The organism is Nocardioides sp. BE266, from assembly GCF_031457855.1.
GTDB lineage: Bacteria > Actinomycetota > Actinomycetes > Propionibacteriales > Nocardioidaceae > Nocardioides.
In genome coordinates this window covers 1-114,241 of sequence record NZ_JAURTI010000003.1, presented here as the reverse complement: position 1 = coordinate 114,241, position 114,241 = coordinate 1, and the positions used below count along the sequence as shown (strand labels likewise).

Here is a 114,241-nt window from a genome sequence, read left to right as displayed (position 1 = left end):
ACGGCCAGGACATCTCGACCTCGCAGTTCAAGGAGCAGACCGACTTCAAGCGCGCGATGGAGGGCGAGCTCGCCTCCACCATCGAGGCGATCGACGGCGTCGACACCGCCGTCGTGCACCTGGCCCTGCCGCCCAAGCAGGTCTTCGCCGAGGAGCAGGACCCGGCCACCGCGTCCGTCCTCGTCGACACCCGGGCCGGCGCCCAGCTCGGCCCCGACCAGGTCCAAGCCGTGGTCAACCTGGTCGCCTCGAGCATCGACGGGCTCGACCCGACCAAGGTCACCGTCGCCGACTCCACCGGCCGCGTCCTCTCCGAGGGCGGCGAGTCCGAGGGCGGCGTGAGCAGCAGCCGCACCCGCCAGGTCGACGACTACCAGGACCAGCTCAGCTCCAAGGCGCAGGCGATGCTCGACCGGATCTACGGCCCGGGCAACTCCTCGGTGCAGGTCACCGCGATCCTCGACTTCGACAAGGTCACCACCCAGAGCACGACCTACGGCAAGGCCAAGAAGGCTCCGGTCCTGGCCGAGTCGGCCCAGAGCGAGACCTACTCCGGCGGTGCGGGCGCCGCGTCCCCCGGCGGCGTGATCGGTCCCGACGCCCAGATGGAGACCGGTGCCACCGGCGGTGACGGCAGCTACGGCAACTCCTCGTCGGTGCGTGAGAACGGCATCGACAAGGTCGTCGAGCAGTCCGAGACCGCGCCCGGCTCGGTGGAGTCGCTGCACGCCGCTGTGGTCGTCGACACCAACGCCGACGTCACCGTGGACGCCACGGAGATCAACAGCCTCGTCTCCTCCGCGATCGGTCTCAACCCCGACCGCGGCGACACCATCGAGACCTCCGCGGTGCCGTTCGACACCTCGGTCGCCGACGCCACCGCGGCGGAGCTCGCCGCGGCGAAGGCCGCCGACGCCAAGGCCGCCCGCAACACCTGGATCCGCAACGGCGCCCTCGGTGGGCTCGTGCTGCTGCTCGTCGGCCTGGCCTGGCGGCACTCGCGCAAGCACGCCAAGGCGCGCCAGGACGCGACGACGTACGTCGTGGAGCAGCTGCGGATGGAGCAGGCGGAGCGCACCGCGCTGCAGGCGCAGCGCGACGAGGCTGCCACCGCGCTCGCTCTCTCGCCGGTCGAGGCCGGGGCGGGTGCCGGCGACGGGATGTACGACGAGCTGGTGTCACTCGTGGAGCGCCAGCCCGACGAGGTCGCCTCGCTGCTGCGCGGCTGGCTCGTGGAGCGTCCCTGATGTCCGTCATGACCGGGCTGGGAGCCCGCAAGGCCGCGATCGTGCTGGTGCGCCTCGGCAAGGAGCGCGCGGCGTCGGTCCTCGAGCACATGAGCGAGGAGGAGGTCGAGGCGATCTCCGCCGAGGTCGCCACCCTCTCCGGCGTGGCGCCGGGCGAGACGAGCGAGGTCATCTCCGAGTTCGGCAGCCTGCTCAGCGCCCGCCAGCACATGCTCCAGGGCGGCATGGACCTCGCCCGCGACCTGCTTCAGCGCACCCTCGGTGAGGACCGCGCGGAGGAGGCCATGCAGCGGCTCACCGCGATGGCGATCCAGCTGCCCTTCCAGTTCCTCCAGCGCGCGGACCCGGCCCAGCTGCGGTCCTTCATCCACGAGGAGCACCCGCAGGTGATCGCCCTCGTGCTCGCGCACATGTCCGCCGAGAAGGCCTCGCTGGTGCTGTCCGGGCTGGCCCCGGAGCTCCAGGCCGAGGTCGCGCACCGCATCGCGGTGATGGGCCGCGCCAACCCCGAGACCGTGCGGATCGTGGAGTCGGTGCTCGAGCGCCGGCTGTCCTCGGTGCTGCAGCCCACCGACTCGTCGCGGGTCGGCGGCGTGGGTCCCCTCGTCAACATCATCAACCGCGCCGACCGCTCGACCGAGCGCCAGATCGTCGAGGGCCTCGAGTCGCTCGACGCCGGGCTGGCCGAGGAGGTCCGCAGCCGGATGTTCATGTTCGAGGACATCGTCGGGCTCTCCGACCGCGACGTGCAGCAGGTGCTGCGCCAGGTCGACACCGCCGCCCTCGCGCTGGCGCTCAAGGGCGTCTCGACGCAGGTCCGCGACAAGATCACCGGCAACCTGTCCGAGCGCGCTGCGGAGAACATCATCGAGGAGGTCGAGATCCTCGGCCCCGTCCGCCTCACCCAGGTCGAGGAGGCGCAGCAGGCGGTCATCCGCACCATCCGCGGCCTCGAGGAGCGCGGCGAGATCGTCGTGCGCCGGGGAGGTGACGATGAGTTCGTCGACTGAGGTCCGTCCGTTCCCGATGACCGGCCTGCGGCTGCCCGACCTGACGACCGTGGAGACGACGCACGACGCCGCCCGCGCCCAGGGGTACGCCGTCGGCTGGGCGCAGGGACGCCGTGAGGCCGAGGCCGCCGTGCGTGCCGAGGCCGACGAGCTGGCCCGCACCGCCGCCGCCCGCGAGGAGCAGCGGGACCTAGAGCTCGTCGCGGCGCTCGGCGCACTGCGCGAGACGGCCTCCGCCGCCCACGCCCTCCTCGCCGACGCCTGCCGTCGCGTCGACGAGCAGGCCGGAGCCCTGGCCCTCGAGCTGACCCGCACCCTCGTCGGTGCGGTCGAGCCCGACCCCGCCCACGTCCTCGACCGGGTGCTCGGGCTGCTGCCCGCCCACGCCGTCGCGTCCGTGCGCCTCCACCCCGAGGTCGCCGCCCTCGCCGGTGACCTCACCGACGCAGGCGTCCTCGTCGTGGCCGACCCGTCGCTGGGCCGGGCCGACGCGGTCGCCCAGGCTGACGACCACGTCGTGGACCTGCGGGTCGACGAGGCGCTGGCCCGGCTCGCCGAGGTGCTCGGATGAGCCTGATGACCCCTGACGTGCGGGCCCGCGCCCTGGACGCCGTCGCCCCGCTGCGCCTGGGCCAGGTCGCCGAGCTGCTCGGCCTCCAGGTCCGGGTGACCGGTCTCGCCGCCGCCGTCGGCGACCTCGTCGCCGTCGAGGGTGACGCGCGGGTGCTCGCCGAGGTCGCCGCCAGCGGCCCCGCCGGCCTCACCTGCCTGCCGCTCGGCGACACCACCGGCCTGCGGGTCGGGGACGTCGTACGCCACACGGGTGGACCGCTGCGCATCGCCGTCGGCGACGCCCTGCGCGGCCGCGTGCTCGACGGCCTCGGCCGCCCGATCGACGGCGGCCCGCCGCTCGACCACCTGCCCCTGGTCGGCGTGAACCAGTCCGCGCCCACCGCGCTGAGCCGCCCGCGCATCGACCACCAGCTCGGGCTCGGCGTGCGCGCCCTCGACTCCCTGACCCCGTGCGGCCGCGGCCAGCGCATCGGCATCATGGCCGGCTCGGGCGTCGGCAAGTCCAGCCTGCTCTCGATGGTCGCGCGCGGCACCGACGCCGAGGTGTCGGTGATCGCCCTCGTCGGCGAGCGTGGCCGCGAGGTCCGCGAGTTCATCGAGAACGACCTCGGTCCCGAGGGCCTGGCCCGCTCGGTCGTCGTCGTCGCCACCTCCGACGCGCCGCCCGTCGAGCGGCTCCGCGCCGCCGGTGTCGCCACCCGCATCGCCGAGTTCTTCCGCGACAGCGGCCGCCACGTCGTGCTGATGATGGACAGCCTCACCCGCGTCGCGATGGCGCAGCGGGAGATCGGGCTGTCCGCCGGCGAGCCCCCCGCCACCCGCGGCTACCCGCCGAGCGTCTTCACGCTCCTCCCGCAGCTGCTCGAGCGCGCCGGCACGTCGGCCACCGGCAGCATCACCGGCCTCTACACGGTGCTGGTCGAGGGCGACGACATGCAGGACCCGATCGGCGACACCGCGCGCTCGATCCTCGACGGACACGTCGTGCTGTCCCGCCGCCTGGCCACCGCCGGGCACTTCCCGAGCATCGACGTGCTCGAGTCGATCTCCCGCGTGACCGGCGCGGTCACCAACGCTGACCAGCGCGCGGACGCGACGCGGCTGCGCCGGCTGCTGGCCGCGCACCGCTCGGTGCGCGAGCTGGTCGAGATCGGCGCGTACGTCGCCGGCGCCGACCCCGACGCCGACGTGGCGCTCGGCCGGATGCCCGCGATCAACGACTTCCTGCGGCAGGACATGGACGACAGCACGTCGCTCGCCGACACCTGGCAGGCCCTGAAGGAGCTGGTGGCCTGATGGCCCGCACCCCCGACCACGACCCCGACGCGGGCATGCGCGCCGTCGCGCGCGTGCGCGGCGTCCGCGAGCAGGACAGCCGCCTCGGCGTGGCCCGTGCCGCCGCCGACGAGCGCGAGGCCAGGCGCCGGCTGGACGCCGTCGTCGCCCGGCTCGCCGCCGCGACCGACCCCGACGCCATCGACCCGTCCGGCTTCGCGACGGCCCGCCTGGCCGCGGCCGGCGTCGCCGCCGAGGTCACCGCCTCCCGCGCCGCCCTCGCGTCGGCCATCACGCTGACCACCGTCGCCCGCGAGCACTGGCAGCGCGACAAGACGCGCCTCTCCGCCGTCGAGCTCCTGCTCGAGCGCCGCGAGGAGCAGCGCCGCGAGGAGCGCGCCCGCCGCGAGCGCGTCGAGGTCGACGACCTCGTCGCCGTCCGCTGGCTGCGGGCCCGCGACCTCCGCGACGGAGGTGCTGCATGAGCGTCACCGACGTGACCGCCCGGATCTCCCAGATCCAGGCCCAGCTCGCCCTGCTGCCGAGCTCGTCCTCGACGTCCGTCGGCGCGAGCGGCTTCTCCTCGGTGCTCTCCCGCACCAGCGCGACCGCCGGCACGACCGTCACCGGCGGCACCGGTGCCGTCAGCGGCGACGCGATCGTGGCCAAGGCCAAGGAGATGCTCGGCCTGCCCTACGTCTGGGGAGGCACCGACCCCGAGCGCGGGGTGGACTGCTCCGGCCTCGTGCAGTCGGTCTACTCCTCCTTCGGCATCGACCTGCCGCGGCTCTCGGCCGACCAGGCCCGCGCCGGCCGCCCGGTGGCGAGCATGAACGACGTCCGCCCCGGCGACCTGATCGCGTGGGACAACTCGAGCCGCAACAACGGCGCCGACCACATCGCCATCTACGCCGGCAACGGCCAGATGATCGAGGCGCCCCGCCCCGGCGGCAAGGTGCAGCTCGTCCCCGTGACGACCCCGCCCGACTACATCCGTCGGGTGCTGCCCGACGCGGCCACGACCTCGACGGTGTCGGCCACGACGACCTCCGTGCGGACCGTGCCCGCCGGGACGCCGTACGCCGACCTGTTCCAGCAGGCCGCGACCGCCCACGGCCTCGACCCCGCGCTGCTCGCCGCCGTCGCCAAGCAGGAGTCGGGCTTCGACCCGCAGGCGGTCAGCCCGGCCGGCGCGCAGGGCCTGATGCAGCTGATGCCCGGCACCGCCCAGGGCCTCGGCGTCACCAACCCCTTCGACCCCGCCCAGGCCATCGGCGGCGCGGCCCAGCTGCTCGACAGCCTGATGGGCCGCTTCGGCTCGACCGAGCTGGCGCTGGCGGCCTACAACGCCGGCCCCGGAGCGGTCCTCCGCTACGACGGCATCCCGCCCTACCCCGAGACGCAGGCCTACGTGAAGTCGATCATGTCCCAGCTGGAGGCAGCAGCATGAGCATCGCCCCGATGACCCCCGTGGCTCCCACCGCGGCCCCGACCCTCGAGCCGGCCCCCGGTGAGGCCGCCGCGACGGCCGACGGCTTCGCGGCCCTCGTCGCGAGCCTGCTCGGCGAGGCCGTGCCGGCTGGTACGCCGATCGCGGCCGCAGTCGCGCCGGAGGCCGTCCCGGTGGCCCCGAGCGACGCGGTGGACGCGACCGAGACCGGCGAGACCGGCGAGACCGGCGAGACTGAGGAGACCGACGAGCCGGTTGATGGCGCGGTGCCCGCGCCCACCGACGTGCCGGGTCCGTTCGCATCGATCGTCGCCGGGTTCCTGGCGGTGCCCACGACCCCGGCGTCGGTCGACACCCCGCCGACCGGCGGGGAGACCGCGACGACCGCGGTCGACGGCGCCGCTGAGCCCGCCGTCGCGCTGCCCACGCCCGGCTCGGAGCCCCGGTCCGCCACGTCCGACGAGGACGCCCCGCGGCAGGACGCCGCACCCCGGGCCGCCATCGCGCCGACGACCGTGCCGAGCAGTGACCCGGCCCAGCAGCCGGCCACCTCCCCGGCCCCGGCTCCGGTCGCGCCGGCCGCCGCCCCGACCCCGACGGTCGCCGCCGTGACCGCCCCGGTCGCGCCGACGACGCCCGCCGCACCCACCGCCGAGGCGCGTCCGGCCCCCGCGATGACGCAGGTCGTCCCCGAGGTGACCCGGCTCGTCTCGCGGGGCAACGGCGTCCACCGCCTCACCATGAAGCTCCAGCCCGAGGCGCTGGGCGAGGTGCGCGTGACGCTCACCGTCCGCGACGGTGCCGTCCAGGTGCAGCTCACCGGCGGCGACGACGCGGCCCGTGCCCTCGCCGAGGGTGCGCCCGAGCTGCGCCGGGTGCTCGAGCTCGCCGGCGCCACCGACGCGCGCGTCGTGGTGCGCGACCTCGCCGGGCAGCCGGCCGCGCAGCCCGCGAGCCAGGCCGGCGTGCAGACCGGCACCCCCGACTCGTCCTCGTACGGCACCCAGGGTGGTGCCGGCGGCGACAGCCCCGCCGCAGGTGGGGACGCAGGACAGCAGGACCAGCACGCACGGACGCGTGGTGGAGCAGGAGCCAGGGACGGCCTCCCCGACGGAGCGACCGTGCTCCGTCCCGACCCGGTCACCGCTGCCCGTCAGGGCATCGACCTGACCATGTGAGGAGGGGATCGTGACGATCTCCGCGAACGAGGCGGTGACCAGCCAGACCTCTGCCTTCCCGACGGGGGCGGCGACCACGTCGGCGACCTCGGAGGACAAGCAGATGTTCCTCGAGCTGATGGTGGCCCAGCTGCGCTACCAGGACCCGCTCAACCCGGCCGACTCCGGTGAGTTCCTCGCCCAGTCGGCCCAGTTCACCGCCCTGGAGAAGATGCAGGACGTCTCCGACCGCGTCGGCGCCCTGCTGGGCTCGCAGATGGCGTTCGGTGCCGGGGCGATGGTCGGCCAGCAGGTCTCGTGGATCGACACCGACGGGGTCACCACGCACACCGGCTCCATCTCGGGTGTCACCTTCGGCGCGGAGGGTCCGGTCTTCGACATCGACGGCACCCAGGTGCCGCTGTCCCAGCTCCTCTCCGTCGGGACGACCACCCCGGCTCCCACCACCACTCCCACGGCCTGACGCCGTCCCCGAAAGGAACCACCATGCTCCGCTCGCTCTTCTCCGGCATCAGCGGCCTCCGCGCCAACCAGACGATGCTCGACGTCACCGGCAACAACATCGCCAACGCCAACACCGTCGGCTTCAAGGCGACCACCACCGTCTTCCAGGACACCCTCAGCCAGATCATGCGTGGCGCCGGCGCCGCGGGCGCCACCAACGGTGGCACCAACCCGATCCAGGTCGGCCTCGGCGTCCAGGTCGCGGCGACCCGCGGCAACTTCAACCAGGGCTCGGCCCAGGTCACCGGCTCGGCCACCGACCTGATGATCCAGGGCGACGGCATGTTCGTCCTCGGCTCGGGCGCCGACCGCGTCTACACCCGTGCCGGCGCCTTCACCTGGGACGAGTCGGGCAACCTGGTCTCGGCCAGCGGCAAGAAGGTCCAGGGCTACGCCCCGGGCGACCCCGGTGGCGCGCTCGTCGACATCAACCTCAACGCCCTGTCGGCGACCCTGCCCGCCGGCGTGGAGATGACGTCGTACTCCATCGGCAGCGACGGCATCCTGCGCGGCACCTTCTCCGACGACGTGCAGCGCGACATCGCCGTCGTGGCCGTCGCCAACTTCACCAACCCCGCCGGCCTCGAGCGCGTGGGCGAGACCGCCTTCCGCGCCAGCGCCAACTCCGGTGCCCCCGACCTCGGTGTCGCCGGCCAGGGCAGCCGCGGCGAGCTGATGGGCGGCACGCTCGAGATGTCGAACGTCGACCTCTCGGCCGAGTTCACCAACCTGATCCTCGCCCAGCGTGGCTTCCAGGCCAGCTCGCGCGTCATCACCACCTCGGACCAGGTGCTCGAGGAGCTCGTCAACATCAAGCGCTGACCCCGCCCGACCCCTCGAGGGTGGCGGCGCACGACATCGGCCGCGCGAAGGTGGCGGCGGACGACATCATGATCCTCCGGATCGATGTCGTGCGCCGCCACCCACGGCGGCGGGCGTCCTCAGACCGATTCACCGCCCGGTTCCCCTCAGGTGGGGACCGCGCAGGCCGATGAAGGACATCGAGGCCCACGGACGGGCTTCGCGATCACGCACAGGGATGGTGCAACCGACATGATTTTGCTGACCCGACTCTCAGGCTCCGCGTTCGTGCTGAACGCCGACCTGATCGAGCGACTCGACAGCACCCCGGACACGGTGGTGACCCTGGTCGACGGCAAGAAGTACGTCGTCGCGGAAGACCTGCTCCAGGTCGTGGAGCAGGTGCGCAGCTGGCGCGGCAGCATCATCGCCGCCGGCGCGCTGCCCGAGGTCTCGCCCCAGACGATGGCCCGCGCCCACCTGGCCGCGGTCACCTCGCACCCGGCAGGGGAGGAGGACTGATGGACCCGGCAACCCTGATCGGCGTCCTCGTCGGCCTCGTCATCATCGTCGTCGCCAACGTGATGGAGGGCGGCAACCCGATGAGCCTCCTCCTCGTGCCGCCGATGCTGCTGGTCTTCGGCACCACGCTGATGGTCACCATGGCCGGCGGCACGCTCCCCGACGCCAAGCACGCGCTGGGCTCGCTCAAGACCGCCTTCACTGCCAAGGTGCGGCCCGCGGGTGACGTCGTACCCATGGTCGTGGCGCTCGCCGAGAAGGCCCGCCGTGAAGGGCTGCTGGCGCTGGAGGAGGAGCTGAAGTCGGTCGACGACCCGTTCCTCGTCAAGGGCGTCACGCTCGCCATCGACGGCACGGACCCCGACGAGGTCCGCGAGATCCTCGAGTCCGAGGTCCACGCCACCAAGGCGCAGGGCAAGCACTCGGCCAAGTTCTTCGCCGACGCGGGTGCCTACGCCCCGACGATCGGCATCATCGGCACCGTCATGGGCCTGGTCCACGTGCTGGAGAACCTCGCCCAGCCCGAGGAGCTCGGCCACCTGATCGCCGCGGCGTTCATCGCGACCCTGTGGGGCGTCATGTCCGCCAACGTGATCTGGCTGCCGATCGGCAACCGCCTCAAGCGCCTCACCGAGCTCGAGGCCGCGCGGATGGAACTCATCATCGAGGGCGTCGCCGCCATCCAGGCCGGCTCGAACCCGCGCATCATCGCCCAGAAGCTCACCTCTCTCCTGCCCGCCGGCGAGCACCCCTCCGACAGCGCCAAGGCTGCGTGACGTGAGCAGCGGCGGACGGCGCAACCGCGTCGAGGAGGAGGAGCACGAGAACCACGAGCGCTGGCTGGTGACGTACGCCGACATGGTGACGCTGCTGATGGTGCTCTTCATCGTGATGTTCGCGATGAGCTCGGTGGACCAGAAGAAGTTCAACGCGCTCAAGGACGGCCTCGCCGCCGGCTTCGGCGACTCCACCTCGGTGATGACCGGCTCGGAGTCGACCCTCGACCAGCCGGGTGTCGCCGCGGTACAGCCGGTGAAGCCCGACAACTTCCCGGCCTCCTCGGCCAGTGCGCAGCAGGCCCTGGCCCGCCAGGACCAGGAGCATGCCGAGGCGCAGGCCGAGGTGGCGCGGCTCGACGCGCTGGGCGAGCGCCTCGCCGAGGCGCTGCGCAAGGCCGGGCTCGGCCGCGACGTCACCCGCCGCATCGACGACCGCGGCCTCGTGCTCAGCCTGACCTCGCGCCACGTCGTCTTCCAGCCCGACCGGGCCGAGCTCAGCCCCCGCGGCCAGCGGGTGCTCGAGGTCGTCGCGCCGGTGCTGCGTGGGGCCACCGAGGACCTGCGCATCGACGGCCACACCAACCAGGTGCCCGTGAAGCCGCGCTTTTTCGCCACCGACTGGGACCTCTCGTCGGCGCGCGCGATCACCGTGCTGCGCTACCTCCAGGAGAACGGGCGGATCCCGGGTGAGCGGCTCAGCGCCGCCGCCTTCGGCCACGAGGTGCCGCTCGTCGACCCCTCGAAGCCGGGCTCCCAGGAGATCAACAAGCGGGTGGACATCGTCGTCCTCTCCAGCTTGCCGGCCGCCTCCCGCGAGCTGCTGGACGACGTCGCCGCCGCCGGCAACGGCGGCACCGACCTGACCGACCCGACCGAGGGAGGATCCTCATGACCGCCGCCACGCTCGACCGCCCCGCCGCCGCCTCGGCCGACGCGCCCGAGAAGGGCGGGGGCAAGAAGAAGCTGATCGTGATCGCGCTGGTGCTCGTCGTCGGCGCGGCCGCCGGCTGGTGGTTCTTCCTCAAGCCCAGCGGCCCGACCGAGCCGGAGCCCGGCGAGGTGATGACCCTCGAGCCGATCCAGGTCAACCTCGCCGACGGCCACTACCTGCGGGTCGGCATCGCCCTCCAGCTCTCCGCCGACGCCCACGAGGCCGACGGCAGCAAGGCGCTCGACGCGACGATCGACCTCTTCAGCGGCGTCGACCAGGCCGACCTGGTGAAGGCCGGCCAGCGTCAGGAGCTCAAGCACGAGCTGGAGAAGAAGCTCCACGAGGACTACCACGGCGACGTCCTGGAGGTGTACTTCACCGAGTTCGTCACCCAGTAGCCGGCGGCCGGTCGCACGAGTCCGGCCAGAACTCCTCAGGTCCCGGTCCGGGAGGCCGATACCTGACTTCGTGACGCCGCTGCAGACGCCCCGCGGACCCGCGCACCCAGGTGCCCGGGCACGTCGGCGTGCCCGCAGCACGTCCGAGCCGACGGCGTACGACTTCCGCCGTCCGATCCAGCTCTCCCGCGAGCACACCCGCCTGCTCCAGATGAGCTTCGACGGGTTCGCCCGCCAGATGGCGACGGTGTTCACCTCCGAGCTCCGCACGGTGTGCACCGCGCGCCTGCGCGGCGTCGCCCAGCAGACCTACGCCGAGCACGTCGACTCGCTCGACGCGATGACGTACGCCGTCAAGGTGAGCACCGAGCCGCTGCCCGGCACCGCCCTGCTCGACCTGCCGCTGCCCGTCGTGATGGGCGCGATCGACCAGATGCTCGGCGGCCCGGGCTCGGACACGCAGCCCCAGCGGCCGCTCACCGACATCGAGAGCGCCGTCGTGCGCGGCGTGATCACCCGTCTGATGGGCGAGCTGGCCTACAGCGTCGCGAGCGTCGTCGAGGTCACCCCGACCGTCGTCGGCATCGAGTACAACCCGCAGCTGGCCCAGGCGGCCGCCGCGGGTGACGCCGTGGTCGTGGCGAGCTTCGACCTGACGATCAAGGAGCGGACCCACTCGGTCACGTTCTGCATGCCCTTCGCCGGGCTGCACCCGGTCCTGGCGAGGGCCGCGACGCCCGCACCGGTCTCGGAGCACGAACGCCAGCAGCGCACCCGCTCCGCCGAGCTCGTCGACCGCCGCTTCCAGGACGTGCCCGTCGACGCGGTCGTCCGCTTCCGTCCCACCCGGTTGGGGCCCGACGCCCTCACCCACCTCGCCGTCGGGGACGTGGTGCGCCTCTCGCACCGCGCGACCGACCCCCTCGACGTCGTCGTCGGTGACTCGACCTTCGCCCACGCCACCGCCGGCAGCCACGGCGCCCGGCTGGCCGCACTGGTCGTCGGCACCGCCAGCACCAAGGAGAACGCATGACCGCCACCCAGGACCTCACCCTCGCCGACCTCCACGCGAGCGTCGTCACGGCCGCCGAGGCGGCGGCCGAGGTGCTGCCCGCCCCCAGCCCGCTCGCCGCCGGCACCCCCGTGCCGGGTGCCGACTGGGCGAGCACCGGCCTCGCCGGCGCCGTGGTCGCCGAGCTGCACCTCCCGGGTGCCCCCCGCATCGCCGTCCTGGTCGGTGCCGACCTGGTCGAGGCGCTCGCCGCCAGCCCGCTCGGCGGGCTCGACCTGGCCGCGGCCACCCAGCCGTCGCTCGAGGCGGCTGCTGCCGCGCTCGGCACCGGCTGCGGCGCGGCACGCGAGGTCGCGGTCGACCTGGTGGCGGCCGACCTCGGCGCCACCTTCACCGCCGTACCCCTCCTCGGCGGCGGCCTCACGGCCGGCGCCCTCCTGGTCCCCGACACCGCCGTCTCCGCCGCCTCGGCGCCCGTCACGGCCGAGCCGGTCGTGCCCCAGCCCGCCCGCCTGCCGCAGCGCGGCATCGAGATGCTGCACGGCGTCGACATGGAGGTGACCGTCGAGCTCGGCCGCACGACCATGACCGTGCGCGACCTGCTGGCGCTCTCGCCCGGCGAGGTGCTGGAGCTCGACCGCGCCGCCGGCAGCCCGGCCGACCTCCTGGTCAACGGCCGCCTGATCGCCCGCGGCGAGGTCGTCGTGGTCGACGAGGACTTCGGCCTGCGCGTCACCGAGATCATCGACGAGAGCTCAGCAGGCTGACGTGCTCGAGCTGATGGTGCGACTGGTCGCCTCCCTGGCGGTCGTCGTGGGACTCATGCTGCTCCTGGCCAAGCTGGTCGGGAAGCGGTACGGCGCGCGCGCCGGCGCACCCGTGCAGGTGCTCCACCGCCAGCCGCTCTCGCGCAGCGCATCGGTCGCCGTGGTGACCGTCGGCAGCCGCGTGCTCGTCCTCGGCACCACCGACCAGCAGGTCAGCCTGCTCACCGAGATCGACCCCGAGGAGCTCGCGGACGCGGACCTCGACCTCGCCCTCGACATCGAGTCCGGGATCGAGACCGACCTCGCCCTCGAGACGGGCGTCCCCGCGGACGCGCCTGAGGCCGAGGTCGTGGACGCCCCTGCCCGCACCGGGCGGGCGTCCCTCGCCTCGCTGGCCTCGCTCATGTCCCTGCCGCCCGTCGGCACCCACCGCGCGGCCGCCCCCGCCCCGCGTCGTACGACGCCCGAGACCGGCGCGCTGTCCGGCTCGGTGCTCTCCCCGCAGACCTGGCGCCAGGCCATCGCGGCCGCGACGGGCAAGGCGTCGTGACCGCGCGCTCTCGGGTCGCGCACGTCCTCGTCGCCGTGTTCGTCACCCTCGTCGGTGGTGCCGCCGTGCTGCTCGGCCTGACCGCCCCTGCTGCCGCGGCGCCCGCTCCTGCGGCCGCAGGTGTGCACGCCGGCGTGGCCCACGCGGCCCCCCAGGGTCCCGACGGCCCGCGCGCCCCCAAGGGCCCGAAGGGTCCCAACGGCGACAGCTCGGTCACCATCGACCTCGACGGCATCACCGACAAGCCCAGCACCCCGGTCACCGTCATCCTGGTGATGTCGCTGATCTCGCTGCTGCCGGCGATCCTGCTGACCTGCACCAGCTTCACCAAGGTGCTGGTCGTGCTGGGCCTGACCCGCAACGCGCTCGGCCTCCAGCAGATCCCGCCCAACCAGGTGCTCGCCGGCCTCGCACTCTTCCTGTCGCTCTTCATCATGGCGCCGGTGCTGAGCCAGATGAACGACACCGGCATCCAGCCCTACCTCGACGGCGACAAGACCGCGTCCGTCGCCTACGAGGACGGCGTCGAGCCGCTCCGCGACTTCATGCTCGCCCAGACCGGCGACGACGAGCTGCGACTGCTGACCAACGTCGCGGGCCGTGACCTGCCGAAGGACCGCGACGACGTGTCGATGGCGACGCTGGTGCCGTCGTTCGTGCTGAGCGAGCTCAAGCAGGCCTTCATCATCGGCTTCATCATCTTCATCCCGTTCCTGGTCATCGACATCGTGATCAGCGGGGCGCTGATGGCGCTCGGCATGATGATGATGCCGCCGGTGATGGTGTCGTTGCCCTTCAAGCTGCTGCTCTTCGTCCTCGTCGACGGGTGGGGACTGGTCATCACCTCTGTCGTCTCGAGCTATCAGTAGGCCGCCGTGACCGACACCACCGTCATCAACATCGCCCTGCAGACCATGGTCGTCGCGCTGAAGCTCTCCGCGCCGATCCTGGTGACCTCGCTGGTCATCGGCTTCACCGTCTCGCTGTTCCAGTCGATGACCCAGATCCAGGAGTTCACCCTCGCCTTCGTGCCCAAGCTCGTCGGGGTCGGGGTGGCGCTGCTGATCTCCGGCGGCTGGATGCTGCAGACCCTCGTCGACTTCACCCGGGACCTCTTCGCGCTGGTCCCCTCGCTGCTGGGCTGAGCGTGACCCTCACCGTCGCGGGAGAGCCGCTGCTGGCCTACCTGCTGGCGTCGGTCCGCATCATCGCCTGGCTCGCCCTCGTGCCGCCGTTCGCCGGGCGCGCGGTCCCGACGGTCGCCAAGGTCGTGCTGTCGCTCGGCCTGGCGTTCGCCGTCGTACCGTCCGTGAAGGGCGGCAGCATCCCCACCGGCACCGGCGAGCTGCTCGTCACCGTCCTCACCCAGGTCGTGGTCGGCTCGGCGCTCGGCCTGGTGACGTACGTCCTGCTGGCCGCGGTCGCCACGGCCGGCTCGCTCATCGACACCTTCGGCGGCTTCCAGCTGGCGCAGGGCTTCGACCCGCTGTCGATGAACATGAACACCGTCTTCGGCAAGCTCCACCAGATGCTCGCGGTGATGATCCTCTTCGCCACGGGCGGTCACCTGCTGGTCCTCGGCGGTCTGCTGCGCACCTTCGACGTGCTGCCGCTGGGCGAGGCGCCCCGGCTCGACGGCGCCTCGCACGTGCTGATCACCGCGTTCGGGATGTTCTTCGTGACCGCCGTGCAGATCGCGCTGCCGCTCGTCGCGGTGCTCTTCGTCGCCGACCTCGGGCTGGCGCTGCTGACCAAGGTCGCGCCGCACCTCAACGCCATCAACGTGATGTTCCCGGCCAAGATCGGGCTGACCCTCCTGCTGCTCGGCCTGTCGTTCCCGGTGCTCCCCGAGGCAGTCACCCGTCTCGTCGAGCTCGCCAACGAGGCGCAGTTCGCGCTCGTGGGCGGGGGGTGAGACCCGGTGTCGGAGGAGAAGACAGAGAAGCCGACAGCCAAGCGCCGCAAGGAGTCGCGCAAGGAGGGCCAGGTCCCGCGCACCCAGGAGCTCGGCGGCTGGGCGACGCTGCTGATCGTCGGGATGATCCTGCCGTCGCTGCTCGGTCGTGAGCTGACCGCGCTCGCCGAGCTGATGCGCGACTGCTTCAGCCTGCGCGGCCACGTCGAGGTCTCCGACGCCACCACGCTCCTCGGTCGCGGCGCGCGGCACGTGATGGTCACCCTGGTCACCCTCGGCACCGCGGTGATGATCGTCGGCGTCTCCGCCGCGCTCGCCCAGGGCGGCTTCTTCCTCGCCACCAAGAGCGTCAAGCCGTCGCTCAAGAAGCTCAACCCGATCCAGGGATTCAAGCGGATCTTCGGCACGCAGGCGCTCTGGGAGGGCGCCAAGATGCTGCTCAAGAGCGCCGTCGTCGGCTTCGTGGCCTACGGCGCGGTGTCGGCGATCATGCCGCTCATCGGCGGGCTGGTGCCGATCTCCGCGGTGCTCGAGGTGGTCCGCGACGAGGTCCTGTCGCTGATCCGCAGCGTCGCGGTCGCCGGCATGGTCATGGCCGTCTTCGACTACGCGATCGTGCGCCGCCGGATGGGCAAGCAGACCCGGATGAGCAAGCACGAGATCAAGCAGGAGAGCAAGCAGACCGAGGGCGACCCGCTCCTCAAGGGCGCGATCCGCTCGCGCCAGCTCGCCGCCGCCCGCAACCGGATGATGGCCGACCTGCCGACCGCCGACGTCGTGCTGGTCAACCCGACGCACGTCGCGGTCGCGCTGAAGTACGACCCCGAGAAGGGTGCGCCGCGCGTCGTGGCCCGCGGTGCCGGCGTCGTCGCCCAGAAGATCCGCGAGGAGGCGGCCGAGCACAGCGTGCCGCTGGTGCGTGACATCCCGCTGGCCCGCGCGCTCCACCGCTCCACCGTCGTCGGCCAGGAGATCCCCGCGGAGCTGTACGCCGCCGTGGCGCAGGTCCTCGCGTTCGTCATCTCCCGCCGTGCGGGCGGCGCCCGCGGCGGCGAGCACGTCACCCCGCGCCAGCAGGTCGACCTCCCGTCCGTCCCGGTCGCGGGCCGTCGTCGTACGTCCGCCGCGGCGAAATCCTCAGGAGCGCTCCCCGCCGGCCGATGAGGGCTGTGGTGCCAGGACGGCGCCACCCCTCGTGCCACGGAAGGCGCGCCCCTCGGCGACCTCCCGAAAGGCACCTCGTGGCCCCGAAGCGACTGCTCCAGCTGGGCGTACCGGCCGGCATCATCATGATCGTCGTGATGCTCGTGGTGCCGCTGCCGGCGGTGGTCCTCGACATGCTCATCGCCCTCAACATCACCTGCGCGCTGCTGGTGCTGCTGGTCGCGATGTTCGTGCACAAGCCGCTGGAGTTCGCTGCCTTCCCCGCCGTCGTCCTCGTCCTGACGCTCTTCCGCCTCGCGCTCAACGTGAGCGCCACCCGCCTCGTGCTGCTCGACGGCTACGCCGGAAAGGTGATCGACACCTTCGGCCACTTCGTCGTCGGTGGCTCGCTCATCGTCGGGCTGATCGTCTTCGCGATCCTGCTGGTCATCCAGTTCGTGGTCATCACCAAGGGTGCCGAGCGGGTTGCCGAGGTCGGCGCGCGCTTCACCCTCGACGCGATGCCCGGCAAGCAGATGGCCATCGACGCCGACCTCAACTCGGGCCTCATCGACGAGGACGAGGCCCGCCGCCGGCGCCACGACGTCCACGCGGAGGCCGACTTCTACGGCGCGATGGACGGTGCGTCGAAGTTCGTCAAGGGTGACGCGATCGCGGCCATCGTCATCACGATGGTCAACCTGCTCGGCGGCTTCGCGGTGGGCATGGCGCAGAAGGGCATGTCCTTCGGCGACGCCATCACGACCTACAGCCTGCTGTCCGTCGGTGACGGCCTCGTCTCCCAGATCCCCGCGCTGCTGCTCTCGACCGCCACCGGCCTCATCGTCACCCGCAACACGGGCGACTCGGACATGGGCTCCGACATCCTGCGCCAGCTCACCGCCAACAAGCTGCCGCTCCAGATCGCCGGCTTCGGCGCCCTCGCCATCTGCCTGATCCCGGGCCTGCCCAAGCTCCCCTTCATCACCGCCGGCGGCATCATGCTGCTGGCGTCGAGCCGCGTCACCCAGCCCGACCCGGAGACCCCCGAGGTGCTGGCGGACCAGGCGCTGACCGCAGCGCCCGACACCCCCGAGCTGCTCGCCGCGGAGATCCAGGTGGACCCGCTCGGCCTCGAGCTGTCGCCCGACATCATCGACCTCGTCGACGCGGCCAACGGCGGCGACCTGCTCGACCGGGTCAAGGCGCTGCGCCGCAAGATCGCCGGCGAGCTCGGCATCATCGTGCCGCCGGTCCGCACCCGCGACAGCATCGACCTGCCCGCCGGCACCTACGCCATCCGCCTCTTCGGCATCGAGGTGGCCCGCGGTGAGGCGCCGCGCGGCACGGTGCTCGCGATCGGCGACAACCTCGGTGCGATGCCCGGACAGCCCACCCGCGAGCCGGTCTTCGGCCTCGAGGCGTCGTGGATCCCGGCCGAGCTCCGCGTCCAGGCCGAGCTGAGCGGTGCGACGGTGGTCGACCGCGCGTCGGTCATCACGACCCACCTCGCCGAGATCGTCGGGCAGTACGCCGCCCGCCTCCTCGGTCGCGAGGACGTCAAGACCCTCGCCGAGCTCGTCCGCCGCTCCCACCCGGTCGTGGTCGAGGAGCTCACCCCGGCCCAGCTCAGCCTGGGCGAGGTGCAGCGCGTGCTGCAGGGGCTGCTGGTCGAGGGCGTCGCGGTGCGTGACCTGGTCCGGATCTTCGAGGCGCTGTCGCTCAAGGCCCAGGCCACCAAGGACCCTGACTCCCTCGTCGAGGCCGCGCGCGCCGCGCTCGGCCCGGCCATCGTCGCGCCACACCTGACCGAAGGAGCAGTGCACGTGATCAGCTTCGAGCCCATGCTGGAGCAGCGGATGCTGGAGGCCGTGCGTCCTGGCGACCAGGGGGCGGTCGTCGCCCTCGACCCGCTCTCCGGGCAGAGCGTGCTCGGCGAGCTCTCCGACCTCCGCACGGCTGCGGAGGAGCAGGGCCTGAGGCCGGTGGTGGTGTGCGCGCCGCAGCTGCGTGCCGCCGTACGCCGCATGGTGGCGCCGGCGCTGCCGACCACCGCGGTGCTGTCCTACACCGAGCTGGTGGGGGCGACGCAGGTCCGGTCGGTCGGCACCGTCACGGGTGACCGTCTGGCGGTGTCGGCATGAAGCCCGTGTCCGGCGTGATGCTCGCCGTCGCCGCACTCCTCACCTCCCCGGCGCTGGCCGCGGCCGCCGAGGGCACGATGCCGCTCGACGTCGCACTCGCGCGCTACCTCGTGGTCGCCGGCATCTGCTGGGTGCTGCTCACCCTCGCCTCGGAGTGGCTCTGGTCGGAGCCGGCCGCGGCGCCCGTCACGACCGACACCCCGGACACTCCGGCCGGCCCCGAGGGCAGCTAGGCCCCCAGCGGGACCCGCCACTGGAGCACGGTGCCGCGCGGGTCGGCGGCCTGCACGTCGAGGTCGCCGCCCAGCGCCGTCGCGCGCTTGCGGAGGTTGCGCAGCCCGCTTCCGGGCAGGTCGGAGCCGGACATCCCGCGCCCGTCGTCGGTGACCCACAGGGTGAACCAGCCCGACTCCACGGCCACGTCGACCTCGACCCGGCCGGCGCCCGCGTGGCGCGCGCAGTTGGACAGCGCCTCGCGCAGCACCACGGTCACCTGGTCGGCGAGCTCCTGGCCGACCATCGAGTCGACCGGCCCCCAGGACCGTACGACGGGCACGAAGCCGAGGACCGACTCGTACTCCTTGGCCATGGCCAGCACGTCGCTGCGCAGCGAGGCCGGCCGCCCGCGCTCCAGCTCGAAGACGGTGCCGCGGATGTCGCGGATCGAGTCGCCGATCTCGCGGACCGCCTCGTCGCCGTGGCCGCCGGCGTCGTCGCCGCTGCGGATGCCGGCGCGCAGCTTGAGCGCGGTGGCGTACAGGCGCTGGATGACGCCGTCGTGGAGGTCGCGGGCGATCCGGTCGCGGTCGGCGGCGAGCACCGCGTGCTGGCGCTCCTGCAGGAGCACGGCGTGGTCGAGGACGAGCGAGGAGTGCCGGACGAACGAGCCGAGCAGGTCGCGGTCCTCGGCGGACGGGTCGGGGTCGGTCGGCTCGAGCATCGCCACCACGACGCCGGCGAAGGCGTGCTCCGGGTTGAGCGGGATCCCCCACGCCGTCATGTCGTCGAGCCGGACGAGGAACTCCTCGCCGTCGTCCTGGGCGGTGCGCACCTGCTCCGTGACCCGGCTGAGGGTGCGGCCGAGCGCCTCGTCGGTGATCCCGGCGCCGGCCGAGACGTCGATGCCGTCGGACGCAGTCGAGACGACCACGGCGGTCCGGGCGCCTGCGATCCGCAGGGCGCCCTCCGAGATGCGCGTCAGCGGGTCGGACAGGAGGAAGGGTGGGTGCACCGATCGGTCCACGGCTGCGGCGAGCTCGAGGGCCTCGCGCCGCCGCTCGCTGAGGGAGTAGCTCAGCGCGTTGCGCACGGCCACCCCGGTCACGCGGCCCAGCGCCGAGATGCTGTCGACGTCGTCGTCGTGGAAGAAGCCGTCCGGTGGGTCGAGCAGCACCAGGTCGGCGTACAGCCGGGCGCCCACCACGACCGGCACCCGCAGCACCTCGCGTCCGGTGGCGGGGTCGGACAACCGGGCCAGGTCCTGGTCCGGGCGCGCGCCGGGCTCCCCGCGTAGGCCCGTCGTACCCAGCCGTTCGCGGACCGCGACGCCGTCGTCCTCGCCGGTCCCGTTGGCCAGCAGGACGGTCTCGCCGCGGGCGCCGCCCTCCGCCGCGGGCTCGTGCTCGCCGGGCTCGTCGACGACCACCAGCACGACGCCCTGCGCGCCCGTGCGGTCGACGGCGACGCTCGCGGCACGCTCGAGGACGGTCTCGACGTCGAGCACGGAGACCACGTCCAGCAGGTCCGAGCGTCGCATGGCCCGGTCTTCCGAGAAGACCATCCCGTCATTGAACCAGCCGCCGCGCGCGAGGTCCGACGGACCCGGATTTTCCTCGCGTGGTGTGGGTGGGTGGCCCACAATTGCGCCGTGACCACACAGGCTGCGGCCCGCTCGGCCTTCGACGAGCCCGTCGACGCGCCCCCTGCCCGCTGGATCGGCGCGCTGGTGCTGCTCAACCTCGGGCTGATGGCCGGCTGGTTCGGGCCGATCCAGGTGCTGCTGGCGCAGCAGGCCGACCGCGTCGCCTCCGCCGAACCGGGCGGGCTGAGCAAGGAGCTGCTGCTCTCGGTGGTGCTCTTCGTCGGCGCGATGATCTCGCTCCTGGCCAACCCGGTGTGGGGAGCCTTCTCGGACCGCACGCGCTCGCGCCTGGGGCGCCGGGTGCCGTGGGTGATCGGCGGTGTGGTGGTCGGCGCGGTCGGCCTGCTGCTGCTCTCCGTCGCGGACGGCGCCCTCTCGATGATCCTCGCCTGGAGCCTCGTCCAGCTCGCCCTCAACGCGGCCTGGGCCGGCGGCACCGCCGCGGTCCCGGACCAGGTGCCCGTCGAGCGGCGCGGGCTGATCGGCGGGATGATCGCGATCGCCGGCACCGTCGGCGTCCTGCTCGGCATCAAGATCGCGGAGCTGACCGGCTCCATCGCGCAGGGCTACGTCGTCACCGCCGTCGTCATGCTGGCGCTCTCGGTGCCCTACCTCCTCGGCTCTCGCGATCTCGCGCTGCCCGCCGACCACGAGCTCGCCCCGATGGACTGGAAGTCGCTGCTGCGCTCGTTCTGGATCTCCCCGCGCGAGCACCCGGACTTCGCCTGGGCGTGGGTGACGCGGTTCCTGGTGAACCTCGGCAACTGGATCGCGCTGAACTACCTCTTCTACTTCCTCACCGACGGGCTCGGCTTCTCCGACGACGAGGCGACGGCCAAGCTCGGGCTGCTCGTGCTGATCTACGGAGGTACGACGGTCGCGACCACGGTCGTCGTCGGCTGGTGGAGCGACCGCATCGGTCGCCGCAAGGTGTTCGTCATCTGGTCCGGCCTGCTGATCGGGCTCAGCCAGCTCGTGCTCGGCACCTGGCAGGCCTGGCCGGGCGCGCTGCTCGCCGCGGTCGTCCTCGGTGCCGGCTTCGGCGTCTACCAGGCCGTCGACTTCGCCCTCATCACCCAGGTGCTGCCGGGGGCCAGCGACCGCGCCAAGGACCTCGGGGTCATCAACATCGCCTCCGCGCTCCCGCAGGTCGTCGCCCCCGCGGTGGCCGGCCTGATCCTGGTCGTCGTACGTGCCGTCGGGGGCAGCGTCGCGACGCAGGGCGAGTCCTGGTCCGTCGGCTACGGCGTCGTCTACATCATCGGCTTCGCCCTCTGCGTCCTCGGCTCGGTCTTCGTCACCAGGATCCGCTCGGTCCGCTGACCTGTCGCCCGGGCGGTGGTCCACCTACATTCCGGGGCCGCCGAATGTGGGTGGACCACCGCCACCCGGGGGCACGATCAGTTGCGGCTGATGGTGATGGCCAGGCCGAGGAGGTGCTGGAGGCGGGCGAGCTCGGAGTCGAGGAACTCCGGTCCGCCGCGGCGGCCCATCAGGACGACCTCGTCGTCGAAGGGGGCGGCGCACTCGACGTAGACCTCGTCACCGGGCAGGCGGGTCGGTGCGGGGATGGAGGTGATCGTGAAGTCGGGCGGTGCGGCGTCGGTGGCGTGGACGACCTCGGCGGCGCCGTCGGCGCCGGCGCGCACGCGGGCGGCCCAGTCGACGCGGAAGGCGACGGGCAGCAGGTCGATCAGCCGGTCGCGGGCGGTCGCGGGGTCCTCGGTGAGGGCCTCGACGACCTCGAGGTCGAGGAAGAGATTGCCGCCGGCGGCGTAGCGGTTGATCCAGAGCACGCTCACGCCGTCGAGGGTGCTGCACGCGGAGACGACCGAGTCGGGCATCGTGCCGGGCGACATCTCGAGCAGCACGTCGTCGACCGCGAAGCCCTCGCGCTTCTCGACGATCTCGATCGCCTCGATGTCACCACCGGCCTCACCGATCGCACCCGCCACACGACCCAGCGACCCCGGGACATCGGGGAGCTCGACGCGCATCAGGTACGGCATGGCTCGAGGTTATCGGGAGTCTGTGTCGGCGAGGTTTCCGGCGCGCGTCCGTGGGATGCGGGACGCGCGGGTCACGAAGCCCCCGCCAGCCGTACGGCGAGCCCGCTCGCGCGCTGGGCACGGCGGCCGATCGCTGCCCGGATCGACGCCTCCGACCCGACCACGCGCACGCGCGACCGGGCGCGGGTGACCGCTGTGTAGAAGAGCTCGCGCGAGAGCAGCCGGGAGTCCTCGTCGGGCAGCAGCACGGTGACGACGTCGGCCTGCGAGCCCTGCGACTTGTGGATCGTCATCGCGTGCATCGTCTCGACGTCGCCGAGCCGCGACGGGGCGAGGTCGCGCGGACCGTCGCTGGCCGCGATCACCGCCCGCGGCCCCTCGGGGGTCAGCACGACGACGCCGCTGTCGCCGTTGTAGACGCCGAGCTGGTGGTCGTTCGCGGTGACCAGGAGCGGTCGGCCGATGTAGGCGCGCTCGAAGAGCGGGTCGCCGGTCTCGGCGGTGAGCCAGTGCTCGATGCGGCGGTTCCAGTGACGCACGCCGAACGGTCCGTCGCGGTGCGCGCACAGCAGTCGGTGGTGGTCGAGCGCGGCGAGCGCGCCGGCCACGTCGCCGCGCTCGGCGGCGTCGCGCACCGCGAGGGCGGCGGCCAGCGCAGTGCTCCGGATCCGTGGCGCGGGGTCGGGCTCGTCGACCCACTCGACGGCCTCGTGGCCGGCGGCCAGCACGGCCAGCGCCTCGTCGGCGTCGCCGGTGCGCAGCGCCTCGGCCAGCGAACGGATCTGCTCGCCGAACCGGTGGGTCGTGCGCAGCCCGGCGACGGGGGAGTCGGCACGGTCCTGGAAGCCCCGGACCACGTCGCTCAGCACCGCCCCGGCCTCGACCGAGGAGAGCTGGTGCGGGTCGCCGACGAGCACGAGCCGGGCGTCGGGGCGCACGGCCTCGAGCAGCCGCGCCATCTGGGTGAGCGAGACCATCGACGACTCGTCGACCACCACCACGTCGTGGGGCAGTCGGTTGCCGCGGTGGTGGCGGAAGCGGGTGGAGTTGCCCGGGTCGGGCCGGAGCAGCCGGTGCAACGTCGAGGCGGTCACGCCCGCGAGCCGGGCGCGGTCGCCCTCCTCGAAGGCCTCCGCCTCCTGGTGCACCGCCTGCTGGAGCCGCGCGGCGGCCTTGCCGGTCGGCGCGGCGAGCGCGATCCGCAGGTCGGCCGGGTGCTGGTCGAGCAGCCCGATCAGCAGGCTCGCCACCGCGGTGGTCTTGCCGGTGCCCGGGCCACCGGTGAGCACGGTCGTCCACTGCCCGGCGGCCGCGAGGCACGCCGCCACCTGCTCGTCGTAGTGCGTCCCGGGTCGCGCCTGCTGCATCGCCGCCACCAGTCGGGACATCGACGCCGCCATCAGCCCGGCGTCGTAGGACGGTGAGGTGGCCGCCCGCGACAGCAGGTCGTCGACGACCTGGGTCTCCTGCTCGTGGTAGCGGTCGAGGTAGAGCAGGTCGTTGTCCCAGCGCACGAGCCCGGACGCGACGAGCGGGCTGTCGGCGACGGCCGCCGCCCACGAGTCGGCCGACGGCCACGGCAGGTCGGGCGGGTCGGCGACGGTCGCGAGGTCGAGCGCGACGGACCCGCCGCGCACCGCCCGGACGGCGAGCGCGACGGCCAGCAGCACCTGCTCGTCGGTCTCCCGGCCCAGCCGCCCCAGGGCGTTGGCGACGTGGACGTCGGCACTGGTCAGCACCCCGGCGACGTTGAACTGCGCCAGCAGCCCGGTCGCGCCGAGGGCGAGGCGGGCGTCGGTCGCGTCGACGGGCTCGAAGAGGTCAGTCATTGCGGGGTCCCTGCGGCGTTGTTCGGGGGAGCGGAGCGGCGGAGAAGAACGTCGTGGGGTGCTCACTCACGAGGCGGCTCCGTCCAGCAGGTCGGACAGCGCGGACACCAGGGCGACCGGCGGCTGCCACGAGAAGACGCCGCACGGCTGGTCGTCGACGTTCGGCGTCTCCGGCCCGCACATCCCGCGGAGGTAGAGGTAGAGCACGCCGCCGAGGTGCTCGGCCGGTTCGTAGCCGGGCAGCCGCCAGCGGAGGTAGCGGTGGAGCACGACCGTGTAGAGCAGCGCCTGGAGCGGGTAGTCGGAGTGGCCCATCGCCTCGTCGAGCACGGCGGGGCGGTAGTCCCAGGCGGTCGCCGGGGCGGCCCGGTCGCCGAGCCAGTTGGTCTTGTAGTCGATGGTCAGGAAGCGCGTGCGGCCACCGACGGGCACCCGGACCACGACGTCGATCGAGCCGGTGAGGTAGCCCAGCAGTCGCTGCCCGGCCAGCGCCGGGTCGCCCTCGAGCGTGGCGGCGAAGGCGAGGAGCGGATCACCCGCCGGCAGGTGGGTGCGCAGCAGCGGACCGAGGTCGCCGAGCACGACCTGGGCGGCCTCCGGCCCCACGAGGTCGCCACCCGCCAGCGGCACCTCGAAGTCGAGCTCGCGCAACCGGTCGGGCACGTGGATCTGGCGCAGCGTCAGGCCACCGGTCAGGGGCCCGAGCGGAGAGTCGCACACCGCGACGAGCGCATCGGCGAGCACCTCGGCGTCTACCTCGACCGCCCACCACGCCCGGTGCTCCTCGATCTGGGCGAGCAGCTCGGCGCGCAGGTCGGGCGCCGCCGGGTCGGCGTGCTCGAGCACCTCGTGGACCAGCGACCCGAACTCGGCGCCCACCGGCAGGTCGGCCATCGGCGAGGCCACGGCCGTGAGCGCCAGGTCGGCCTCGGGCGTCGGCGCGTCCTCGTCGAGCACGTCGAGGTCGGCGTCGTCCAGCTCGGGCGCGTCGTCGGGCTCCGACAGCACCCGGTCGGGCGCGCTGCCGTGTGGGGCACCGGCCGCGGCGAGCGCGGAGTAGGAGGTGCGGCGCCAGTCGGTGTCGACGTCGCGGTCGAACGAGCGCACCGACAGCGGCGGCAGCGCGCGGTCGATCGGCGTCGTGTCGACGGTGCCAGGGGCGGCCAGCTCGGGCTGCGGACCGCCCGCGCCCTTCCAGCGGCCGAGGATCTCCACGACCTCGTCGTCGCCGAGCACCGGCTGCTCGTCGTTGACCACCGCGTGCCCGGGCGCGCGACCGAACAGCATCCGGTGGAGAGGGGCGGGCGCGGTGTTGTTGGCGGTCGGGCAGTACCACGCCACCACCTGCGACTGCGCCCGCGTCAGCGCGACGTAGAGCAGTCGCAGCGACTCCCCGGCGTCCTCGTGGCGGCTGCGGGTGACGGCGGCATCGCGCCACCGGCTCGACCCGCCGACGTCGCGACACCGCTCGCCGTCGGCGTCGTGGAAGAGCGGCACGTCCTCGTCCCGCACCCAGCGGTCCCAGAGCGTCGGGAGGTAGACGATCGGGTATTCCAGGCCCTTGCTGCCGTGGATCGTCACCAGTTGCACGGCGGCCGCGTCGGAGTCGAGCCGGCGCGTGCGCTCGGAGGCGACCTCGAGCTTGTCGTCGGCGACCTGCGTGCGCAGCCAACCGAGGAGACCGACCACGCCGAACCGCTCGCTGACGGTTACCTTGTGCAGCGCCTCGCCGATGTGGCGCAGGTCGGTGAGCGTCCGCTCGCCGCCGACCCGCCCCAGCACGCGGGCGGTGAGGCCGTCGAGCACCGCGCACTCCAGCACCGCCGCGACCCCGCGGGCCGCGAAGACGTCGGCGAGACGGCGTACGTGCTCACTGAGGGCGTCGGTCGGGTCGGGCTCGGCCTGGAGCTCCTCGGCGGTGCGGCCGAAGAAGTCGGTCAGCGCCGCGGCCCGCACCCGGTCGGCGCGGTGCGGCTGCTCGAGCGCCTCGAGCAGGGTCAGCCACTGGGTGGCCGCGGCGGTCTTGAAGACGGAGCCGCCGGCATTGAGCACGGCAGGTACGCCGACCGCGGCCAGCGCGTCCTGCGCGGCGAGCAGGTCGGCCCGCCGGGCGGCGAGCACCGCGACGTCCTTCGGCTCGACCGGACGCTGGTCGCCGGGGGAGTCGCCGGTGCCGACGGTCGCCCCGCTGGTGAGCAGCCGCTTGATGTCGGCAGCGAGGTCGGTGAGGACGTGCTCGCGCCAGTCGCCGATGCGCGGCCGCTTCCGGCCGAGCTCCTCGTGGCGGACCACCCGCAGCCGGAACGGCGGTCCGGCCCCCTCCAGTCGCGAGGTCGGGTGGTGGGCGCTGACCGGGTGCACGGCGATCCGCTCGTCGCCGAGCGCCGCCCCCTCGATCAGCACGTGGAGCGAGTCGAGCAGCGGCTGGTCGGCGCGCCAGTTCACGCCGAGCGTCTGGCGGGTCGTGGCCTGCTCGGCGGCGTCGAGGTAGGTGACGATGTCGCCGCCGCGGAAGGCGTAGATGGCCTGCTTGGGGTCGCCGATCAGCACCAGCGTCGAGACGCCGTGGAAGGCGCGCTCGAAGACCTGCCACTGCACCGGGTCGGTGTCCTGGAACTCGTCGATCAGTGCGACCTTCCAGCGCGTGCGCATCCGCGCACGGGCTGGCGAGTCCTCGGGCCCGAGGGCGTCGGCGAGCTGGCCGAGCAGGTCGTCGTAGGACAGGACGCCGAGGCGGCGCTTGCGCCGGTCGATCTCGTCGAGCACGTCGCACGCGAAGCGCACGCGGGCGGCCGCGCCGCCGTCGGGATCGTCGACGAGCGCCTCCTGCGGCGCGACCCGGGCGCGGGGGTCGTCGACCACCGCGCGGGCGATGGCCAGCGCCTCCTCCCGGCTCCACGGCGCCTGCTGCTGGCGGGCGAAGCGGCCGAGGTAGAGGTCGTCGACGACCTCGGTGGTGAGCTGCTCGAGGTCCTCGACGAGCACCGCGCCGGTGTCGGTGTCGCCGGCGACGCCGAGGCTGCGCAGCACCAGCTGGCAGAACTGGTGGATGGTCGCGATCGTGGCGGCGTCGAACGACGTCAGCGCCTGCGTCAGCCGCCCGAGCCGCAGCGCCCGCTCGGCCTCGTCGGCGTCGAGCAGCCACTCGTGGAGCCGATTGGCGGGATCGGCGGAGCCAGGGTCGGCGAGCACCCGGGCGGCGTCGTCGAGCTGGCGGCGTACGCGGTCGCGCAGCTCCTGGCTCGCCGCGCGGGTGAAGGTGACGACCAGCATCTCCTCGAGCGTCGCGACGCCCTCGACGAGGTAGCGGGTGACGAGGGCCGCGATGGTCCAGGTCTTGCCGGTGCCGGCGCTGGCCTCGAGGAGCGTGGTGCCCTCGGGCAGCGGCCCGCGGATGTCGAAGGTCTCCATGTCGGAGGTGGCAGCCACGTCAGATCCCCCGCACCAGCTCGTGCGACAGCAACGGCGACCACACCCGGAGGGCGTAGTGGCCGAGCCGGTGGGGCGCGTCGCCCTCCTCGCCGGCCAGCAACGGCGCGGCCAGCACGTCGTAGGGCGCTGCCTCGCCCCAGGCGCGGACGTGCCACTGGTCGCCGTCCTCCTTGGGGAAGCCGGTCTCGTTGAAGCGCGGGGTGACCCACTCGCCGCGCGCCTTGGCGTCGGGATCGGCCTGGCCGTGCGCCCCGATCGCGAACTCTTCGGCGAAGGCCAGGCTGGTCTTGATCGGCAGCGGCAGCGGCTCGCGCTGGCCACGCTCCATCACCGCGACGAGGTCGCGCAGGATGGTGCGGGCGTCGTCGTCGGGCATCGGCGAGATGAGTGCGCGCCGGCCGGACCGGCCCCAGCGGCCGATCGTGTGGGCGGTCCAGTTCTCGTCGGGGTGGCCGGCGGCCAGGGCGAGCGCGTCGAGCCAGGCCGCGAGCCGGTGCTTGGCGCCGAGGCTGGAGTAGCTCACCGCGACGAGGTTGTTGCCGAACACGTTGCTGACGGTGCCGGTGAGCCGGCGGTCGCCGAGGTCGATGTCGACGTCGAGGGTGCGGGCCGGCCCGGTCCGCAGCGGCACCGCGGCCTCCACCAGCGGCTTCACGTTCTTCACGATGCTGGTGAGCATGGCCGAGCCGAGGTCCTCCGGTGGCAGCAGCCCGCGCAGCTGCTCGGCGAGCATGGCCGACTGCGGGTCGCCGCCCGCCAGCACGTCGCGCACGAGCCGGTCGCCGACGTCCCACTTCTCGAGGCCGTCGAGCGTGATCGGGATGGCGTCCTTGGTCTCGTCGACGTCGTAGGGAGTCGTCACGCGCAGCCGGTGGCGGAGGAAGCTGCGCACCGGGTGGGCGAAGAAGTCCTGGAGGTCGCTGAGCGAGACCTCCTCCACGGTCTCGGGTGCGGGCAGTGGGTCGGGCACGAGGGACAGCACCGCGGGCCGGGGCGCCCGCGCGGCCTGCGCGCCGGCGAGAGCCGTGCGGTCGAAGGAGAACGGCCGGTCGGCCGCGCGGACCAGCGCGGCCGCCGTCAGGTTGGCCTCGTCGAAGGGCTGGAGCGGGTGGTGCAGCACCACGTCGTCGCGCACGGGCGCGCTGCTGGTGCGGTCGAGGGTGTCGAGCAGCTCGCCGAGCGGCACGGCCGGCGGCTTGTCGTCGTTGGTGTGCTCGCCGCGCCCGGCGTAGGTGATGACGAGGGTCTCGGTGGCGGCGCCGATCGCGTCGAGCAGGAGCTGGCGGTCCTCGGAGCGGATGTCGCGCTCGCCGGTGAGCGGGCGCCGGGCCAGCACGTCGTCGCCGTCGACCGACTCCAGCCGCGGGAACACGCCGTCGTCGAGGCCGACCAGGCACACCACGCGGTGGGGGACCGAGCGCATCGGCACCATCGTGCAGACGGTGAGCGTGCCGGTGCGGAAGTTGCTGCGCGTCGGCCGCCCGCGCAGCCGGTGTCGCAGCAGGGCTCGTACGTCGGCGTGGCGCAGGCGGGTCTCGTGGTCGCCGACGCCGGCGGAGATCCGGGCCAGCTCGCGGTCGAACTGCGCGACCCGCCACGCGTCGTCGGTGCCGCTCGCGGTGAGGCCGTGCACCGCCGCACCCAGGGCGGTCGTCCAGTCGGCGACCGACGTCGCGTCACCCGCCGCACGCACGAAGGTGTGCAGCCGGGCCACCATCTCCACGAAGCTGCCGACGAGCTCGAGGTGGCCGTCGCCGACGTCGTCGAGCGGCAGGGTCGTGCGCACGACCCGGTGGCCGTCGCCCGACATGGCCGCGCCGAGCAGGACCCGCTGGAGGCCGGTCAGCCAGGTGTTGGCGTCGAGGTCGAGGCCGAAGGTGCCGCGGTGGTCGCGGTCGTAGCCCCAGCGGATCGCGGCCTGGTCGACCCAGCGCGCCATCCGTTCGAGGTGGTCGTCGGTGAAGCCGAAGCGGGCCCGCACCGGCTCGGTGGCGGCGAGGTCGAGGACGGCCGTGGCGGTCATCCGGCCGGCGGCCAGCTCGACGAGGTCGGCGGCCACGCCCAGCAGGGGGTTGGTGGCGCCCGGCGACCGGTCGGCGAGGCGGACCCGCAGCCGGTGGGCGGGGTGGCCGGCGTCCTCGTGGGCCACGTCGGCGAGGCCGAATCCGGCTGAGATCAGTGGCGCGTAGGTCTCGATGTCGGGGCACATCACGAGGATGTCGCGGGGCTCGAGGCTCGGGTCGTCCTGCAGGAGCCCGACCAGCACCTCGCGCAGCACGTCGACCTGCCGGGCGGTGCCGTGGCAGGCGTGCACCTGGACGGAGAGGTCCTGGGGCGCGCGCACCCGCGCAGCGAGGGTGGCGGCGTCGGGCGCCTGGTTGGCGCGGAGGTCGGACTGGAGCCAGCCGAGCAGCGTGGCCGGGTCGGCGTGCCCGGCCCTGTGCTGCCCGGTCTCGAGCTCGCCCAGGGTGCGCCGCAGCTCGCGGGAGTCGCGACCCAGCGAGGCGAGCAGCGGGTGGTGGACGAGGGAGGCCGAGTCGTCGTCGGCGCGGGCCACCGGGCCCTCCGTGGCGGTGGGGGCGAGCGCCGACCACAGGACCGGCGAGGGCTGTGGCAGCCAGAGATGGACGTCGCGGTGCTCGCCCAGCGCCCGCAGCAGCTCGACCTCAGTGACGGGGAGCCGCGTGTGGCCGAAGAGGGAGAGCCGTCCCGGCAGGTCGAGCCCCTGCGCGCCGTCGCGCAGCCGCTCGAGGGTGGCGGCGTGGCGCACGTCGGGCGCCGGCTCCTCGACCCGCGCGACGAGCCGCCGCCACAGCTCGGCCTGCCACCTCAGGTCGGGGTCGAGCGCACCGCCGGCGCCGTCGGTGTCAGCACCCGCGCGCCAGTCGCGGACGAGCTGCGGGCGCTGGACGGCGTACGACCCGAAGAGGCCGGCGAGCCGCCGGGCCACGGCATAGCGGCGCGCGCTCCTCTCGTCGGTCGGGTCGCCGTGGCCGAGGTGGCGGCTGAGGTCGCCGAAGCCGGGCTCGTCGAGGCAGTCGTCGATCACCGACAGCAGCGGCCAGGCGAGACGGTCGGGGCTCCACGGGTCTTCGGCGTCGCGGTCGAGCAGCATCGAGACCAGCGAGTGGGGCGTCACGAAGTCGACGCCCGCGCACACGCCGTCGCCGCCGCGCGGCCCGACCCCGAGGCGGTGGGACAGCCGCTGGGTCAGCCACCGCTCGACGCCGCGGGCCGGCACGACCACGACCTCGCGGGCGAAGGGGTCGGGCAGGGGGGTGACCAGCAGGTCGGCCAGGCCGTCGGCGAGCGCGTCGGTGCGCTCGGCGGTGTGGAGGTGCAAGGTCACGGCGCCACCCTATGAGCGCCCGCCGACACACGGCCCGACTCCGTCCACAGCCACGGCGCGTCGGCGAGGATCGGCCCGTGGACTACGTGTGGTGGGGACTCGGGCTGCTCGCCCTCGCCCTCACGACGTACGCCGTCTCGCGCCTGGCCCGCATCGACCTCGGCGTCATGCCGGTCACCGCGCTGCTCCGCGCGGTCGTCCAGCTCGCGGTGGTCGCGACGATCCTGCGCGGCGTGCTGGCGGTGCCGTGGACCGTCGCACTGTTCGTGGTCCTGATGCTGAGCACGGCGACCTTCACCGCGGGGTCGCGGCTCGACGAGCTGCCGCGCGGCCGGGTGCTCGCGCTGCTCGGCGTGCTGTGCGGAGCGTCGGTGTCGCTGGTGCTGGTCTTCGCGCTGCGCCTCGTGGACCTCGAGGCGCGCTACGTCGTCGCGGTCGCCGGCATCATCATCGGCAACGCGATGTCGGCGGCGACACTGTCGGGCCGCAACTTCCTGCGGGCCGCCCGTGCCCGACGCGACGAGGTGGAGGCCTGGCTCTCCCTCGGCGCGACCCCCCAGCAGGCGTACGACGACATCGGCCGCGACGCGGCCCGCGAGGCCCTGCTGCCGAACCTCGACCAGACCCGGTCGACCGGTCTGGTGACCCTGCCCGGCGCCTTCGTCGGCGCCCTCTTCGGTGGTGCGTCGCCGATCGTCGCCGCACAGTTCCAGCTGGTCGTGCTCGCCGGGATCGCGCTGACCATGCTCGTCACCGCGGTCGTGGTGACCCGCCTCGCGAGCCGGTCGCCGTACGTCGTCGCGGAGCTGCCGACCTGACCTGCCGTCCAGCGTCCTACCCGATCACCGGAGGGCGGAAGGAGGCCCCCTCCGGTGACCAGCGGGGGATCAGTGGGGGTGCTCGATCTCCTCGGCACGCGCGGCGTCCAGGCGCCAGATCACGATGCACCCGACGATGGCGACCAGGATCGCCACGCTGCTGATGAGGATCACGGCGGCCATGAGAGCTCCCGGGGTAGTGGACCAATAGTTCTACAAACCTGTATAAGTTACTTCGACACAAATCGCAAGGGGTGGAGGGGCCGGGATGGACGACGGGTTCAGCATCGGGGTGCTCGCCACCCGCACGGGCCTGACGCCCGCCGTGCTGCGAGCGTGGGAGACTCGGTTCGGCTTCCCGGCGGGCGAGCGCTCCCCGGCGGGGCACCGCCGCTTCACCGAGGCCGACGTGCGCCGCGTGCGCGAGGTGATCGAGGTCCGCGACGCCGGCGTCCCGCTCCAGCTCGCCATCGACACCGTCGCCCGGCGCGGCGCCGAGGAGCCCACGGAGTCGGTGCATGCCGTCCTGATCCGCGACTTCCCCGAGCTCCGGCCGCAGCGCCTGGGCCGGCCCGCCCTCGTCGCGGCGTCGTACGCCGTCGAGGACGAGTCGCTCGCCCGCGCCGACCGCCCCGTGGTGCTCGGTGCCTTCCAGAGCGGCTACCACTTCGGCCACGCCCGGCACCGCTGGGACGAGCTCGCGCGCACGGCGTCGTGGTGCGCCGTGGTCGCCGAGTTCGACGACGACCTCCCGGCGGCCCCCGAGGCGCGCCCCGCCCGCTGCCAGATCGCAGACGGGTCGCCGATGCGACGCGAGTGGGTCGTGGTCAGCGTCAGTGCGGGCTTCTCGGCAGTCGTGTCGGCCTGGGAGGTGCCCACTCGCCCGGGGGAGGAGCCCGAGTACGAGGCCGTCGTCAGCACCCACCGCCCGGTCGCGCTCGCGGCTGCGCGGGTCATCGCGGCAGCTGCGACGAACGCCGGCGCACGCCCGCCGGCGGCAGTCGCGGAGCTGCTCGACGACGTCACGCCGCGCGCGGCCACGGCAGCTGTCGAGGCCGACCGCGTGTGGCTCCGGGCGCTCGCGCACATCGACCCGCCGCGCTGAGGGACGACCTCCGGACGCGAGAACGGCCGGTCCCGTCGTGCGTGACGACGGGCCCGACCGTTGGTCCCCCGAACTGCTGGTGGCTCAGCCCTTGAAGGCGTCCTTCACCTTCTCGCCGGCCTGCTTGAGGTTGGCGCCCATCTGGTCGCCCTTCCCCTCGGCCTCGAGCTGCTCGTCGTCGGTCGCCTTGCCGGCGGCCTCCTTCGCCTTGCCCTTGAGCTCGTCGCCCTTGTTGTCGATCTTGTCGTCCAGGCCCATCTCGGTTCCCCTCTCGTTGGTGCTGGTCAGTGGTGGCGCAGCGCGTCGATGAGCTCGTCCTTCGACATCGAGGAGCGGCCCTCGATGTCGAGCTCGGCCGCGCGGTCGCGCAGCTCCTCGACGGTGCGGTCCTCGTAGTCCTGCGCCTCGCCGCCGCGTTCGCCCACCTTCGAGCGGCCCTCGGCGGCCGCCGCGTTGGCAATTCGTGCGGCCTTCTCCTTGCTGGCGCCCTCCTCGCGGACGGCCTCGTAGACCTCGTCGTCGCCGATGGACGGGCCGTGGTCCTTTGCCATGTCGTCCACCGTGCCACTGGCATGCGGCGCGCGGTTCACCCGAAGAGGGGTGTGGTGCGCGCGGTGCCTGAGTAGCGTCCCGAGGATGGCCGGATCGGAGCGCGACGAGACCCCGCAGGAGCGGGCCGACCGCAACTGGGACGAGCTCCTCCAGGAGCTCCGGGTGAGCCAGACCGGGGTCCAGCTGCTCGCCGGGTTCCTGGCCACGCTGCCGTTCCAGTCCCGGTTCGGCGCGCTCGACGCCTTCCAGCGTGGGTGGTACGTCGGCCTGCTGGGGCTGGCCTTCTGCACCGTCGGCGTGACGCTGGCCCCGGTGGCGATCCACCGCCGCGTGTTCCAGGACGGCGTGAAGCCCGAGCTGGTCCGGGCCGGGCACCGGCTGACCTCGCTGGCGCTGGTCCTGGTCGGCCTGCTGCTCGGCGGCATCCTCTTCCTGGTGGTCGACGTGGTCTACGACCGCACCGCCGCGGCCTGCGGTGCGGCCGTCGCGGTGCTCGTCCTGGTGGGCCTGCTGGTCGTGCTGCCCACCCGCGTCGTCGAGCGCTGAACGGCCTCAGCCGGGCTGCCGGTCCAGGCAGCTGCGCAGCTGGTCGACCGTCTTCGAGGCGAGGATCGGCAGGTACGCCGCCACCAGCGGCGCCCCGAACCGCGCCGCGCCGGAGAAGGAGAACTCCGCCGAGTAGGTGATGCTCGCACCGCTGCTCGCCGAGCGGATCTCGAACACGTCGTGCCCCTCGAAGGACTCGTTGCTCCCGCGCAGGTGCACGCGGGTGTGCGGCGCCAGCTCTGCGGTCGTGTAGGTGAGCTCGACCTCGCGGCCGAGGAAGGAGGAGACGTTGCGGTACGTCGTACCCACTCCGCCGTCGCCGCTCGTGCGCTCGCACATCTTCGTGCCCGGGTCCCAGGCCTCGGCGTTGCGGAAGTCGGCCAGGTAGGCGTACGCCGCCTCAGGCGACGCGGTCGTCGTGAAGGTTCTCGTCACGGAAGGCTTCATCTGCTCAACGCTAGCCACGCCGTCCCGACCGGCGGGTCACCCCGAAGGACCGGTCTCACCCCCGCCAGGGCGCGACGTAGTCGCCGGCCGACCGCGCGACCTCGACCCGGCAGAGGCCGTCGGGCACGCGGCACACCAGCAGGTCGCTGGTCTGCGGAGGCAGGTCGCCACCGCCGGCGGTGGCCCACACGGCGACGTGGTCGTCGTCGAGCCACTGCGACATCCGGATCACCGATCCTCCCGTCGCCAGCGAGGGCGCCGAGTAGCCCGCGGGCAGACGGAGGCGGAGCGCGTCGCCGGCCAGCGTGGTGACGGGTCGAGGGTCGAGGTCCGCGTCCGCCGGGACCAGCCGGTGCCCGACCTGGACGAAGCTGGTGCCCGGGGTGTGGAGCGGCCGCTCGACGGTGTCGGCCGGGGCCTGGAGCAGCATGCGGGTGTGCCGCGCCATCGCGGCCTCGAGCCCGGCGGGCGTGACAGTGGTGGTGTGGCCGGTGGCCACGTCGAAGCGCCGCAGACGGGTGCTGTGCGGGTCGAGGTAGACCTCGTCCTCGGAGACGAAGAGGACGGTCCAGTCCTCCACGCCGACGGGGATCCGGCCCACGACCTCGCGCAGCGAGGTGTCGTACACCGTCAAGGGCCCGGCGCGCCGGCCGTCCCGGTCGCGCCACACGACCAGCGAGCCGGTGTCGCCCGTGGTGACGGTCCCCAGGTGGAGGGTCGGCGCGGCCGCCGGCCCCGAGTGGCCGATGACCGCGGTGCTGGTGCCGTCGGTGAACCAGAGCGTGCCGTCCAGCGACGACTCGTAGACGACTCCGTCGTCGGTGACGTCGATGAAGGCGACCGGGTCCTCGGCGGTGACCGTGGCGTCGCCGACGTGGACGGTCGTGCCCTCGGCATAGACCAGCGGGCGCGAGGCGGCCGGGTCGACAGCGACGGTGGGGGCCGGTGACGGAGCAGGGGCGGGCTCGGGCACGGGCCGTCCGGTGCCGCGGACGGCGAGGGCTCCCACTGCGACGGCCGCCGCCACGGCGAGGCACGCGCCACCGGCCGCGAGGCGCCGCCGGCGCTGGCGTCGGTCCGCGGCGGCTACGAGGGACGGCACGTCCACCCGGAACCCGGGTGCGGCGTCGGCGCTGCGCTCGAGCAGGCGGCCCAGGGGCTCGGTCATGACGTCACCTCCCGCCCGGCAGCGAGGGTCTCGTCGAACGACGGGCCCAGGTCGGCCCGCATGTGCTTGAGCCCGGCCGCCACCTGGCTCTTGACCGTGCCGACCGAGCAGCCCAGGACCTCTGCGGCCTGCGCCTCGGTGAGGTCCTCGTAGTAGCGCAGCACGATCGCGGCCCGCTGGCGCGGGGGCACCGCGAGCAGGGCGTGCATCACCGCGTCGTGGGTGACCACCTCCTCGCCCGGGTCGCCGGCGACGCGGGGCTCGGGCAGGTGGTCGCTCGGGCGCTCGTGGAACGAGCGGCGCCGCCGCCACGACACCGAGGTCGTCACCACGATCCTGCGGGTGTACGCCGCCAGGTTGGCGCGGTCGTGGAGCCGAGGCCACGCGATGAGGGTCTTCACCAACGCCTCCTGCACCAGGTCCTGGGCGAGCTGGTGGTCGCCGACCATGAGGTACGCCGTCCGGAACAGCGAGGGACCGCAGGCCTCGGCGAACTCGCTGAACGCGGCGACGTCGCTGGCTCGGCGCATCTCCTCCCCTCCCTCCGGACCTCCTGGACCGCTGGACGGCTGCTCTCTCCGATGGTCCTCCTGCCCGCTCCACGCTGCGAGGGCCGCGGAAGGTTGGCTCTCTGCGCAGAAGTCGCGGGTGCGGAGGCGCCCCGGCTTGGCACACTGCGGGGTGTGGAGCTGCGACGGGTGGGCGTGCCGGTGGTCGCGGCCGCGCTGGTGCTGGCCGGCTGCACCGACGACGCCGATCGCCCCGACGAGCCACGGCACGTGACGGTGTCCTGGGCCGAGCATCCGCTCCCCGCGCCCGCCGGCTCCCCCGGGAGGTCCGTGGTCCGCGACGCCGTCCAGTGCGGTGACGGCTGGTGGGTCGTCGGGGCGGTGTTCCTCGACCACCCCAGCGAGACCCGCGACACCCGCCCGGCAGCGTGGTTCTCGAGCGACCGCGAGACGTGGAGGTCCGTCGAGGTCGGTACGACGACGTACTGGGGGCGGCGCGCGATCCTCAACTCCGTCGCCTGCTCGCGCGACCGGGTCGCCGTCGTCGGCGCCCGCTCCGGCGGCGCGCACGGCAACCCACGGGTGACCACGTTCCGCGAGGACGGCGGTGGCGGCCTGGTGGACGTGCCCGCCCTCTTCATCCAGTACGGCGGCGTCACCGCGACCAACGTCGGCCCGATCGCCGGTGGCCCGACCGGGTGGCTGATCACCGGCAACCGGACGTCTGGTCCGGGCGTGTGGTTCACCGACGACCCGAGGGAGTTCACCCGGGTCGAGGAGGAGCCCGGGCTCACCGACGACGGCGACCTCGAGTCGCTCGCCCAGGGCGCCGGCTGGACCGGCGACGAGTGGGTGCTCGTCGGTGCCGGCGCGCGCACCGGTCGGCACCTCGACCAGGACCCGCTCGCGTGGACCTCGCCCGACGGGCTGACCTGGACCCCCGAGGAGATGCCGGCCGCCGACGGCGTGCAGGACGTGCACCGGGTCGTGGCGCTCGACGACGGGCGCGCGCTCGCGGTCGGCCGCAGCGAGGACGGCTTCGCCGCCTGGGTCCGCGACGACGACGGCTGGGGCCAGGCGGTGTCCTTCGGCGCGATCGCGGACTCCTGGCGCGGTGCGCCCTACGTCGCGTCGCTCACCTCGACGCCGCTCGGCGTGCTCGCCACCCTCAGCACCGGCGACCACTACGAGCTCTGGCAGACCGGCGACGGTCGCACCTGGCGGCAGGTCGACGTACCCCTCGAGCCGCAGACGGCGGGCGACCACGCCCTGATGGCCGTGGCGGGCGAGGACCTCCTGCTGGTGGGCGACGCCGGCGACGGCGGGCACGTGTGGAGCGGAGCCGTGAACCCGGTCGAGTAGGCCCCGACCAGACCAGTGGTCCAGTGATCGGTGGTGCCTTCCACGCGGGAGCGCCCGTCGTTTCGGTAACAAACCGGTCACGGCTGCCCTGCGGTATGGACGTGACCACCATCACTCCATATGTTGTCCCGAACAACATATGCGCGGAGGCGTGGCGACCTGCCCTGGACCGACGTGCGATCGAAATCGCTAGGAGGCGGTTCGTGTGAAGCGGAAGCACAGTTTGCTCTTGGTCCCTCTGCTCGGTCTCTCGATGGCGCTGACCGCCTGTGGTGGGGACGACAGCTCGGGCGGGGACAGCGGGAGTGACAGCGGCAGCGGCGACGCCGCCGGCAAGATCGGCGTGATCCTGCCCGACACCGAGTCCTCGGTGCGCTGGGAGAGCGCGGACCGCCCGGCCCTCGAGGCGGCCTTCAAGGACGCCGGCGTGGAGTACGACATCCAGAACGCCGAGGGTGACGCCGAGAAGATGACGCAGATCGCCGACACCATGATCGGCAACGGCGTGACGGTCCTCGCGATCGTCAACCTCGACTCCGAGTCCGGCGCGGCCATCCAGGAGAAGGCCAAGTCGCAGGGCGTCGCGACCATCGACTACGACCGCCTCACCCTCGGTGGCTCGGCGGAGTACTACGTCTCGTTCGACAACACCAAGGTCGGCGAGCTCCAGGGCCAGGGCCTCGCGGACTGCCTCGGTGACAAGGACGCCAACATCGTCTACCTCAACGGTTCGCCCACCGACAACAACGCCACGCTCTTCGCCGAGGGCGCGCACAGCGTGCTCGACAGCATGAGCAACTACAAGGTCGTCGGCGAGCAGGCCGTCCCGGACTGGGACAACGAAGAGGCCGCCACGATCTTCCAGCAGCTCTACACCGCTGCTGACGGCAAGGTCGACGGCGTGCTCGCCGCCAACGACGGCCTCGGCGGCGCGGCCATCAGCATCCTCGAGGGTGCCGGCCAGGCCGGCAAGGTCCCGGTCACCGGCCAGGACGCCACGGTCGAGGGCCTGCAGAACGTGCTCGCCGGCACGCAGTGCATGACGGTCTACAAGTCCGCCACGCAGGAGGCCGGCGCGCTGGCCGACGCCGCGATCGCGCTGGTCAACGGTGACGACGCTGAGACCACCGGCACCACGGTCGACTCCTCCGACGACAGCGAGGTCCCCTCGATCCTGCTGACGCCGCAGGCGATCACCAAGGACAACGTCGGCGACGTGATCGACGACGGTGGCCAGAAGGCCGAGGACGTGTGCGCCGGCAAGTTCGCCGACCTGTGCACCAAGGCCGGCATCTCCTGATCGTCTGATCGGGACAGCTGACCCCCGCGGAACACGACGCCCGGGCCGGATTGCTTCGGCCCGGGCGTCGTCCCCGTCCTCTCGCACAACAAATTCTGCTGATCGGAAGTGGGACCATGGTTCAACCGCTGCTCGAGCTGCGCGGCGTCAACAAGAGCTTCGGCGTGGTGCACGTCCTCCACGACGTGGACTTCGCCGTCTACCCCGGACAGGTCACCGCCCTCGTGGGTGACAACGGCGCCGGCAAGTCGACGCTCGTCAAGATCATCGCCGGCATCTACGGCCGCGACAGCGGTGACTACTCCTTCGAGGGCAAGAAGGTCGAGGTGCACGGCCCGCGCGACGTGGCCGAGCTCGGCGTCGAGATCGTCTACCAGGACCTCGCGCTGTGCGACAACCTCGACATCGTCCAGAACATGTTCCTCGGCCGCGAGGAGGTCAAGGGCCTCGGCCTCGACGAGGTCGCCATGGAGTCCCGCGCCCGCGAGACCCTCTCGTCCCTCTCGGTCCGCACCGTGAAGTCGGTGCGCCAGAGCGTGGCCAGCCTCTCCGGCGGCCAGCGCCAGACGGTCGCCATCGCCAAGGCCGTCCTCTGGAACTCCAAGGTCGTGCTCCTCGACGAGCCGACCGCCGCGCTCGGTGTCGCGCAGACGCGCCAGGTGCTCGACCTCGTACGACGCCTCGCCGACCGCGGCCTCGGCGTCGTGCTGATCTCCCACAACATGGGCGACGTGTTCGAGGTCGCCGACCGGATCACCGCGCTCTACCTCGGTCGCGTGGCGGCCGACGTCCCCGCGAAGGACGTCAGCCACAGCCAGGTCGTGGAGCTGATCACCGCCGGACGCTCCGGTGACCTCGGCATCTCCGAGAACCTCGCGAACGCCTCGGCCTGAAGGAGCCTGACATGTCCGTCGACAACGACACCCAGTCCGCCCCCGCGGCCCAGCCCGCGGGTGGCTTCGACAACGACAACCGCCAGGCCGCGACCATCGGCGACTCGGCGCGCGACTACCTCAACCGCCTCCGCGGCGGCGACATGGGATCGCTGCCCGCGATCCTCGGCCTGATCTTCCTGTTCATCGTCTTCACCTCGCTGCACGACCGGTTCCTGACGACCTACAACATGGCCAACCTGGTCGTGCAGGCCGGCTCCATCTGCGTGATGGCGATGGGCATCGTCTTCGTCCTGCTGCTCGGCGAGATCGACCTGTCCGCCGGTGTGGCGGGTGGCGCGGCCGCCACGATCATCGCGCTGATGATGATCGACCACGACTGGCCGTGGTGGGCGGCGACCCTGGCGGGCATCGCCGTCGGCGCCGTCATCGGACTGGCGATCGGCGCACTCGTGTCCTTCCTGGGCATTCCGTCCTTCGTCGTCACCCTCGCGTTCTTCCTGGCCCTCCAGGCGGTGCCGCTCAAGCTGATCGGCGCCGGCGGCTCGCTGCGCTTCAACGACCCGGTGCTGCGCGGGTTGTCGATCAAGAACGTGCCGATCACAGCGGGGTGGATAGCGGCGATCCTGATCGTGGTCGCCTTCGCGGCGCTGTCGCTCTACAACTTCCGGACGCTCTCGGCCAAGGGCCTGGTCCACCAGCCGTTCGGCGTCGTCATCGTGCGGATCGCCGTCGTGGGCGTCATCGTGCTGGGCCTCACCGCGCTGCTCAGCGCCAACCGCGCGCCGAACCCCAACCTGTTCAACATCAGTGGCATCCCGTGGGTGCTGCCCGTCGTGGTCGCCCTGTTGCTGTTCTGGACCTTCATCCTCACGCGCACCCGCTTCGGCCGGCACCTGTACGCCGTCGGCGGCAACGCCGAGGCCGCCCGACGGGCCGGCATCAACGTCAAGCGCATCCGGATCGCTGCCTTCGTCATCTGCTCCTCGATGGCGGCCATCAGCGGCCTGCTGCTGGCGTCGTACGTCGGCAAGGTGTCGCCGGGCTCCGGTGGCGGCAACGTGCTGCTGTACGCCGTCGGCGCCGCGGTCATCGGCGGCACCAGCCTCTTCGGTGGCCGGGGTCGTGCGATCGACGCGGTGATCGGTGGCCTGGTGATCGCGACGATCCCCAACGGCCTCGGCCTGCTCAACCAGGCGAGCTACATCAACTTCCTCGTCACCGGTGGCGTCCTGCTGCTGGCCGCGAGCGTGGATGCCGTCTCGCGTCGTCGTCGTTCCTCGGCAGGCGTCTAGGTCACGACCATGAGCCCGCAGCAGCGGCGCTCGGGCCTCGGGACCAACCAGGAGGCCGTCCGGCGCCACAACCTCGGCACGTTGCTGCGGCACGTGCACGGCGCCGGCCAGATCTCGCGCGCCGAGCTGACCAGCCTGATGGGGCTCAACCGCAGCACCATCGCGGGGCTGGTCGCCGAGCTGGAGTCGCTCGGGATCTCCGAGCGGACCACGCCCGTGGGCGGGCCCCGGCAGGGAGCCGGGCGTCCGTCCGCAGGCGTCCGCATCGCGGCCGAGGGGCCGTTCGTGATCGCGGTCGACCTCGGGGTCGACCGGGCCGTGGTCGCCCGGGTCGGGCTGGGCGGCCGCGTGCTGGAGCGGGCGCAGGCCCCGGTGCACAGCGACGGCGAGGCGTGGCAGGTCGGCGCCGCCGTGGCGGCCCTGATCCGCCGGGTCGTGGAGGGGGCGCCGCCGACGGCACCCCTGGTCGGGATCGGCATCAGCGTGCCTGGTCTGGTCCGTCGCAGCGACGGCCTGATCCGGCTGGCGCCCAACCTGGAGTGGCACGACGTGTCCTTCGGCGGCATCGTGCTCGCCGCGCTCGGCCTCGACGTGCCGGTCTCGCTCGCCAACGACGCCGACCTCGGCGCCCTGGCCGAGCACATCCGCGGCGCGGCCGTGGGCGTCGACGACCTGATCTACGTCTCCGGCAACGTCGGCGTCGGTGCCGGCGTCATCACCGGCGGCGTCCGGCTCGAGGGCGCTGGAGGGTACGCCGGCGAGGTCGGCCACCTGCGCTTCAACCCGCAGGGCCGGCCGTGCCACTGTGGCAACCGCGGGTGCTGGGAGACCGAGGTCGGTGCCCACGCGATCGCCGAGGCGATCCACTGCCCGCCCGACAAGGTCGCGCAGCTCGACGAGGTGCTCGACGGCTACACCAAGCCGCCGCCGGAGCTGCGGGCCACGGGTGCCGCCCTCGGCCACGGACTGGCGAGCATCGTCAACACCTTCAACCCGCGGCTGATCGTGCTCGGCGGCTACTTCCGCTCGCTCTACCCGCTCGTCCGGGCCGAGGTGAACTCCGCGCTCGCAGACCGCGCGCTCCCCGCGCCGCTGGAGTCGGTCACGCTGGTCCTGCCGGGCCTGGAGTCCGACTCGGCCCTGCTGGGTGCTGCCGAGATCGCGCTCGAGCCGCTCTTCGTCGACCCGGTCGCGGCCCTCGGCTCCGCCCTGGTCGACGTCGGCTCACGCCTGGCTGTCTGAGGGCCAGCCCTCGGGGTCGGCGAGGTCGAGGTCGCCGGCGAACACCGGGCCGAGCGACTGCTCCGCCGCGCCGAGCGCGGCGGCCTGGATGCCGAGGGTGCTGAGCCGCAGCTCCGGACGCACCTGCACCGCAGAGGCGAGGCGCTCGCCCAGGGTCTGTCGGGCGGGCTCCAGCACGAGCTCGCCGAGCGGCGCGAAGTAGCCGCCCAGCACCACGACCTCAGGATCGAGGACGCTGCTGAGCATCGCGAGGCCCAGGCCGATGTCCTGCCCCACGCGCTCGAGCCCGGCGCGCACGGCCGGATCGTCGGCGGCGCGCGCAGCGACGGCTTCGGCGGTGCGCAGCGGGGTGTCGAGCTCGGGCATGCCGACAGCGGCGAGCATCGCGTGCAGCCCGACCGACGCCTCCCAGCAGCCCCGGCGGCCGCAGCCGCACAGCGCGGTGGAGTCGCCGACCGGCATGTGCCCGACCTCGCCCGCAAAACCAGCGCCGCCGCGCACCAGCTCGCCGTCCTGGACGATGCCGGCGCCGATGCCGACGGTGCCGGTGAGGTAGAGCGCGTGCGCCACCCCGACCGCGGCGCCGTGGTGCGACTCGGCGTACGCCGCACAGTTGGCGTCGTTGCTGACGCTGACCCCGCCGCCGGGCACGAGGCCGCCGAGGTCGTCCGCCAGCCCGGCACCCTCGACCGCGAGGTTCGGCGCCCACGCCACCGTCCGGTTGTCGCCCCGCACGAGCGCAGGGACGGCGAGGGTCGTGCCGATGACGGTGCGGCCCGGACCGGCGTGCTCGGCCACGGCGTCGCGGACCAGGTCGGTCAGCGCGTCGGTCGTGCCGGCCGGGCGGCTCTCGCTGAGCAGCACCTGGCCGGCCAGGTCGAGCACGACCGCCGAGACGTAGTCGACGTTCAGCTCCAGCCCGAGGGCCACGAAGCGGTCACCGCGCAGTCCGACCGGGCGGCCCGGCCGTCCTCGGACGCCCGGGCGCGAGCCCCCCTCGCTGACCGCGCCGGCCGCCTCGAGGTCGGCGACGATCACGCTGATCGTCGCCTTGGCGAGGCCGGTCAGCTTGGCCAGCTCGGCGCGCGTCGACGGGCCGTGCTGTCGCAGGGCGCGCAGCACGACGGCCGTGTTCTGCCGACGCAGCCCCTCGGTCCCGGCGGTCGGCCGAGCGGTGGTCACCGTCCTGGTCAGCGGACGCCGTACAGGTGCTCGAGCGCCAGCTGGTCGAGCAGCTCGAAACCACCGCCGCGCTGGGCCAGCACCTCGGGGTCGCCGACCTCGGCGTCGAGCAGCCCGCGCCAGCCCTCGCCGTCGGCGAGCGTCGGGGTCGACAGCTCGGGCACCTTCGCCGCCTCCAGCGCCGCCTGCACCTCCGGGTCGGCGCGGAACGCCTTCACCTTCTCGCGCAGGATGAGGTAGTTGCGCATGTTGGCCGCGGCCGAGACCCAGACGCCGTCCTCGTCCTCGGTGCGCGCGGGCTTGTAGTCGAAGTGGACCGGGCCGTCGTACCCACCGGCGAGGAGGGCGTCGACCACCCAGAACGCGCCGCGCACGTTGCCCGCACCGAAGCGCAGGTCCTGGTCGTACTTCGGGCCGTTCTGGCCGTTGAGGTCGATGTGGAAGAGCTTGCCGGCCCACAGGGCCTGGGCGTAGCCGGCGGCGGCGTTCATGCCGGCCATCTCCTCGTGCCCGATCTCCGGGTTCACGCCGACGAGCTCGGGGCGCTCGAGCCTGTCGATGAACGACAGCGCGTGGCCGATGGTCGGCAGCAGGATGTCGCCGCGGGGCTCGTTGGGCTTGGGCTCGATGGCGAACTTCAGGTCGTAGCCCTGCTCCGTGACGTAGTCGCCGAGGAGGTCGAAGGCCTCCTTCATCCGGTCGAGCGCGACGCGGGTGTCCTGCGAGGCGCCGTACTCGGCACCCTCGCGGCCGCCCCAGGCGACGTACACCTTGGCGCCGAGCTCGGCGGCGAGGTCGACGTTGCGCATCACCTTGCGCAGCGCGAAGCGACGGATGTCGCGGTCGTTGTTGGTGAACGCGCCGGCCTTGAAGACCGGGTGGGTGAAGAGGTTGGTGGTCGCGGTGGTGACCACGAGGCCGGTGTCGGCCAGGCCCTTCTTGAAGCGGTCGATGATCGCGTCGCGGGTGGCGTCGTCGCTGCCGAAGGGGATGACGTCGTCGTCGTGGAAGTTCACGCCGTAGGCACCGAGCTCGGCGAGCTTCTCGAGGGAGTGGACGGTGTCGAGCGGCGGGCGGGTCGCGTCGCCGAACGGGTCGCGGGCCTGCCAGCCGACGGTCCAGAGGCCGAAGGAGAACTTGTCATCGGGGGTGGGGGTGGGGATGTCGGTGCTCATCGGGGTGCCTTTCGTGCTGCTACGGGGTCCAGGGTGCGGTGCGGTCGCGGAGGTCGGCGTAGACCTCGCGCACGTGGGGGGTGGGGTCGGCCTCGAGGACCGTGGTCTCCGGGGCCGGCCACTGCGGCGGCTCCGGCGTCCCGGCGAGGGCCCACGCCGCCTGCCGGGCCGCGCCGAGGGCGACGTACTCCGCCGCGGGCGGCAGGGTCACGGGCGCGCCGAGGACGGCCGGAGCGAGAGCGCGCAGGGCGGCGCTCCTGGTGGCGCCGCCGACCATGAGCAGCCGCTGTGGCTGCTCGCCGGTGGCCGCGACGAGGCGGTCGACGGCGTCAGCGAGGGAGCAGAGCAGTGCCTCGTACGCCGCGCGGGCGAGGTCGGCACGGGTCGTGGCGGGCGTGAGCCCGGTCCAGGTGCCGGTGGCGTCCGGGCGGTTGGGGCTGCGCTCTCCGCCGTAGTAGGGGAGGAGCGTCAGGCCGCCCGCGCCGGGTGCGGCGTCGAGGGCGAGGTCGGCGAGGCCGTCGTGGTCGACGCCGAGCCAGCGGGCCTGGAGGTCGAGGATGCCGGCGGCGTTCATCGTGGTGACCATCGGCAGGAAGCCGCCGCTCGCGTCGGCGAAGCCGGTGACCACGCCGGTGCCGTCGGCGACCGCGGTGGCGCTGACGGCCGACGCGACGCCGGACGTGCCGACCGAGACCAGCACGTCGCCGGGCCGGAGCGCCATGCCGAGGGCGGCGCCCATGTTGTCGCCGGTGCCGCCGGCGAGCAGGGCTCCGGTGCAGGTCTCGCCGGCCGCGGTGCCGGGTGCGACGAGGCGCGGCAGTCCTGCGCCGTGGCCGAGGGCGAGCTCGAGGAGGTCGGGGCGCCACGCGCCCTCGCGGGTCGCGAAGTAGCCGGTGCCGGAGGCGTCGCCGCGGTCGGTGAACGGCTCGGTGCCGGGTGCGGCGAGGTGGTGCGAGACGTGGTCGTGGGGCAACCTCACGCTCGTGACCAACGCCGCCCGCTCGGGCTCGTGGTCGCGCAGCCAGCGCAGCTTGGCGGAGGTGAACGACGCGACCAGCACGCTGCCGATCGCGTCGGCGCAGGCCTGCGGCCCGCCCATCTCGTCGATCAGGTCGCGCGCGGCCTGGGCCGAGCGGGTGTCGTTCCACAGCAGCGCATCGCGGACCGGGGTGCCGTCCTCGTCGAGGGCGACCATGCCGTGCTGCTGGCCCGCGACCGAGACGGAGTCCGCGCGCTCGAGCAGCCCGTCGGTTGCCGCGTCGACCGCGGCCAGCCAGGCCGTCGGGTCGACCTCGGTGCCGGGCGGGTGGGGCGCGGACCGCTCCTCGACGACCGTCCCGTCGTCGGCGTCCACGAGCAGGGCCTTGGTCGACTGGGTCGAGGAGTCGATGCCGAGGACGAGAGCCACGTCACTATTTAGGACGAGTCTCGAACTAAAGTCAAGACCGGTCTGGTCGAGCTGCTGTGTCGGTCGGCCGAGGGTGGCGGCGCACGACATCGAAACGGGCGTGAGAGGTGTCGTACGCCGCCACCCTGGGCGGCCGGATCCCGATTGGATTGCGGAAACCTAATGACCTAAGGTTTCATCCACATCGACGAAGGAGGATGCCGTGCCCCGCGCCGGACTCACCAGCGACCGCGTCACCGCGGCCGCCGCCGACCTCGCGGACGAGGTCGGGCTCGACGCCGTCACGCTGACGGCGCTCGCGAAGTCCTTCGGCGTCGCCGTGCCCAGCCTCTACACGCACGTCCGCAACCCCGCCGACCTGCGCACCCGGGTCGCGCTGCTCGCGCTCGAGGAGACCGCCGACCTCGCCGCCGACGCGCTGGCCGGCGTCAGCGGCCGCGACGCGCTCGCTGCGCTGGGCGGGGTGTGGCGGTCGTACGCCCGTCGCCACCCGGGGCGGTACACCGCTACCCGGCTGCCGCTCGACGCCGAGACCGCGGTCCGCAGTGCCGGCCCTCGCCACGCCGAGCTGGTGCGCGCCGTGCTCCGCAGCTACCACCTCGACGCGACCGACGAGACCCACGCCGTGCGGCTGCTCGGCGCCACGTTCCACGGCTACGCCGCGCTCGATGCCGCCGGTGCCTTCGGCCACGGCGCCGCCTCGCCGACATCCGACGAGACCTGGGAGCGCGTGCTCGACGGCCTCGACACCCTCATCCGATCCTGGGAGACCTCATGACCGACCTCCGCGCCTTCGTCCTGGGCGCGCTCGAGCTCGAGCGCACCGACCGCGGCCTGATGCCCCACCGCCTCCCCGCCTGGGCGCGGGCGCAGACCGACGACCCGCAGCTCCACCTCGTGGAGGCCCAGCCTGCCGGCGTACGGCTCGCGATGCGCACCGCCGCGACCCGGCTCGAGCTCGACGTGCTGCCCACCAAGCGGCAGTACGCCGGCGCTCCCGCGCGCCCCGACGGCTCGTACGACGTGGTGGTCGACGGCGAGCTCGCCGAGCGACTCACCGCTCCCGGCGGCAACGTGCTGCTGGTCGACATGATGACGGGCGCGAACACCTTCGAGCCGGGCGAGCCGACCACGCTGGTCATCGCCCTGCCCGCCGGTGAGAAGGACGTCGAGGTCTGGCTGCCGCACGACGAGCAGACCGAGCTCGTCGACCTGCGCGCGGACGCGCCGGTCGCACCGCTGCCCGCCGCCGGGCCGCGGTGGGTGCACCACGGCAGCTCGATCAGCCACGGGTCGATCGCGACGTACCCCACCGAGACGTGGCCCGTCGTCGCGGCCCGCCTGGCCGGGCTCGACCTGGTCAACCTCGGCCTCGGCGGCAGCGCGCTCCTCGACCCGTTCGTCGCCCGCACGATCCGCGACACCCCCGCCGCCCTGATCAGCCTCAAGCTCGGCATCAACGTGGTCAACCAGGACCTGCTGCGCCGACGCGCCCTCGGCCCGGCCGTCCACGGCTTCCTCGACACCATCCGCGACGGCCACCCCTCCACGCCGATCCGGCTCGTCTCGCCGATCTTCTGCGGCATGCACGAGTCGGTGCCGGGGCCGACGGGCGTCGACATGGCGGGGATGGCCGAGGGCCGCGTCGCGTTCGTCGCCGATGGCGACCCGGCTGCCGTGGCGCGCGGGGCGCTGACCCTCGAGGTGGTGCGCGAGGTGCTCGCCGAGGTCGTCGAGCGTCGCCACGACCCCCTGTTGTCGTACGTCGACGGGCTGGCGCTCTATGGGGCCGCCGACGCCGAGACGCTGCCCCTGCCCGACAACCTCCACCCCGACTCCGCGACGCACCGCCTCATCGGCGAACGCTTCGCGGCACTGGGGGACTGGTAGGCGCGGTCGCTCCCTGAGGGTGGCGGCACCTTGCACCGATCTGCCCGCCCGACGCGCGATCTGCCGCCACCTTGATGGGATTCGGCCGGAGGGTGGCGGCACCTTGCACGGATCTGGCTGCCCGACGTGCGATCTGCCGCCACCCGGGCGGCGGGCTCAGCCCTTCAGCGCTCCGACGATCGCCTGCTCCAGCAGGTCGACGCCGTGGTGGAGCTCGTCCTCGGCGATGGTCAGCGGCGGCGCCATCCGGATCACGCCACCGAGGCCGGGGAGCTGCACGATGTTGATGTGCAGCCCGAGGTCGAGGGCGGCTGACGTGACGGCCCGGCCGAGCGCGTCGGCGGGAGTCTTCGACTCCTTGTCGGTGACGAGCTCGACGCCCTGGAGCAGGCCGCGACCGCGGACGTCGCCGACGACGTCGTACCTGTCGCGGAGGTCGAGCAGGCGGTCGCCCAGCTCCTTGCCCAGCACGCGGGCCCGGTGGGCGAGACCGTCGCGCTCGACCACGTCGAGGACCGTCAGCGCGACGGCGGCGGCGAGCGGGTCGGAGGAGTGGGTCGTGAAGAAGAGGTGGCCGCGCTCGTGGCACCGCTCCTCGATCTCGGCGGTCGTGACGACGACCGCGACGGGCAGCCCGGCGCCGAGGGTCTTGGAGAGGGTGATGATGTCGGGCACGACTCCGTCGCGCTCGACGGCGTACATCGTGCCGGTGCGGCCGAGGCCGGTCTGCGCCTCGTCGACGACGAGCAGCATCCCGCGCTCGCCGCACTTCTCGTGGAGTCGGGCGAGGTAGCCGTCGGGCAGCTCGAGGATGCCGCCCGAGGACAGGATCGGCTCGACCAGGCAGGCAGCGAGGCTGCCGGAGGATTGCCGATCGAGGGTCGCGAAGCCGTACTCCAGCTCGGTCTCCCAGTCGTGGCTGCCGTCGGGGTGGCGGAAGGGGGAGCGGTACGCGTCGGGCGCGGGCAGCGTGAGGTTGCCGACCGGCGGCGGGCCGTAGCCGTGGCGACCCGCGGAGAACGTCGCGCCCGCAGCGCCGGTGGTCATGCCGTGCCACGAGCGGTCGAGCGCGACCACCTCGTAGCGACCGGTCGCGAGCTTGGCCATCTTGATCGCGGCCTCGTTGGCCTCGCCGCCGGTGCTCAGCAGCTGCATCCGCTCCAACGACCCCGGCAGGCTGATCGCCAGGCGGCGCGCCAGCTCGACGACCGGGCGGCTGAGCATCCCGGAGTAGAGGTGGTCGAGCGTCGAGATCGACTCGGTCACCGTGCGCACGACCTCGGGATGCGAGTGGCCGAGGACGGCGCTCATCTGCCCTGAGGTGAAGTCGAGGATCGCGCGGTCCTGCTCGTCGTACACGTAGGAGCCGGCGGCGCGCGCGATCACCCGCGGCGTGAACCCGCCGCCGTAGCGGATCAGGTGCTGCTCGGCGTCCTGCCAGAAGGTGTCGTCGGCCATGTGCGCCAGCCTAGAGTCCCTGCATGGCTCGCTACGGCGCTCAGTTCGGACCGGACATCACCTTCCTCGGCGTGCCCGCGTGCGACCTCGACGACGAGGCGTCGTACGCCGACGCGGACGTGGTCGTCGTCGGCGCACCCTTCGACGGGGGTACGTCGCACCGGCCGGGCACGCGGTTCGGGCCGCAGGCCATCCGGATGACCGACTACCTGCCCCACGACGGCTCGCGGCCCTCGCTCGCGCTGCGCACCGACGGGCTCCAGGACCTGAAGGTCGTCGACGCCGGCGACGTCGAGCTGCCGCCCGGCGACATCGAGACCACCCTCGGCCGGCTCGAGGCCGCGGTGGAGAAGGTGGCCCGAGCGGGCGCGATCCCCGTCGTCCTCGGTGGCGACCACTCGATCGCCTACCCCGACGCCAAGGGCGTGGCCAACGTCCTCGGCCACGGCCGGGTCTCGATGATCCACTTCGACGCGCACGCCGACACCGGCGACATCGAGTTCGGCTCGCTGTGGGGCCACGGCCAGCCGATGCGCCGGCTGATCGAGTCGGGCGCGCTGCGCGGCGACCGGTTCCTCCAGGTCGGGCTCCGCGGCTACTGGCCCGGTCCGGAGACGCTCGACTGGATGGCCGCGGAGAACATGCGGTCCTACGAGATGACCGAGATCGTCCACCGCGGCCTGACCGAGTGCCTGACCGAGGCGTTCGGCATCGCCACCGACGGGTGCGAGGGCGTCTTCCTCTCCGTCGACATCGACGTCTGCGACCCGGGCCACGCACCCGGCACCGGCACCCCGGAGCCCGGCGGCCTCTCCGCCCGCGAGCTCCTCGACTCCGTACGCCGGATCTGCCTCGAGCTGCCCGTCGTCGGCATCGACGTCGTCGAGGTCAGCCCGCCCTACGACCACGCCGACATCACCGCCGCCCTCGCCAACCGGGTCGTCCTCGAAGCCCTCTCCGCGATCGCCCGCAAGCGCCGCGACGAGCGCGATGGCACCACCTGGGACCCCGCCCGGCCGCTGCTCGACCGTTAGCGCAGGATCTCGTACGCGTCGCCGTACACGCTCCAGCGCAGCGGCGGGGTCAGGCCGAGGTTGCCCTCGTGGAGGAAGCGGCGCTGGGCGAGCTCGACGCGGTCGACGTTCTCGTGCGGCGCCTCCTTCTTCATCTCCACGACCCGCTCGTCGAGAAACGCTTCGAGGTACGACGTCTCGCTGCCGCCGGCACCCGGGGTGGCCGCGGAGCGGAGCGCGCGACGACGTACGCCCTTCATCCCGTCGACGCCGTGCACGACCGCGGCGTCGTAGTAGATGAACTGGCCCAGCGCGCCGAGCCCGTCGGACTTCGCGAGCCGCACCGCGGGGCGGAAGTAGCCGGTGTCCCGCTCGCGCTCCTGCGCCCGCTGGAACGCCGGGTCGTGCGCGGCTTTGCGCCACGCCTTCACGAACGGACGCCCGAGGCCACGGTGCGAGTCCGTGTCGTTGACGCGCCGCAGGGCCGGGAGGAAGCGGGCGAGGCGGTTGCCGGGCTTCGCGCGGGTGTAGGCGCGCACCACCCGGAGCATGTCGCCGGTGCCCGAGCAGAAGCCGATGATCCCGGCGGTGTAGCCGCGGCCGTCGCCGATGTCCTCGATGTAGGAGAACTGCGCGCGCCAGTCCAGCGAGGAGTTCTCCGCGCTGGAGACCAGCTCCATCGCGATCTCCTTGGTGGCCGGGGCGGCCAGGTCGCCGGTCGCGGCCTGCGCCGGTGGTGGCAGCAGCGCGACGAGGAGCAGGGGGAAGGCCACGAGGAGGCGCATCACCCGCTCACCGTACCGACGCTCCGCTCGAGGCGGATCCGCCCGTGGCAGAGCACCCTGTGGTGGGGCGTGGGGCCGGGACACGCTGGCGGCATGACCATGAACACCACATCGGAGCGCATCGAGGACGAGCTGGTCCGCCGCCTCATGCACCAACGCATCATCGTGCTGGGCGAGGAGCTGCGGGAGGGCAACGGCAACCGGCTGATGCACCAGCTGCTGCTCCTCTCGGCCGAGGACCCCCGCGCCGACATCAGCCTCTGGATCAACTCACCCGGCGGCTCGGTCTCCTCGATGCTCGCGATCCACGACGTCATGCAGCTGATCCCGAACGACGTGAGCACGCTCGCGATGGGGATGGCCGCCAGCGCCGGGCAGTTCCTGCTCTCCGCCGGCACCCCTGGCAAGAGGTACGCCCTGCCTCACGCGCGGGTCCTGCTCCACCAGGGCTCGGCCGGCATCGGCGGCACGGCCGTCGACATCGAGATCCAGGCCGACGACCTGCGCCACACCCGCGACACGGTCCTGGGCCTGATCGCGGGCCACACGGGCCAGGACCGCGACACCGTCGAGCAGGACTCGCGGCGCGACCGGTGGTTCAGCGCCGAGCAGGCGCTCGACTACGGATTCGTCGACCAGGTGATCACCACCGTCGACCACGTCACCCCCGGGCGTACCCGCTCCGTCGGCCTGGCAGGTGCGCGATGAGCACCTACACGATCCCGTACGTCGTCCAGCAGACGCCGAAGGGCGAGCGGACCCTCGACCTCTACTCCCGCCTGCTGTCCGAGCGCATCGTCTACCTCGGCACCGGGATCGACGACGGCGTCGCCAACGCGGTCATCGGGCAGCTGCTCCACCTGTCGTCGGAGAACCCGGACCTCCCGATCAGCCTGTACATCAACTCACCCGGTGGCTCGATCGACGCGATGCTGGCGATCTACGACGCCATGCAGTTCGTCCGGCCCCAGGTCGAGACGGTCTGTGTCGGGCAGGCCGCGTGGACGGCGGCGGTGCTGCTCGCCGGCGGCGCGCCGGGACGGCGTGCGATCCTCCCGCACGGCCGGGTCGTGCTCCACCAGCCGGCGACGCAGGGCCGGGGCACCGTGCCCGACCTCATCCTCGAGGCAGACGAGGTCGCGCGCGTGCGTCTGGTGCTCGAGGAGATCCTCGCCCAGCACACCGGGCGCACGCCCGAGCAGATCCGGCAGGACACCGACCGCACGCTCGTGCTCCCGGGCGCGGCCGCGGTGGAGTACGGCATCGTCGACACCGTGTTCCGCGAGCAGGGACCGGCGATCGTGTGACGTGAGGTCAGGCGGCGAGGGCGAGCGCCTGGGGTCGCGACACCCGGGTGGCGAGCTCGCGCACGCCCAGGTCGAGCGCCCCGGCGATCGCCTGCAGCATCTCCGACGACGGGTCCTTCAGGCCCCGCTCGACCTCGGAGAGGTACTGCATCGAGACGCCGGCCCGCTTCGCGACGTCGACCAGCCGCTCGCCGCGTTCAGTGCGCTCGCGGTGCAGCTCACGGCCGACGAGCTCGCGCCACAGTGGCTCGGGTGCCTCGACTGGTTGGTCCACGCCCCGCTCGGGGAACCTCACGATCTCGCCCATGCTCCGACCGTAGCCAGCCGTACGCCGACCGGGCTACGGGTTCCGCTCACAGCAGAACGGCTCAGAGGCCGAGCCCCAGCAGGCCGAGCGGCTCGGTCATCTCGGTCTCCTCGTAGAGGAAGTGCGACTCCAGGTCGCTCCGCAGCTCGGCGACGGCGTCGACCAGCTCGGGCACCCGCGACGGGTCGGCCAGAACCGCGAGCGCCAGCTCGTCGACCCGCTCGAGGTGCTCGTGGACGACGAGGTGCTCCTCGGCCAGCCGCGTCGCCACCGGTGCGTACGCCGCCAGGGTGGCCACCGCGGGGAACATGCTCTGGTCCTCGATCGAGTGGTGCATCGTCAGGAACCGGCAGACCTGCCGGCAGAGGCCGGACACCTGCTGGGCGGACAGCTCCGGCCCGAGCCGGTGCAGGCTCTCGCGCACGGCGGCCACACCATCCTCGCCGCCCTCGCCGTCGCCGTCCGCGAGCGCCGCGACTGCCCGGCCGAGCTGCGCCAGCTGGCTCCGGAAGTGGTCGTGGATCATCCGCAGGTGCTCGCCGGCCAGGCGCTGCCGCGGTGTGAGGTCGACCGATCCCGACACCCGCGGCCGGGTGGAGTCGTCGATGGGCGGCACGACGAGGAGCCTACGGGCGGCCGGGAAGTCCGAGCGCCGGGTTTGGCGCACCTCGGCCGCGGGCACCACATGGGTCAGACAGCGAAGCCGACGGACGGAGCAACGATGCAGGTCACACCGGAGGACTTGTGCGGCCTCGCCGACACCTGCCTGGCCGAGTCCCGCGAGCTCAACACCGGCTGGAGCGGCCAGGCGGCTGCGCTGCAGGTCGACTCGGGAGCAGCCGGCAACTCGTCAGGCGGGCCGGGCTTCGTCGCCGCGCACACCTCGACGCTGGACGCCGGCGACGTCGCCATCGGTCGCCTCGCCGCCGTGCTCGAGGCCGACATGGACGACCTCTACACCTGCGCGTTCGACATCTCGGCCCAGGACGAGGAGGCGGCGCGGGTCAGTCGTGCCACCGCCGCTGAGGTGACCGACAACCCGTTGCTCCGCGTGATCCTGGGGGTGAAGTGATGGGCCAGGGGATCTGGGAGCTCGCCGAGCAGGCGGCCGACCTCGAGACGGCGGCCAACGGCTGGGACGACGTGGCGAGTGCGCTGACGGGTTCCGGCGACACCTTCAACGCCAAGGCTGGTGCGGTCATGGCAGCGGGCTGGGAGGGCCGGACGGCCGAGTCCTTCGACTCCCACCGGCGCCAGCTCGTCTCCTCCCTGGACACGGCCGGCGACGTGGCGCGCGCGGTGGCGGAGGTCCTGCGTGACGGAGCGGGCGTGGTCCGCGTCGCCCAGGCCCACCTGGACAACTCGTGGGCCTCGGTCTCCGGCATCCGCCACGTCGGCTTCGGCACCTGGGTGCAGTTCTTCCCCGAGGACGAGGCCGAGGAGGAGCGCATCCGGAGCGCCGAGGCCGACGCCCAGGACATCCGGGCCGACGTCGACGCGCAGCTGGCCCGGGGCTCGGCGTCGTTCCAGGCCCTCCGGGCTCAGTGGGACGACATCGCCTCCACGTGGGAGAGCGTCGCCGACGGCAGTGCCGACGGCTTCGACGTGCCCGAGGAGAGCGGCGAGCCCGGGATCATCCACAACGGTGACCAGACGATCGTCAACACCGGCGACGGCGACGACACCGTCACGGTGTGGACCAACCCCGACACGGGCGTGACCTTCGTGATCGTCAACGGCGTGCCCTACCGGGTGCCTCCGGGCCAGGAGGTCGTGGTGCGCACCGGCGACGGCAACGACACGATCACCGTCCAGAGCGGCGACGACGTGCGCGTCACCGTGGCGGGCGGCGAGGGCGACGACGTCGTACGGGACCGCTCCGGCGGCGACAACACCCACCTGGGCGGCGACGGCCGCGACAGCATCGACGCCGGCGGCGGCGACAACTACGTCTCCGGTGGTGCCGACCGTGACTACCTCGACGGCCAGGGTGGCGACGACGACGTCTACGGCGGCCACGGCGACGACACGGCCTACGGCGGCGACGGCGACGACACGGTCTCCGGTGGCGAGGGCAAGGACTACCTCGAGGGCGCCGAGGGCGACGACTCCGTCATCGGCGGCGCGGGTGACGACACGGTCTCGGGGGGACGCGGCGACGACACGCTCGTCGGCGGCTCCGGCGACGACGTCCACTACGCCGGCCGCGGCGACGACACGACCTACGGCGGCTCCGGGAGCGACACGTCCTACGGCGAGGAGGGCGACACCGACGCCGACGACGTCGAGACCCAGACCACGGTCAACATCCAGCTCGACGACCTCTCCGACTTCATCAAGATCGAGGGGTCGCCCGAGTTCGTCGCGCGGGTGCGGGCCGACCTCGACCTGCTTGCCGCGTCGCCCACCGGGCAGCAGATGCTCGCGGCGCTCCAGGACCAGCACGACAACTCCGGCTTCCTCGGCATCAACCGCGACACGGTGACGATCCGGGAGCTCAGCGAGGACAACAACTACGCCCACGGTGACGGCACCATCGAGTACAACCCGCACCGCCAGGGCGGTGGCGAGGGCCGGCCGCCCATCGCCGGGCTCTACCACGAGATGGCACACATCTATGACTTCTTCAGCGAGAACTTCGACGACACCCCCTACAACGGTGACGACGTGGTGGACCACGGGGTCAACCAGGGCGAGCGGACGGCCGTCGGACTGACCGTCGACCACGACCACGACCCGAGCACGCCGGAGATCGTCGACCCCGACCACCCGGAGGTGCTCACCGAGAACGGGTTGCGTGATGAGATCGGCTGGGAAGACCGTGAGAGCTACAACTGAGCCGTCAGCTCAGCCACCAACCGAGGGAGCACGATGAGGATGCGCGTCGGGGCGCTCGTGATCGGTCTGGCCGCGGCCCTCGCCGCGTGCAGCTCATCGACCGGCTCGGCGGGGCCGGACGACTCGGGTGAACCCAGCCCTTCGACGGCGACCCCGACCGTCGAGACACCCGACGTCGACTTCACCGCCACCCTCACCCCGGGCGGCGACGAGCTGGTGATCGAGTGGTCCCTGCGCAACCGGTCCGCCGACGAGGTGCTCGTGACCAACCGCGTGCCCGACAGCTACGGACGGCTCTCCGACCGACCCGACACGGCGTACGTCGTGGCAGCGGCCGACGGCGGCACCGAGATCGCCAAGCGCGTCTTCCCGGTCTCGTCCGACGCGGGCGGCGACGGGCTCCCGTGGATCGGGGTGACGCCCCTGGCCCCCGGCGACACCCTCGAGGAGAAGCTGCGCGTCCCGCTGCCGATGGCGGCGTACGCACCGCCGACCGTCGACGCCGGCGACGTGCCGGCGTCGGGACGGGTCGTCTTCTGCGCCGGCGTCCTCGTCGGCCGGGACCCGAGCTGGGGCTTCCACGACGTCGACGGCGTCACGACGGTCAACCACGGTCGCTCGGCTGCCGGGCAGGCGACGTTCTGCTCGGACCCGGTCGAGGTCGGTTGATCCCTGCCGGGACGTCCGGCCCTGCTGGGACGAGTCGTTCGGACCTGCCGCCGCGCCGGGAGGGCGGCGGAGTCTTGAACCACCACGACCACGGAGGACACGGATGCCAAAATGCAGGAACGGCCCCGGCATGATGCCGAAGCCGCTCACCCTGCGCGCCTGTAGGGATTCGAACCCCAAACCTTCTGATCCGTAGCGGCGCGTAACCTTCTTCGGGCCAATGCGAGTTCCGCTTTCTCTGAGCGCGCCGGTCGTGCGTTTGTGCAGGTCAGAGGCCTAGTGGGTGTGACGGGAGGGTTGGCGTGTAGCCCTCGGCAGCCAGCCAACTGCGGGCCCGTCCTCGTTGCCGGTCGCTGGAGAACGCGTACCACCGCGTCATCAGGACGGGGCGTTCTGACAGCGTGTCCCTGAACCGGCGGAAGGCGCCGCGACCGGAGATCGCACGGGCCAGGAGATCAGCGAACTGCGGATCGTCCAGGTCGTCGATGAACCGTTCCATGTCCCGGTACGCGTAGTGCGAGCCTTCACAGTGCACCCACAGCCATCGTCCGGGGTCATCGTCCTCATCGTCCTCACCGAGCTCCTCGACGTACTCGATCGCGGACTGGGGCCACACCTCGCCGCCGTTCAGGTCGATTCGGCCACCAGCCTGGACAGGGTCGCCCTCCAGGATCATCGAGAGGTCCTCAAGGTCGACCGGCAACGGGCGCAGCATGGGAGACGGCCCGATGCCCATGATCGCGTCGAGGACCTCGGCCAGCTCGCCGTCTCCAGCCCAGCCCCGCTCCCGCAAGGCGGTGACGAGTGTGTGCGCGAGGTAGGCCGCCCGGTCGGCACCATCGCGGACCGCCGCAAGCAGGCCGTCCCCGATCAGCTGCAGCGAGTCAGCAGGCCACGGGTCGCGCTCAAGGGCAGTCACCAGTGCTGCATGGTCGCCGTGCACCACGATCGAACGGAGGTGAGTGAGGCCCTCGCGTTCGTCCACGATGGGTCACCCCTCCGCCAGCGCCTTGTCGCGGGACTGCATCAAGCGCCGGCGCCGAGCCGACACGAGCAGCCCTGGATCTCCGAGCTCGACAAGGCTGGTCGCATGACCGGTGGGCACTGCTGCAGCCCGCATCAGCGTGCCAGCGCGATCGGACACGGACCCGCTCAACCCGAAGTGCGCGAGCAGGTCCTTCGCAGTCATCTCGGCGGACCAGACGCCGGCGGTCCGGTTGCCCGTGGTGATCACCCAGGCCACGGCTGCGGCGCCCCGCGTCGATGAGCCCTTGCGGGCGAACACCCGGGGGTCGGTGCGAGCGGCCCGAGCCAGGAACCGCCTCATGGCGGTCCGGTGCTCGACGTCCAACAACGCAACCGCACAGCCATCGCACTGCTCGAGGATCGCCTCCACAGTGGGCCGAATGTCCGCAGGGATGCCCGACCAGTCGAACTCTTCGTCTGGCAACGCCGAGTCATCCAGCGACATCAGCGCGTCCAACCCGCCGACGTCACGCGCGAGATGCTCCAGCGTCCACTCGCTGTCGCTCAGACCCTGGAGCCGCTCGGACTCCAGGAGCGCCTCCGCCAGACCCGCCATCGCCTTCTGCCGGTTACTGTGGACCAGGTTCAGGTATTCCGGCTCGTACCGGTCGACTGCTGCCAGCGTCTCCTCGGTCAGGTCGGCCCGGATGGCACTGCGGTCGTGGCAGTAGCGGATGTAGGCCCGGAGCAGGCGCGGCAGCTTCGCGAGGTAGGTGGGCTCGGCGATGACCTTGCGGGGGAACCAGTCAGCCAGCAGCATCTCGACCGTCACCGGGCTCCACCGCCACGGATCCCCGGTCGCATAGCCCGTGCAGAACCACAGCACGCTCTCCAGCAGGTCCCGCTCGTCCACGCGGTCCAGCGCGGAGCCGTACGACGAAGTGAAGAACGCGTCGGCGATCGCTGCGCTCTCCTCCTCCGACCAGTCTCGCCGCTCGGGAGCCACCCCGCCGGCAGGGAGCCTCCGCAGCATCCACTCGACGAGGGGCCGGCACATCGGCCAGCTGTCCGACGCCAGCGGCGGATAGAGTGTCGCCCCGGAGCCGATCGCCGCCTCGATCACGGCGCGCGCTGTCGCCGGGTCTGTGCGCGTCAGCGACTGATCCGGGTCGTCGATGAGGGTGCCCAGCTTGATCGCCAGGTCCTCGAGCGGTTCGGGGACCACGAACGCGTCCTTCACCACCGTCCCCAGGTTGTGGTCGACGTACACCAGCGCCGAGAGCGCCTCGCCCGTCGGCAGTGTCACCCCGAACAGGTAGTCGTCGCCGTCTCCCAGCACATGGGTCATGAACCACACGTCTGGATCAAGACGAGCCTGATCGAGGGCGGTCAGCCACGCCGGCAGTGGGTGCCGGCGAGCCTCCAGTTCTCGACCGATCCGGACCGCCATGAGCTCGTCGGTCGCCAGCGCCCTGATCGCGGTGAGGGCGGCCGTCGTCTCGGCGTACGGCGTCCCGATGAACGACTCGACGAGGTCGGCGAGTCCTGGCCGCCGTTCGTCCTGCGCGAAGGGGTCGCGGTTGCGCGGATCGGTGACCTCCAGGAACCCGCTGACCACCGCGAGGAACTCCAGTGGCTCTCCGGTTCGCAAGGCCGAGCGCAGGGCCTGGATCAGCTGCTGCTCCTCCGGGCCAGCCGCAGCCTGCGTCGGCCGCGCGATCGGTCGACGTCGTTGCGGCTGATGCCCGCGACCGTGCTTCTTCTTGGGCATGGGTGCACCCTACGAGACCAAGCGGTTGCCCGGAGCGACGTGTCTGGCGGCGATGACGGAGGCGGTGCGTTGCGACCGAGGCTGGCGGTGCACCGCCAGCCATGATCCAGCCCGACTACAGTGGAACTTCTTTTAGAGGTCTAAGAGCTAGTATTGTAGATATCGGGAGACTCCCGTCCGAACCTCAACACGAGGATGGTGGCTATGGCACGCGTACGTACGTACTCACCGCAGGCTCGAGATGCCGTGGCGCTCCTCGGCCTCGAGATCGCCCGCGCGCGCCGAGCACGGCGTTGGACTGTCGCCGAGCTGGCCGAGCGTGCGGGTGTCTCCCACATGACGGTGCGAGCCGCCGAGAAGGGCGCACTGACAGTAGCGATCGGCACCGTCTTCGAGATCGCGGCGATCCTGGGCATCGACCTGTTCGCCCCACCCGGCGAGATCGGCGACCTGCTGAACCGCAGCCGCGACCGGCTTGCGCTGCTACCGAGCCGGGTACGCGAGGCGGTGGCAGACGTTGATGACGACTTCTGAGAGCTCTGGTGCGAGCACTCGCCCGAGGGCCGCATCGCGTCCTACCCATGCCTTCGTCTGGGTGTGGCTGCCCGGAGCAACTGACCCCGTGGTCGCCGGGCGCCTCGACGAACAGGGCGACATCACGACGTTCACCTACGGCCGCTCGTACCTGGCAAATCCGGACGCGATCGCCCTCTACCTACCGGAGCTGCCGCTTCGCCGGGGGGTGATCCGCCCGGACGCAGGCCTGAGCGTTGCTGGATGCATCAACGACGGCGGCCCCGACTCGTGGGGACAGCGCATCATCTTGGCTCGGCACTTCGGGCACCTCGATCGCAACAGCGACACCGCAGAACTCAGCCTGTTGACCTATTTGTTGGAGTCCGGGTCGGATCGCATCGGCGCTCTCGACTTCCAGGCAAGTGCGAGCACCTACACGCCTCGCGTCGGCTACGCGACGTTGGCGCAGATGCAGGCCGCAGCCGACACTCTGCAGGCCGGCGAGGAACTCCCCGACGAGCTGGCCGAAGCGCTGTTGCGAGGAACCTCGATCGGCGGCGCGCGGCCCAAAGTCCTGCTCGACAGCGATGGGCGCAAACTCATCGCCAAGCTGTCCTCTGCCACCGACACGTACCCGGTCGTCAAGGCCGAAGGGGTCGCCATGGTGTTGGCCCGCAGGTGTGGTCTGGTTGTCGCGCCAACCCAGATCACTTCGGTGATGAGTCGCGACGTTCTCTTGGTCGAGCGCTTCGACCGAACCGGCGTCGATGGCGAGCGTCGCCTCATCGTGTCCGCCCTGACGATGCTCGGTCTCGACGAGATGATGGGCCGCTACGCGACGTACTACGACCTGGCAGACCTGATCCGCAAACGGTTCGATCAGCCAGGCGCGACGTTGCGCGAGCTCTTCAGTCGCATCGTGTTCAACATCCTCGTGGGGAACACAGACGACCACGCACGTAACCACGCAGCATTCTGGGACGGAAGCACCCTGACCCTGACTCCGGCGTACGACATCTGCCCGCAGCCGCGCGGCGGCAGAGAGGCGAACCAGGCGATGGCCATCGGCCGGGAGGGACAGCGAGAGAGTCGATTGGCAGTGTGCCGAGACGCGTGCGAAACGTATCTCCTCACCCGTCAGGACGCGGATGAGCTCATTGAGGGCCAGATCGAGGTGATCCGCACGCAATGGGACCAGGCCGCTGACGAAGCGCAACTGTCCGCACAGGACAGGCAGAGGCTGCTGGGGCGACAAATCCTCAACGAGTACGCATTCGACTAGGACCGGATCATCCAGTCCCTCGACTGATGGGCCAAGACGGGTCCAGTACAAGCGAAAAGCCGCAGGTCAGCGAACTGACCTGCGGCTCCGTGTCTTGCGCGCCTGTAGGGATTCGAACCCCAAACCTTCTGATCCGTAGTCAGATGCTGGCCACGCTGAGTTGAGCGGTCTGAGCGTGAAACGCGGCCACGAGCATGCTCCCTGTTGGTCACTGTTGGTCACTGTTGGCGCATCGGTGTGTCCGCAGTGTGTCCGCAGGGGCAACCGCTTATGCCCGCTCGGGCTCACCGTGGAACGTCGAGCCGGCGGGTCCCCACCAAGCGCCGAATCTGAACTCCAGCTCCTCAGTTCGCTCCGAGCCGTCCTCGGCGATCGCCGTCACGAGGACTCGCGCCGCGACCTGGTCTCCGGTGGCCGTAGTGATTCGCTTCCCGTTAAGCAATGGAACGGGTGCGTACGTCAAGGGGTCGGTGCTGGACTGCGTCAACGGTTCATCCTCGAGGGTCGAGCTGTCGGTGTGTTCCGGAAGCGTAGATCAGCGGCCACGTGGACTTTCGGGCGTCGCTCCCTTTTGCGGTTGGTCACGGCAGGTGCGCCGTGGCCGCCGGCTCGTGCGACACACGATCAGTTCTCAGCCAACATGCGGAGCGAGCACGACAACGGACGTAGCTCGACGCTGCAATTTCAAACTGACCTGAGCCCTGTCGAGAGTGACCACGTGCAGTTCGCCCCACTTGGCCACCGCGGACAGATCGCCGTCGTTGCTGGCGACGAGGAAGCGTTGGATGCCAACCCGGCTCATCCCACGGGCGCGTGCGAGGAGTTGGTGGTCGGCACCTGACCTGCTGCGACCGCCGGACAGCGTCTCGAAACCGTGCTCGGTTAGTCGTGGCGCCAGCAGGCGGGCTGTGCTTCGGCGAGCGGCGGCCACCTTCGGAGACGACTGTTCGACGAGCTGCGCGAGGACTGTGGCGAATGCAGAGGTGTGCCGCCAACCCGGAGTGACGTTGTCGAGGTCCCACAGCAGCGCGGTCTCCGGCAGACGTCCATCCCCGCCAACCATTGACACCATCTATAAAAGGTACAGTTAAACCATGAACGCGGCTAGATGCACCTGCTGGCTACTACCTACGCCGATGGGCCCTACGGCCCTGGCTGACCTCGAGATGCACCGGCGAGTTCGCGTCACCCTCGTCGACGGGATCACGGCGGAGGGAGCAATAGGGCTGATCTTTCACAGACGAGGCGATGGCCCGCCGGAACCGGTGCTCGAGGTCGAGGATGACGACTTCGTCCTGACCTCACCGCCCGCCGGAGTGAGGTCTGTCGAGGTTCTGAGCTCGACGATCACGACGCGCGAACTGGCCGGACTCGCCGCGCAATGGATCGAACAGCCGTCCTCCATTCCGCTGGGGGACGAGGTGTACTGGGACGTCCCTCTCGGAAGCCATGAGTTGCTTGAGGTCACGATCAAGAGGTCGAGGGTGACCTGCGCACCCGGGAGGGACCGGTGATTGAGAACACCGGCGGTGAGTCCGGAACGCGCAGGATCAGGCTCGAGGCGGGTTGGACATACCGCATCCACATGGCCGACGGGAGGGTCTGCTCCTTCGACCTGACCAGTCCACGTCAGACGTGGATCCTCCTGCCGCGAACGGCGCGAGGCTTGCCTACGGATGCCAGCCGACAGGACTGGATGCTCGTGATTGATGAGACCGTCGAGCTGCAACGTGGCCGCCCGGTCACTGTGCAAATCTTCGAGGACTCTGGATCGAGCTGGACATGGGTCGGCTCGACGCCCAACCGAGTCCTTCGGGCCAGCGAGACTGACCTTCCCGTCTCGATCTCGTGGCGGTAAGCGCGCTCGAAGCCGTAGGCAGGAGCGCCAATCTTTCGCTCAACGAGCGGGCGGAAAACGTCTGAGTCGACCTGTCCGGATGGTCGGGCACTCTGCCGATACCCAAACCAACCCACGGGTTGGCGGGTCGGCACCGTGCCGACTCGAACGTCCCTCGAAGGAGAACATCATGTGCAAGACCGCAACAACGAAGGTGCCTGGCCCACGGATCGACGAGTTCTCTCGCCTGCAGTTGGCCATCGACGCACTGCTCGACTTCAGCCCCGAAGACTGGGCGGATGGACCCACTGGCCCCGATGACGAGTACCTCGCGTACGCGCGCAAGTGGCGCGCGTACGTCGCGTCGGGGCACACGATCATGCGCAGCGGACAGCGCAACGCAGTTGCCGACTTCGTCGACCCGACGCTCGACTTCGACGACTGCATCTCAGGGCTCGCAACCATCCTCGACGACCTGAGGGCCATGTCGCCCGACGACTTCCGCCTGCACCGCGATGGGATCCTGCGTGTGAACCGGGATGTACGCCGCGAGAACGCAGCGCGCCACGCCGCAGGCGCGGGAGGCGATGGGGTCCTCCTGACGAACTATGACGCCAAGTTCGCTCTGCGGTTTCAAGAGGTATGGGGAGCGATCCAGCAGATCAGGGACTCCAGCCCGGAGTTTCCCGGACGCTACTCGCCGGGCGACGTCGTCGTTGGAGACCTCGACTTCGGGCACTACTGGGCTGACCTCTGGGACTCGGCAATGATCCACATCGCCGGTGGCGACGCAGGCCACGCTCTGTCAAGGCAGATCATGCGGGCGCCCTACGCGGCCGAGCCGTGCATGACCGGCCTTGAGAAAGTTCTGGCCGACTTGAAGGCCATGGGTCCGTGGGAGCGATCCGCGGTGTTCGCTTCGATGTACCAGGGATACAACTAGACGCCGCACCCACGCGAGCCCGAACCGCCCATCAGTGGATTGCGCTGATGGGCGGTCGGCATTTCCGTCAAGAATCATCTCTGTGACTGTGCGCCGAGCTGCAGAAGTGCCGATAACCATCGCAGACCCCTCCGGATGGGGTTCGCTCCACGGTGTTGTTCTCCCGACCATCGCCGTTACAACCAAGGTCGGCCGGTGTTTCACAAGGAAGCCAGGTCCTGCAACCGGGCGGGACCCCTCAGCACGTGTCTGATCAAACGCGACTGAGGTGAGCGCTGTAGTCGGCCACGCAATTCGTGGCCGACCGCTGAACGCTGCCCGGGGGCCCTGGGTGCTTCCGGGTCTTTGGGAAGGGGGCCCACAGGTATGCCCCGAAGGGCCCATGCCTTTTGCGGACGGTTCCACGACCGATCGTCGACAACGGGTGGCGTCGGCTCGTCCTTGACGAGGAGGCCACGTTGGCGGCGATCAATCGCTCTACAACTTGTCGCGCTCGCGGTACCAGCGCACGAGATCAACGCCCAGCCTGCTCCATAAGCCCCAGCTGACGTCGGTCCACCGGCCCAGCATCTCGCCGGACTCCGCGACGTCCCATCCGTCGTTGCACACGTACGGAAGTAGGCCGGCACCGTCTACCTCCCATGCCGCTAGTAGCGGTCCGCGGCGGCGGTTGCTGCGGTACAGGATGGCGTAGTAGGGGTCGGCCGCAACCTTGCTGCCGACGCGCGGGAAATGTGAGGCTCCAGTAAAGTCGCTCCAAGCGCGGGACAGGGCAAATTCGAAGTCCAGCTTGCCTGCCGGAAGCCAGTCCACCTCGGCGGCCAAGACGCCGAGCGCCAAGCCCTGCGCTACGTACGATTCTTGCAACGCGTTCGACAGTCTTGTCACACCACGGACTGTACGTATCTCGTCCGACATCACCGGGGGTCTCGATGCGGCCGGCAGCCCTTGCTGGGCGGCGCGAGATCATGGGCCTCGTTCGGCCACCCCATCGTTCGTCGCTCAGAGGTGGTTGGTATAGATGGTGAGTGCACTGACGGGGCTTTCATACCGAGCGCCTGAACCTCGCTCCACCAGCTCGTAGATCGGCGGCGTCGTTTCCCGTCCGGAACACGCCGATATCGCTCGCATGAACACCAATCCTTCAAACGCGGCAAGCATCAAGGTCCCCGACGAGCCGCTCATCGACGTGAACGAATTGTCGAACTGGCTGGCGATCTCGCCCAACACGCTCCGCAAGTGGATCCACAAGGGCCCCGAGGCGGGACTGATGCCTCGCATGCTGCGCATCAATGGGCAGTTGCGTTTTCGACCTGCAGACGTTCGGGCGTGGCTCGACAAGAAGGCGGTCTAGCGCGACCGCCTCGGCCGAGGCGGACCCCGCGTCGGGGTCAGGGGTGACGTCCACTAGGCGTTCAGACGTCTGAGACGACCTGTCCGGATGGCCATGCACTGTGCCGATACCGAACCTACAACCCGCACGGGGTTGTGACGACCAAGCACAGGAGAACCGAAGTGAACCTCACGTGGGGCGTGTACAGCATCCAGGGGAAGGCGGCGAATGGGTCGCACGTCGGAGCGAACGACCGCGCTGCGACGCGATGGTTCGTTCGTTGGCGAGTGAACGGCAACTCGCACAAGAGGACGTTCGACCGGAAGGGCTACGCCAAGACCTTCCACGAGTCCCTCATCAGCGCGAAGGCCCGGGGTCTGGAAGCGGACAATCGCGGCATTCCCCTAGCGGAGGGCGCTGACCCTCGTGCGGCTGAGGTCCGCCGCGTTGCTGAGACTAGGTCGCGTTCGTTCGAGTCGTACTGCACGGACGTGTGGTGGCCGAACACAGGCGATCACATGGAGGAGAAGAACCGGGCTGGGCATCGCAAGAACATGAAGGACGCCATCGCGTGGCTTCGCTATCGAGACGGCGACCCGCGGGTCGGCGCGAAGCCCGACACGGAACTGGGCGCGTCGATCAGGCTTGACGACCTCGACTCAGACGACATCAAGTACGCCCTCAGGCGACGACGCAACCACAACGACCGTACGACGGCGGTGAACGACCGGCAGATCGCTGCAGCCGTCGAGAAGCACCATGACATTGCTCTGGATCTTGCTCCCATCGCAGCGAGTGACCGCACTGTCCAGGCATTCTGGGTGACCCTCAAGATGATCATCCGCTCGGCGGCTGCGAGCCGACAGGTTGACCGAGCGTGCCTGGAGGGTGGGGCCGCGATGGCACCCCGCCCCAAGCGCCAACCAGTGTCACAACGTCTTGTCCCGTCCATCCAGGAGGTATTCGACCTCGCCGACGCCATCTCGGAACTGGGGCCTCGCATGGCAGACGGCCGGCGCGCGGGCGAACGGCTTAGGGCTCTCGTTCTTGTGGGCGGCACTCTGGGTGGGCGACCGGGCGAGCTCGCTGCTCACCACCCTGAGTGGATCGATGTGGAGGACGATCTCACTCATGTGATCTTCCGAGGGTCCGAGACGCCGTTCTACGACCGCGAAGCCGGCGTCGCCGGACGAAAGATCCGCCCACTCAAGCACCGTCAGGTTGGTGAGTTTCGTGCGGTGCCGGCACTTGCCGACGTGGCGGAAGTCCTGACGACGCACATCGAACGTGGCTACTGCTTGGCGGACCGTACCTTCACGAGTCCTACGGGCACCGCCCCGCTGACGTGGGGGAACATCACGAGCATTTACTGGCGCCCCGCATGCGAGAGAGTCTTCGGCGGGTCGGGGAAGGCAGAGCTGGCGGCGATGCCCCCCAAGACCCTCCGCAAGGCGGCTATCACCTTCTGGCTCGACTCGGGCATCAGCCTCAGTCAGGCAGCCGAATGGGCCGGACATTCCGAGGACGTCGCCCAGCGCTATTACGCCGGTCGGGTCTCGCCTGGTTTTGCCCGCGAAGCCGCGCTCTTGGCTCAAGGCGCCGCCAATCAGCGACGGGAGCGTGATCGCTGACCGTCAATGTCTCGACGCAACGCGCGCGTCAAATTCGCACCTCGTTGTCGTCTGTCGTCACGGCAAGCCCACGACGTGCCGATAGCAGCAATGCCAAGCAGTTTCCGCCCCAAACCGAAGGACAAGTCAAATGCCCACAACATCTGCCCCCGTCATCGATAGCCCGGCCGCCCTGGCGTCCGAGTGGATCATCCTCATGAGTGGATGCGAAGACCTCATGTCGTACGAAGAGTGGAGTGACAGGAAGGACTCCGCGGTTGACTACGCGGACGCGATGGGGGAAGGAGAGCGCACCGAGTTCTGGTACTCCCTGGCGGGCCAAGCCTGCACTGAACCGCTGCTGGCTCCCACTCCCGGCCTTCGCATGTCCGCTGAAGTCATCGCCCAAGAGATGCGCCGTCTGGAACACATCGTTCACGATCTGGACGACGGTAGGTCCGAGCATGCGCCGTGGAACTGGATCCGCTTCACCGACCCGCTCTTCTACGGGTTCACCATCGGTGAGAACAGCCGATACGCGCACGAGCGGACCAACCTCGCGTACGGCCGAGGGACGCTTTCCTACCAGCCAGGTGAGTACGACGACGTAAAGATGGCTGACCTCTATCCGAGGGAGCCGCGAGACCGCGCGTGAAGGCGACGAAGACACTGCCGACGGGGAGGGCTCGGCGGCAGAACTCGGCCCTGCTGGACCCGGTTACGCGTCCGAGCCCTCTCCATCCGCGGACAGTTCATCCTCGACATTGCTTGACTGCGACGGTTGCTCAGTACGCGCCAGAGCTGCGTCGGTCAGCTCTTCGTCGGAGGCCGCCGGCCCGTGACAGTCTCCGCGCGCCGGAGGTGACTCGTCGTTCATAGCGCGGTCCGCGCCGCTGCCTGCTGCCGCCTCGGCCGACTCCGCCTCCAGCCCTCCATCGGAGCGCTCGTGACTCGGAGTGCGACGCGCTTTCGGGTCCGGGAGGTCGATGAGCACCCGTTCAACAACCTGGTGCCGTCATCGCCCTCTACCAACTCGGCAACTTCATCCCGTTCGTCTCGGGTCAGTGTCTCTCGGGTCGCTAGACGGTAGAGCGCCGCAACCGCACTAGGTGAGTAGCCCGCGTCGTGGCGGCCGCGATCAGCCCACAAGGTGGCGAGTGCGTGCAGCACGCCGCGCGACATGCCTAGCGCCTTCAAAGCAGCGCGTTCCTCGGTCGTTGAGTTGGGCCATCCGTAGTCGATTGCAGGTTCCCACTCGGTCAGGACGATCTCATCGCCCTTCGCGGACACCCAGCCGTCGTGAGCGTGAAGACAATTGGATGGACTCGGCACCTTGCTTGTCGTGACGTTCTCGTCAGGCATGGCATGACCAAAGAACCAACGAACGGCCCTCCATATCGTGGAGAGGCGTTCCCCGCATCCGGGGATTGGTCATAACGGCAAACCTTTCCTTGGAAGGCCACGTCTCAGGACAGCGAAGCCCAGCCCCGCATGTGCGACGGGGTGTCGGAGCCGACTCGTAGGTTGGTCGACATGAACTGGTTGGAATTTCTCGCAACCACGTTCGTAGCTACCCTCCTCGCCGTGGTGCAGACGTGGTCCGCGCGTGGGCGGCGACCGGGTCGGCTACGACGGGAGGCTGTCGAGGCTGCACAGCTCGCGGTTGCGCTCGAAGTTCTTGAGGCTCCGGCTGCGCTCCGCGACCAGGCCCGCGCGGAGTCGATGTCAGCGTCCCGTCGAGCTCTGTCGACTGCGAAGCCGAGCTGGGTGCCAGCCGTCATTGGGTTCCTAGTCATCCTGTACTTGTCCTGGGCGGCCGTAGAGCTGCTGCCAGACGCAACTGAACGGTTGTGGAGCGGAAAAATGTTCGGGGTCGGTCTAGCGATCGCCGTGATCGCGTGGTGCGTCGAGTTGGCGTGCCGGCGTGTCGGCGGGTGGTTCGTCCGCGTGCCCGACAACGCATCCGGACTCGGTTCGCTGTAACCCGCTTTAATTGCGTCGGCTCACATCAGAAGAGGCACAGCGTGTCAGCGACGTCGCCAGTCGGCGCTGGGGCCGTACGGGCGACCCGCGCGAGACGGGCTTCGATCAATGGACGGTATCTGGGGTCGCGTTCGATCGCGATCGCGCGGAACCCATCGAGAGCACACGCCTCGATCGTGGTGCCGGAGCCGGCGAATGGGTCGAGGACCAGCCCGCCTGGGGGAGTCACGCGCGTCACGAGGCGTCGCAGTAGATCGAGCGGCTTCACAGTCGGGTGGGCAACCCCGTCGATGACGACCCGCTCGGTCTTGTTGGGCTTCGAGACCCAGAAGAAGTCGGAAGGGTCCTGGCTGACTCGGTCGGCCATCTGACGGGCTTGGTCTGCGTCGAGGGCGACATTGGTTGGCCACTTTGCGCTTTGGCGTGCGGCTGGGTTGTCTACGGCGGGATGAGCGTTGAGATTGATGGGGCCGACACCCCAGGTGCGGAGGTTGTTAGCCATGGTTCCGTCAAGAGGACGTCGGGCAAGCACGATCGGCTCAAAAGCAGGTTTGAGGGTCGTTCCCCATCCAGCCCAGATCTTGGCCGCCGCTTGGTCGGCCGGCGTGGGTTCCTTGCCTAGAAGGGCACGCTCGATGTTCTGCGACTTCGGCATCCCACTTGAGTACAACCACGCCATGCTGTCGCGGATCTCGAAGCCCGAGTCCTCCGCGGCACAGGTTAAGCGATGCCACGTGCGGGTGCCGCCGAACGCGACGAGATGACCCCCTGGCTTCAGGATCCGCCAGCACTCGTTGAGCCAGAGGGAGCACCACTCCTGGAATTGCTGCGGATCGTTGTCGGCGTAGCCGCGAGAGTGGGTCGCGGTTGCGTGCCAGTTCTGGGACTGTTGGCCGAGCATCGGCGCGTCGGAGTACTTGTTGATGAGGTCTTCTTGCGTGCAGTCGCGGCAGGCGTGATCGTCGCTGCAGTCCGTAGTTGGGCAGTCCTCGCGTCTGGCTGCTGGGCGCGCGGAGATGCTGCGGGGCAGGCGCCTAATCGCGTAGGGCGGGTCAGTCACCACGGAGTCGACCGACTGGTCGGGTAGTCCTCGTAGCACGGTGAGCGAGTCGCCGATCCAGGTGGCGATCGGGTTCAGGGCGGTGGGCAAGGGGTAGGCCATGCATAGGTCATCGGTATGTCCGGACCGATGCCGTACCGGCAGACTTCTTGCGCCGTTGAACGCGCGCGGGAGGGGTGGGTGCTTAACACGTAACACCTTGTATAGAAGGTATAGTGTCGCACGTGGATGGCGAAGCGATGTCTATTGAGAGGGCAGCACACGCAGCTGGCTGCTCAAAGGACACCATTAAGCGGCGGCTTGGCGCTGGGATGTTCCCTGGAGCCCATCGGGCACCCGGGCCCGGGCCAGGCGGGCCATGGAGGATTCCAGTCGCAGACCTCGAAGTGCTTGGAATGTTGAACGCAGCAACGGAACTGCCGACTGACATGGAGGACTTGCGAGTGCAGCTCGCCGAGGCACGTGGCGAGTTGCGCGCGCTGCGATCTCACAACGCTGATCTCCGAAGACTGATGCTGAGGTGCACGTGCACAGGCGCCTAGTTCGATCTCACCAACGCCCTGCTCACGTCGCGATAGTCATCCATGTCTAGCCATCGCGACAAGAACACGTACCCGACGTACAAGGCCGCGCTCGGAGCGCTGCTCAAAGCATCGAAGCGTCGGGGAACCGCGCTGCGCCTTTACCTGTGTAGGGAGTGCAACGGTTATCACCTGACAGTGAGCGACGCGGCTAAACCTGCTGGGCCCTCCGTCTGGGATGTCATCGATGACCGCAACGATGTCGGCGTTCGGCGCCGCAGCGATGGAGGCTGCCCGGCATTCGGTCGCGAACTGCTGGAGGGGCTCAAACCAGACGGCTCCCGCGAGCGGTGTCAGCCCTCACCATGTGCGCGGCGAGGGCTGACGGCGACTACCTTCTGACGCCTCAGAGAGCTGCGGGTCGATGCTTACGGACGAGGCGCGCGAGTTGGCGCTCTACTTCATGCGCGACCCCGGCGACGAAGTCGTGCAAGTCGTCGACGTTGTCGGCGTCTTCGACTGCTCGGAGCAACTGGTCCGCCTCTTCCGGGCGGGATGCGACGAACTCTCCGTGTCCGAGGGCGGCAAGTGTGAAGCCTGGGGCGAGGCACTGTACGTATGCGCGGCCTCGCCTGAAGTATGGAGCCGGTCCGGGGAACCGAGTGGGCTCCTGCGCGACCGCCCGATCCTCGAAGGTTGGCGTGACTTGTTGTACACCGACGCCCGTAGTGACTTCCTCGTCAGCGATCAGGCCATCGAGAGCGAGAGCCTTCTCCCAGGCATCCATCGAGTTCACAGTTCTTCTCGCGAGCGCGTATTCACCGGATAGACGGCGGATGGCGTCGTCGTTGCCGCTCTGTGTCGCCTCCGCAAGGCCACGCCTGAGGTTGATGTAGTCCTCGACGGTGTCGTACGGGCTGCCGTCCTGAATGAGCGGCTGCTCCGGCCACGGGAGTTCTCCCGATCGCCACAACTCGCCGAACGTCCTGCCCCGGAGCCGCCTACCGTCGTCAGGGTCAGTGAGCCCGATGGGCGGTTCATCGGCCGACATGTCCTCCGGATCGGCTGCATTGCAGGAGGTGCGAAGGTTGCTGATGTCCGACATGTTTTGCTCCTTGGTCGAGTCGGCGGTCAGTACCTGTATCGGCATGTTCAAGACGTCACATACGCCTCTGCGAACGAGCTGCGTGCACGAGCGAGAACCATCGCGTCGCGTGCGTGCTTCAGGCTCACCCCGCGCGAGTGCTGCAGGTAGTCAAGGGTGTGCCCAAGCCCGGCGATGCAGCCTTCGAAGGAGACGTGGGGCTTAACACCCGGGTCTAGCCAAGGCATCGCATCGCGCACGTCGAGATACCAGCGCCCAGCCTCGAGGTGCTGCCACCAGAAGTCACCGAACGCCCGAACGCCGGCAGTTCTTGGATTGCGGCTGTGGATCCAGTTCGAACTAAGTCGCGGTTCCTCCGGTAGCCGAGCGACGCGCACGACAGCGTCCGCGAGTTCCTCGAACCGCTGTACTCGTCGGGCAAGCGGGGGAGTGCGGAGAACCGCGTTGCCAATCGGTGATGGCACGTCTATACCTCCTTTGAAGTGATCGGCCACGCCTCGCCGACGAGACGCCTGGCTGTCTGAAGTCAGTACGGTCCCGCCGGCGAGGGCGCGATGGGACTACCTAGGCGGCCGCAGCCGCCGCACGGGCCAGGCCGACGCAGTACTGCGACCACTCCACGGCGTTCGCCAGGATGCTTCGCACGTCCTTGTCGCTCAGCGAGTCGATCGCGTCCCGGAACTCGTCGAGTTCGTAAGCGAGCGCCTCTGCCATGTCGACGTTGCCCTCCGCGAAGTGACCCATCGCTCGGGACTGCGTAATGAGGAACAGGCGACCGAAATCGCTGACGTCAGAGGCGGGGCTAAGGGCGTCCTGAATGTTCAAGATGGGCATTGCGTCTCTCCTTGCGGCAGTCCTGCGCGGGCCCGGTTGGCTCGCGCGTTCTGAGGAGAGAGTGAGGGCCGGCCTGGACATGACCCGCCGAGTACAGCTGATCCGCTGCCCGTCAAGAAATACGCCTGACTCAGCGATAACGGCATTGAGGCGTGATCTGAGCCTCTAGCATGTTCCTGGCGGCGCGCCCGTCACAATTTCCCTCCCTCCCATCAGTTCCGCACCGTCGCGTAGACAGGAGACGACGTGCTGGCGCCCGGCACGAAATACGATGACGAACGCCACCGCCCTGAATCGGCGCCCCAGCCACTGACCCCTCGGTCGCAAGACGTGGCCACCGCATCGCTGAAGAGGCGTCATGCCACCGACGGCACGCCCTACTGCTGTTGCTGCAACACCGCCCTCGAACCCATCTCGGCGCCTGGACGCCCATCACCCACATGCGACGACTGTCGGACCACCCGACGACGCCTCATGCGAGCCAATTACGAAGCAACACGAACCCGACAACGCCGGCGCCATCAGACCGCAGCACCCCGCGAGACGTCAGATGCGAACGTGGTCCCCCGTAAGTCAGGGGCCAGCCAAGCAGCCACCCTTCCGCCCCTCCTCGACCACCCGATGCCAGCGAACGTCTCAACGGCACTACATCGCCTGCGCGACTTGATGGAACGTCCACCGCGACACATCGCCGCAGCCAGCCCCACGACATGGGAAGGCCGAGTCCGTCATGCGGCACTCGTAATCACCACGTGGCACGCAAGCACCATCTAAAGACGGCGCGGCATGAGTCAGCGTTAGACGGGCACTACGCCCACTAAGACGCGCCAGCGCGACTTCCCGTTCGGCCGTTGTCCGCTCAGGTGGCCTAACAGGACAACTATCGAACCCCGACCCCGCGCTCCACCGGATGCTCGCGAGCGGCGTGCCGCGGGCGCGGGTCGACATGACGGCATCCGAAGGCCAGTCCGCGGTGCGTCAGAAGCAGGTCCGCCTGTCAGAGGAGCAGCAGGCCGAGCTCGTGGCGCGTCACGAGGCATGTGCCTTCAAGGAGAAGCTCGCCCGCATCTACGGCATCCACGTTGAGACGGTGCAGGCGATCATCAGGCCCCGGATGCAAGCCCACTGTTGCGCTTGGCCAAGGCGACCCTCCCGGGCGAGTTCCTACTCCTCGGCGCGCTGAGCATCCGCCTCAGCGGCCTCAAGCGGAAGGCTTGCCGTGAGGAGTCGACCCAGACCTTCGAGGATCGCGGGGTTGCTAGAGAGAATCTCTCCGACACGCTCGGACCGTTCCTGAGGCGAGAGCTCAGCCAGACTCTGCTGCCATGCCAGGGTCGCGGCGTCCCCGTCTTCGATCTGCGCACTGGCGATGGCTTGCCAGAGCATCTGCTGGGCATCCTCGCGCGCAAGCCAGGTCATGAAGAGTTCCTGGAACTGCCCGCTGGTCACGGTGATCGTCGGTTGGCCGGGTACAGCGGCCACTTCCTGCGACGTCGCCTTCTGCTCCTCTACCGATTCGGACGGGTTGGCTCGCAGCGTCTTTTCGGACTTGCGGTCCTGGCGCATCTGCTTCAGCTCCTTGCGCTTGGCCTTCACCGCGGGGACCACACGAGTCCTGAACCAGTGGGCGACGACGGGCTTCAGGGCCTCGTACAGGTCCTCGGCAATCCTGCCCAAGAAGTCAGCCGTCGCCTGTTGGGACGGGGTGAGCTCGCGCTGCGAAGACTCCACGTCGGGGACGTAGATGACTTCCGGCTCCTGATCCAGATCCACGTCGGCGGCGTCCTTCAGGCGGATCTCGACGTGTTCCGGGCCCTTGTCGGACGACTTGGGCGTGAAGCCACGGCTCCAGCCCTCAGTCTTTCGAGAGTCGGCCAGTCGCTCGCCCTTAGGAATGCGAACGACAGCGTCGACCTCGTCGTACTCGTCGTACTCGTCGTCCGCCATGTGTCCCCCGATGATGCTCTGGTTAGTCCCCTGCACCCGAACGGCAAGGATGCCTCTCTAGTTAGAGACTCGCGGTAACCGTAGCTGCGGTGTCCGACAAGAGGGGCAGGTTTGAGCAGCACCAGGTCGGTCAGCGACGTCAGAACAGCGGGTCCTTGCCCTGGGCGGCTCGGATCTCGTTGCACGTCGCCCGTACCGAGCCCGAGACCTCGGAGTTGAGCATGAGGTAGGCATCGCCACTGGCGCCCAGCGTTCCCGAGCCCTTCTCGCGGTAGTGATCACCACAGAGGTACGCGCCGCCGCGCCGCTCGCCGACGGTTATCACGGCGTCGTAGCGGGCCGGCAGGTCGCAAAAGTTGCACTCGGGAAGTTCACTCAGCACTCCTAGGGTGCCAAGACGCGGATTGACCAGGAGGTCTTCCTCGTCAGCGAGCTCGTTGGCATGCGCGAGCTCATGCAGGACGTGTTCGTCCGGCGGAGGCACGAGGTTGCCACTCTGGTTGGTCGCCGGCCAGGCCATGGCATGCAGGTTCACGTGGTCGACGGCCTGCGTGAAGACGGCCTCCAGTAGGTCGTCGCCGCTCAGGCCGGGTGGAACCGCAATCTGTTCGTTGGGGAGCCGCAGCAGCGGATCGGGGAGTTTGGGAGGCACAAGGCCAGTAGGCCAGCCGTACCGACTCGGTGTCTATGAAGTGGAACTATCGGCGCAACCCAGCGCTGTGTCGGTGGCGCCCGTTCAGTTGCCCGACGCCCGCCGGAAGTTAGCAGCGCGCTGGGCGATGATGCGCGCACCCGTGGCATTCATACGCCAGCGGGCCAGTTCGGGGCTGACGCCGAAGCGCAGGGCGACCTCATCGTCGGTTGCCTTTTGCCGCGCGAGCCGCTTTGCAGCCTCGAAGGGGATCAGCAGCTCGCCCGAGATCTCGGCGGCCTCGTCCTCCTGAACCTTGTCAGCCGTCCGGCAGCCGCGCTCGTTCACCAGGCTGGTGCCGAACTTGTGCTCCCCGACGACGTGGGCCATCTCGTGGCCCATCGTCGAGCGTCGCCTGGCCAGTGGGTGAGCGTCGTTCTCTACGATGACCGCGCCGGTGCGGTGTGGCAGTAGCGCACCAGAGAAGACCTGCGGACGGACGTTGTGGAAGTGCTCGCGGATGGAGCGGTCGAGCGGCAACGCTCCGAGCGCCACGACTGGCACCCCGTAGAGCTCGGCAAGCTGCCACGGATCGAGCGCGTCCATGGGCTCGAGTCCAAGTTCAGCGCGCACCTCACCGGCCAGCCTCTTGCAGGCCGCCTTGTTGATGGTGCGCTTGCCGGTCACGTCATCTCCTGCCGCGTGGCATGCATGTGTTTAACGGTCGCCCGAATGACCTCTTCAAGGTAGGCGACGTCCTTGTCCTCCAGGTCCTGACGCGCCCTTAGCAGCGGCGCCAGTTGGGTTACGAGATCGGGCTCCGCCTGACTCCCCGATGTGGCGTCCGCGTCGATCATGAATGTCTCGGCCGGCATCTTCAGCCAGCGCACCAGCGTGGCGAAGCCGTCAGCATCCGGCCGCTGCTCATTGCCGAGGCGCGAGAGCAACGACGGGCTGGTGCCGATCTCCTTAGCCATTTGTCGCCACGACCATCCCCGCGCGGTCCGCTCAGCATCGAGCGCGGCGTAGAGCCCCGCGGTGTCGATCTTCGTCTTGGCCATCCAGACCTCTCACTAGAAGTGTCGGTGGTGCCTGCCAGTGTTGCACTGTCGACGCACTGCTTGTAAGTCGACGCGCACTGTTTTAGACTCAGAGCAGTGTTTCAGATTCGACACACCTAGCGCCCCGGCTCGGCCGGGAGATCGGAGGAACAGCATGACTGCGGTAGAAGCAGACAAGTCCAAGCCCAAGCTGGTGACGATCGTCGTCAACGGTCGTCAGAAGCAGGTCCCGAAGGAGGAGCTCTCCTTCGACGAGGTCGTCGCATTGGCGTTCGACCCGGTCCCTACGGGCGACAACGTCGACATCACCATCACCTACCGGCGCGGCCAGGGCAACAAGCCTGAGGGACAGCTCAAGCCTGGCGAGTCGGTCAAGGTCAAGGACGGCATGATCTTCGATGTCACAGCGACGGATCGCTCGTAGCCCCGACCTGCTCCGGCTGCACGAGGACGGATACCACCTCGAGCTCCGGGGCGACGTGCTGCTGGTCCATGACGTGCCCTACGCCACCGCTGGAAAGCAGGTAGCGCGGGGCACGCTCGTGACCGACCTCGAGCTCGCCGGCGACGTCACCGCGCAGCCGAGCAACCACGTGGCGTACTTCATCGGCGAGGCGCCGTCCACCAAGGACGGCGTCTTGCTGACGTCCGCCGTGATCGGGAGCAATCCGATCGACGTCGGACCCGTGCGCGTCGACCACACGATGTCGAAAAAGCCCCAGTCGGACGGCCAGCGCTACCGCGACTACCACCATAAAGTCGAGACCTACATCGCGCTGATTTCGGTGCACGCCCAGCAGATCGACCCCGAAGCCACGGCGCGCACGTACCCCGTCATCGCACCGGACCCGGAGGACGACGAGGACTCACCCTTCGAGTACCTCGACACCTCGACGACCCGTAACGGGCTCAGCGACGTGACCAACAAGCTTCGCACTGGTCCCGTGGCCATCCTCGGCCTTGGCGGTACCGGTGGATACGTGCTCGATCTGATTGCCAAGACCCCCGTGGAAGCCATACACCTGTGGGACGGCGACCGCTACGTTCAGCACAACGCCTTCCGTTCGCCTGGCGCGCCGACGTCCGAGACTCTGGCCACCGTCCCACAGAAGGTCGCCTACTTCGCCGGGATCTACAGCAACATGCGCAAGCGCATCGTCCCTCACGACGCCTACCTCACCGAGGACAACGTCGACGAGCTCCAGGGGATGTCGTTCGCCTTCGTCGCCGTCGACGATGGGCCAAGCCGTCGACTGATCATCGCCAAGCTCGAAGAGTTCGGAGTCCCCTATGTGGACGTTGGCCTCGGGATTGAGGAAGTCGATGGCTCCCTGCTGGGGCAGGTGCGGACCACCTTGAGCACGCCCGACAAGCGCGACCACGTTCACGACAACCATCGCATCCCGTTCGGACGCGTCGATGGCGTCAATGATGACTACAAGCGCAACATCCAGATCGCGCCGCTCAACATGCTCAATGCCTCCCTGGCGGTAACGAAGTGGCTCAAGCACCTCGGCTACCTCACCGATCTGGACCGCGAGCACCACAGCGTCTACGTCACCAGCGGCAACGTCATCATCAATGAGGACCAGGTATGAGGCGACTCCACGAGCTGCGCCACGAGTTTGTCGAGTTCATCCCGGACAAGCTGGAGCCGGGCGTCCTCTACATCTCGATCCCGTATGCCACGACGACACATCTGTGCGCCTGCGGCTGCGGCAACGAGGTCGTCAATCCGTTGGCGCCCCACGGCTGGCAACTGACGTTCGACGGACGGTCGGTCTCGCTCAGCCCTTCAGTCGGCAACTGGAGCTTCCCTTGCGAGTCGCACTATTGGATCCGACGTGACCGAGTCGACTGGGCTGGCGCCATGCAACGCGACCAGATTGATGCCGGACGCGAGAGGCGACGTCGCGAGATCGATCGCCATCAGAGCGGTACCAACAGCGAGCTCGCCAGCCCCGACACGCGCAGCTGGCGGCAGCGACTCCGCACACTGCTTCGACTCGAGTAGGGCGTCGCACGATCGCTAGGCAGCAGAGGCACGCCGTCAATCTGCGACGGCGACAAGGACGCCGACGACTGCACTGAAGCGCCTCATTCGCCACCCGGTGTCGGCTGTCCCCCATAGGGTCCGTTCATGGCCGAGTTGCATCTCCGGGCCGACGACGACCACGTCGAGCGCCTGGCCCACGAGAACGACCCTGTACGGGCGATCGTCGAGCTGATCTGGAACGCCATCGACGCCGAGGCGCCGACCGTGACCGTGGAGCTCAAGCACGACGACACGCTCGGGGCCGTCACCAAGACGATCGTCACCGACACCGGCCATGGCATCGACCTCGACGAGCTCGACTCGACGTTCGGCCGGATCGGCGGCTCGTGGAAACGGCTCGCGACCAAGAGCAAGAACGACAAGCGGGGTCTGCACGGCGAGCGCGGAGAGGGCCGCCTGCGGGCCTTCGCACTCGGCAGTCGCGTCACTTGGTCGAGCCACAGCGTCGATGCTTCGGGCGTCCTGCACCGCGTCGAGATCAGCGGGACAACCGAGCACCGGCATGTCTTCGAATGGGATGCGCAGCCCGTAACCGGCGTACCCACAGGGACCGTCGTGACCGCCTACAACGACGGCCAGAAGGCGCTCGGCGCCCTAGAGGCAGCTCGTACGAGGTCGGTGTTGCTGTCGCACTTTGCGCCGGTGCTGCTCAACGACGAAGACCTCCGCATCACGTATCTGGGGATCGACCTCGACCCCGCTGACGAGATCGCAAGCAGCACCGAGTACCCACTCCCCTTCAGCGATGAGGCCGGCGCCCAGCCCGAGGCGGCGCTACGGATCATCGAATGGAAGTCCGTCAAGCACCGGGCCATCTACTACGGCCAGGACGCCGAGCACTTCGTCTACGAGGAGTCGGCCGTCGACGTCGAGACGCAGTTTCGCTACTCGGCGTACGTGACCTGGAGCGGCCTCGATCACGACGCCCTGTCATTGATCGGCCTCGGCGACATGTCCGACGCCCCGGTGAGCGCGCTCTGGACCGCCGCCCGCAAGGGCATCCGCGAACACTTCCAAGCCCGCCGCCGGGAACGCCGGCGCGACCAGCTCGATAGGTGGAAGCAGGAGAAGGTCTATCCCTTCGAGGGCGAAGCGAAGTCGGAGACGGAGAAGGCGGAGCGGGCGATCTTTGACGTGGTCGCGGGCACCATCGCACCGCAGATCCCGGCCAAGAAGGACCCCGCCCGGGTGACCCTGGGGCTGCTGCGCCATGCCCTGCGCCAGGACCCTGAGCAGCTTGGCGTGCTGTTCAACGAGGTGGCCTCGCTCAATCAGGAGGACCGAGAGTCACTGACGCGGTTGCTCGGCGAGACCACCATGTCGGGCATCATCAAGGCGGCCAACGTCGTGACCGGTCGGAATAAGTTCTTGGCTGGTCTGGAGCGGCTCATCTTCCCACCGGACGGCACCGACACCATCGGTGAGCGCGATCACCTCCACCCGATGCTGGAGCGGGAACTGTGGATCTTCGGCGAGGCGTACCACCTCATGAGCAGCGAGCGCGGTCTCACTGAGATGGCCCGCAACCACCTGAAGCTGCTCGGCCTCCCCAGTAAAAAAGTGGAGCCGGTTAAGCGCTGGGATGAGAAGACGGGCCGCGTCGATCTTCACCTCGCGGTGAAGATGGAGGAGTTTGAGGTCGCCCGTCACCTGGTCGTCGAGCTGAAGGCGCCGGGCATCACGTTGGGCCGCAACGAGCTCAACCAGGTCGACGACTATGCGGACACGATCCTGCAGAAGTCGGTCTTCGCGACCGACAAGGCGACGTGGGACATCATCCTCGTCGGTACCGACTACGACAGCAACGTAGAGAACCGCTTTGTCGCCGGCCATCGATCCGAGGGACTCATCCTCGGGCCAGAGCCGAAGCCCGGACGCCCGCGAGTTCGCGTCTTCGCTCGGCGCTGGCGGGACATCCTCGACGAGAACCGGGCGCGGCTGCGCCTGGTGACCGACAGTCTTGAGCACGACCCGTCGCTTGAGGACGGGCTGCGTCACATTCAGGAGCAGTTTGCTGACCTTCTGCCCACTGCTCTGCAAGGTGAGCAAGAGGAAGCGTCCTAGCTCGAACAGCCTTGGGTTCGGCTCTCGCTCAGTCTTCGCCTGTGGGCGTAGTCCTCGGTGCGACCGGGTGCCTCGCCACCCGCGACCCGGTGATCGCGACCCGGCTCCGGACCTGCGTCGCCTCGGCGAGCGTCGTCGTCGGCGGGAGCACGAAGCGCGCACCGAACTCGACTTCGCCGCTGAGCTTGGCCTGACCTTCGCCGTAGCCGTTGCCCAGGAGGGACGGTGCGCCGAGCTCCTTGAGCCGGTCAACACGATCGGTCTCCCGCTGCATCCGCTTGCGCGGCGGGTACGGCCGCCAGGGGATCCACTCCTCAGCCGCTAGGTACTCATGCCACAGACCGCTCAGGTGGTGCCAGTCGTACCCCTTCGACGCTCTGACCCCCTGCTGCTTAGGGAAGAAGCGGACCTCGACACCGCGCAGACCACTGCCGTCAACGAGCTTGTCGACGTCCTGCGTCGGGAGGTGCTCGGTCGCTTGTGCAGGTGGTCCATGCCATGCCCGGACCATTAAGGGCACCAGCCCGAGCCGAGGCAGAGCGCGACGGGGCCGCGCCGACCACGCCCCCTTCGACGCAACGATGGACCCGCGTCATTGCGCCGCATGTCACGCGCAGTGGGGACGGTCGCTTGTTGACGTGAAACGCTCAGCCGCTACGACGTCGCTGCGGTCGCGTGCCTCGTTGACTCTCATCCACTCGCGCCGACCAACTAATCAGTTCCCCGACAGACGCAACCCGGTTGCGGCGCTCTGCGAGCCAGGCGTAGCAGACGTGAATCCTGTAGTGCTGAGGTGTGTTCGGGTGATCGACTGAGGGTTCGACGCAGAGTTTGCCGGCGCGGCGGACGATCACGTAGCCCGACTCGCTGTCGCTTCGAGCGCGCGGTTTGGACTCGAGGGGTCGGTGGTCGAGGTCGGGGACCCAAGCCAGTTCGACTCCACAGCTCTCACAGTTTGTGTAGCGCACGTTCATGGCCAACTCCTTGCCTTCCAGAGTCCTCCCGCTCATGACGCCCTGCGGCTCGACACGCCGGAAGGAAGTCGTCGCTGCCTGCGCCCGCGGGTGCTGATGCCGTCACTTGGACAGTCGTCGAGGCTGCGGACTAACCGTCGTTGGCAGGCTGGAGGTACAGACCTGCGTTGCGGACGCCGATATGCCTGGCATGAGACCAGATGAGCGATGGGCCGCCAATCGTGCAAGTGCGCTTGCAAGTCCTGCAGCGTCTGCACTAGTGCACAGTCGCTTCGGCGCTGTGACCTGCGGTTTTCGCCGCGCCCTGACCTTTGCGTACATCTATGAGGGAACGATTCGATCAACCCGGGCGTCGGCGTCGGCTGACCTCGCCTCACGCGTTTACGCAGGTCAGACTGAACTTCCTGCCGTACATCGCCTCGCCGTTGGAATGTGTCTGCGCGGCCGCGGCGGCCGCCAATCCTGCAAGTTTGCAGGCAGGCATTGGCGGAGTTTGGTGCACGGAGTGCCGTCAATCCGTCTCTCACGCAACCGCCGCAGAGCGAGGTGCCGAGGGCACTCTGATGCAAGCACCCATGTGTCGCGCCAATGCCGGCATTGCACGGCACGGAGAGGTGCGCGGTGAAGGGACTAGAAACCGGGGTGCACGTCACCGGTGCTACCTATCGCGTCCAGCGGTCACGAGGAACGCACACGCTGCGCGCCTCGTTCAAGACTCTCGCCGAGGCCAACGCCTACGCACTTGCCATCGAGGCTGCCTGGGCAGCGGGTGCCATTGCGCCATCCGTCGACGAGTTCAGGGCCGGTTTCGTCGCCCCGGGTGAACGAACCACTCTCGATCCCTCTGTCCCGACGCGGCTAAACGACCTGGTCGAACGAGCGATTACCGCACACCAGAACAACAAGCACCTTGCCGCCGACGGAGTGCCCAAGAAGATGCGTGCTCACTGGGCGAAGCACGGGGCGTTCTTCAACAACGTCGACGTTCGCAACCTGACGCGCGAGCAGGTTCACCGGTTTGCCGACCACCTGTACGTGAACCGCCTATCCCGACTGACCGCGAACGAGTACATCAGGCTGGTGCGAATGGCGTGCGACATGGCGATGGAACTCAAGATTGTGCCCACTAACGTCGCGAGAGGTGTCGTCGGCCGCGTCCAGGACAACCCACTTACGCAGAGGGATCGTGTCCAGCCCCGACCCCTCACGCCTACAGAAGTCAAGACCTTCGCAGCTCAGTTCCCTGACTGGCTCCAAGTCGGAGTTCTCTTGATGTACGTCGGGTGTCTGCGGATCAGCGAAGTCTTCGGTGTTGAGCTCCGCGACTGGGATCCCTTCACTCGCACGCTGCGCGTCCGGCGCCAGGGAGGACTGCAGAAGAATGAAGGAAGGCGTGACCCGAGCCGGCCAGACGACGCGGACGGCAAACTCAAGACGAAGAGCAGCCGCCGCACGATCCCAATCGCGCCGGTGCTCGCCGAGGTCATCGACCGGCACATTGAGGCACAGCACGGACCGCGTCCCCTTGACACTGACCTCGAGCACGAATGGCTCAAGCGTCGATTGATCAGTACGGAGGGGCTTCCCAAGCCGCGACAGGGCGTGGTCATTGCTCGATGGCAAGGCGCCTTGCGTGATGTGGGGCTCGACTTCGATACCGTCGGCTTCAAGATCGGACGGCACTTCCTACGCAAGTCTGGCTCGACGGTGATCGGCATCGGCAACATTCGAGGCAAGCTGTGGAGCGCATACCTCGGCCACGAAACACCGGCCGAATTCGGTGGTTCGCTCACCACCGTTCGCCACTACTTCGACCTGCCCGATGAGGAGTTGATCGTCGTCGCAGAGCGCTGGGAGGACGTCATCCGTTCAGAACTCAGCGACCTCTTCATCTCGCCCGCTCTCGCCGACACGCCACACATGACCCAAAAGGAGGCAGCGCTCACACTCGGTGTCCACGAAACCCACGTGGGTTGGATGGTGAGGCAGGGTCACCTGCTCCTAGCGCCTGCCGAGGAAGTCGAAGGCCTCCGACACAAGACTGGAACCAGACGCTTCAAGAACAGGATCCTGGTGTCCGGTCCGAGCGTGCGAGCCGAGTTGGAGCGGAGGACGGCACTGATGCCAAACATGTCCGAGAAGGATGTCGCGCGGGAACTGGCCATCTCGATCCACTACGTCCAGACGCTCCGCAATCGGGGCCTGCTTACGGCCGAGCGTGGCCGCGACAAGGCCTGGCAGTACGACGTCGAGGTAGTCCGGACGATATCTTCCCTCCTCGAACTTGAGAGGAGCGAGTCACATCTATACATGGCAACGGGGGAGGCGGCACGTTGCTTTGGTCTGACGAACTACGAGTTCGAGCGCGCTATCGCGGACAGGCTACGAAGCCGAACACTTCTGGTGTCTCAACAGCGCCAATACCTTCGCGCCGATGTTGAGCAGCAAAAGGAACGCCGGGCCGGATGAGCACACTGAGTTCGAATTTGCGGAAGGACAGTTCCTGATGCGGTCACGCATCGCTGGTCCTGATGAGGTCTCGCAGGCTCGGATCCAGTTCAACCCGGCGTTCGAATCGTCCGCTGAGTCCGGTGGCCTCCACCGCCGCCGAGGTCAACTGCGTGGCAATCGTCCGCGCGATGGCCTTGTCGGGGGCTTTGATACCGATGCCCATCACGATCGTCAGTGTTGAGTCTTCTATCCCCACGAACGCTGCACCGTTTCCCAGATGGAGCTCGGAAGCAGTCATCAGGTCGTCGAAGATCCGATGGCTTGCCTCCTCGACTGCGCTCGACGTTGCCGTAAACCAACGCCAGACGGCTGTTGGTCGCGGAGGGAGAAGCAGCGTGGTGAGTTCGACGTCTAGGACATCAGCGAGGGCTACCAAGGTACTGAGCCGTGGGTTTGCTGTGTCGCCGGTTGCGGTACGTCCAGACTCGAGCAGCTGGTAGTGGTTGCGCGTAATCCCAGCTGCCTCGCCGAGTTGGGCTTGCGTAAGTGAACGTGCCTTTCTGATCGAGCTCAGGTTGAAGCAGAGGTTCTCGACTGCGGTCGCTGATTTCGGGGCGGCTGTTGGCACTTGAGCAAATGTATGCGGTTCGGAACGCATCGTCTGCGGCTGCCCGGTACGTCTCGATGCTGCGGTTCCGTGGTGACTCACGAGGTGGACGTCGCCGACCGGCTTCAACCGGCACCGCTAACCTGAACATTGTTCAGTTTCCGTCGTCGACAGGTCCTCACATGTCCACCCCCACCTCTGATTCCAGGCCGAACAGCACGCGCGACCTCGCCCTCGTCGCCGTCTTCGCCGGCATCGTCGCGGCCCTCGGCCTCGTGCCGGCCGTCAACGCCTTCGGCGGTGCCGTCCCGATCACCGCGCAGTCGCTCGGCGTGATGCTGGCCGGCGCGATCCTCGGCCCGCGCCGGGGCGCGCTCGCGCTCGTCGTCTTCCTCGCCCTCGTCGCGCTCGGCCTCCCGCTTCTCGCCGGCGGCCGCGGCGGGCTCGGCGTCTTCGCCGGACCGTCTGTCGGCTACCTCATCGGCTTCCCGGTCGCCGCGCTCGTGGTGGGCGCGCTCACCTACGCCGCGGGTGCGCCGTACCGGCTCCCGGTCGGCCTCACCGCCAACATCATCGGCGGCGTGGTGGTGCTCAACCTCCTGGGCATCATCGGCCTGACGCTGCGCGCGGACCTGAGCCCGGGCGCCGCCTTCTCCGCTGCGGCGATCTTCATGCCGGGCGACCTGGTCAAGGCGGTGGTGTGCGCCTTCGTCGCCCGCGGGGTCCACGCCGCGACGCCGGGCCTGCTGCCCGAGCGACGGACGTGGGCACGCCGCGAGCGTGCCGATGCACCAGCCTGAGGTCCAGCCCGAGGTCCAGCCTGAGGTCGTCGACGTCCTGGCGGCCGACGCACCGCTGGACGCGTTCGTCGGCGCACACGAGCAGGGACGCCGCGTCGCGCTGCGGACCTCGGGCACCTCGGGAGGCGCGCGCACGGTCGTGCGCACGACCGGCTCCTGGGTCGACTCGTTCCCGCACGTCTCCGCGCTGACGGGGCTCGACGGGGCGAGCCGGGTGTGGGTGCCCGGCCCGCTGACCGCGTCGATGAACCTCTTCGCCGCCGCCCACGCGACCTTCGCGGGAGCGACCGTCGTCGACTCCCTCGACGGTGCGAGCCACGCCCAGCTGCCCCCGTCGTCGCTGCGCCGGGTGCTTGCCGACCGCGCCGAGGCGCTTGCCGGCGTCCACGTCACGGTGGCCGGCGACGGCCTCGACCGGGCGACGTACGACGCCGCGCTGGCGGCCGGTGCCCGGATCAGCCACTACTACGGTGCGGCCGAGCTGTCGTTCGTCGCCTGGGGCGACCACGCGGAGGCGCTCCGTCCGTTCCCCGGAGTCGAGGTCGCTGCGCGCGACGGCGAGCTCTGGGCGCGGTCGCCCTATCTCTGCGAGGGCTACCTCGAGCCCGGGCAGGAGCCCCGCCGCGACGCCGACGGGTGGATGACCGTCGGCGACCGGGGTGAGATGGTGGGTGACCTCGTCCGGGTGCACGGTCGCGCGGGTGGCATCACGACCGCCGGTGCCACCGTGGTGGTCGCCGACGTGGAGCGGGTGCTCCGCGCGCACGCAGCGGGGGACGTGATCGTCGTCGGGCTGCCCCACGCAGACCTCGGCCAGGTGGTCGCCGCCGCGGTCACCGACCCCGACGACGTACGCCGCTTGCCGGAGGTCGCGCGGCGCGCGCTCACACCCCAGCAGCGCCCCCGCCGGTGGGTCGTCCTCGACGACCTGCCGATGACCGAGGCCGGCAAGCCGGACCGGGCGGCGGTCGTGGCGGCGGTCGTGGCGGCGCTGAGCTCGGAGGACGCTCGGTGAGCGACGCACCCGTGATCGTCGCCGCAGCCCGCACAGCGATCGGCACGGCCGGCCACTCCTTGTCGCACGTCGACGCTGCAGGCCTGGCCGGCCCCGTCCTGGCTGCCGTGGTGGACGACCTCGGACTGCCCGGCGCCGAGGTCGACGACGTGGTCCTGGGCAACTGCATGGGCCCGGGCGGGAACCTCGCCCGGGTCGCGGCGCTCGCTGCCGGGCTGCCCGTCACGGTGCCCGGACTCACCGTCGACCGGCAGTGCGCCAGCGGCCTGGCGGCCGTCGACCTCGCCGTGCGCGCGGTGCGGGACGGTGCCCGACTCGTGCTCGCGGGCGGGGTCGAGTCGGCGAGCACCGCGCCGTGGCGATCCTGGCCGCCGGTCGACGGCGCGCCGCCGGTGCGCTACGAGCGCGCCCCGTTCGCCCCGGCCCCCGACGACCTCGACATGGGAGTCGCGAACGACCTGCTCGCCGCGGAGGCCGGGGTATCACGTGAGGGGCAGGACGCCTACGCCGCCCGGTCGCACGACCTCGCCGTCGCCGCGCGAGCCGCGGGCGCGTTCGACCGGGAGGTCGTGCCGGTCGACGGCGTGACCCGCGACGACCGGCCCCGACCGGGGCTCGCCGCAGCCCGACTGGGCCGCCTGCGGCCCGCGTTCGTCGAGGGCGGGACGGTGACGGCGGGCAACTCGTGCGGGATCAGCGACGGCGCCGCCGCCGTCGCCGTCGTCAGTGCCGAGGTCCACCGCGGGATGGGTCGGCCGGGCCTCCGTGTGCTGGCCACCGCGACCAGCGGTGTCGGACCGGCTCGGCCGGGGATCGGACTCGTCCCGGCCGTGCGCCTGGCCCTGGATCGCGCCGGCCTGGGGCTCGACGACATCGACGTCGTCGAGCTCAACGAGGCCTTCGCCGGCCAGGTGCTGGCCTGTTGCGACGACCTCGGGCTCGACCCCGGCCGGGTCTGCGGCGAGGGCGGCGCGCTGGCACTCGGTCACCCGTGGGGTGCGTCGGGCGCTGTGCTCGTCGTGCGCCTGTTCTCCCAGCTGGTCGACCGGCAGCGCGGGCGCTACGGTCTGGCGGCGATCGCTGCCGGCGGCGGGCTGGGGGTCGCGATGGTCGTGGAGCGAGTTGATGGGGAGCGGGTGGACGCGTGCTGATCGAGCTCGACGGAGTGACCCACACCTACCCCGGCCGTCCCGAACCGGTCGTGCGGGACCTCGACGTCCGCATCGACGAGCACCGGGTCGGCGTCATCGGCGCCAACGGCTCCGGGAAGTCGACCTTCGCGCGGATGCTCAACGGCCTGATCGCGCCCTCGACCGGGCGGGTCACCGTGGGCGGTCTCGACACCCGTCGTGAGGCGCGCGCGGTGCGGGCGAGGGTCGGCTTCCTGTTCACCGACCCGGACTCGCAGATCGTGATGCCGACCGTCGCCGAGGACGTCGCCTTCTCCCTGCGGCGCCGCGGACTGACCAAGGACCAGATCGGCGCGCGCGTCACCGACGCGTTGACGGCGTACGGCCTCGCGGGCCACGCCGACCATCCCGCACACCTGCTCTCCGGCGGGCAGAAGCAGCTGCTCGCACTCGCCGCCGTCACCATCACCGACCCCGAAATCCTCGTGATGGACGAGCCGACCACGCTGCTCGACCTGCGCAACGCGCGCACGGTGGCGCGCTACGTCACCGCCCTGCCCCAGCAGGTCGTGTCTTGCCGCGCAAGGCGTCTTGAACGTCTGAGGCTAGGAGTAGTTCGTCAGTGACTGCGTAGTTGCTCAGGACGGAGAAGACGACGTCGGCTTCCCGGCACGCGTCGCCAGCGGACTCAGCCACTGACGCGGACTGCTTGAGTGCGTCGGCCTTCGCGGAGGTGCGGTTCCATACCGTGGTGCGGTGGCCCGCATCGGTGAGAACGCGGGCTATGGCCGCGCCCATCTGTCCCAGGCCCAGTACGGCGACGTTGGAACGGTCCGTTGCTGTCGTCACGCTGACTGCTCCCTTGTTCGTGGCCAGATCGTGGTGCGGTGCCGCCCGTTTCGAGAGGGACGGTGTTCCAGCAATGTTCATCAGCCCGCCCGGCCGCATTGCTACGTCATCCGCAGAAAGGCGCCGGTCGATCTACTGCATCTGCATGCGACGTTCTGTTGTCGTTAGTTGGCGGACCCAGTCGAGGTGAGTACCGGTTTCGGTCGTGGTGCTCGATCGCAGGACAGGCTGACGTGGCAGAGGCCTCGTGGCCCGCCGAGGCTGTCGTGCCGCTGCACACTGTTGGTACTGCGTCAATCGCCGCACTCCGCTTGTGCGGATTTGGGCAAAGGCCCCACGCCGTTGTCAGGGCACTGTCGGTTCCTCAACCTGAGGAGGAACGATGTCGGAGATCGAGAACTCGAACACCGCGGGCGAGGACGAGCAGCTTGAGCCGCCGGCCAAGCCGCCGGGCCCGCCGGGTCCCCCCGTGCCGGACCCTGACCAGCACGACGACTGATTCACCGATCGCACGGAGCGTGTCGCGCCTGAGGCTGCAGACACGACGAGAGGGCCCAATATGAGTCAGGTACTGGTGATTGGCGCGCGCGGCAAGACGGGACGACACGTGGTGTCCGGGCTCGTCTCGCGTGGCGTGTCGGTGAAGGCGGCATCCCGCAATCCGGATGAGTTCGTCGGCGGACACGGGGTCCCCACGAGATTCGAATGGCACGACGACTCGACCTGGGGGTCGGCTCTTGACGGCGTAGACGCCGTGTACTTGGTGAAGCCCGAGTCCGAGGATGTCGTCGATGTCGTGACGCAGTTCGTGAGTCGCATGCAGGACGCCGGCGTACGCCGACTCGTCCTGCTCTCCGAATGCGCGACTGAGACCCGCACCGACGAGGTAGCGGAGCGTCGAGCAGAACTGGCGGTAGAGGCCACGAGTCTCGACTGGACCATTCTCCGCCCGAGCTGGTTCATGCAGGACCTCATCGACGATGACTTCTTCGGGCCGATGGTCCGCGACGACGGCATCATCGTCATGACCACCGGCGGGTCTGCAACTGCTTGGATAGACGCCCGAGACATCGCCCAGGTAGCCGTCGAACTGCTTATCTCCGGCGGCTCCAGTCAGCAGGCGCTCGACCTGACGGGCCCGCAAGCGCTCACGCTGAGCGAGCTTGCTGACCACCTCAGTGCCGCGAAGGGGACTCCCGTGCTGGGCGTCGAAGAGACGGTCGCCGACGCTGAGAGTCGTATGCGCCGAGACGGGTATGACGAGGACACCGTCGCGTACCTGACCCGGATCGCCGTCAGCATCATCGAAGGACACACCTCCACGGTCACGGGCCACGTCGAGAGCATCACCGGGCACGCACCTCGCACCCTCGAGTCATTCTTGGCCGAGAACGAAGCACGACTTCAACCCTCGGCACCCACGGACACCTCGGAGAGTGTCGAGCAAACGGACCTCGCTGCACAGAACGAGGCGCTCTTCAGGCGTCTGGTCGCTGCATGGGCCAGGAGTGACTTCGACGCGCTGCTCGACTGCTTCGCCGACGACATGATCTACACCGACATGCCCTTCCACGACGCACCCGTTGTAGGCAAGCCTGCCTTCCGGCGACACGTCACCGACTACAACGCCCTGTTCGCCCACGGACACGTAGACACCGAACTCGTGACAGTGGTCTCCACCGACTCGCACGTGGTCGGCGAGCTGTCATGTCGCGCCGTGTATGTGGGTCCCGGCGCGCCGACCGACGGAGTACCGGTCCATTGGTACGCGACACTCGTCGACACCGTTGTGGACGGCAAGGTGACCTCCGAGCACGCGTACTTCGATCCGACGGCATTCGCCAACGCTGTCCAGCACGTCACAGCGTGACGATCCGCATCGCGAGGGGTCGTCTCGGAGACACTGGGCGACCCTTCCTGCGTGACGTGACAGCGATTGTCAGATGACTGACATCGCAGACCTCAACTTAGCCGTCTCCGCGGAAGTCGCCGTGAGCCGCTGAACCTACGTTGGCGAGATGACGATGGACCCGCGCCACGCGCCGCTGTTCGAACCGATCCGCGTGGGACCGAAGACCTTCCGCAACCGGTTCTACGTCGCGCCCCACTGTTCCGGTCTCGGGGTGGAGTATCCGGGTGCGCAGGCATACCTGCGAGGGATGCGGGCGGAAGGCGGATGGGCCGCAGTCAACACCGAGTACTGCGCGGTCGACGCCGAGAGCGACGACTCGCCGTGGGTCCAAGCACGACTGCTCGATGAACGCGACGAAGCCAACCTGCGCCTCATGGTCGAGCGCGTTCACGAGTTCGATGCCCTCGCCGGCGTCCAGCTCGTATACATGGGCGCCGACCACACCGGATACGTCACGCGCCTTCCCGCCGGCGGACCCTCACAGGTCGCCAGCGCCATGTCGGGCCACTCGTGCTACGCCATGGACAAGTCCGACATCCGTCGCATCCAGCAGTCATACGTCGCTGCAGCAGTCCGCGCCCGAAACGTCGGATTCGACCTGATCCAGGTCGCCGCGCGTGAAGGGTTCTCCCTCCCGCTGCAGTTCCTGTGGCGCTACTGGAACCACCGCATCGACGAGTACGGCGGGTCTCTCGAGAACCGGACGCGATTCTGGCGGGAAACGCTGGAGCAGGTACGCGAAGCGGTCGGTGACGACTGCGCCATCGTGGCTGGGTTCTGCTTGGACTCCTTCAACGACACCTCGGACAGAGCATTCAAGGTCAGCGACGACGGGGTGGGTGTCGTCGAACTGCTTGATGACATCGTCGATCTCTGGGACATGCAGGTCGGGCACCTCGAGGACGACGTCAGCTCGTCACGGTTCTTCGAACCGTTCTGGCAGCGCGATTACATCGAGCAAGTCCGGCCCTACGCCAAAAAGCCCATCGCTGCCGTCGGACGGTTCACGGACCCCGAACTGATGGCCCGGGCGGTAGGTGACGGGGTCATCGACATCATCGGTGCCGCTCGCCCAGCGATTTCTGACCCGTTCATCCCCACCAAGATCCGAGAGGGTCGAGGCGATGACATCCGGGAGTGCATCGGTTGCAACATGTGCGTCTCGCGATTCAACAATGGCGGCGGTCGCATCGTCTGCACCCAGAACGCCACCGTCGGTGAGGAGTACCGTCGCGGCTGGCACCCCGAGAAGTTCAATGCCTCCGACCGTGCCGAAGACCCCGTCCTCATCATCGGCGCCGGACCTGCCGGCATGGAATGCGCACGTGTACTGGGCGAGCGCGGTTTCGAAGCAGTCCACCTCGCAGAGGCCGCCACCGAGATCGGCGGTCACGTCAACTGGGTATCGCAGCTGCCCGGATTGCGTACGTGGCGACGAGTGGTGGAATACCGCGAAGCCCAGCTGGCCAAGATGTCGAATGTCAGCGTCCTCACCGGCAAGCACTTCGACCTCGAAGACGTCCTGGACTACGGGGCCTCGACGGTCATCGTCGCAACAGGCGCGAGTTGGGATCGTACGGGGACGAGCCCTCTGACCCACGTTCCCGTCTCTGGCGCCGACGCGTACCCGACCATGGTGTTCACGCCAGAGGACGTCATGCTCGAGAAGCGGGCAGTCGACGGCGACCGAGTTCTGGTCTACGACTGCGACGGCTACTTCATGGGGTCGAGCTTGGCGCAGAAGCTCGCCATGGAAGGCAAGGAGGTCACCCTCGTCACCCCCGCCGACCAGGTCGGTTCCTACCTGTTCCACACCGACGAAGGAGGGCACGTGATGCACGCGTTGCTCGACCTCGGCGTAGAGCTCGTGACGAGCCACGCGCTCGACGGCATCGAGCCAGGGACGGTGAGCGGGCACAACGTCTACCACTCGGCCAAGAACATCAGTTGGTCTGTCGACGCCGTCGTACTAGTCACGCAGCGTCGGTCCCGCAACGATCTCTACGAGCAGTTGACTGCTGCGCCGGATCGTCTCCGCTCCGCAGAGATCAGTCAGGTGCTACGCATCGGTGATTGCGTTGAGCCGCGTGTCATCGCCGAGGCGGTCTTCGACGGCCACCGTCTGGGCCGTGAGATCGACACCCCTGACCCGGCCACGCCGCTTCCATTCATTCGGGAGCAGCGCATCCTGGGGTGGCGAGATGAGGACTACGACGGCGTCCTACGGCACGTGCTGCCCTTGACGCCGGTATCCCGTACGTCGCTCCGATGACGCTCATTCCACGACAGAACAGGATGGACTGAGATGACCTTGTCGTTGGACACGGGACGACGGATTGCACGGTCCGCCCACGCCGCGGCAGACCGACTGCGACTGCGGCCGCTGACGATCGTGGTGCTCGACGGTGGGGGGCACATCGTCGTGGCGGAGAGGTCGGACGCCTCGCCCATCGGTCGATTCGAGATCGCGCGAGGCAAGGCCTACGGCGCATTGGCGCTGGGCATGAACTCTCGCGCGATCATGGAACGGGGCGAGCTTCAGCCACAGTTCGTGGCGTCGGCGACAGCAGCTCTCGACGGACGCGTAATCCCCGTACCGGGCGGGGTTCTGGTCGACGATGTCAGCGGGAGGCTCGTCGGGGCGGTGGGCGTGTCCGGTGACACCTCCGACAACGACGAACTGGTGGCGATGGAGGCCATCGCTGCAGCGGGCCTCGCGCCCCGAGGCGCATGGGCGTAGGCGACCGAACGTCTCCGGGTCGGCTGTCGAGCGACGTCGAGCGCACGACGTTCTAGCTCGTGCTGCCGTAGCGACCAGCGCAGAACGACCGGAGACGCTCGGCCAGGATGTGTAGCTCAACCGCCGCATGATGCTCACGGTCCCAGGCGGCGTGCAGGTTGATGCTGAGTCGACCGGCGGGCGTTCGGATGGCCACGGGCACGAGATCGAATCTCGGATCGTCCGACACCACAGCGACTCCGCGACGAGCCGCTGCAAGCGCCTGCGCGACTCGCGGGTGTGCGCACTCGATGGGTTCATGGTGGGCAAGGCAAGCAGCAACCATGGCGTCGTCGAGCAGAAGACGAGGCCGCGCGGACCGGTCAAGCACGATCAGACGTTCCCTGGCAAGATCCTCAAGGTCCACCTCGTGGCTGGCTGCGAACCGGTGATCAGAAGAGACGTAGGCCCACACCGGAAGTTCCGCGACGAGCTTGCCAGCGAGCTCCCGCGGCGGTGGTGCAGTCAGTATCGCCATGTCGACGCGCGTCCCGATCGCGGCAAGGGCCTGCGGGTAGGTGCATTCTTCGACAGTGATGAGTGGATCGTCAGGAGACAGTTCGGCCAGGAATGGGGCGAGTACGTCCGACAGCGTGGTGGTGGGTGCCGCCATGCGGACGCGAGTCAGCTGGCCGGCGGCTAGGGAGGAGGCAACCGACGCCGCACCGTCCACGGCAGAGGCCACGGAGTCGGCGGCCGCGAGGAACCGACGCCCGGCGGCGGTGAGTTCCAACCTACGACCGGCACGCGTGAAGAGCACGAGCCCCAGGTCGCGCTCAAGCTGTTGAATCTGGCGCGACAGCGCAGGCTGCGACACCAGCAGCTCACCTGCGGCGGCCGAGATGGTGCCGAGACGGGCGACGGCGAGGAAGGTCGTCAACAGGCGCAACTCCATGGCAGCAAGCGTCTCACGCATATGTTCCAAGCGCATATCGCTGTAGCCGAACCGGCATTGGACGACATGACCGATGGCGGCGCACGCTAAGTGGGTGACCACCCACGCACCTGCCGCAATGACCGCTCGCCGCCTCCTCACCGAACTGCCTGGTCCCCGCTCGAACGAGATTGCGCAGCGGAAGTCGGGCGCCGTTGCAGACGGCGTCGGAACGACCATGCCGGTCTACGCCGTTCGCGCGAACGGCGGAACCGTCGAGGATGTCGACGGCAATGTGTTGATCGATTTGGGCTCCGGCATCGCCGTCACGACCGTGGGCTCAAGTACCCCCCGCGTCATCGACGCCGTTCGTCGTCAGGTTGAGGAGTTCACCCACACCTGCTTCATGGTCACCCCCTACGAGCCGTACGTCGAGGTTGCGGAGCGACTCAACCAGCTCACCCCGGGTGACCACGACAAGCGAACCGTCCTCTTCAACTCAGGCGCTGAGGCAGTCGAGAACGCGGTGAAGATCGCTCGCGCGCACACTGGTCGGCAGGCCGTCGTGGTGTTCGACCACGCCTATCACGGGCGTACGAACCTGACGATGGCGATGACCGCCAAGTCGATGCCCTACAAGCACGGCTTCGGACCCTTCGCGCCCGAGGTGTACCGCGCCCCCCTGTCGTACCCCTTCCGGGACTCCGGTCTGGACGGACCGGGAGCGGCGCGGCGCGCGATCGACGTCATTGAGAAGCAAGTCGGCGCAGACAACCTCGCGGCTCTCGTCATCGAGCCCATCCAGGGCGAAGGGGGATTCATCGTCCCCGCTCGTGGGTTCCTTGCCGGGCTTGCGGACTGGTGTCGCCGCGAGGGAGTCGTCTTCGTCGCAGACGAGGTCCAGAGTGGCTTCGCGCGCACCGGCAAGATGTTCGCCTCGGAGCACGACGGCGTGGTACCCGATCTCATCGTGAGCGCCAAGGGCATCGCCGGCGGGTTGCCCCTGTCCGCCGTCACCGGGCGCACCGAGATGATGAACGCCGTGCACGCCGGAGGACTCGGCGGCACCTACGGCGGCAACCCGCTCGCATGCGCCGCCGCGCTCGCCGTCATCGACACCATCCTCGAGGACGACCTAATCGATCGGGCTGTCCAGGTCGAACACCTCATCAAGGGCCGGCTCGAGAAGCTGCGTGCCCGCGACGACCGGATCGGCGACGTTCGCGGTCGCGGGGCGATGGTCGCGGCCGAGCTCGTCCTTGCCGGCACCACCGAACCCGACCCTGGCCTGGCCAAGCAGATCGCCACCTATGCGCACCAGCAGGGCGTCATCGTTTTGACCTGCGGGACCTACGGCAATGTTCTGCGTTTCCTCCCGCCGCTCGTCATCAGTGACGCCGAACTGCACGAAGCATTCGACGTCCTCGACGAGGCGTTCGCAGGAGTGGCGCGGTGAGAGGCATCAGCGTCACTCGTGCCCGGATCGTCGTCGGTGGCGACCCATCGGCTCGGGCCCTCACGCAGCTCGTCGCCTCATGCACGCACCTTGGCCGGGACAACAGCTGAGCCTTCATCGCGTCAGCCGCTCGACCGACAGTCATCGACTCATCCTCCGCGAATCGACCACAGGCGTCGCTGTCGCAACCGCCCCAAGCACACCACCAGAGAGGCCCCTGCCCGTGAGCAAGCTTGACCCCATCTTGACCCGACTGGATCCCGAGGCAGGGATCTTGATCGGCGGGCAGTGGAGAAGGGGAAGTCGTTCGTTCGACGTCGACAATCCCGCAGACAAGACGATCCTGGCCCGAGTCGCAGACGGCGACAAGACACAAGCGCTCGCGGCCGTCTCGGCTGCCGTGGCAGCTGCCGCTGGCTGGCGCGACACGAGTCCGCGGAGTCGCTCGGAGATCTTGTACCGCACGTTCGAGGCGATGCGGCGCGACGCCGACGAGTTCGTTGCGCTCATCTGTGCCGAGAACGGGAAGTCCGAAGCTGACGCTCGCGCCGAGGTCGGCTATGCGGCCGAGTTCTTCCGCTGGTTCGCCGAGGAGGCCGTCCGAACCGGGGGGCAGTACGGCGAGGCGCCGGCCGGCGGGGTGCGTACTGTCGTCACTCATCGTCCCGTTGGCGTCGCGGCGCTCATCACGCCGTGGAACTTTCCGGCAGCCATGGCAACGCGCAAGCTCGCGCCAGCGCTCGCGGCGGGCTGCACGGTCGTTCTCAAGCCTGCTGCCGAGACGCCCCTGACGGCGCTGGCGGTGGCTCGCGCGCTCGAAGCCGCGGGACTCCCCGATGGTGTTGTGAACGTCGTGCCCACTACTGACCCGGCTGAGGTGGTGACGACGTGGATGGAGTCGCCGCAGGTGCGGAAGGTGTCCTTCACCGGATCCACCGGCGTCGGTCGGCACCTGCTCCGTCAGGCCTCGGACCGAATCGTCAACGCTTCGATGGAGCTCGGTGGCAACGCGCCGTTCGTCGTTGCGGCAGATGCCGACCTCGAGGCGGCCGTCGATGGGGCGATGATCGCGAAGTTCCGCGGTGGGGGACAGGCGTGCACCGCAGCCAACCGGATCTACGTCCACGATTCGCAGGCTTTCGATTTCACCGCGATGCTCGCGGCTCGTGTGAGAACACTCCGCGTCGGTCCCGGCACTGACGCCCGTTCAGAGATTGGACCCTTGATCAGTTCCCGAGCAGTGGAGAACGTTCATGGTCTCGTCGACGATGCCCTTAGCCGCGGTGCTCGTATCGCGGCAGTGGCCGAGATTCCGGACAACCTGAGCGGCTACTTCTACGCACCCACCGTCCTGGGCGACGTCGCTCCTGACGCGGCCGCAGTCCAGAACGAAATCTTCGCGCCCGTGGCCCCCGTGGTGACCTGGAACGACGAGTCCGAACTCCTCGACATGGTCAACGGACCCGAGATGGGTCTGGCCGCGTACATCTATTCGCGAGACCTCAAGTGGGCGATGCAGGTCGGCGAGCGTGTCGAGGCTGGGATGGTCGCGCTGAACCGCGGCCTCGTTTCCGACCCTTCCGCTCCCTTCGGAGGACTGAAGCAGAGCGGACTCGGACGCGAAGGTGCTCGCGAAGGCCTCGCTGAGTATCAAGAAACGCAGTACCTCAGCATCGACTGGAGCCCGGCTTGAACGGGCGGTGCCGACGTACCGCCCGGTGGTGGCAGTCCTAAGCGGTCTCCACGACTGACCTTCCACTGGTAGGGAGGCAGCAGTCCTGCCTACCAACGGACCTGCAGCTCGCGCCGTCTAGCGGCGACCGTGTAGCGGTAGGCGGGACATAACTGCGCCAGGGCTCATTGCGGCCCGAGGTGCCAGGCCCAGCCTGTGGAGCCGGTAGGTCGCGGCACTCCTCGGCACAGCTTCAATCGTGCCGAATCTGGTTGGCTGCGACATGTCTCGCTGCGGACTCGCAGACGAGTTGCGCTAGGCAGGCGTTGCTGGCCTTCGGTCCAGGTCCTCACATCCCGAGTGCGTCATTGCTGTCCGCCCGCTTGACGGAATCCGTAGAGCGGGACCGCAGACGTTGGCAGATCGTGAATCCGAGCCTCTGCGCCAGCGGTGGCAGTGTGCGGCTCCGCCGAGCAGGGCAGTCGAGCATCGGAAATCACGTCAGGAGGATGGGTGCGGACCTATCTAGTCCTACTACGCGTATTTGGAGTCGCAAGGCTGACGGCCTCGCAACTGCTCGCGCGACTTCCGTTGGGCCTACTGAACTTGGCAGTTCTTCTCCACGCGCAACTGTCCTATGACTCGTACGCCATAGCTGGGGCGGTTGTTGCCTGTGTAAGTCTGGGCGAAGCCGTTGGAACGCCGGTCACGAGCAGACTTACCGTCGGCTATGGCGTACGAGGACCGCTGCTTTCCGCAGCGGGCCTGAATGCAACCCTGCTCATGGTGCTGGCATTCGCACCACTTGGGCCGCGCCCCGGCTGCGTGGTTGGTTTCGTGATCGGTGCGACCGTCCCCCCTTTGATGCCTGTCGTACGCGCCATGTACCGGAACTTGGTTCCGAACAACTCACTTCGAGCCATGTTCGCGTTGGATACCACTGCCCAAGAACTCATTTGGGTCGCTGGCCCGGTCGCGGCGACTGCGCTCGCCGCGGTCTCAACGGTTGCACCTCTCGTCGCGTGCGCTGTGTTGACGCTGGTCGGGACAGTAGCGTTTTGTTTCAATCCCGAGGTGCAACGCGCAGTCACGACGAAGCAACGAGCCCGGTTCGGGAAGATCGCCGGCAAGCGAGTGGTCATGGTTGCTTTGCTGACGAGTCTGCTGATGGTTGCCAACTTAGGCACCGTGCAGGTAGCGGTGATCGTCTTCTATGGGGAGGACGAGATGACGGCTGGAGTGGGTGTCGGCGTGGCCTGTGTCGGCTCGCTGTTTGGCGGACTAGTTTTCGGGCATCGAGAGACTCGCTTCGTCGGACTTCTCGCGGCCATCGCGATCTTGGTCGCCGGAACCGTGCTCGCCGGGATTGTCGAGAGCACGGCTTCGGTCATGGTCGCGCTCTTCTTGTCTGGGACGGGGTTCGCCCCCGCGCTGTCGTGGCTGTATCACATGGTTTCCGTCGGTGTGGACGACGCATCTGCCACTGAAGCCTTCGCCTGGCTGCATACAGGAGCGCTTGTGGGATTGGCCCTCGGCACGGCCATAGGGGGGCTAATGGCCGATCTTGCTGGCTCTAATGGCGCCTATCTAGCAGGCACGATCCTCGGTGTTGTTGCGCTGGGGGTTCCGCTGAGCGCCAGTTTGGTGGCGCCGTTGCCAGGGCTGAGGCGGGGGCCAGGACTGGGCACAACAAGCGTTGCGCCAACCGATGTCGGTTGACGTACTCGCGCTTGCCCATCACAACGGCCCAGACGCTCGAAGAGACGGTCGACGCGAGCGTGGCGCACGAATCATGCGGTTCGGGCTCGGTCTCGCGCTCGGTTCGGCTCGGACGGACAGTCATCGCGAAATTGCGCGGATGCCAAACAAACGCCAACTTGCGGGGTTACGGAGAGCGCCTCCTCCTCGCGCACCTCCAATGTTGCCGCATGCTTGTTCAGCCGTCTGTACGGTCCCTGTCGACAATCGTGTTGATCGCCTCTCTCGCGCTGGCCGGGTGCGGCCGGACTCCCGACGACGCCGACCGCGAGTCGCAAGAAACCCTCATGGAAACAACGCCGGTCGGCACAGAGAACGTCCCATCCGCTGTGTGGGCGGTCAACGGAGATATCAAGACCCTTGACCCGATGTACACCGTCGATTACCCGGGCAGCACGACCCTGTCGTTGATGTGCGAGTCCTTGCTCACGACGCTCCCCGACGGTTCGATCGGCCCGGGGGTGGCCGAGCTGTCCAGGCCAGACGAGACGACGGTCGTCTTCGACATCGACCCGGACGTACGCTTCTGGGACGGCGCTCAGGTGACCGCCGAGGACGTGGTCTACAGCCTTGACCGGCAGCGCGACCCCGCTCTGGGGGGGTTCTACAGCGCGTTCTTCGATCGGGTCGACTCGATCGAAGCCACGGGACCCCAGCAGGTCACCGTCAAGCTCACCGAGCCCGACTACTGGCTCGACGGCGAGCTGGCCTCGCGCGCCGGCGTCGTGCTGCAGAAGAAGTACGTCGAGGACCGCGGCGAGTCCTTCGGCACGTCCTCCGGCGGCACGATGTGCACCGGCTCGTACAGCCTGGAGTCGTGGGAGCCCGCCACCGGGATCGTGGCCCGTGCGAACCCCGACTACTGGGATGGCGAGACGCCGAAGGTGGAGCAGATCACCATCAAGAGCGTCCCCGACGAAGCGGCCCTCACGTCGTCGCTGCTGACCGGCGAGGTCGACGGAACCTATCGACCCGCCAGCATGTCCACGCTCGACCAGCTGCGCGCTAGTGACGACGTCGAGGTCTTCCAGGGCCCGAGCTACAACACCGACGCCCTCATCGTGAGCAGCCTGGACGGACCGCTCGGTGACGAGGGGGTGCGTCGAGCCCTCTCGCTCGCTCTGGACCGCAAGGGCATCATCGAGTCGGTCTACCGGGGCGCTGCCAGCACGCCGCACTGGATCGCGAACCCGGGGACCTTCGGCTACGCCCAGGACGTCTTCGAGGAGGCCTACCAGGACGCCCCGGCGTGGGAGCAGGACCTGGAGGAGGCCAAGGCGCTCGTCAAGGAGGCCGGTGCCGAGGGCAAGACCATTACGATCGGCATGACCCGTGGCCTGGCGCAGATCGCCGCCGCGGCGGGAGCCTACGAGGCCGCCGCTGCCTCGATCGGACTCAAGGTCAAGCTCAAGGCCGTGTCGACGGAGAACTTCATCAACTTCTTCATCGACCCGCAGGCGCGCATCGGGCTCGACGCCTTCTTGACCGCTGACTACCCCGACTACGCCGACCCGGCGGCCTTCATCGCCACCATCGTCCTGCCGAACGGCGCCCGGAACTACGCCGCGCTCGAGGACAAGCAGCTGATCGAACTCATGGGGAAAGCTCGGGGCACCGCGGACCCGGACGAGCGCGCGCGCATCGTGATCGACGCGCTGAACCGCTTCAACGAGGTGCTTCCGTGGATCCCGCTGGTGCAGCCCAACACCGTCCTGGTGATGAACCGCAAGCTCACCGGGGCCGTCAGCTCCTTCGCCTACATGTCAGGACCGTGGGCGGCGGATCTGGGAGGAAGGTGACATGCATGTGCCCTTCCTACTCAAACGGTTCCTGATCCTCCTGGCGACTTTGCTGGTCGCGAGCTTCGTGATCTTCTCGGCGATGTTCCTGGCGCCGGGAAAGCCGATCGCGGCGCTGACCGGGGGGCGCTCGGTGTCCCCGGAGGCGTTGGCGGTGCTCGAGCGGCGGTACCAGCTCGACGAGCCGTTCCTGACCCAGTACTGGAACTGGCTCTCCCATGCGGTCCGTGGTGACCTCGGCATCTCCATCGCGACCCGTCAGGAGGTCTCGGAGCTGATCGCGGAACGATCCGGTATCACCTTCGCCCTCGTCCTCTACGCCTCGGTCCTCATCGTGGTGATCGGGATCGGACTTGGGATGCTGGCCGGGCTTCGGCCCGGCAGGCTCGACACCGCTCTAATCGTGGCCACCTCGGCCGCGGCGGCGATCCCGCCGTTCCTCAGTGCGATCGTCCTGACGATGATCTTCGCGGTGTCCCTGGGATGGCTTCCCGCGCTCGGAGCAGGGGACGGCGTGGTGGAACGGGTCGAGCACCTCACACTGCCGGCGGTGGCCCTGGCCCTGTCGTCGATCGCCGTGGTGGCCCGGGTGACGCGGGCCTCGATCCGCAAGGAGGCCGGGCGCGAGCACGTGCAGACCGCGATCAGCCGCGGAGTCCCCCGTCGCGGCGTGATCACGCGTCACGTGCTGCGCAACGCCGCCATCCCGATCACCACGTCCACCGGGATCACGATCGCGTCGTTGATCGCCGTGTCCGCCGTCGTGGAGACGGCGTTCAGCCTCAACGGGCTGGGCCAATACCTGATCGTGTCGTCGAACTCGAAGGATCTCGCTGTGGTTCAGGGCATCGCCCTCGTCCTGGTGCTGGCGTTCGTGCTTCTCAACCTGCTGGTCGACATCGCCTACGCCATCCTCGACCCCCGAGTGAATCTGGGAGCCAAGGCCGCATGACCGCTGTCATCACCGCGGAGGCGTCCGCGGGCAAGCTCACTCGCGCGCGGTCCTCGCGGCTCGGCATTCCGGGCGTCGTGGCGGTCGTGGTCCTCGTCCTGGCAGTCGCCGCAGCGATCGCCGGGCCCTACCTCGCGCCGTACGACCCCAGTGCAGGAAGCCCGTCGGGGGCATGGCTCGGGCCGTCGTCGGGACACCTGCTCGGCCAGGACGTCCAGGGCCGCGACGTGGCGTCACGACTGCTCGCCGGCGCCCGGTCGTCGATGCTCGGGCCTCTGATCGTGGTCGTCCTCAGCCTCGTCATGGGCTCGGTGCTCGCTCTGCTCGCGGCCTGGCGTCGAGGAGTGGTCGACTCGATCATCTCCTCGACGATGGACATCCTGTTCGCCTTCCCGGGAATCCTGCTCGCCGCTCTTGCTGCAGCCGTCCTTGACGCGGGCCTGTGGCCAGCGGTGATCGCCCTGTCGGTGGCCTACACGCCGTACGTGGCGCGCCTGCTGCGGGGGGTGTTCCTCCGTGAGCGCGAGCTGCCGTATGTGGCGGCCGCCGAGATCCAGGGATTCAGCGCGATCACCATCTGCCTGCGTCACCTGATCCCCAACGTGCTTCCCGTGATGGTCGCGCAAGGCACCTTGCTGTTCGGGTACGCGGTCCTGGACATCGCGATCCTGTCCTACCTCGGCCTGGGCATCCAGCCGCCCAGTCCCGACTGGGGCGTGATGGTCTCGGAGAATCAGTCAGGCGTCCTCCAGAGCTACCCGCTTCCCGTGCTCAGCGCCGGATGCTGTGTCGTTGTCGTCGTCGTGGCGATGAACATCCTGGGCGAGCGACTTCTCGGCGCGAAGGACAACGAGCGATGACCGACCTACTAGACAGCGACGTGGACGCCACGCCGAGCCGGTTGGGTGAGGTACGTCCGCTGCTGGAGCTGCAGTCACTGAGCGTCGCGATCGACGTCGGCGGCGTCGAGCAACCGATCCTCAGGGACGTCTCGCTCTCGATCCTTCCCGGCGAGGCGCTCGGACTCGTCGGAGAGTCGGGTTCTGGGAAGTCCATGACGGCGAAGGCGATCGATCGGTTGCTGCCCGATGGCGCGCGCCAGAGCGGAACGATCCTCTTCGACGGGCAAGACGTGTCCGCGTTGAGCGGAGCGGCGCTGCGCTCGTACCGCTCGGACGTCGCCATGATCTTCCAAGACCCCCGGGTCGCGATCAATCCGGTGCGCTCGATCGGCGACTTCATGACCGAGATCATGGTGGGTAACCGGAGGATGCGTCCTCGTGCCGCCCTCGACAGCGTCGTGGAGATGCTGGGGCGAGTGGGGATCTCGGACGGCCGGCGGCGGCTGGACCAGTACCCGCACGAGCTATCGGGAGGACTGCTCCAGCGGGTGATGATCGCCAGCACGCTGCTCACCCAGCCCCGGCTGCTGCTCGCCGACGAGCCGACGACGGCCCTGGATGTGTCGACGCAGGCCGAGGTGATCGGGATCCTGAGCGAGCTCCAGCAGGACCTCGACCTGGCCATCCTCTTCATCACCCACGATCTCGAGCTGGCCAGCGCCTTCTGCGACCGCACGGCGGTGATGTACGGGGGCGAGGTCCTTGAGATGGCCGCCTCGACCGCTCTGCAGGACGACCCGCTGCATCCCTACTCGGCGGCACTGGGCGCGGCACGGCCTCGACTCAACGAGCGCCGTGCGCGCTTGGATGCCATTCCGGGCCGGCCGCTCTCGGCTGTCGAGGCGCCCCGCGACGCGTGCTCGTTCGCAGCGCGGTGCCGTCATCGCGTAGACGAGTGTGTCGCCGCGCACCCCGATCTGCGGCCGCTCGAGGGTGGCCTGGTGCGTTGCATAAGAGCCGGTGAACTGCGAGCTGCCCGGAAGGAGGTAGGACATGACGCGCGCTGAGGCGGTCGCCCTCGAGGTCGCCGGGCTGGGAAAGACCTACGGCGACGTTGTCGCCGTCGACGATGTCTCGTTCAGCATTCCCGTCGGCGGATCGATGGCGCTCGTGGGTGAGTCGGGGTCGGGCAAGACCACCATCGCCAAGATGATCATGGGACTCGAGCGCGTCGGGGCCGGCACGGTGCACGCTTGCGGACGCGACCGGACTAACCCGGCGCGATCGCTCGAGGAGCGCCGCCGCCGGGCGCGGGAGGTCCAGATCGTCTTTCAGGACCCGTACTCGAGCTTGGACCCGCACCAGACCATCGCGGACATGCTGTCGGCGGTCGTCCGGCTTCACCACCGATCGCTGAGCGCTGCGGACTGCCGCGACCGCGTCGCGCAGCTGCTCGACATGGTCGGCCTCCACGAACGGCACGGCCAGGCACTGCCGCGCGGCATGTCAGGGGGGCAGCGGCAGCGAGCCGCCATCGCTCGCGCACTGGCTGCGGAGCCGCAGATCGTCATCCTCGACGAGTCGGTCGCGGCTCTCGATGTCTCCATCCAGGCGCAGGTGCTGAACCTCCTCGCGGACTTGCGCGACCGGCTCAACGTCACGTACCTGCTGATCAGTCACGACCTCGCGGTGGTCCGGCAGTTGACGGACACCGCAGTGGTTATGCGGCAGGGAGTGGTGGTGGAGTCGGGCAGCACTGGTCAGATCCTGGATTCACCGCAGCATCCGTACACACAGCACCTGCGTGCGAGCGTGCCTGGGCCAGGCTGGGTGCCCCCTCGGCGGGCTTGAAGCGACTTCCGGGCAGCTCCAGCTCGGCTGACGACGACTGGGCAGTGCAACGCCTAGGCAGGCCGCTCGGCCCCGTCGCCCTTTCAGGCACCCCGCACGCGTCGACCGGACACATCCTCCGTGTCCATTTCAGGCCTCCGATTCTGTAACTGAAGTCAGTCGGCCAGTACGCGAGACGTGGGTGAGGGCTGGACGTGTCGGGCGCCTGAGGCATGAGCGGCTCCGCTGACCACCGACCCGGCGTGGCTCCTCGCCTGTGTGGGTCCAGCGCGGTCAGTCAGTGTCCCAGCAGGCTCCAGAACGAGGACGCGAGGCGCGACGGCTTGCCGGACGCGGCCTCGGTCTGGTCCGCGATCGAGAACGCCACGGTGCCTGCGTTGACGCCTAACCAGCGAAACGGCTCCGGCTCCCACTTGCGTGACTGCCGACCGGCCCATGGAAGTGCGCGGACGCTGTCGTCGCGGTCGCCGATCTCGGCAGCAAGAGTTCGTCCGGCGAGGTGCGCTGTCGCGACGCCGTCTCCGACGTAACCGCCGGCGTGAGCCAGTCCTGTCCGTCGGTCGTAGCCGACCGATGGGTACCAGTCGCGAGGAATGCCCAGGTTGCCGCCCCACGCATGGGTGAATTCGACGCCGTCGATGGCCGGGAAGATCTCGGTCAGGATGCTGCGCAGCTTCGCGTGAACGCCTTCGTCCTTGTCGTACTTGGGCTTGATACGAGAGCCGAAGTGGTAGGGAGCCCCACGTCCGCCGAATGCGAGCCGCCCGTCGGCCGTGCGCTGACCATAGATTCGCAAGTGACGCTTGTCGCTGAAGGTTTCGCGTCGGTGAAGCCCGATCTCATTCCACTGTTCGTCGCTTAATGGTGCGGTCGCGACCATGAGCGAGTACATCGGCACCAGGTCGCGCTTGGCGCCAGGCAGGTCGGCGGTGTAGCCCTCCGTGGCTCTGACGATGACATCGGCACGCACTGAACCCCGCGACGTCGTCAGACACCGATCGCCGATCTCCAGTACCGCAGTGTCCTCGTAGATCTTGACGCCGAGGTCGCGGACCACGCGGGCCAGCCCGCCTGCGAGTTTGGCGGGATGCAGAACAGCGCAATGCGGGGTATAGGTAGCTCCAAATAGATCCGAGGCTGCCACTCGACGACTGGCCTCTTCGCGGGTCAGTAGTTGCATGTCGTCGGCGGCGAATCCCCAGTCTCGCCAGACCTGCACCTCGCGTTGTGCACGAGCCCACTGCGCGGCGTTGCGCGCGGTCGAGATGTAGCCGGCTTGCTCGAAGTCACAGTCGATCGCTTCTGCGGCTACGACTGCTCCGATTTCGCGCACGGTCGAGAACATCGCTCGCTGCATCTGTATCGCGTCGAGGCGGCTGCTGCTGGACTCGACCTTCTTGAGACTCGCGGGGAAGATGGCAGAGCACCAACCGCCGTTGCGACCCGACGCCCCGAACCCGACAAATTCCCTTTCGAGGATGCCAATCCGCAGCGTGGGGTCGGCCTTGCTCAGGTAGTAGGCCGTCCACAGCCCTGTGTAGCCAGCACCGATGATGGCGACATCAACGTTCGTGTCACCCGGCAGTTCGCTGCCAGGTGTTCTGCCCAAGTTGGCGTCCTGGTGCCAGAAGCTGATCGCAGCAGGGTCCGGGCTGTGCGTGGGCGTCATCGGGCTACTGATCTTCCGCTGGGTGGGAGTGAGGAGCTCGAAGGGCGACTCGCACCGCCAATCGAACGTCCATCAGTCTCGTTGTGGCTAGCACGTCGACGCCATTGGACGGTCGACCAAACTCGGCAACCTCTGCTGGACGCACGTACGAGCGTTCACGATCCGGCTTGTCCGTCTGTCGGGGCGGTGCTGGCTTCTAACGACGTTACGCAGCTGATTGGGGCCACGGCCGCTGGAGCGACGCATGTCGGAGCGGTCGGCGAGGCCCTCCTTATGTGTCACTGGCAGAGCCATCGCGCGGAAGGGCCGAACGGTCCTGCTCGACATCAGGCTTGGCTGTTGCGTGACGCGATCTCTCGACAACGTGGACAGCTGTCTTGTGAAGGATCGATCGGGAAGGACTGATCCCACCACCTGGTCCAGGACTCGCACCTGATGCCACACGCCGTGGTCATCGTGCCCATCTCCTTGGCGTGGATCCTCGACGTCGGCACTATGACGACTTCTCGGGTCTCATCTTGGCGTCGACTCGACTCAGCGACGACGAACCACCTGTTCACGCAATCACCGACTTTGTGCTCCGAAGCTGGCGGCCGTTGCGACATGCAAGGGGGACCGCCGTAACGCGGCTCCCCGTCGCGTGCCTGATCCACGCCGGCCGGTCGAACTGTAGGACGACGCGTTGCCGTCGGCCTGTTGGTGATCAGGGAACTTTCCAGAAGCTTCTGTCGGAATCATGGTCTCAGGGAGCGAGGGTGGCGGGATCGGCGAGGCCGGGAACACGCCTCTGGGCCTGACCCGTCGACGGTGAGCGGACGACGAGATGCCGGTTCGTGAGTTGTTTGCGCAGGACGGCCTAGGTCAGTCCACCAGTCGCAATGACTCGCGCTTGTAGGGCAGGGGTGACGACGGGTCGGGCGACTCGAACTCGCGTGCCAGACGATGACCGTCGAACATCACCTCGGCCAGCGGGCGCGGCGACAGTGCGTCGCCGATGCAGTAGACGGTATTAATCCCCGAAGCATCCAATGCTTGGCGATCGGCCATCAGTTGCTGGTACAGATCGTCGACCGGGGACCGCATCGTTACGAGCACCGCTGCGTCCGTCTCCAGCGAGAAAGGCGCCTCGAATTCGCCCACGCCCCGAAGCGCTCCAAGACCAGCTTCCGTCAGTAGGACGTCTCGATACATGGCTACGCCGCTGGCGTGGAGGGATGATCGAACGGCGGGCCCGTCCAGCGTCAGGTCCCCTTCCGCGGCAACACTGGCGTGCGGCGTCACGATCGAAACGTTGTACCCCTCGTTTGCAAGCAGTTGAGCGAGGCTTGACCCCAGGTAACCGCCCTCGGCGTCGTAGACGGTCACCCGGCACCCGGGGGTAGGCCGCTCGCCCCCGAGGAGTAGTTGTTCCGGCGTAAACACCCACTTCAGATCATCAAGTCCTGGTAGCGCCGCATGTGTGCTCGGCGTAAGGCCGTTGCGCAGCCATCGCGCGCCTGTCGCTATGACCACGTGCGAGGCCCCGTAGTCGAGAACGGCGTCTGCGTCCAGGGTGGTCGCCGGAATGAACTGTAGGTTCGAGAGCTTGTCGACCTGGATGAGCCTGTGGTCGATGAATCGTCCCCACTCTCGCAGTCCCGGTAGCTCCACCACGGGACGGAGATGTCCACCGACCTGGTCGGCGGAGTCCACAAGGTGCACCATCTCGGCTCCCCGTTTCGCGAGTCCGATGGCTGCTTCCAAACCAGCTGGTCCGGCGCCAACGACGAGGATGCTGGCGTTCTTGTCCTCGAGTGGTTCGAACCGTTCAGGGTGCCACCCACGCCTGTATTCCTCGCCAGCAGTGGCGTTTTGCGCGCACGCCATGTTGCCACGATCAAGACTGCTGATGCAGTGGTTGATACCCATGCATTCCCGGATGTCCTCGATCCGCCCCTCGTAGAGCTTCTGGGGAAAGAAGGGGTCAGCGATCGATTGACGCGCCGATCCGATAATGTCAATGACGCCCGACCGCACGGCCTGTGCCATCGAGTCAGGACTCGTCCATCGGGAAACTCCGACGATGGGCTTCTCGGTAGCACCGCGTATACGCGTGAAGAGATCCATGTTGCGCCCCTCGGGGATCACTCGCGAGGGACTGATGTCGCTTCCCCAGTCCAAGACGGACCCGACATTGAGATCCCACAGGTCGACGAGTGGATCGGCCATCTCTATCAAGGCCGCGCTCTCCTCAAGCGTGTGCCCCCAGGGACCTTGCGTCTGGACTGACATGCGAGTCGCGATGGCGCAGTCGGCACCGACTGCGTCCCGGACCCGGCTGAGCGTCTCGACCCAGAACCTGGCCCTGTTCTCGAGCGACCCTCCATACCTGTCGTTGCGGTGATTATGGAACGGTGACAAGAACTGCGCGAAGAGGTATCCATATCCGGCCAGCACGTCCACGATGTCGTAGCCCGCGTTGCGGCCGCGCACGGCCGCGTCGACGAAGGACTGTTCGACGCGGTCTATGTCCTCAATAGTCATAATTTTGGGAGTCCCGAGCGGCCCCGCGGGCGGCGGCAGCTCGCCTGCCAGGCCGGAAGGGGATAGAGCATGCTCGCGGGACAGCCGCCGCATGGCGTGGGCGCCGCCGTGGTGCAGTTCGATGCTCGCGAGCGCCCCATGGTCATGAACGGCGTCCACCATCAGCTTGTGTCGTCGTCCGTCTTCGTCGTCCCAGATGTCGCTGGAGTGCAAGGGGAACTCGTCGCTGCTGGGTCCGACGCTGGAGAACTCTGTCGAGACTGCGGCCCAACCACCTTCCGCGCGAACTGCACGGTATGACGCCCAGGTGGACGGACGCAGTACTCCATAGGCAGTTCCATGAGGAACGTTGAAGAACCGGTTACGCAGGGTCTTGGGACCAATGGTGATCGGTTGGAACAAGACCTTGTGATGATCAGCTGGGGGCACGGAAGATCCAACCTCGCTTCAGAGATCACTGGACGGCCGCCAGTACGGCTTGCACAACGCCTGCTGGCTCGGCGACGCGATAATGGCGAGGACGTCGTGTGTCGCGACCTGGCCCCTGCGAGAAGTCCGCTGGCTAGCCAGTGGTCTTCCTTGGTGCACTCTCTTGCGGGTCCGACGCTAACCAGCGGACTGAGGGCCTGATTTGTGAAGATCGCCCAAGGCGTGGACCATCCTTCGACGGATAGTTCTAAGTCAGCGGGCTCCCGTGACGCTTCGAATGCCGATCCTTGAAGAACAGGTTGTCGCGATCACTGCTGCGATGTCCGTGAATCGCCAGCGTCCTGACCCGGTGCACAGCTGCAAGCCCACGAATGTCGTGCTCCTCAGCAACCACGTCGCATACGCCGACAAGCTGTGTCAGCGCGCTTGGGTGAGCCGAGTACTCCAGTCCCGGGCGGGGTCGCCACGCTGGTTCTCGAACGGACCTCGCGTCAAGCAGTCGTCACCCACTCATAACTCAACTGCACGAGGTCCCACACCACCTCCAGCTCCTGACGATCCCTGGGACCGAACACCAGCAGGGCATCCTGCACTGGATGAGGGACGCCCCATCGGGCGTCTTCCACCTCCTTCATCACCGACCCGGGGACCGAGAGGTGGAGGCTCCCGTCGTGATGAGGATGCAGGTGCGCGAACTCGCGTCCCCGCTGAAATTTCTCCGGCGGAGCCGACCCGAAGCCTTCCGCGAGGTGGAGAGCCCGTGCGTGCGACACCGACACCAAGGTCGGGGCCATGTAGGTGTAGGGGAGCGAACGCATGCGGAACCACAGCTCTTCCTGCACCATCACCGGAGCGATCTGGGAGCGTTGACCGTGCGGGGCTGGACCGATCACTTCCGGCAGCGAACCTTGGCGGCGGGGCAGGGTGAGCGCGTGGAACGTCATCGCCGACCTCTCAGCAGTGACGACACGCCAGCTCCGACAGGGTTTCTGCCAGGGTCGCCTGTCCCACCAGAGGGTAGTCGGGGTCTGCGTACTCGAGTGCCGAGAACACAGGTCCGGCTGGCTGGAATGACCAGTCGCAGAAGCGGTCTCTTGCCGACATCACCGCTGGCGCGGGATCTGCGACGCGGGAAATATGAAGGGTCACCCGTTGAGCGTAGGCAGAGTGCACGGCCGCCGTCATTCGTTGTGCCGTATGAATCTCGATGCGGCACCGTTCGTTCGTACAGCACCTCATGGGTCGGCCAGAGCGCCTCGAGGGTGCCGTACGCCATCCGTCCCAACAACGTGCCCCGCAGGGGGGCGCCGACGCTGCTTGCCGGAAGGTGATAGAGGTCACTTGTCTTTCGTCGGATCGGGGTAACAGGGCATGTGACGACAACTCGCCAAGATGAGCACCAAGTGGACGAGAGGGAACAGCAATGGTCGACAGTGTCGAGATCGCAGTCGTCGGAGCCGGCTTCGCCGGGCTCCGAGTAGCGCGGGATCTGAGCGCGGATGGCCACTCGGTCGTGCTGCTCGAAGCAGCCGGACGAGTCGGCGGCCGCGCATACAGTCGAGAGTCCCTGACTGACCCCGGGACCACGGTGGAAGTGGGAGGAGCCTACTTCCACCGGCACCACCACGCCCGCCTCGCAGCAGAGGTCGACCGCTACAACGTTGAGACGCAACCTGCGGCCCCGTTCAAGGTCTTTCGGAACAAGCTTGCGCCCGGGGGACAGGATTCTGCGTTCCCCATTCCGTTCGACGAGTTCCTTGAGGCCGAGAGAGTCCTTTACTGCCTTATCCGCGACGCACGCCGGATCGATCCTCACGCAGGTCTCGAGAACCAGGACCTCAAGGACCTGGACATCTCCGCCCACCACTACCTGAACGAACTGAACCCCCCGCCGGTCACTAACCAGCTGCTGCGATCGTGGATCTGGAACATGATGGGCCAGCGCGTCGAGGACGCTTCAGCCCTGTGGGTTCTCCAACTGATCGCGTCACACGACTACTCCGTACTCGGCGTACTGCTGTCGCTGGACGAAGTCATGGCTAGCGGCACCGCAACATTGACGAGCGCGATGGCCAACGATGTGGCCGATCTCCGGCTTGGTGAGTCAGTGCACTCCATTGATCAGCAGGCAGACTGGGTCGATGTCACCTACGGTGCGGAGCGTCGGTTGAAGGCCCGACACGTGGTTGTCGCGACGCCCCTGAACTGCATGCGAGACCTCCGGTTCGAACCTCCCTTGGCGGGCCCGCGGGCGGAAGTCGTTGCGGAAGGGCACGGAGGCAGGGGTCTCAAACTCCTCATCCACGTGCATGACGTACCGGAAGGGATCTCTTGCACCGGTGACGGCATCTTCCCGACCTTGTATGACTACCTACCCGCCTCCGACGGCGGGCGGATTCTTGTCGGATTCACAGACCGAGATTCCTTTGACCCCACGGACAGCGACGCGATTGAAGCTGCGGTTCACCACTATCTGCCTGAGGCCGTCGTCGTCGGAACGGATTACCACGACTGGTGCGCGGATCCACATGTCCGTGCGCCTTGGGTCTCTCCGCGGATCGGCCAAGTAACGCGCGCCCACAAGTCGCTCGGCGAGCCGCACGGTCGCGTCCACTTCGCAGGGTCCGACGTATCCCTACTTTTCCCAGGCTATATCGAGGGTGCGCTAGAGACCGCTGACCGAGTGCGGTCAGAAATCCTCGACTGAAGTCTCACCTCACCTCACCTGGCATCCGGCAAGCGATCTCGCAGAACGCCGAGGTCTTCTGGCGGCTTTCGATGACTGCCCGCTGGTTCAAGACTGCTCTCGAAGAGACAGAGCGCGAAGTATCCCAGTCGTCGCGCAGGAGTCGGCGGACCGCAGTGGGGTTGACCCTCAGCAGAGTCTTATTTCGATGCATCCCTGCAGTTTGTTGGGGGGTGCGCGGTAGTCATCACGCACAGGGGCCAGTGCGGCCCCGAGCAACTCTCGCGCAGGGGAGTGGCATCCGCAGGTTCCGCCGCTGTTTTGGGCTCGTGACGCCCCGACACATCACGGTCGTCGCGTGCACAGGCTTCCCCAGCCAACCTCGACCTCGTCCACGACAATTAGCCCCAGGACGCGGCTTCGCCTACGAACTGTGTTAGGAGAGCTGGTCTGTTGCAGACATTGTGAACCGTCTTTGGCAGGCGCAGACCATTCAAGTTCGGGAGTCGGAGTTGCTGTCTTCGACCGCGACAACGGCTTGTCCGCACCCGGAGAGGGCTGGGCGACAGGCACCAACTTCAGCTCACCTTGGGACGGGTGGGCCGTCTCATGATCCGAGTGGCGCCACCGGCACCGCACCATGTGGTGCAGCGCAGACAATGAAATTGCAAGCCGGGAAACATGCGATGACTCGAGTAACGACGGTCACGCCCGCCGGGCGTGGCCGTCACGCATGTTTCGAAGTAGAGCGGGACGTCACTTGCAGGAAGGTGACATGGTTCTCAGCGATTTCGTCGAATCTCGGCAATCGTGGCCTCCCGGATCACGCTGAAACTGACCCTCATCGCAACCGAGGAGGGGCCATAGTGACCGCGAATCTCAAGGCTGACTACCCAATCGTCCTGATGTTTCGTACCGACCGAGCGGCCCCCAGTCTCACGCAACGTGATCGAACTTGAGGCGCTCCCACAGCGGCGCCGCTGGAAGCCACCGGCCCACTCGCCGTGCAACTTCGTCGATCCGCTTCTCGGACCCACCAAAAATGGCGGCCAAGACGTGACCCGCCGTTGACATATGACACAGGCTCGCTCGTCGCCTGTTCCGCACAGCTCTCCGAAAGAGGAACGACATGCACAAGACACTCGGCACTCGAGTCCGGCGCCTCACTAGCGCGGTCCTGGTGTTGGCGGTGATGGGGGTCGCCAGTAGCTGTAGTACTGAGTCGGGCGGCCCAGCCACCTCCGCATCTAGCGACGACGAGGTAGCGCAGAAGGCCACCAAGGCCATCAATCAACTGTACGGCAATGGAACTTTCACCGAGCCGGCTTCGACCGGACCGGAAGCGCAGACCGGCTACAAGGTCGCGCTCGTGAGCTCCGGGGTCCAGTCGCCGACCGGTACTGCCATGGCCAACGGGGCGAGGGACGCTGCGGAGCTCCTCGGCTGGGACTTCTCCGTGTACGACGGGAAGTACGAGCCCTCTCAGTACCAGGAGGGGATCCGTCAGGCGATCTCGCAGAACGCGGATGCCATCTGGCTCTACTCGATCGATTGTCCGCTGGTGAAGACCGCGCTAGAGGAGGCAAAGAAGGCAGGCATCCCCGTTTTCGCTCAGGAGGCCGCCGACTGTAGCGACGTCGACCCTAGTCAGCCTTCGTATTACGAGCGAGGCCTGGAATTTGTCGAAGGTGACTTCATCACGTGGGGTGAGGGGCTCGGTGCTGCCGAAGCCACGTGGCTGCTGTCCAAGCTCGGGTCCGAGGCGAACATCATCGAGGTCAGCAACACTGAGCTCGTCATCACCAAGGCAGTGCACGACGGCTTCCAGAAGGCGATGAAGGAGCAGTGCCCCGACTGCAAGGTCACGACCCTCAACATCCGGATCGCGGACTTTGGACCTGCCCTGGAGGAGAAGGTCTCTACTGCGCTTCTGCGCAATCCCGAGGCGAATGGAATGGCCCTGTCCTACGACGACCTCGTGACGACCGGCGGAGCCGCGGCTGTGATGGCGTCCGGGCGTAACGACTCGATCGAGGTCGTCTCTGGCAGCGGGTACGCAGCGAACATCGACCTCGTCCGAAAGAACAAGGGCCAGGACGCCGGATGGACCTACGACGGCCGGTACGAGGCGTGGTCGGCCGCCGACATGATCAACCGCTACTTCGCCGGCGAAGACAGCGTTCCGTCAGGGGTGGGCATCTCGATGTTCGACCACGACCATGACCTTCCGCCCGAGGGGGAGGCCTGGTCGACTGGCATCGACTACCAGCCTGTCTTTAAGAAGGTGTGGGGCGTCTCCTGATTCGTTCCACTAGGGGGAGGACGACCGCGTCCTCCCCCTAGGGGTGGACTGACTCAACCGGCCTCGGTCCTGAGTCGGGACGCCGCTCGGACGTGTCAACTCGAGCCGTACAATCCAGTTATGTCGATTGAGCACGACCTGCGGGCGGTCGCAGATGAGCTCATCCTCAAGATCCCCGCAATCAGTGAGGAAGTCCGGGAACGCTGCCGCTCTGGCGCGCCCAATTACTACCGCCGCAACGACCCCATGTTGCTTGAGACCGAACTCCCTAGCATCACCGGCGCACTGACGAGCGTCATCCACGGCCTCCGCAACGCCCGGCAGCTCCCCGGGGGTGCCTCCGAAGGGGCCTTGGAGGAAGCGAGAGTCGCAGCGCAGGCCGGCCTGGAGCTCACCGATCTGCTTCTGACCCGCCGGATCGGCCAAGTGGTCCTTTGGAACTGGATTCTTGAAACGGCCGTACGCATCGTCCCCGCAGGTCCGCGTCAGATTGCCGTTTTGAAGCAAGCCGCGGAGTATCACTTCGCGTGGAACGATCGCATCACGCATGACGTAGTAGCGACATACGAGCAAGAGAAGTCGGCGTACTTCTTCCACAGCAGGGACCGCCAGCGTCGAGCAGTCGTGACGGACCTTCTCAACGGAGTCCCCACAGATACCGAGCAGCTCGGCTACAACCTGAAGGTTGACCACCTCGCCGTCGTTGTCTGGGGCGGTACACCCAGGGTTGCGTTGAAGTCCCTGGCGGCGCTCTTTGACGCGTCCCTCCTCGTGGTCGAGGGCACAGGCGGGACGTCCCTGGCTTGGTTGGGCAACAGCCGGCTCTGCGAAGCCTTCGAACGCAAGTTCGTCAAATTCCACCCGCCGGCGGCTACCTTCCTTGCAGTGGGAGGGCCGCTCAACGGAATCGAGGGATTCCGTCGCGCACATAGGCAGGCGTGGCAGGCTTGCCGCGTAGGACGCCTCCGATCCGAACCGGTCACTCGCTACCGCGATGTTGCGCTGGAGAGCGTCGTTTTGCGCGACGCGCCCGCGGCTCGCGACTTCATGACGAGCGAGCTGGGGCCGATCGGAGACGACGACGCACGCACCCAACTCCTCCGCGAAACGCTGAGGGCCTACTTCGAAACCGGGCAGAACGCGGCCGCTACCGCACTTCGCATTCGCGTGCACGAACGAACCGTGGCTTACCGTCTCAAGTCCATTGAGGAGCGCCTGGGGTTCCCGATCAACGACCGCCGCGACGAGCTCGCCGTCGCGCTCCGTCTAGCCGACGTCCTACAAGACACCAGCGACCGTCAGCTCTCCATCCTCGGCGAAAGCAGCCAAGGAGAGACAGGCATCTAGCTGTGATGTCCAGGGACGTTGTTTCGTGACACGGCCCTGAGTTGCTGGATGGCGAAGGCCTCCGGTTGTGAAGTGGAGATGTCTAGTAACCGCTTC

General features: G+C 69.2%; 104 protein-coding genes (1 of these 104 cut by a window edge). 69 read left to right on the top strand and 35 right to left on the bottom strand.

Going from position 1 to position 114,241, the window contains the following annotated elements; translation table 11 throughout:
• The 22 genes from fliF to J2X46_RS09010 all read left to right on the top strand — a co-directional run.
• A protein-coding gene (gene fliF, locus J2X46_RS09115) for a flagellar basal-body MS-ring/collar protein FliF (protein ID WP_310249428.1) crosses the window boundary here: on the top strand, positions 1–1,247 show its 3' portion. It extends 349 nt beyond the left edge of the window; 1,247 of the gene's 1,596 nt are visible here — the last part of the coding sequence; its start codon lies beyond the left edge, outside the window; it ends in the stop codon at positions 1,245–1,247.
• On the top strand, positions 1,247–2,257 hold the full coding sequence (gene fliG, locus J2X46_RS09110) for a flagellar motor switch protein FliG (RefSeq protein ID WP_310249427.1): 1,011 nt from the start codon (positions 1,247–1,249) through the stop codon (positions 2,255–2,257). The genes fliF and fliG overlap by 1 nt, the downstream gene beginning before the upstream one ends.
• Positions 2,241–2,828, top strand: a complete 588-nt coding sequence (locus J2X46_RS09105; protein ID WP_310249425.1) for a hypothetical protein — start codon at positions 2,241–2,243, stop codon at positions 2,826–2,828. Before fliG ends, J2X46_RS09105 begins: the two co-directional genes overlap by 17 nt.
• Complete coding sequence (locus J2X46_RS09100; RefSeq protein ID WP_310249424.1) at positions 2,825–4,126, top strand: FliI/YscN family ATPase; 1,302 nt, start codon at positions 2,825–2,827, stop codon at positions 4,124–4,126. The genes J2X46_RS09105 and J2X46_RS09100 overlap by 4 nt, the downstream gene beginning before the upstream one ends.
• Entirely contained in the window at positions 4,126–4,590 is a 465-nt protein-coding gene (locus J2X46_RS09095) for a flagellar FliJ family protein (protein ID WP_310249422.1), read from the top strand. The genes J2X46_RS09100 and J2X46_RS09095 overlap by 1 nt, the downstream gene beginning before the upstream one ends.
• Complete coding sequence (locus J2X46_RS09090) at positions 4,587–5,555, top strand: transglycosylase SLT domain-containing protein (RefSeq protein WP_310249420.1); 969 nt, start codon at positions 4,587–4,589, stop codon at positions 5,553–5,555. Before J2X46_RS09095 ends, J2X46_RS09090 begins: the two co-directional genes overlap by 4 nt.
• Entirely contained in the window at positions 5,552–6,733 is a 1,182-nt protein-coding gene (locus J2X46_RS09085) for a flagellar hook-length control protein FliK (RefSeq protein ID WP_310249418.1), read from the top strand. Before J2X46_RS09090 ends, J2X46_RS09085 begins: the two co-directional genes overlap by 4 nt.
• A gap of 10 nt (positions 6,734–6,743) precedes the next feature.
• Positions 6,744–7,196: a flagellar hook capping FlgD N-terminal domain-containing protein gene (locus J2X46_RS09080; RefSeq protein ID WP_310249417.1), complete on the top strand. Its 453-nt coding sequence runs from the start codon at positions 6,744–6,746 to the stop codon at positions 7,194–7,196.
• A 23-nt stretch (positions 7,197–7,219) separates the two neighbouring features.
• Positions 7,220–8,059 (top strand): flagellar hook-basal body complex protein, encoded by an 840-nt coding sequence (locus J2X46_RS09075; RefSeq protein ID WP_310249415.1) that lies wholly within the window; start codon positions 7,220–7,222, stop codon positions 8,057–8,059.
• 231 nt (positions 8,060–8,290) lie between these two features.
• Positions 8,291–8,560: a flagellar FlbD family protein gene (locus tag J2X46_RS09070; RefSeq protein ID WP_310249414.1), complete on the top strand. Its 270-nt coding sequence runs from the start codon at positions 8,291–8,293 to the stop codon at positions 8,558–8,560.
• A complete protein-coding gene (locus J2X46_RS09065; protein ID WP_310249412.1) occupies positions 8,560–9,336 on the top strand; it encodes a MotA/TolQ/ExbB proton channel family protein in 777 nt (258 codons plus the stop codon). Before J2X46_RS09070 ends, J2X46_RS09065 begins: the two co-directional genes overlap by 1 nt.
• A 1-nt stretch (position 9,337) precedes the next feature.
• Positions 9,338–10,231, top strand: a complete 894-nt coding sequence (locus tag J2X46_RS09060) for a flagellar motor protein MotB (protein ID WP_310249409.1) — start codon at positions 9,338–9,340, stop codon at positions 10,229–10,231.
• A complete protein-coding gene (gene fliL, locus J2X46_RS09055) occupies positions 10,228–10,668 on the top strand; it encodes a flagellar basal body-associated FliL family protein (RefSeq protein WP_310249408.1) in 441 nt (146 codons plus the stop codon). Before J2X46_RS09060 ends, fliL begins: the two co-directional genes overlap by 4 nt.
• 70 nt (positions 10,669–10,738) lie before the next feature.
• A complete protein-coding gene (locus tag J2X46_RS09050; RefSeq protein ID WP_310249406.1) occupies positions 10,739–11,701 on the top strand; it encodes a flagellar motor switch protein FliM in 963 nt (320 codons plus the stop codon).
• The gene (gene fliN / locus J2X46_RS09045; RefSeq protein WP_310249404.1) at positions 11,698–12,447 is read left to right on the top strand and encodes a flagellar motor switch protein FliN; all 750 of its coding nucleotides are present in this window, start codon (positions 11,698–11,700) and stop codon (positions 12,445–12,447) included. Before J2X46_RS09050 ends, fliN begins: the two co-directional genes overlap by 4 nt.
• 1 nt (position 12,448) lies before the next feature.
• The gene (locus J2X46_RS09040; protein ID WP_310249402.1) at positions 12,449–12,997 is read left to right on the top strand and encodes a flagellar biosynthetic protein FliO; all 549 of its coding nucleotides are present in this window, start codon (positions 12,449–12,451) and stop codon (positions 12,995–12,997) included.
• Positions 12,994–13,866: a flagellar type III secretion system pore protein FliP gene (gene fliP / locus J2X46_RS09035; protein WP_310249400.1), complete on the top strand. Its 873-nt coding sequence runs from the start codon at positions 12,994–12,996 to the stop codon at positions 13,864–13,866. Before J2X46_RS09040 ends, fliP begins: the two co-directional genes overlap by 4 nt.
• 6 nt (positions 13,867–13,872) lie before the next feature.
• Positions 13,873–14,142, top strand: a complete 270-nt coding sequence (gene fliQ / locus J2X46_RS09030) for a flagellar biosynthesis protein FliQ (RefSeq protein ID WP_310249398.1) — start codon at positions 13,873–13,875, stop codon at positions 14,140–14,142.
• 2 nt (positions 14,143–14,144) lie between these two features.
• Positions 14,145–14,912: a flagellar biosynthetic protein FliR gene (locus J2X46_RS09025; protein WP_310249396.1), complete on the top strand. Its 768-nt coding sequence runs from the start codon at positions 14,145–14,147 to the stop codon at positions 14,910–14,912.
• Between the two features lie 6 nt (positions 14,913–14,918).
• The gene (locus J2X46_RS09020; RefSeq protein ID WP_310249394.1) at positions 14,919–16,076 is read left to right on the top strand and encodes an EscU/YscU/HrcU family type III secretion system export apparatus switch protein; all 1,158 of its coding nucleotides are present in this window, start codon (positions 14,919–14,921) and stop codon (positions 16,074–16,076) included.
• A 77-nt stretch (positions 16,077–16,153) separates the two neighbouring features.
• The gene (locus J2X46_RS09015; RefSeq protein ID WP_310249392.1) at positions 16,154–18,199 is read left to right on the top strand and encodes a flagellar biosynthesis protein FlhA; all 2,046 of its coding nucleotides are present in this window, start codon (positions 16,154–16,156) and stop codon (positions 18,197–18,199) included.
• Positions 18,196–18,432 carry a hypothetical protein gene (locus J2X46_RS09010; RefSeq protein ID WP_310249390.1) on the top strand — a complete coding sequence of 79 codons (237 nt, stop codon included), beginning with the start codon at positions 18,196–18,198 and terminating at the stop codon, positions 18,430–18,432. The genes J2X46_RS09015 and J2X46_RS09010 overlap by 4 nt, the downstream gene beginning before the upstream one ends.
• Here J2X46_RS09010 and J2X46_RS09005 read toward each other — a convergent pair.
• Positions 18,429–19,979, bottom strand: coding sequence for an ATP-binding protein (locus tag J2X46_RS09005; RefSeq protein ID WP_310249388.1), 1,551 nt, complete (start codon positions 19,977–19,979; stop codon positions 18,429–18,431). The two genes, J2X46_RS09010 and J2X46_RS09005, sit on opposite strands and share 4 nt — an antisense overlap.
• 87 nt (positions 19,980–20,066) lie before the next feature.
• Here J2X46_RS09005 and J2X46_RS09000 point away from each other — a divergent pair, with 87 nt between their 5' ends.
• Positions 20,067–21,383, top strand: coding sequence for an MFS transporter (locus tag J2X46_RS09000; protein ID WP_310249386.1), 1,317 nt, complete (start codon positions 20,067–20,069; stop codon positions 21,381–21,383).
• 77 nt (positions 21,384–21,460) lie between these two features.
• Here the strand turns inward: J2X46_RS09000 and J2X46_RS08995 are convergent, their stop codons facing one another.
• The 4 genes from J2X46_RS08995 to recC form a co-directional block, all read right to left on the bottom strand.
• Positions 21,461–22,069, bottom strand: a complete 609-nt coding sequence (locus J2X46_RS08995; protein WP_310249384.1) for an ACT domain-containing protein — start codon at positions 22,067–22,069, stop codon at positions 21,461–21,463.
• Positions 22,070–22,140: 71 nt separating this feature from the next.
• Positions 22,141–23,898: an exodeoxyribonuclease V subunit alpha gene (gene recD / locus J2X46_RS08990; RefSeq protein WP_310249382.1), complete on the bottom strand. Its 1,758-nt coding sequence runs from the start codon at positions 23,896–23,898 to the stop codon at positions 22,141–22,143.
• A 66-nt stretch (positions 23,899–23,964) separates the two neighbouring features.
• A complete protein-coding gene (locus J2X46_RS08985; RefSeq protein ID WP_310249380.1) occupies positions 23,965–27,327 on the bottom strand; it encodes a UvrD-helicase domain-containing protein in 3,363 nt (1,120 codons plus the stop codon).
• Between the two features lies 1 nt (position 27,328).
• Positions 27,329–30,679 (bottom strand): exodeoxyribonuclease V subunit gamma, encoded by a 3,351-nt coding sequence (gene recC, locus J2X46_RS08980; RefSeq protein ID WP_310249378.1) that lies wholly within the window; start codon positions 30,677–30,679, stop codon positions 27,329–27,331.
• 77 nt (positions 30,680–30,756) lie between these two features.
• Between recC and J2X46_RS08975 the strand changes: the two genes are divergently transcribed.
• Together J2X46_RS08975 and J2X46_RS08970 are read left to right on the top strand one after the other, a co-directional pair.
• A complete protein-coding gene (locus tag J2X46_RS08975; protein WP_310249377.1) occupies positions 30,757–31,497 on the top strand; it encodes an ABC transporter permease in 741 nt (246 codons plus the stop codon).
• 268 nt (positions 31,498–31,765) lie between these two features.
• On the top strand, positions 31,766–32,602 hold the full coding sequence (locus J2X46_RS08970) for a DICT sensory domain-containing protein (RefSeq protein WP_310249375.1): 837 nt from the start codon (positions 31,766–31,768) through the stop codon (positions 32,600–32,602).
• Between the two features lie 84 nt (positions 32,603–32,686).
• Here J2X46_RS08970 and J2X46_RS08965 read toward each other — a convergent pair whose 3' ends face one another.
• Together J2X46_RS08965 and J2X46_RS08960 are read right to left on the bottom strand one after the other, a co-directional pair.
• Positions 32,687–32,860: a CsbD family protein gene (locus J2X46_RS08965; protein ID WP_310249372.1), complete on the bottom strand. Its 174-nt coding sequence runs from the start codon at positions 32,858–32,860 to the stop codon at positions 32,687–32,689.
• Positions 32,861–32,886: 26 nt separating this feature from the next.
• Positions 32,887–33,153 (bottom strand): Rho termination factor N-terminal domain-containing protein, encoded by a 267-nt coding sequence (locus J2X46_RS08960; RefSeq protein WP_310249370.1) that lies wholly within the window; start codon positions 33,151–33,153, stop codon positions 32,887–32,889.
• Between the two features lie 85 nt (positions 33,154–33,238).
• On the opposite strand from J2X46_RS08960, the gene J2X46_RS08955 reads away from it, so the two are divergent.
• Positions 33,239–33,700 (top strand): DUF6328 family protein, encoded by a 462-nt coding sequence (locus J2X46_RS08955; protein WP_310249367.1) that lies wholly within the window; start codon positions 33,239–33,241, stop codon positions 33,698–33,700.
• Between the two features lie 6 nt (positions 33,701–33,706).
• Here the strand turns inward: J2X46_RS08955 and J2X46_RS08950 are convergent, their stop codons facing one another.
• The 3 genes from J2X46_RS08950 to J2X46_RS08940 all read right to left on the bottom strand — a co-directional run bounded on the left by J2X46_RS08950 (position 33,707) and on the right by J2X46_RS08940 (position 35,845).
• Entirely contained in the window at positions 33,707–34,135 is a 429-nt protein-coding gene (locus J2X46_RS08950) for an SRPBCC family protein (protein ID WP_310249364.1), read from the bottom strand.
• Positions 34,136–34,202: 67 nt separating this feature from the next.
• A complete protein-coding gene (locus J2X46_RS08945; protein ID WP_310249362.1) occupies positions 34,203–35,315 on the bottom strand; it encodes a hypothetical protein in 1,113 nt (370 codons plus the stop codon).
• Positions 35,312–35,845, bottom strand: a complete 534-nt coding sequence (locus J2X46_RS08940; RefSeq protein WP_310249357.1) for a SigE family RNA polymerase sigma factor — start codon at positions 35,843–35,845, stop codon at positions 35,312–35,314. The genes J2X46_RS08945 and J2X46_RS08940 overlap by 4 nt, the downstream gene beginning before the upstream one ends.
• A 153-nt stretch (positions 35,846–35,998) precedes the next feature.
• Between J2X46_RS08940 and J2X46_RS08935 the strand changes: the two genes are divergently transcribed.
• From J2X46_RS08935 to J2X46_RS08915, 5 genes are all read left to right on the top strand, one after another.
• Complete coding sequence (locus J2X46_RS08935; RefSeq protein ID WP_310249356.1) at positions 35,999–37,186, top strand: hypothetical protein; 1,188 nt, start codon at positions 35,999–36,001, stop codon at positions 37,184–37,186.
• Between the two features lie 229 nt (positions 37,187–37,415).
• Entirely contained in the window at positions 37,416–38,486 is a 1,071-nt protein-coding gene (locus J2X46_RS08930) for a substrate-binding domain-containing protein (RefSeq protein WP_310249353.1), read from the top strand.
• 116 nt (positions 38,487–38,602) lie between these two features.
• Positions 38,603–39,379: an ATP-binding cassette domain-containing protein gene (locus J2X46_RS08925; protein WP_310249350.1), complete on the top strand. Its 777-nt coding sequence runs from the start codon at positions 38,603–38,605 to the stop codon at positions 39,377–39,379.
• 11 nt (positions 39,380–39,390) lie between these two features.
• Entirely contained in the window at positions 39,391–40,674 is a 1,284-nt protein-coding gene (locus tag J2X46_RS08920) for an ABC transporter permease subunit (protein ID WP_310249348.1), read from the top strand.
• Between the two features lie 9 nt (positions 40,675–40,683).
• The gene (locus tag J2X46_RS08915) at positions 40,684–41,916 is read left to right on the top strand and encodes an ROK family protein (RefSeq protein ID WP_310249345.1); all 1,233 of its coding nucleotides are present in this window, start codon (positions 40,684–40,686) and stop codon (positions 41,914–41,916) included.
• On the opposite strand, the gene J2X46_RS08910 is transcribed toward J2X46_RS08915, so the two are convergent.
• From J2X46_RS08910 to J2X46_RS08900, 3 genes are read right to left on the bottom strand one after another with little or no spacing between them, the layout of a single operon-like run.
• The gene (locus J2X46_RS08910) at positions 41,899–43,098 is read right to left on the bottom strand and encodes an ROK family transcriptional regulator (protein WP_310249342.1); all 1,200 of its coding nucleotides are present in this window, start codon (positions 43,096–43,098) and stop codon (positions 41,899–41,901) included. The two genes, J2X46_RS08915 and J2X46_RS08910, sit on opposite strands and share 18 nt — an antisense overlap.
• A gap of 8 nt (positions 43,099–43,106) precedes the next feature.
• On the bottom strand, positions 43,107–44,273 hold the full coding sequence (xylA, locus tag J2X46_RS08905; protein WP_310249340.1) for a xylose isomerase: 1,167 nt from the start codon (positions 44,271–44,273) through the stop codon (positions 43,107–43,109).
• Positions 44,274–44,292: 19 nt separating this feature from the next.
• Complete coding sequence (locus J2X46_RS08900) at positions 44,293–45,681, bottom strand: FGGY family carbohydrate kinase (protein WP_310249338.1); 1,389 nt, start codon at positions 45,679–45,681, stop codon at positions 44,293–44,295.
• A 202-nt stretch (positions 45,682–45,883) separates the two neighbouring features.
• On the opposite strand from J2X46_RS08900, the gene J2X46_RS08895 reads away from it, so the two are divergent.
• Positions 45,884–46,459 carry a WHG domain-containing protein gene (locus tag J2X46_RS08895; RefSeq protein ID WP_310249335.1) on the top strand — a complete coding sequence of 192 codons (576 nt, stop codon included), beginning with the start codon at positions 45,884–45,886 and terminating at the stop codon, positions 46,457–46,459.
• Entirely contained in the window at positions 46,456–47,571 is a 1,116-nt protein-coding gene (locus J2X46_RS08890) for an SGNH/GDSL hydrolase family protein (protein WP_310249332.1), read from the top strand. Before J2X46_RS08895 ends, J2X46_RS08890 begins: the two co-directional genes overlap by 4 nt.
• Positions 47,572–47,727: 156 nt before the next feature.
• Here the strand turns inward: J2X46_RS08890 and J2X46_RS08885 are convergent, their stop codons facing one another.
• On the bottom strand, positions 47,728–49,029 hold the full coding sequence (locus J2X46_RS08885) for an aspartate aminotransferase family protein (protein WP_310249329.1): 1,302 nt from the start codon (positions 49,027–49,029) through the stop codon (positions 47,728–47,730).
• 23 nt (positions 49,030–49,052) lie between these two features.
• Here J2X46_RS08885 and speB point away from each other — a divergent pair, with 23 nt between their 5' ends.
• Positions 49,053–50,063 (top strand): agmatinase, encoded by a 1,011-nt coding sequence (speB, locus tag J2X46_RS08880; protein ID WP_310249327.1) that lies wholly within the window; start codon positions 49,053–49,055, stop codon positions 50,061–50,063.
• On the opposite strand, the gene J2X46_RS08875 is transcribed toward speB, so the two are convergent.
• A complete protein-coding gene (locus J2X46_RS08875; protein ID WP_310250691.1) occupies positions 50,060–50,827 on the bottom strand; it encodes a chitosanase in 768 nt (255 codons plus the stop codon). The genes speB and J2X46_RS08875 overlap by 4 nt on opposite strands.
• 93 nt (positions 50,828–50,920) lie before the next feature.
• Here J2X46_RS08875 and J2X46_RS08870 point away from each other — a divergent pair, with 93 nt between their 5' ends.
• Positions 50,921–51,535: an ATP-dependent Clp protease proteolytic subunit gene (locus tag J2X46_RS08870; protein WP_310249324.1), complete on the top strand. Its 615-nt coding sequence runs from the start codon at positions 50,921–50,923 to the stop codon at positions 51,533–51,535.
• Entirely contained in the window at positions 51,532–52,134 is a 603-nt protein-coding gene (locus tag J2X46_RS08865; protein WP_310249322.1) for an ATP-dependent Clp protease proteolytic subunit, read from the top strand. Before J2X46_RS08870 ends, J2X46_RS08865 begins: the two co-directional genes overlap by 4 nt.
• Positions 52,135–52,141: 7 nt before the next feature.
• Here the strand turns inward: J2X46_RS08865 and J2X46_RS08860 are convergent, their stop codons facing one another.
• Both J2X46_RS08860 and J2X46_RS08855 read right to left on the bottom strand, forming a co-directional pair.
• Positions 52,142–52,441, bottom strand: coding sequence for a helix-turn-helix transcriptional regulator (locus tag J2X46_RS08860; RefSeq protein ID WP_310249319.1), 300 nt, complete (start codon positions 52,439–52,441; stop codon positions 52,142–52,144).
• Positions 52,442–52,502: 61 nt separating this feature from the next.
• Positions 52,503–53,057, bottom strand: coding sequence for a hemerythrin domain-containing protein (locus J2X46_RS08855; protein ID WP_310249316.1), 555 nt, complete (start codon positions 53,055–53,057; stop codon positions 52,503–52,505).
• Positions 53,058–53,162: 105 nt separating this feature from the next.
• Here J2X46_RS08855 and J2X46_RS08850 point away from each other — a divergent pair, with 105 nt between their 5' ends.
• The 3 genes from J2X46_RS08850 to J2X46_RS08840 are packed head-to-tail and all read left to right on the top strand — an operon-like array spanning position 53,163 to position 55,948.
• Positions 53,163–53,513, top strand: a complete 351-nt coding sequence (locus J2X46_RS08850; protein WP_310249315.1) for a hypothetical protein — start codon at positions 53,163–53,165, stop codon at positions 53,511–53,513.
• Positions 53,513–55,279: a M91 family zinc metallopeptidase gene (locus J2X46_RS08845; protein WP_310249313.1), complete on the top strand. Its 1,767-nt coding sequence runs from the start codon at positions 53,513–53,515 to the stop codon at positions 55,277–55,279. The genes J2X46_RS08850 and J2X46_RS08845 overlap by 1 nt, the downstream gene beginning before the upstream one ends.
• Before the next feature lie 33 nt (positions 55,280–55,312).
• Positions 55,313–55,948: a hypothetical protein gene (locus J2X46_RS08840; RefSeq protein ID WP_310249309.1), complete on the top strand. Its 636-nt coding sequence runs from the start codon at positions 55,313–55,315 to the stop codon at positions 55,946–55,948.
• A 268-nt stretch (positions 55,949–56,216) separates the two neighbouring features.
• Here J2X46_RS08840 and J2X46_RS08835 read toward each other — a convergent pair whose 3' ends face one another.
• Together J2X46_RS08835 and J2X46_RS08830 are read right to left on the bottom strand one after the other, a co-directional pair.
• Positions 56,217–56,933 (bottom strand): UPF0158 family protein, encoded by a 717-nt coding sequence (locus J2X46_RS08835; protein ID WP_310249307.1) that lies wholly within the window; start codon positions 56,931–56,933, stop codon positions 56,217–56,219.
• A gap of 6 nt (positions 56,934–56,939) precedes the next feature.
• Positions 56,940–58,685, bottom strand: coding sequence for a hypothetical protein (locus tag J2X46_RS08830; protein ID WP_310249304.1), 1,746 nt, complete (start codon positions 58,683–58,685; stop codon positions 56,940–56,942).
• Between the two features lie 246 nt (positions 58,686–58,931).
• On the opposite strand from J2X46_RS08830, the gene J2X46_RS08825 reads away from it, so the two are divergent.
• Together J2X46_RS08825 and J2X46_RS08820 are read left to right on the top strand one after the other, a co-directional pair.
• Positions 58,932–59,219 carry a helix-turn-helix domain-containing protein gene (locus J2X46_RS08825; RefSeq protein WP_310249301.1) on the top strand — a complete coding sequence of 96 codons (288 nt, stop codon included), beginning with the start codon at positions 58,932–58,934 and terminating at the stop codon, positions 59,217–59,219.
• 88 nt (positions 59,220–59,307) lie between these two features.
• Entirely contained in the window at positions 59,308–60,483 is a 1,176-nt protein-coding gene (locus J2X46_RS08820; protein ID WP_310249299.1) for a type II toxin-antitoxin system HipA family toxin, read from the top strand.
• Between the two features lie 631 nt (positions 60,484–61,114).
• Here J2X46_RS08820 and J2X46_RS08815 read toward each other — a convergent pair.
• Entirely contained in the window at positions 61,115–61,555 is a 441-nt protein-coding gene (locus J2X46_RS08815; protein WP_310249297.1) for a hypothetical protein, read from the bottom strand.
• A gap of 22 nt (positions 61,556–61,577) precedes the next feature.
• Between J2X46_RS08815 and J2X46_RS08810 the strand changes: the two genes are divergently transcribed.
• Together J2X46_RS08810 and J2X46_RS08805 are read left to right on the top strand one after the other, a co-directional pair.
• Entirely contained in the window at positions 61,578–61,997 is a 420-nt protein-coding gene (locus tag J2X46_RS08810) for a hypothetical protein (RefSeq protein ID WP_310249296.1), read from the top strand.
• A gap of 513 nt (positions 61,998–62,510) precedes the next feature.
• On the top strand, positions 62,511–63,263 hold the full coding sequence (locus J2X46_RS08805; RefSeq protein ID WP_310249293.1) for a hypothetical protein: 753 nt from the start codon (positions 62,511–62,513) through the stop codon (positions 63,261–63,263).
• A 477-nt stretch (positions 63,264–63,740) separates the two neighbouring features.
• Here the strand turns inward: J2X46_RS08805 and J2X46_RS08800 are convergent, their stop codons facing one another.
• Positions 63,741–64,151 carry a hypothetical protein gene (locus J2X46_RS08800; protein ID WP_310249290.1) on the bottom strand — a complete coding sequence of 137 codons (411 nt, stop codon included), beginning with the start codon at positions 64,149–64,151 and terminating at the stop codon, positions 63,741–63,743.
• A 241-nt stretch (positions 64,152–64,392) separates the two neighbouring features.
• Here J2X46_RS08800 and J2X46_RS08795 point away from each other — a divergent pair, with 241 nt between their 5' ends.
• The 3 genes from J2X46_RS08795 (at position 64,393) to J2X46_RS08785 (ending at position 66,861) form a co-directional block, all read left to right on the top strand.
• Positions 64,393–64,617 carry a helix-turn-helix domain-containing protein gene (locus J2X46_RS08795; protein WP_310249287.1) on the top strand — a complete coding sequence of 75 codons (225 nt, stop codon included), beginning with the start codon at positions 64,393–64,395 and terminating at the stop codon, positions 64,615–64,617.
• 497 nt (positions 64,618–65,114) lie between these two features.
• Complete coding sequence (locus J2X46_RS08790) at positions 65,115–66,227, top strand: hypothetical protein (protein ID WP_310249285.1); 1,113 nt, start codon at positions 65,115–65,117, stop codon at positions 66,225–66,227.
• 130 nt (positions 66,228–66,357) lie between these two features.
• Positions 66,358–66,861, top strand: a complete 504-nt coding sequence (locus tag J2X46_RS08785) for a hypothetical protein (RefSeq protein WP_310249283.1) — start codon at positions 66,358–66,360, stop codon at positions 66,859–66,861.
• 1,353 nt (positions 66,862–68,214) lie between these two features.
• Here J2X46_RS08785 and J2X46_RS08780 read toward each other — a convergent pair.
• The 7 genes from J2X46_RS08780 to J2X46_RS08750 form a co-directional block, all read right to left on the bottom strand.
• On the bottom strand, positions 68,215–69,351 hold the full coding sequence (locus J2X46_RS08780) for a site-specific DNA-methyltransferase (protein WP_310249281.1): 1,137 nt from the start codon (positions 69,349–69,351) through the stop codon (positions 68,215–68,217).
• An 825-nt stretch (positions 69,352–70,176) separates the two neighbouring features.
• Positions 70,177–70,875 carry a hypothetical protein gene (locus tag J2X46_RS08775; protein ID WP_310249279.1) on the bottom strand — a complete coding sequence of 233 codons (699 nt, stop codon included), beginning with the start codon at positions 70,873–70,875 and terminating at the stop codon, positions 70,177–70,179.
• 564 nt (positions 70,876–71,439) lie between these two features.
• The gene (locus J2X46_RS08770; protein ID WP_310249276.1) at positions 71,440–71,709 is read right to left on the bottom strand and encodes a hypothetical protein; all 270 of its coding nucleotides are present in this window, start codon (positions 71,707–71,709) and stop codon (positions 71,440–71,442) included.
• Between the two features lie 1,164 nt (positions 71,710–72,873).
• Positions 72,874–73,656, bottom strand: a complete 783-nt coding sequence (locus tag J2X46_RS08765) for a hypothetical protein (RefSeq protein ID WP_310249274.1) — start codon at positions 73,654–73,656, stop codon at positions 72,874–72,876.
• A gap of 139 nt (positions 73,657–73,795) precedes the next feature.
• Complete coding sequence (locus tag J2X46_RS08760; protein ID WP_310249272.1) at positions 73,796–74,308, bottom strand: hypothetical protein; 513 nt, start codon at positions 74,306–74,308, stop codon at positions 73,796–73,798.
• Between the two features lie 84 nt (positions 74,309–74,392).
• A complete protein-coding gene (locus J2X46_RS08755; protein WP_310249269.1) occupies positions 74,393–74,974 on the bottom strand; it encodes an ImmA/IrrE family metallo-endopeptidase in 582 nt (193 codons plus the stop codon).
• Entirely contained in the window at positions 74,971–75,348 is a 378-nt protein-coding gene (locus J2X46_RS08750) for a helix-turn-helix transcriptional regulator (RefSeq protein WP_310249267.1), read from the bottom strand. The genes J2X46_RS08755 and J2X46_RS08750 overlap by 4 nt, the downstream gene beginning before the upstream one ends.
• A gap of 154 nt (positions 75,349–75,502) precedes the next feature.
• Here J2X46_RS08750 and J2X46_RS08745 point away from each other — a divergent pair, with 154 nt between their 5' ends.
• From J2X46_RS08745 to J2X46_RS08730, 4 genes are all read left to right on the top strand, one after another.
• A complete protein-coding gene (locus tag J2X46_RS08745) occupies positions 75,503–75,772 on the top strand; it encodes a multiubiquitin domain-containing protein (RefSeq protein ID WP_310249264.1) in 270 nt (89 codons plus the stop codon).
• Positions 75,747–76,946: a ThiF family adenylyltransferase gene (locus J2X46_RS08740; RefSeq protein WP_310249262.1), complete on the top strand. Its 1,200-nt coding sequence runs from the start codon at positions 75,747–75,749 to the stop codon at positions 76,944–76,946. Before J2X46_RS08745 ends, J2X46_RS08740 begins: the two co-directional genes overlap by 26 nt.
• Positions 76,943–77,362 (top strand): DUF6527 family protein, encoded by a 420-nt coding sequence (locus tag J2X46_RS08735; RefSeq protein WP_310249259.1) that lies wholly within the window; start codon positions 76,943–76,945, stop codon positions 77,360–77,362. Before J2X46_RS08740 ends, J2X46_RS08735 begins: the two co-directional genes overlap by 4 nt.
• 126 nt (positions 77,363–77,488) lie before the next feature.
• A complete protein-coding gene (locus J2X46_RS08730) occupies positions 77,489–79,468 on the top strand; it encodes an ATP-binding protein (protein WP_310249256.1) in 1,980 nt (659 codons plus the stop codon).
• Between the two features lie 28 nt (positions 79,469–79,496).
• Here the strand turns inward: J2X46_RS08730 and J2X46_RS08725 are convergent, their stop codons facing one another.
• Positions 79,497–79,988, bottom strand: a complete 492-nt coding sequence (locus J2X46_RS08725; protein ID WP_310249254.1) for a hypothetical protein — start codon at positions 79,986–79,988, stop codon at positions 79,497–79,499.
• A gap of 1,096 nt (positions 79,989–81,084) precedes the next feature.
• Between J2X46_RS08725 and J2X46_RS08720 the strand changes: the two genes are divergently transcribed.
• Positions 81,085–82,911: a site-specific integrase gene (locus J2X46_RS08720; RefSeq protein WP_310249252.1), complete on the top strand. Its 1,827-nt coding sequence runs from the start codon at positions 81,085–81,087 to the stop codon at positions 82,909–82,911.
• Positions 82,912–82,954: 43 nt separating this feature from the next.
• On the opposite strand, the gene J2X46_RS08715 is transcribed toward J2X46_RS08720, so the two are convergent.
• Entirely contained in the window at positions 82,955–83,521 is a 567-nt protein-coding gene (locus J2X46_RS08715; RefSeq protein WP_310249250.1) for a helix-turn-helix transcriptional regulator, read from the bottom strand.
• A gap of 161 nt (positions 83,522–83,682) precedes the next feature.
• Between J2X46_RS08715 and J2X46_RS08710 the strand changes: the two genes are divergently transcribed.
• Genes J2X46_RS08710 through J2X46_RS08695 form a run of 4 tightly spaced genes read left to right on the top strand, consistent with a single transcriptional unit; the run spans position 83,683 to position 87,071 of the window.
• Positions 83,683–84,300, top strand: coding sequence for a biotin transporter BioY (locus J2X46_RS08710; RefSeq protein WP_310249247.1), 618 nt, complete (start codon positions 83,683–83,685; stop codon positions 84,298–84,300).
• On the top strand, positions 84,287–85,315 hold the full coding sequence (locus J2X46_RS08705) for an AMP-binding enzyme (RefSeq protein ID WP_310249244.1): 1,029 nt from the start codon (positions 84,287–84,289) through the stop codon (positions 85,313–85,315). Before J2X46_RS08710 ends, J2X46_RS08705 begins: the two co-directional genes overlap by 14 nt.
• Positions 85,312–86,466: a thiolase family protein gene (locus J2X46_RS08700; RefSeq protein ID WP_310249243.1), complete on the top strand. Its 1,155-nt coding sequence runs from the start codon at positions 85,312–85,314 to the stop codon at positions 86,464–86,466. The genes J2X46_RS08705 and J2X46_RS08700 overlap by 4 nt, the downstream gene beginning before the upstream one ends.
• The gene (locus tag J2X46_RS08695; protein WP_310249240.1) at positions 86,460–87,071 is read left to right on the top strand and encodes an ABC transporter ATP-binding protein; all 612 of its coding nucleotides are present in this window, start codon (positions 86,460–86,462) and stop codon (positions 87,069–87,071) included. The genes J2X46_RS08700 and J2X46_RS08695 overlap by 7 nt, the downstream gene beginning before the upstream one ends.
• Here the strand turns inward: J2X46_RS08695 and J2X46_RS08690 are convergent.
• A complete protein-coding gene (locus J2X46_RS08690; RefSeq protein WP_310250688.1) occupies positions 86,992–87,375 on the bottom strand; it encodes an NAD(P)-binding domain-containing protein in 384 nt (127 codons plus the stop codon). The two genes, J2X46_RS08695 and J2X46_RS08690, sit on opposite strands and share 80 nt — an antisense overlap.
• A gap of 478 nt (positions 87,376–87,853) precedes the next feature.
• Between J2X46_RS08690 and J2X46_RS08685 the strand changes: the two genes are divergently transcribed.
• The 3 genes from J2X46_RS08685 (at position 87,854) to J2X46_RS08675 (ending at position 91,946) form a co-directional block, all read left to right on the top strand.
• Entirely contained in the window at positions 87,854–89,164 is a 1,311-nt protein-coding gene (locus tag J2X46_RS08685; RefSeq protein WP_310249237.1) for an NAD(P)H-binding protein, read from the top strand.
• A gap of 148 nt (positions 89,165–89,312) precedes the next feature.
• The gene (locus J2X46_RS08680) at positions 89,313–91,478 is read left to right on the top strand and encodes an FAD-dependent oxidoreductase (protein WP_310249234.1); all 2,166 of its coding nucleotides are present in this window, start codon (positions 89,313–89,315) and stop codon (positions 91,476–91,478) included.
• Between the two features lie 33 nt (positions 91,479–91,511).
• Entirely contained in the window at positions 91,512–91,946 is a 435-nt protein-coding gene (locus J2X46_RS08675; RefSeq protein ID WP_310249231.1) for a heme-binding protein, read from the top strand.
• Positions 91,947–91,998: 52 nt separating this feature from the next.
• Here J2X46_RS08675 and J2X46_RS08670 read toward each other — a convergent pair whose 3' ends face one another.
• A complete protein-coding gene (locus J2X46_RS08670; RefSeq protein ID WP_310249228.1) occupies positions 91,999–92,880 on the bottom strand; it encodes a LysR family transcriptional regulator in 882 nt (293 codons plus the stop codon).
• 118 nt (positions 92,881–92,998) lie between these two features.
• Here J2X46_RS08670 and gabT point away from each other — a divergent pair, with 118 nt between their 5' ends.
• The 8 genes from gabT to J2X46_RS08630 all read left to right on the top strand — a co-directional run bounded on the left by gabT (position 92,999) and on the right by J2X46_RS08630 (position 103,189).
• Positions 92,999–94,315: a 4-aminobutyrate--2-oxoglutarate transaminase gene (gene gabT / locus J2X46_RS08665; RefSeq protein WP_310250685.1), complete on the top strand. Its 1,317-nt coding sequence runs from the start codon at positions 92,999–93,001 to the stop codon at positions 94,313–94,315.
• 223 nt (positions 94,316–94,538) lie between these two features.
• Complete coding sequence (locus J2X46_RS08660; protein WP_310249225.1) at positions 94,539–96,008, top strand: NAD-dependent succinate-semialdehyde dehydrogenase; 1,470 nt, start codon at positions 94,539–94,541, stop codon at positions 96,006–96,008.
• 429 nt (positions 96,009–96,437) lie between these two features.
• A complete protein-coding gene (locus J2X46_RS08655) occupies positions 96,438–97,706 on the top strand; it encodes an MFS transporter (protein WP_310249222.1) in 1,269 nt (422 codons plus the stop codon).
• Complete coding sequence (locus tag J2X46_RS08650; RefSeq protein WP_310249219.1) at positions 97,703–99,544, top strand: ABC transporter substrate-binding protein; 1,842 nt, start codon at positions 97,703–97,705, stop codon at positions 99,542–99,544. The genes J2X46_RS08655 and J2X46_RS08650 overlap by 4 nt, the downstream gene beginning before the upstream one ends.
• A 1-nt stretch (position 99,545) precedes the next feature.
• Positions 99,546–100,496, top strand: a complete 951-nt coding sequence (locus J2X46_RS08645; RefSeq protein ID WP_310249217.1) for an ABC transporter permease — start codon at positions 99,546–99,548, stop codon at positions 100,494–100,496.
• Entirely contained in the window at positions 100,493–101,356 is an 864-nt protein-coding gene (locus J2X46_RS08640; protein WP_310249214.1) for an ABC transporter permease, read from the top strand. Before J2X46_RS08645 ends, J2X46_RS08640 begins: the two co-directional genes overlap by 4 nt.
• Positions 101,353–102,405: an ABC transporter ATP-binding protein gene (locus J2X46_RS08635; RefSeq protein WP_310249211.1), complete on the top strand. Its 1,053-nt coding sequence runs from the start codon at positions 101,353–101,355 to the stop codon at positions 102,403–102,405. The genes J2X46_RS08640 and J2X46_RS08635 overlap by 4 nt, the downstream gene beginning before the upstream one ends.
• Positions 102,392–103,189 (top strand): ATP-binding cassette domain-containing protein, encoded by a 798-nt coding sequence (locus J2X46_RS08630; protein WP_310249209.1) that lies wholly within the window; start codon positions 102,392–102,394, stop codon positions 103,187–103,189. Before J2X46_RS08635 ends, J2X46_RS08630 begins: the two co-directional genes overlap by 14 nt.
• A 277-nt stretch (positions 103,190–103,466) precedes the next feature.
• Here the strand turns inward: J2X46_RS08630 and J2X46_RS08625 are convergent, their stop codons facing one another.
• From J2X46_RS08625 to J2X46_RS08615, 3 genes are all read right to left on the bottom strand, one after another.
• On the bottom strand, positions 103,467–104,858 hold the full coding sequence (locus J2X46_RS08625; RefSeq protein WP_310249207.1) for an FAD-dependent oxidoreductase: 1,392 nt from the start codon (positions 104,856–104,858) through the stop codon (positions 103,467–103,469).
• 861 nt (positions 104,859–105,719) lie between these two features.
• The gene (locus J2X46_RS08620; protein ID WP_310249205.1) at positions 105,720–107,810 is read right to left on the bottom strand and encodes an FAD-dependent oxidoreductase; all 2,091 of its coding nucleotides are present in this window, start codon (positions 107,808–107,810) and stop codon (positions 105,720–105,722) included.
• A gap of 491 nt (positions 107,811–108,301) precedes the next feature.
• Complete coding sequence (locus J2X46_RS08615; RefSeq protein WP_310249203.1) at positions 108,302–108,754, bottom strand: luciferase family protein; 453 nt, start codon at positions 108,752–108,754, stop codon at positions 108,302–108,304.
• A gap of 479 nt (positions 108,755–109,233) precedes the next feature.
• Between J2X46_RS08615 and J2X46_RS08610 the strand changes: the two genes are divergently transcribed.
• The 3 genes from J2X46_RS08610 to J2X46_RS08600 all read left to right on the top strand — a co-directional run bounded on the left by J2X46_RS08610 (position 109,234) and on the right by J2X46_RS08600 (position 114,145).
• Positions 109,234–110,517 carry an NAD(P)/FAD-dependent oxidoreductase gene (locus J2X46_RS08610; RefSeq protein ID WP_310249200.1) on the top strand — a complete coding sequence of 428 codons (1,284 nt, stop codon included), beginning with the start codon at positions 109,234–109,236 and terminating at the stop codon, positions 110,515–110,517.
• A 1,108-nt stretch (positions 110,518–111,625) separates the two neighbouring features.
• The gene (locus J2X46_RS08605; protein ID WP_310249198.1) at positions 111,626–112,798 is read left to right on the top strand and encodes a substrate-binding domain-containing protein; all 1,173 of its coding nucleotides are present in this window, start codon (positions 111,626–111,628) and stop codon (positions 112,796–112,798) included.
• 120 nt (positions 112,799–112,918) lie between these two features.
• A complete protein-coding gene (locus J2X46_RS08600) occupies positions 112,919–114,145 on the top strand; it encodes a helix-turn-helix domain-containing protein (RefSeq protein WP_310249197.1) in 1,227 nt (408 codons plus the stop codon).
• The last annotated feature ends 96 nt before the right edge of the window (positions 114,146–114,241 follow it).

What these genes read in the sequence shown, in the direction of transcription:
- J2X46_RS08710 (WP_310249247.1), top strand. Translation starts at nt 83,683, where the DNA reads ATGTCCACCCCCACCTCTGATTCCAGGCCGAACAGCACGCGCGACCTC.
- J2X46_RS09100 (WP_310249424.1), top strand. Translation starts at nt 2,825, where the DNA reads ATGAGCCTGATGACCCCTGACGTGCGGGCCCGCGCCCTGGACGCCGTC.
- J2X46_RS08965 (WP_310249372.1), bottom strand. Translation starts at nt 32,860, where the DNA reads ATGGGCCTGGACGACAAGATCGACAACAAGGGCGACGAGCTCAAGGGC.
- J2X46_RS08940 (WP_310249357.1), bottom strand. Translation starts at nt 35,845, where the DNA reads ATGCGCCGAGCCAGCGACGTCGCCGCGTTCAGCGAGTTCGCCGAGGCC.
- J2X46_RS09065 (WP_310249412.1), top strand. Translation starts at nt 8,560, where the DNA reads ATGGACCCGGCAACCCTGATCGGCGTCCTCGTCGGCCTCGTCATCATC.
- xylA (WP_310249340.1), bottom strand. Translation starts at nt 44,273, where the DNA reads ATGAGCACCGACATCCCCACCCCCACCCCCGATGACAAGTTCTCCTTC.
- J2X46_RS08750 (WP_310249267.1), bottom strand. Translation starts at nt 75,348, where the DNA reads ATGGCCAAGACGAAGATCGACACCGCGGGGCTCTACGCCGCGCTCGAT.
- J2X46_RS08875 (WP_310250691.1), bottom strand. Translation starts at nt 50,827, where the DNA reads ATGCGCCTCCTCGTGGCCTTCCCCCTGCTCCTCGTCGCGCTGCTGCCA.
- gabT (WP_310250685.1), top strand. Translation starts at nt 92,999, where the DNA reads ATGACCGCTCGCCGCCTCCTCACCGAACTGCCTGGTCCCCGCTCGAAC.
- J2X46_RS08920 (WP_310249348.1), top strand. Translation starts at nt 39,391, where the DNA reads ATGTCCGTCGACAACGACACCCAGTCCGCCCCCGCGGCCCAGCCCGCG.
- fliN (WP_310249404.1), top strand. Translation starts at nt 11,698, where the DNA reads ATGACCGCCACCCAGGACCTCACCCTCGCCGACCTCCACGCGAGCGTC.
- J2X46_RS08960 (WP_310249370.1), bottom strand. Translation starts at nt 33,153, where the DNA reads ATGGCAAAGGACCACGGCCCGTCCATCGGCGACGACGAGGTCTACGAG.
- J2X46_RS09105 (WP_310249425.1), top strand. Translation starts at nt 2,241, where the DNA reads ATGAGTTCGTCGACTGAGGTCCGTCCGTTCCCGATGACCGGCCTGCGG.
- J2X46_RS09010 (WP_310249390.1), top strand. Translation starts at nt 18,196, where the DNA reads ATGAAGCCCGTGTCCGGCGTGATGCTCGCCGTCGCCGCACTCCTCACC.
- speB (WP_310249327.1), top strand. Translation starts at nt 49,053, where the DNA reads ATGGCTCGCTACGGCGCTCAGTTCGGACCGGACATCACCTTCCTCGGC.
- J2X46_RS08815 (WP_310249297.1), bottom strand. Translation starts at nt 61,555, where the DNA reads ATGGTGTCAATGGTTGGCGGGGATGGACGTCTGCCGGAGACCGCGCTG.
- J2X46_RS08615 (WP_310249203.1), bottom strand. Translation starts at nt 108,754, where the DNA reads ATGACGTTCCACGCGCTCACCCTGCCCCGCCGCCAAGGTTCGCTGCCG.
- J2X46_RS08995 (WP_310249384.1), bottom strand. Translation starts at nt 22,069, where the DNA reads ATGCCGTACCTGATGCGCGTCGAGCTCCCCGATGTCCCGGGGTCGCTG.
- J2X46_RS08810 (WP_310249296.1), top strand. Translation starts at nt 61,578, where the DNA reads ATGAACGCGGCTAGATGCACCTGCTGGCTACTACCTACGCCGATGGGC.
- J2X46_RS08790 (WP_310249285.1), top strand. Translation starts at nt 65,115, where the DNA reads ATGGAGGAGAAGAACCGGGCTGGGCATCGCAAGAACATGAAGGACGCC.
- J2X46_RS08740 (WP_310249262.1), top strand. Translation starts at nt 75,747, where the DNA reads ATGTCACAGCGACGGATCGCTCGTAGCCCCGACCTGCTCCGGCTGCAC.
- J2X46_RS08955 (WP_310249367.1), top strand. Translation starts at nt 33,239, where the DNA reads ATGGCCGGATCGGAGCGCGACGAGACCCCGCAGGAGCGGGCCGACCGC.
- J2X46_RS08945 (WP_310249362.1), bottom strand. Translation starts at nt 35,315, where the DNA reads ATGACCGAGCCCCTGGGCCGCCTGCTCGAGCGCAGCGCCGACGCCGCA.
- J2X46_RS08970 (WP_310249375.1), top strand. Translation starts at nt 31,766, where the DNA reads ATGGACGACGGGTTCAGCATCGGGGTGCTCGCCACCCGCACGGGCCTG.
- fliG (WP_310249427.1), top strand. Translation starts at nt 1,247, where the DNA reads ATGTCCGTCATGACCGGGCTGGGAGCCCGCAAGGCCGCGATCGTGCTG.
- J2X46_RS08630 (WP_310249209.1), top strand. Translation starts at nt 102,392, where the DNA reads ATGACGCGCGCTGAGGCGGTCGCCCTCGAGGTCGCCGGGCTGGGAAAG.
- J2X46_RS08770 (WP_310249276.1), bottom strand. Translation starts at nt 71,709, where the DNA reads ATGCCCATCTTGAACATTCAGGACGCCCTTAGCCCCGCCTCTGACGTC.
- J2X46_RS09075 (WP_310249415.1), top strand. Translation starts at nt 7,220, where the DNA reads ATGCTCCGCTCGCTCTTCTCCGGCATCAGCGGCCTCCGCGCCAACCAG.
- J2X46_RS08860 (WP_310249319.1), bottom strand. Translation starts at nt 52,441, where the DNA reads ATGGGCGAGATCGTGAGGTTCCCCGAGCGGGGCGTGGACCAACCAGTC.
- J2X46_RS08765 (WP_310249274.1), bottom strand. Translation starts at nt 73,656, where the DNA reads ATGGCGGACGACGAGTACGACGAGTACGACGAGGTCGACGCTGTCGTT.
- J2X46_RS08885 (WP_310249329.1), bottom strand. Translation starts at nt 49,029, where the DNA reads ATGGCCGACGACACCTTCTGGCAGGACGCCGAGCAGCACCTGATCCGC.
- recD (WP_310249382.1), bottom strand. Translation starts at nt 23,898, where the DNA reads ATGACTGACCTCTTCGAGCCCGTCGACGCGACCGACGCCCGCCTCGCC.
- J2X46_RS08850 (WP_310249315.1), top strand. Translation starts at nt 53,163, where the DNA reads ATGCAGGTCACACCGGAGGACTTGTGCGGCCTCGCCGACACCTGCCTG.
- J2X46_RS08675 (WP_310249231.1), top strand. Translation starts at nt 91,512, where the DNA reads ATGACCTTGTCGTTGGACACGGGACGACGGATTGCACGGTCCGCCCAC.
- J2X46_RS08600 (WP_310249197.1), top strand. Translation starts at nt 112,919, where the DNA reads ATGTCGATTGAGCACGACCTGCGGGCGGTCGCAGATGAGCTCATCCTC.
- J2X46_RS09095 (WP_310249422.1), top strand. Translation starts at nt 4,126, where the DNA reads ATGGCCCGCACCCCCGACCACGACCCCGACGCGGGCATGCGCGCCGTC.
- J2X46_RS08735 (WP_310249259.1), top strand. Translation starts at nt 76,943, where the DNA reads ATGAGGCGACTCCACGAGCTGCGCCACGAGTTTGTCGAGTTCATCCCG.
- J2X46_RS08805 (WP_310249293.1), top strand. Translation starts at nt 62,511, where the DNA reads ATGTGCAAGACCGCAACAACGAAGGTGCCTGGCCCACGGATCGACGAG.
- J2X46_RS08925 (WP_310249350.1), top strand. Translation starts at nt 38,603, where the DNA reads ATGGTTCAACCGCTGCTCGAGCTGCGCGGCGTCAACAAGAGCTTCGGC.
- J2X46_RS08840 (WP_310249309.1), top strand. Translation starts at nt 55,313, where the DNA reads ATGAGGATGCGCGTCGGGGCGCTCGTGATCGGTCTGGCCGCGGCCCTC.
- J2X46_RS08830 (WP_310249304.1), bottom strand. Translation starts at nt 58,685, where the DNA reads ATGCCCAAGAAGAAGCACGGTCGCGGGCATCAGCCGCAACGACGTCGA.
- J2X46_RS08705 (WP_310249244.1), top strand. Translation starts at nt 84,287, where the DNA reads ATGCACCAGCCTGAGGTCCAGCCCGAGGTCCAGCCTGAGGTCGTCGAC.
- J2X46_RS09070 (WP_310249414.1), top strand. Translation starts at nt 8,291, where the DNA reads ATGATTTTGCTGACCCGACTCTCAGGCTCCGCGTTCGTGCTGAACGCC.
- J2X46_RS09085 (WP_310249418.1), top strand. Translation starts at nt 5,552, where the DNA reads ATGAGCATCGCCCCGATGACCCCCGTGGCTCCCACCGCGGCCCCGACC.
- J2X46_RS08610 (WP_310249200.1), top strand. Translation starts at nt 109,234, where the DNA reads ATGGTCGACAGTGTCGAGATCGCAGTCGTCGGAGCCGGCTTCGCCGGG.
- J2X46_RS08870 (WP_310249324.1), top strand. Translation starts at nt 50,921, where the DNA reads ATGACCATGAACACCACATCGGAGCGCATCGAGGACGAGCTGGTCCGC.
- J2X46_RS09005 (WP_310249388.1), bottom strand. Translation starts at nt 19,979, where the DNA reads ATGGTCTTCTCGGAAGACCGGGCCATGCGACGCTCGGACCTGCTGGAC.
- J2X46_RS08730 (WP_310249256.1), top strand. Translation starts at nt 77,489, where the DNA reads ATGGCCGAGTTGCATCTCCGGGCCGACGACGACCACGTCGAGCGCCTG.
- J2X46_RS09090 (WP_310249420.1), top strand. Translation starts at nt 4,587, where the DNA reads ATGAGCGTCACCGACGTGACCGCCCGGATCTCCCAGATCCAGGCCCAG.
- J2X46_RS08785 (WP_310249283.1), top strand. Translation starts at nt 66,358, where the DNA reads ATGCCCACAACATCTGCCCCCGTCATCGATAGCCCGGCCGCCCTGGCG.
- fliL (WP_310249408.1), top strand. Translation starts at nt 10,228, where the DNA reads ATGACCGCCGCCACGCTCGACCGCCCCGCCGCCGCCTCGGCCGACGCG.
- J2X46_RS08690 (WP_310250688.1), bottom strand. Translation starts at nt 87,375, where the DNA reads ATGAACATTGCTGGAACACCGTCCCTCTCGAAACGGGCGGCACCGCAC.
- J2X46_RS08680 (WP_310249234.1), top strand. Translation starts at nt 89,313, where the DNA reads ATGACGATGGACCCGCGCCACGCGCCGCTGTTCGAACCGATCCGCGTG.
- J2X46_RS08685 (WP_310249237.1), top strand. Translation starts at nt 87,854, where the DNA reads ATGAGTCAGGTACTGGTGATTGGCGCGCGCGGCAAGACGGGACGACAC.
- J2X46_RS08605 (WP_310249198.1), top strand. Translation starts at nt 111,626, where the DNA reads ATGCACAAGACACTCGGCACTCGAGTCCGGCGCCTCACTAGCGCGGTC.
- J2X46_RS08845 (WP_310249313.1), top strand. Translation starts at nt 53,513, where the DNA reads ATGGGCCAGGGGATCTGGGAGCTCGCCGAGCAGGCGGCCGACCTCGAG.
- J2X46_RS08670 (WP_310249228.1), bottom strand. Translation starts at nt 92,880, where the DNA reads ATGGAGTTGCGCCTGTTGACGACCTTCCTCGCCGTCGCCCGTCTCGGC.
- J2X46_RS08775 (WP_310249279.1), bottom strand. Translation starts at nt 70,875, where the DNA reads ATGTCGGACATCAGCAACCTTCGCACCTCCTGCAATGCAGCCGATCCG.
- J2X46_RS08640 (WP_310249214.1), top strand. Translation starts at nt 100,493, where the DNA reads ATGACCGCTGTCATCACCGCGGAGGCGTCCGCGGGCAAGCTCACTCGC.
- J2X46_RS08635 (WP_310249211.1), top strand. Translation starts at nt 101,353, where the DNA reads ATGACCGACCTACTAGACAGCGACGTGGACGCCACGCCGAGCCGGTTG.
- J2X46_RS08865 (WP_310249322.1), top strand. Translation starts at nt 51,532, where the DNA reads ATGAGCACCTACACGATCCCGTACGTCGTCCAGCAGACGCCGAAGGGC.
- J2X46_RS08625 (WP_310249207.1), bottom strand. Translation starts at nt 104,858, where the DNA reads ATGACGCCCACGCACAGCCCGGACCCTGCTGCGATCAGCTTCTGGCAC.
- J2X46_RS08915 (WP_310249345.1), top strand. Translation starts at nt 40,684, where the DNA reads ATGAGCCCGCAGCAGCGGCGCTCGGGCCTCGGGACCAACCAGGAGGCC.
- J2X46_RS08780 (WP_310249281.1), bottom strand. Translation starts at nt 69,351, where the DNA reads ATGGCCTACCCCTTGCCCACCGCCCTGAACCCGATCGCCACCTGGATC.
- J2X46_RS08795 (WP_310249287.1), top strand. Translation starts at nt 64,393, where the DNA reads ATGAACACCAATCCTTCAAACGCGGCAAGCATCAAGGTCCCCGACGAG.
- J2X46_RS08645 (WP_310249217.1), top strand. Translation starts at nt 99,546, where the DNA reads ATGCATGTGCCCTTCCTACTCAAACGGTTCCTGATCCTCCTGGCGACT.
- J2X46_RS08745 (WP_310249264.1), top strand. Translation starts at nt 75,503, where the DNA reads ATGACTGCGGTAGAAGCAGACAAGTCCAAGCCCAAGCTGGTGACGATC.
- J2X46_RS08890 (WP_310249332.1), top strand. Translation starts at nt 46,456, where the DNA reads ATGACCGACCTCCGCGCCTTCGTCCTGGGCGCGCTCGAGCTCGAGCGC.